Source organism: Peribacillus asahii (assembly GCF_003570725.1).
GTDB classification, from domain to species: Bacteria; Bacillota; Bacilli; order Bacillales; family DSM-1321; genus Peribacillus; species Peribacillus asahii.
Genome location: NZ_QWVS01000032.1, coordinates 1 through 115,343, shown reverse-complemented (window position 1 = coordinate 115,343; position 115,343 = coordinate 1). Strand labels below are relative to the sequence as shown.

The 115,343-nt window shown below is 37.1% G+C and carries 104 protein-coding genes, 1 tRNA gene, 7 pseudogenes and 2 riboswitches; of the genes and pseudogenes, 42 read left to right on the top strand and 70 right to left on the bottom strand.

Annotation, left to right across the window (positions count from 1 at the left end; all coding sequences use genetic code 11):
• Positions 1–27 precede the first annotated feature (27 nt).
• From D1953_RS15500 to D1953_RS15485, 4 genes are all read left to right on the top strand, one after another.
• A complete protein-coding gene (locus D1953_RS15500) occupies positions 28–651 on the top strand; it encodes a LysE family transporter (RefSeq protein WP_119118083.1) in 624 nt (207 codons plus the stop codon).
• A gap of 163 nt (positions 652–814) precedes the next feature.
• Positions 815–1,264: a YndM family protein gene (locus tag D1953_RS15495; RefSeq protein WP_119118082.1), complete on the top strand. Its 450-nt coding sequence runs from the start codon at positions 815–817 to the stop codon at positions 1,262–1,264.
• Positions 1,265–1,394: 130 nt separating this feature from the next.
• Positions 1,395–1,610, top strand: coding sequence for a class-II aminoacyl-tRNA synthetase family protein (locus D1953_RS15490; RefSeq protein WP_119118099.1), 216 nt, complete (start codon positions 1,395–1,397; stop codon positions 1,608–1,610).
• A 194-nt stretch (positions 1,611–1,804) separates the two neighbouring features.
• Positions 1,805–3,529: a methyl-accepting chemotaxis protein gene (locus D1953_RS15485; RefSeq protein WP_119118081.1), complete on the top strand. Its 1,725-nt coding sequence runs from the start codon at positions 1,805–1,807 to the stop codon at positions 3,527–3,529.
• Between the two features lie 41 nt (positions 3,530–3,570).
• Here the strand turns inward: D1953_RS15485 and D1953_RS15480 are convergent, their stop codons facing one another.
• From D1953_RS15480 to D1953_RS15465, 4 genes are read right to left on the bottom strand one after another with little or no spacing between them, the layout of a single operon-like run.
• On the bottom strand, positions 3,571–3,774 hold the full coding sequence (locus D1953_RS15480) for a CLC_0170 family protein (RefSeq protein WP_119118080.1): 204 nt from the start codon (positions 3,772–3,774) through the stop codon (positions 3,571–3,573).
• A gap of 25 nt (positions 3,775–3,799) precedes the next feature.
• On the bottom strand, positions 3,800–5,020 hold the full coding sequence (locus D1953_RS15475; RefSeq protein WP_182480639.1) for a Ger(x)C family spore germination protein: 1,221 nt from the start codon (positions 5,018–5,020) through the stop codon (positions 3,800–3,802).
• Complete coding sequence (locus tag D1953_RS15470; protein ID WP_119118078.1) at positions 5,001–6,110, bottom strand: GerAB/ArcD/ProY family transporter; 1,110 nt, start codon at positions 6,108–6,110, stop codon at positions 5,001–5,003. Before D1953_RS15470 ends, D1953_RS15475 begins: the two co-directional genes overlap by 20 nt.
• The gene (locus D1953_RS15465; protein WP_119118077.1) at positions 6,058–7,758 is read right to left on the bottom strand and encodes a spore germination protein; all 1,701 of its coding nucleotides are present in this window, start codon (positions 7,756–7,758) and stop codon (positions 6,058–6,060) included. Before D1953_RS15465 ends, D1953_RS15470 begins: the two co-directional genes overlap by 53 nt.
• Before the next feature lie 676 nt (positions 7,759–8,434).
• On the opposite strand from D1953_RS15465, the gene D1953_RS22225 reads away from it, so the two are divergent.
• The 3 genes from D1953_RS22225 to D1953_RS15455 are packed head-to-tail and all read left to right on the top strand — an operon-like array spanning position 8,435 to position 9,972.
• On the top strand, positions 8,435–9,091 hold the full coding sequence (locus D1953_RS22225; RefSeq protein ID WP_425454282.1) for a DUF3231 family protein: 657 nt from the start codon (positions 8,435–8,437) through the stop codon (positions 9,089–9,091).
• A gap of 18 nt (positions 9,092–9,109) precedes the next feature.
• On the top strand, positions 9,110–9,460 hold the full coding sequence (locus D1953_RS22220; protein WP_425454284.1) for a DUF3231 family protein: 351 nt from the start codon (positions 9,110–9,112) through the stop codon (positions 9,458–9,460).
• Between the two features lie 38 nt (positions 9,461–9,498).
• Entirely contained in the window at positions 9,499–9,972 is a 474-nt protein-coding gene (locus D1953_RS15455; protein ID WP_119118098.1) for a hypothetical protein, read from the top strand.
• Between the two features lie 221 nt (positions 9,973–10,193).
• Here D1953_RS15455 and D1953_RS15450 read toward each other — a convergent pair whose 3' ends face one another.
• From D1953_RS15450 to D1953_RS15435, 4 genes are read right to left on the bottom strand one after another with little or no spacing between them, the layout of a single operon-like run.
• Positions 10,194–11,147, bottom strand: coding sequence for a sugar ABC transporter substrate-binding protein (locus D1953_RS15450; protein WP_182480638.1), 954 nt, complete (start codon positions 11,145–11,147; stop codon positions 10,194–10,196).
• A 51-nt stretch (positions 11,148–11,198) separates the two neighbouring features.
• The gene (locus D1953_RS15445; RefSeq protein ID WP_119118075.1) at positions 11,199–13,244 is read right to left on the bottom strand and encodes a PAS domain S-box protein; all 2,046 of its coding nucleotides are present in this window, start codon (positions 13,242–13,244) and stop codon (positions 11,199–11,201) included.
• The gene (locus tag D1953_RS15440; protein WP_119118074.1) at positions 13,186–14,043 is read right to left on the bottom strand and encodes a CheR family methyltransferase; all 858 of its coding nucleotides are present in this window, start codon (positions 14,041–14,043) and stop codon (positions 13,186–13,188) included. Before D1953_RS15440 ends, D1953_RS15445 begins: the two co-directional genes overlap by 59 nt.
• Before the next feature lie 10 nt (positions 14,044–14,053).
• Positions 14,054–16,813, bottom strand: coding sequence for a response regulator (locus D1953_RS15435; RefSeq protein WP_119118073.1), 2,760 nt, complete (start codon positions 16,811–16,813; stop codon positions 14,054–14,056).
• Between the two features lie 537 nt (positions 16,814–17,350).
• On the opposite strand from D1953_RS15435, the gene D1953_RS15430 reads away from it, so the two are divergent.
• Both D1953_RS15430 and D1953_RS15425 read left to right on the top strand, forming a co-directional pair.
• Positions 17,351–17,533 (top strand): YolD-like family protein, encoded by a 183-nt coding sequence (locus tag D1953_RS15430; RefSeq protein ID WP_119118072.1) that lies wholly within the window; start codon positions 17,351–17,353, stop codon positions 17,531–17,533.
• Between the two features lie 688 nt (positions 17,534–18,221).
• Entirely contained in the window at positions 18,222–19,067 is an 846-nt protein-coding gene (locus D1953_RS15425; protein WP_245980176.1) for a sensor histidine kinase, read from the top strand.
• Between the two features lie 96 nt (positions 19,068–19,163).
• On the opposite strand, the gene D1953_RS15420 is transcribed toward D1953_RS15425, so the two are convergent.
• Positions 19,164–19,865: a GGDEF domain-containing protein gene (locus D1953_RS15420; protein ID WP_119118071.1), complete on the bottom strand. Its 702-nt coding sequence runs from the start codon at positions 19,863–19,865 to the stop codon at positions 19,164–19,166.
• 325 nt (positions 19,866–20,190) lie between these two features.
• On the opposite strand from D1953_RS15420, the gene D1953_RS15415 reads away from it, so the two are divergent.
• Entirely contained in the window at positions 20,191–21,207 is a 1,017-nt protein-coding gene (locus D1953_RS15415) for a C40 family peptidase (protein WP_119118070.1), read from the top strand.
• 127 nt (positions 21,208–21,334) lie between these two features.
• Here the strand turns inward: D1953_RS15415 and D1953_RS15410 are convergent, their stop codons facing one another.
• Positions 21,335–22,591 carry a diguanylate cyclase gene (locus D1953_RS15410; protein ID WP_119118069.1) on the bottom strand — a complete coding sequence of 419 codons (1,257 nt, stop codon included), beginning with the start codon at positions 22,589–22,591 and terminating at the stop codon, positions 21,335–21,337.
• Between the two features lie 490 nt (positions 22,592–23,081).
• On the opposite strand from D1953_RS15410, the gene D1953_RS15405 reads away from it, so the two are divergent.
• Positions 23,082–26,954, top strand: coding sequence for a dynamin family protein (locus tag D1953_RS15405; RefSeq protein WP_119118068.1), 3,873 nt, complete (start codon positions 23,082–23,084; stop codon positions 26,952–26,954).
• A 358-nt stretch (positions 26,955–27,312) separates the two neighbouring features.
• On the opposite strand, the gene D1953_RS15400 is transcribed toward D1953_RS15405, so the two are convergent.
• Positions 27,313–27,519: a CDGSH iron-sulfur domain-containing protein gene (locus tag D1953_RS15400; RefSeq protein WP_119118067.1), complete on the bottom strand. Its 207-nt coding sequence runs from the start codon at positions 27,517–27,519 to the stop codon at positions 27,313–27,315.
• 217 nt (positions 27,520–27,736) lie between these two features.
• Here D1953_RS15400 and D1953_RS15395 point away from each other — a divergent pair, with 217 nt between their 5' ends.
• The gene (locus D1953_RS15395) at positions 27,737–29,092 is read left to right on the top strand and encodes an amino acid permease (RefSeq protein WP_119118066.1); all 1,356 of its coding nucleotides are present in this window, start codon (positions 27,737–27,739) and stop codon (positions 29,090–29,092) included.
• Positions 29,093–29,269: 177 nt separating this feature from the next.
• On the opposite strand, the gene D1953_RS15390 is transcribed toward D1953_RS15395, so the two are convergent.
• Both D1953_RS15390 and D1953_RS15385 read right to left on the bottom strand, forming a co-directional pair.
• Positions 29,270–30,925: an outer membrane protein assembly factor BamB family protein gene (locus D1953_RS15390; protein WP_119118065.1), complete on the bottom strand. Its 1,656-nt coding sequence runs from the start codon at positions 30,923–30,925 to the stop codon at positions 29,270–29,272.
• A 288-nt stretch (positions 30,926–31,213) separates the two neighbouring features.
• Complete coding sequence (locus D1953_RS15385; protein WP_182480636.1) at positions 31,214–32,692, bottom strand: tannase/feruloyl esterase family alpha/beta hydrolase; 1,479 nt, start codon at positions 32,690–32,692, stop codon at positions 31,214–31,216.
• A gap of 482 nt (positions 32,693–33,174) precedes the next feature.
• Between D1953_RS15385 and D1953_RS15380 the strand changes: the two genes are divergently transcribed.
• Entirely contained in the window at positions 33,175–33,663 is a 489-nt protein-coding gene (locus D1953_RS15380; RefSeq protein WP_182480635.1) for a CarD family transcriptional regulator, read from the top strand.
• 340 nt (positions 33,664–34,003) lie between these two features.
• Here D1953_RS15380 and D1953_RS15375 read toward each other — a convergent pair whose 3' ends face one another.
• Together D1953_RS15375 and D1953_RS15370 are read right to left on the bottom strand one after the other, a co-directional pair.
• Positions 34,004–34,936 (bottom strand): ketopantoate reductase family protein, encoded by a 933-nt coding sequence (locus tag D1953_RS15375; RefSeq protein WP_182480634.1) that lies wholly within the window; start codon positions 34,934–34,936, stop codon positions 34,004–34,006.
• Between the two features lie 309 nt (positions 34,937–35,245).
• Positions 35,246–35,626: a DUF4183 domain-containing protein gene (locus tag D1953_RS15370; protein WP_119118061.1), complete on the bottom strand. Its 381-nt coding sequence runs from the start codon at positions 35,624–35,626 to the stop codon at positions 35,246–35,248.
• A gap of 144 nt (positions 35,627–35,770) precedes the next feature.
• On the opposite strand from D1953_RS15370, the gene D1953_RS15365 reads away from it, so the two are divergent.
• A complete protein-coding gene (locus tag D1953_RS15365; RefSeq protein WP_119118060.1) occupies positions 35,771–36,103 on the top strand; it encodes a DUF4183 domain-containing protein in 333 nt (110 codons plus the stop codon).
• 366 nt (positions 36,104–36,469) lie between these two features.
• A pseudogene (locus tag D1953_RS15360) lies at positions 36,470–37,471 on the top strand (LLM class flavin-dependent oxidoreductase).
• Positions 37,472–37,605: 134 nt separating this feature from the next.
• On the opposite strand, the gene D1953_RS15355 reads toward D1953_RS15360, so the two are convergent.
• Positions 37,606–38,541 carry a bile acid:sodium symporter family protein gene (locus D1953_RS15355; RefSeq protein ID WP_245980175.1) on the bottom strand — a complete coding sequence of 312 codons (936 nt, stop codon included), beginning with the start codon at positions 38,539–38,541 and terminating at the stop codon, positions 37,606–37,608.
• Between the two features lie 585 nt (positions 38,542–39,126).
• The gene (locus tag D1953_RS15350; protein WP_119118058.1) at positions 39,127–40,494 is read right to left on the bottom strand and encodes an FAD-binding oxidoreductase; all 1,368 of its coding nucleotides are present in this window, start codon (positions 40,492–40,494) and stop codon (positions 39,127–39,129) included.
• Between the two features lie 248 nt (positions 40,495–40,742).
• A riboswitch (Lysine riboswitch) is annotated at positions 40,743–40,922 on the top strand.
• 126 nt (positions 40,923–41,048) lie between these two features.
• On the opposite strand from D1953_RS15350, the gene dapA reads away from it, so the two are divergent.
• Complete coding sequence (gene dapA, locus D1953_RS15345; RefSeq protein ID WP_119118057.1) at positions 41,049–41,942, top strand: 4-hydroxy-tetrahydrodipicolinate synthase; 894 nt, start codon at positions 41,049–41,051, stop codon at positions 41,940–41,942.
• Between the two features lie 155 nt (positions 41,943–42,097).
• Here the strand turns inward: dapA and ssuE are convergent, their stop codons facing one another.
• The 12 genes and pseudogenes from ssuE to D1953_RS15285 all read right to left on the bottom strand — a co-directional run bounded on the left by ssuE (position 42,098) and on the right by D1953_RS15285 (position 54,358).
• Positions 42,098–42,637: an NADPH-dependent FMN reductase gene (gene ssuE, locus D1953_RS15340; protein WP_119118056.1), complete on the bottom strand. Its 540-nt coding sequence runs from the start codon at positions 42,635–42,637 to the stop codon at positions 42,098–42,100.
• Positions 42,638–42,651: 14 nt separating this feature from the next.
• Positions 42,652–43,995 carry an LLM class flavin-dependent oxidoreductase gene (locus D1953_RS15335; protein WP_119118055.1) on the bottom strand — a complete coding sequence of 448 codons (1,344 nt, stop codon included), beginning with the start codon at positions 43,993–43,995 and terminating at the stop codon, positions 42,652–42,654.
• Positions 43,996–44,046: 51 nt separating this feature from the next.
• A complete protein-coding gene (locus D1953_RS15330) occupies positions 44,047–45,063 on the bottom strand; it encodes an ABC transporter substrate-binding protein (RefSeq protein ID WP_119118054.1) in 1,017 nt (338 codons plus the stop codon).
• 56 nt (positions 45,064–45,119) lie between these two features.
• Complete coding sequence (locus tag D1953_RS15325) at positions 45,120–46,466, bottom strand: LLM class flavin-dependent oxidoreductase (RefSeq protein ID WP_119118053.1); 1,347 nt, start codon at positions 46,464–46,466, stop codon at positions 45,120–45,122.
• Positions 46,467–46,535: 69 nt separating this feature from the next.
• Entirely contained in the window at positions 46,536–47,360 is an 825-nt protein-coding gene (locus D1953_RS15320; protein ID WP_119118052.1) for an ABC transporter permease, read from the bottom strand.
• Positions 47,361–47,384: 24 nt separating this feature from the next.
• Positions 47,385–48,194, bottom strand: a complete 810-nt coding sequence (locus D1953_RS15315) for an ABC transporter ATP-binding protein (RefSeq protein WP_119118051.1) — start codon at positions 48,192–48,194, stop codon at positions 47,385–47,387.
• Between the two features lie 442 nt (positions 48,195–48,636).
• Positions 48,637–49,698: an LLM class flavin-dependent oxidoreductase gene (locus D1953_RS15310; RefSeq protein ID WP_119118050.1), complete on the bottom strand. Its 1,062-nt coding sequence runs from the start codon at positions 49,696–49,698 to the stop codon at positions 48,637–48,639.
• A 109-nt stretch (positions 49,699–49,807) separates the two neighbouring features.
• Positions 49,808–50,238, bottom strand: a pseudogene (locus D1953_RS15305) (GNAT family N-acetyltransferase).
• A gap of 45 nt (positions 50,239–50,283) precedes the next feature.
• A complete protein-coding gene (locus tag D1953_RS15300; RefSeq protein WP_119118049.1) occupies positions 50,284–51,033 on the bottom strand; it encodes a glucose 1-dehydrogenase in 750 nt (249 codons plus the stop codon).
• 351 nt (positions 51,034–51,384) lie between these two features.
• Positions 51,385–52,017 carry an FMN-dependent NADH-azoreductase gene (locus D1953_RS15295; RefSeq protein WP_119118048.1) on the bottom strand — a complete coding sequence of 211 codons (633 nt, stop codon included), beginning with the start codon at positions 52,015–52,017 and terminating at the stop codon, positions 51,385–51,387.
• A 227-nt stretch (positions 52,018–52,244) separates the two neighbouring features.
• Positions 52,245–52,643, bottom strand: a complete 399-nt coding sequence (locus D1953_RS15290) for a DoxX family protein (protein WP_119118047.1) — start codon at positions 52,641–52,643, stop codon at positions 52,245–52,247.
• Between the two features lie 416 nt (positions 52,644–53,059).
• Positions 53,060–54,358, bottom strand: a complete 1,299-nt coding sequence (locus D1953_RS15285; protein WP_245980172.1) for an MATE family efflux transporter — start codon at positions 54,356–54,358, stop codon at positions 53,060–53,062.
• 223 nt (positions 54,359–54,581) lie between these two features.
• Here D1953_RS15285 and D1953_RS15280 point away from each other — a divergent pair, with 223 nt between their 5' ends.
• Entirely contained in the window at positions 54,582–54,863 is a 282-nt protein-coding gene (locus D1953_RS15280; protein ID WP_182480633.1) for a DUF3219 family protein, read from the top strand.
• A 203-nt stretch (positions 54,864–55,066) separates the two neighbouring features.
• Here the strand turns inward: D1953_RS15280 and D1953_RS15275 are convergent, their stop codons facing one another.
• Positions 55,067–55,846, bottom strand: coding sequence for an alpha/beta fold hydrolase (locus tag D1953_RS15275; RefSeq protein WP_119118045.1), 780 nt, complete (start codon positions 55,844–55,846; stop codon positions 55,067–55,069).
• Between the two features lie 151 nt (positions 55,847–55,997).
• Positions 55,998–56,186 (bottom strand): hypothetical protein, encoded by a 189-nt coding sequence (locus D1953_RS15270; protein WP_119118044.1) that lies wholly within the window; start codon positions 56,184–56,186, stop codon positions 55,998–56,000.
• 760 nt (positions 56,187–56,946) lie between these two features.
• Between D1953_RS15270 and D1953_RS15265 the strand changes: the two genes are divergently transcribed.
• From D1953_RS15265 to ahpF, 4 genes are all read left to right on the top strand, one after another.
• Positions 56,947–58,185: a saccharopine dehydrogenase family protein gene (locus tag D1953_RS15265; protein WP_119118043.1), complete on the top strand. Its 1,239-nt coding sequence runs from the start codon at positions 56,947–56,949 to the stop codon at positions 58,183–58,185.
• Position 58,186: 1 nt separating this feature from the next.
• On the top strand, positions 58,187–59,314 hold the full coding sequence (gene nspC / locus D1953_RS15260) for a carboxynorspermidine decarboxylase (protein WP_119118042.1): 1,128 nt from the start codon (positions 58,187–58,189) through the stop codon (positions 59,312–59,314).
• 753 nt (positions 59,315–60,067) lie between these two features.
• On the top strand, positions 60,068–60,631 hold the full coding sequence (gene ahpC / locus D1953_RS15255; RefSeq protein WP_119118041.1) for an alkyl hydroperoxide reductase subunit C: 564 nt from the start codon (positions 60,068–60,070) through the stop codon (positions 60,629–60,631).
• Between the two features lie 13 nt (positions 60,632–60,644).
• Entirely contained in the window at positions 60,645–62,174 is a 1,530-nt protein-coding gene (gene ahpF / locus D1953_RS15250) for an alkyl hydroperoxide reductase subunit F (RefSeq protein ID WP_119118040.1), read from the top strand.
• Positions 62,175–62,669: 495 nt separating this feature from the next.
• Here the strand turns inward: ahpF and truA are convergent, their stop codons facing one another.
• From truA to D1953_RS15230, 4 genes are all read right to left on the bottom strand, one after another.
• A complete protein-coding gene (gene truA / locus D1953_RS15240; RefSeq protein WP_119118039.1) occupies positions 62,670–63,407 on the bottom strand; it encodes a tRNA pseudouridine(38-40) synthase TruA in 738 nt (245 codons plus the stop codon).
• Positions 63,408–63,762: 355 nt separating this feature from the next.
• Positions 63,763–64,926 (bottom strand): DUF4317 domain-containing protein, encoded by a 1,164-nt coding sequence (locus D1953_RS15235; protein WP_119118038.1) that lies wholly within the window; start codon positions 64,924–64,926, stop codon positions 63,763–63,765.
• Positions 64,927–65,180: 254 nt separating this feature from the next.
• Positions 65,181–65,336: a hypothetical protein gene (locus D1953_RS21370; protein ID WP_182480632.1), complete on the bottom strand. Its 156-nt coding sequence runs from the start codon at positions 65,334–65,336 to the stop codon at positions 65,181–65,183.
• A 73-nt stretch (positions 65,337–65,409) separates the two neighbouring features.
• Positions 65,410–65,661, bottom strand: a complete 252-nt coding sequence (locus tag D1953_RS15230) for a DUF1292 domain-containing protein (protein WP_119118037.1) — start codon at positions 65,659–65,661, stop codon at positions 65,410–65,412.
• A gap of 272 nt (positions 65,662–65,933) precedes the next feature.
• On the opposite strand from D1953_RS15230, the gene D1953_RS21365 reads away from it, so the two are divergent.
• Positions 65,934–66,107 (top strand): hypothetical protein, encoded by a 174-nt coding sequence (locus D1953_RS21365; protein WP_182480631.1) that lies wholly within the window; start codon positions 65,934–65,936, stop codon positions 66,105–66,107.
• Between the two features lie 380 nt (positions 66,108–66,487).
• Here D1953_RS21365 and D1953_RS15225 read toward each other — a convergent pair whose 3' ends face one another.
• The 8 genes from D1953_RS15225 to D1953_RS21030 form a co-directional block, all read right to left on the bottom strand.
• Positions 66,488–67,258, bottom strand: a complete 771-nt coding sequence (locus tag D1953_RS15225) for a TerC family protein (protein ID WP_119118036.1) — start codon at positions 67,256–67,258, stop codon at positions 66,488–66,490.
• A 317-nt stretch (positions 67,259–67,575) separates the two neighbouring features.
• Positions 67,576–68,442 (bottom strand): metal-dependent hydrolase, encoded by an 867-nt coding sequence (locus D1953_RS15220; RefSeq protein WP_119118035.1) that lies wholly within the window; start codon positions 68,440–68,442, stop codon positions 67,576–67,578.
• 168 nt (positions 68,443–68,610) lie between these two features.
• Positions 68,611–69,633, bottom strand: coding sequence for a homoserine dehydrogenase (locus D1953_RS15215; protein ID WP_119118034.1), 1,023 nt, complete (start codon positions 69,631–69,633; stop codon positions 68,611–68,613).
• 82 nt (positions 69,634–69,715) lie between these two features.
• Positions 69,716–70,459, bottom strand: coding sequence for an amidohydrolase family protein (locus tag D1953_RS15210; protein ID WP_119118033.1), 744 nt, complete (start codon positions 70,457–70,459; stop codon positions 69,716–69,718).
• A 192-nt stretch (positions 70,460–70,651) separates the two neighbouring features.
• Positions 70,652–71,161 (bottom strand): YfiT family bacillithiol transferase, encoded by a 510-nt coding sequence (locus D1953_RS15205; protein ID WP_119118032.1) that lies wholly within the window; start codon positions 71,159–71,161, stop codon positions 70,652–70,654.
• Between the two features lie 131 nt (positions 71,162–71,292).
• Positions 71,293–72,489: a M20 family metallopeptidase gene (locus tag D1953_RS15200; RefSeq protein WP_119118031.1), complete on the bottom strand. Its 1,197-nt coding sequence runs from the start codon at positions 72,487–72,489 to the stop codon at positions 71,293–71,295.
• Between the two features lie 338 nt (positions 72,490–72,827).
• Complete coding sequence (locus D1953_RS15195; RefSeq protein ID WP_119118030.1) at positions 72,828–74,075, bottom strand: MFS transporter; 1,248 nt, start codon at positions 74,073–74,075, stop codon at positions 72,828–72,830.
• Between the two features lie 92 nt (positions 74,076–74,167).
• Positions 74,168–74,335 (bottom strand): amidohydrolase, encoded by a 168-nt coding sequence (locus D1953_RS21030; RefSeq protein ID WP_142920456.1) that lies wholly within the window; start codon positions 74,333–74,335, stop codon positions 74,168–74,170.
• Between the two features lie 229 nt (positions 74,336–74,564).
• Between D1953_RS21030 and D1953_RS15190 the strand changes: the two genes are divergently transcribed.
• Entirely contained in the window at positions 74,565–76,412 is a 1,848-nt protein-coding gene (locus tag D1953_RS15190; protein ID WP_119118029.1) for a helix-turn-helix domain-containing protein, read from the top strand.
• Between the two features lie 215 nt (positions 76,413–76,627).
• Here D1953_RS15190 and D1953_RS15185 read toward each other — a convergent pair whose 3' ends face one another.
• The 3 genes from D1953_RS15185 to D1953_RS21355 form a co-directional block, all read right to left on the bottom strand.
• Positions 76,628–78,139 (bottom strand): malate:quinone oxidoreductase, encoded by a 1,512-nt coding sequence (locus D1953_RS15185; RefSeq protein ID WP_119118028.1) that lies wholly within the window; start codon positions 78,137–78,139, stop codon positions 76,628–76,630.
• A gap of 978 nt (positions 78,140–79,117) precedes the next feature.
• Positions 79,118–79,258: a hypothetical protein gene (locus D1953_RS21360; RefSeq protein WP_182480630.1), complete on the bottom strand. Its 141-nt coding sequence runs from the start codon at positions 79,256–79,258 to the stop codon at positions 79,118–79,120.
• Between the two features lie 256 nt (positions 79,259–79,514).
• Complete coding sequence (locus D1953_RS21355; protein ID WP_182480629.1) at positions 79,515–79,655, bottom strand: hypothetical protein; 141 nt, start codon at positions 79,653–79,655, stop codon at positions 79,515–79,517.
• An 857-nt stretch (positions 79,656–80,512) separates the two neighbouring features.
• On the opposite strand from D1953_RS21355, the gene D1953_RS21350 reads away from it, so the two are divergent.
• Positions 80,513–80,656 (top strand): hypothetical protein, encoded by a 144-nt coding sequence (locus D1953_RS21350; protein ID WP_182480628.1) that lies wholly within the window; start codon positions 80,513–80,515, stop codon positions 80,654–80,656.
• Positions 80,657–80,723: 67 nt separating this feature from the next.
• On the opposite strand, the gene D1953_RS15180 is transcribed toward D1953_RS21350, so the two are convergent.
• Both D1953_RS15180 and D1953_RS15175 read right to left on the bottom strand, forming a co-directional pair.
• On the bottom strand, positions 80,724–81,056 hold the full coding sequence (locus D1953_RS15180) for a DUF1904 family protein (RefSeq protein WP_119118027.1): 333 nt from the start codon (positions 81,054–81,056) through the stop codon (positions 80,724–80,726).
• 301 nt (positions 81,057–81,357) lie between these two features.
• A complete protein-coding gene (locus D1953_RS15175) occupies positions 81,358–82,362 on the bottom strand; it encodes a quinone oxidoreductase family protein (RefSeq protein WP_119118026.1) in 1,005 nt (334 codons plus the stop codon).
• Between the two features lie 176 nt (positions 82,363–82,538).
• On the opposite strand from D1953_RS15175, the pseudogene D1953_RS22090 reads away from it, so the two are divergent.
• Together D1953_RS22090 and D1953_RS15165 are read left to right on the top strand one after the other, a co-directional pair.
• Positions 82,539–82,679: pseudogene (locus tag D1953_RS22090) on the top strand (DMT family transporter); the annotation flags it as partial.
• Between the two features lie 170 nt (positions 82,680–82,849).
• Positions 82,850–83,344, top strand: a complete 495-nt coding sequence (locus D1953_RS15165) for a hypothetical protein (protein ID WP_119118024.1) — start codon at positions 82,850–82,852, stop codon at positions 83,342–83,344.
• Positions 83,345–83,418: 74 nt separating this feature from the next.
• Here the strand turns inward: D1953_RS15165 and D1953_RS21345 are convergent, their stop codons facing one another.
• Positions 83,419–83,559, bottom strand: a complete 141-nt coding sequence (locus D1953_RS21345) for a hypothetical protein (protein ID WP_182480627.1) — start codon at positions 83,557–83,559, stop codon at positions 83,419–83,421.
• A 256-nt stretch (positions 83,560–83,815) separates the two neighbouring features.
• On the opposite strand from D1953_RS21345, the gene trmL reads away from it, so the two are divergent.
• Complete coding sequence (trmL, locus tag D1953_RS15160; RefSeq protein ID WP_119118023.1) at positions 83,816–84,286, top strand: tRNA (uridine(34)/cytosine(34)/5-carboxymethylaminomethyluridine(34)-2'-O)-methyltransferase TrmL; 471 nt, start codon at positions 83,816–83,818, stop codon at positions 84,284–84,286.
• A 56-nt stretch (positions 84,287–84,342) separates the two neighbouring features.
• Here the strand turns inward: trmL and D1953_RS15155 are convergent, their stop codons facing one another.
• From D1953_RS15155 to D1953_RS15145, 3 genes are all read right to left on the bottom strand, one after another.
• The gene (locus D1953_RS15155; RefSeq protein WP_119118022.1) at positions 84,343–84,726 is read right to left on the bottom strand and encodes a VOC family protein; all 384 of its coding nucleotides are present in this window, start codon (positions 84,724–84,726) and stop codon (positions 84,343–84,345) included.
• A gap of 196 nt (positions 84,727–84,922) precedes the next feature.
• The gene (locus D1953_RS15150; protein WP_119118021.1) at positions 84,923–85,357 is read right to left on the bottom strand and encodes a YhfM domain-containing protein; all 435 of its coding nucleotides are present in this window, start codon (positions 85,355–85,357) and stop codon (positions 84,923–84,925) included.
• Between the two features lie 25 nt (positions 85,358–85,382).
• Entirely contained in the window at positions 85,383–85,823 is a 441-nt protein-coding gene (locus D1953_RS15145; RefSeq protein WP_119118096.1) for a DUF4275 family protein, read from the bottom strand.
• A 207-nt stretch (positions 85,824–86,030) separates the two neighbouring features.
• Here D1953_RS15145 and D1953_RS15140 point away from each other — a divergent pair, with 207 nt between their 5' ends.
• Positions 86,031–86,294 (top strand): tyrosine-type recombinase/integrase, encoded by a 264-nt coding sequence (locus D1953_RS15140; protein ID WP_119118020.1) that lies wholly within the window; start codon positions 86,031–86,033, stop codon positions 86,292–86,294.
• Between the two features lie 172 nt (positions 86,295–86,466).
• Here the strand turns inward: D1953_RS15140 and D1953_RS15135 are convergent, their stop codons facing one another.
• Both D1953_RS15135 and D1953_RS15130 read right to left on the bottom strand, forming a co-directional pair.
• Positions 86,467–87,300: an NAD(P)-dependent oxidoreductase gene (locus D1953_RS15135; RefSeq protein ID WP_119118019.1), complete on the bottom strand. Its 834-nt coding sequence runs from the start codon at positions 87,298–87,300 to the stop codon at positions 86,467–86,469.
• Positions 87,301–87,442: 142 nt separating this feature from the next.
• Positions 87,443–88,762 carry a GntP family permease gene (locus D1953_RS15130; protein WP_119118018.1) on the bottom strand — a complete coding sequence of 440 codons (1,320 nt, stop codon included), beginning with the start codon at positions 88,760–88,762 and terminating at the stop codon, positions 87,443–87,445.
• 664 nt (positions 88,763–89,426) lie between these two features.
• Here D1953_RS15130 and D1953_RS15125 point away from each other — a divergent pair.
• Both D1953_RS15125 and D1953_RS15120 read left to right on the top strand, forming a co-directional pair.
• Positions 89,427–90,317, top strand: coding sequence for a LysR family transcriptional regulator (locus tag D1953_RS15125; protein WP_119118017.1), 891 nt, complete (start codon positions 89,427–89,429; stop codon positions 90,315–90,317).
• A 102-nt stretch (positions 90,318–90,419) separates the two neighbouring features.
• A complete protein-coding gene (locus D1953_RS15120; protein ID WP_119118016.1) occupies positions 90,420–90,845 on the top strand; it encodes a carboxymuconolactone decarboxylase family protein in 426 nt (141 codons plus the stop codon).
• Between the two features lie 193 nt (positions 90,846–91,038).
• Here D1953_RS15120 and D1953_RS15115 read toward each other — a convergent pair whose 3' ends face one another.
• The 3 genes and pseudogenes from D1953_RS15115 to D1953_RS15105 all read right to left on the bottom strand — a co-directional run.
• Positions 91,039–91,365, bottom strand: a complete 327-nt coding sequence (locus tag D1953_RS15115; RefSeq protein ID WP_119118015.1) for a hypothetical protein — start codon at positions 91,363–91,365, stop codon at positions 91,039–91,041.
• A gap of 130 nt (positions 91,366–91,495) precedes the next feature.
• Positions 91,496–92,860 (bottom strand): amino acid permease, encoded by a 1,365-nt coding sequence (locus D1953_RS15110; protein WP_119118014.1) that lies wholly within the window; start codon positions 92,858–92,860, stop codon positions 91,496–91,498.
• A gap of 152 nt (positions 92,861–93,012) precedes the next feature.
• Positions 93,013–93,093: riboswitch (glycine riboswitch) on the bottom strand.
• A gap of 138 nt (positions 93,094–93,231) precedes the next feature.
• A pseudogene (locus D1953_RS15105) lies at positions 93,232–93,351 on the bottom strand (IS6 family transposase); the annotation flags it as partial.
• 201 nt (positions 93,352–93,552) lie between these two features.
• Between D1953_RS15105 and D1953_RS15100 the strand changes: the two are divergent.
• The gene (locus D1953_RS15100; RefSeq protein WP_119118013.1) at positions 93,553–94,125 is read left to right on the top strand and encodes a hypothetical protein; all 573 of its coding nucleotides are present in this window, start codon (positions 93,553–93,555) and stop codon (positions 94,123–94,125) included.
• Between the two features lie 538 nt (positions 94,126–94,663).
• Positions 94,664–95,170, top strand: coding sequence for a hypothetical protein (locus tag D1953_RS15095; protein ID WP_119118012.1), 507 nt, complete (start codon positions 94,664–94,666; stop codon positions 95,168–95,170).
• Positions 95,171–95,247: 77 nt separating this feature from the next.
• Here the strand turns inward: D1953_RS15095 and D1953_RS21340 are convergent, their stop codons facing one another.
• From D1953_RS21340 to D1953_RS15075, 5 genes and pseudogenes are all read right to left on the bottom strand, one after another.
• On the bottom strand, positions 95,248–95,385 hold the full coding sequence (locus tag D1953_RS21340; RefSeq protein ID WP_182480626.1) for a hypothetical protein: 138 nt from the start codon (positions 95,383–95,385) through the stop codon (positions 95,248–95,250).
• Positions 95,386–95,391: 6 nt separating this feature from the next.
• Positions 95,392–95,854: pseudogene (locus tag D1953_RS15090) on the bottom strand (helix-turn-helix transcriptional regulator).
• A 181-nt stretch (positions 95,855–96,035) separates the two neighbouring features.
• Positions 96,036–97,289 (bottom strand): ammonium transporter, encoded by a 1,254-nt coding sequence (locus D1953_RS15085; protein WP_425454283.1) that lies wholly within the window; start codon positions 97,287–97,289, stop codon positions 96,036–96,038.
• A gap of 103 nt (positions 97,290–97,392) precedes the next feature.
• The gene (locus D1953_RS15080; protein ID WP_119118010.1) at positions 97,393–97,965 is read right to left on the bottom strand and encodes a hypothetical protein; all 573 of its coding nucleotides are present in this window, start codon (positions 97,963–97,965) and stop codon (positions 97,393–97,395) included.
• Positions 97,966–98,021: 56 nt separating this feature from the next.
• Entirely contained in the window at positions 98,022–99,977 is a 1,956-nt protein-coding gene (locus D1953_RS15075) for a primary-amine oxidase (protein ID WP_119118009.1), read from the bottom strand.
• A gap of 145 nt (positions 99,978–100,122) precedes the next feature.
• Between D1953_RS15075 and D1953_RS15070 the strand changes: the two genes are divergently transcribed.
• The 3 genes and pseudogenes from D1953_RS15070 (at position 100,123) to D1953_RS15060 (ending at position 102,489) form a co-directional block, all read left to right on the top strand.
• The gene (locus tag D1953_RS15070) at positions 100,123–100,923 is read left to right on the top strand and encodes a helix-turn-helix domain-containing protein (protein WP_119118008.1); all 801 of its coding nucleotides are present in this window, start codon (positions 100,123–100,125) and stop codon (positions 100,921–100,923) included.
• A 127-nt stretch (positions 100,924–101,050) separates the two neighbouring features.
• Positions 101,051–102,160 (top strand): annotated as a pseudogene (locus D1953_RS15065) (IS3 family transposase).
• Between the two features lie 77 nt (positions 102,161–102,237).
• Entirely contained in the window at positions 102,238–102,489 is a 252-nt protein-coding gene (locus D1953_RS15060) for a hypothetical protein (RefSeq protein WP_119118007.1), read from the top strand.
• A 353-nt stretch (positions 102,490–102,842) separates the two neighbouring features.
• Here the strand turns inward: D1953_RS15060 and D1953_RS22215 are convergent, their stop codons facing one another.
• From D1953_RS22215 to D1953_RS15035, 5 genes are all read right to left on the bottom strand, one after another.
• Positions 102,843–102,989, bottom strand: coding sequence for an NTP transferase domain-containing protein (locus tag D1953_RS22215; protein WP_119118006.1), 147 nt, complete (start codon positions 102,987–102,989; stop codon positions 102,843–102,845).
• Positions 102,990–102,993: 4 nt separating this feature from the next.
• On the bottom strand, positions 102,994–104,079 hold the full coding sequence (locus D1953_RS15050) for an XdhC family protein (RefSeq protein ID WP_182480625.1): 1,086 nt from the start codon (positions 104,077–104,079) through the stop codon (positions 102,994–102,996).
• Between the two features lie 75 nt (positions 104,080–104,154).
• A complete protein-coding gene (locus tag D1953_RS15045; RefSeq protein ID WP_119118004.1) occupies positions 104,155–104,640 on the bottom strand; it encodes a (2Fe-2S)-binding protein in 486 nt (161 codons plus the stop codon).
• The gene (locus D1953_RS15040) at positions 104,637–105,479 is read right to left on the bottom strand and encodes an FAD binding domain-containing protein (protein WP_119118003.1); all 843 of its coding nucleotides are present in this window, start codon (positions 105,477–105,479) and stop codon (positions 104,637–104,639) included. The genes D1953_RS15045 and D1953_RS15040 overlap by 4 nt, the downstream gene beginning before the upstream one ends.
• Complete coding sequence (locus tag D1953_RS15035; protein WP_119118002.1) at positions 105,479–107,845, bottom strand: xanthine dehydrogenase family protein molybdopterin-binding subunit; 2,367 nt, start codon at positions 107,843–107,845, stop codon at positions 105,479–105,481. Before D1953_RS15035 ends, D1953_RS15040 begins: the two co-directional genes overlap by 1 nt.
• A gap of 260 nt (positions 107,846–108,105) precedes the next feature.
• Between D1953_RS15035 and D1953_RS21745 the strand changes: the two are divergent.
• Positions 108,106–108,320 (top strand): annotated as a pseudogene (locus D1953_RS21745) (tyrosine-type recombinase/integrase); the annotation flags it as partial.
• A 120-nt stretch (positions 108,321–108,440) separates the two neighbouring features.
• On the opposite strand, the gene D1953_RS15025 reads toward D1953_RS21745, so the two are convergent.
• Together D1953_RS15025 and D1953_RS15020 are read right to left on the bottom strand one after the other, a co-directional pair.
• Positions 108,441–108,513 (bottom strand) — tRNA-Val (locus D1953_RS15025).
• Between the two features lie 151 nt (positions 108,514–108,664).
• Positions 108,665–109,222: a phosphatidylglycerophosphatase A family protein gene (locus D1953_RS15020; protein WP_119118001.1), complete on the bottom strand. Its 558-nt coding sequence runs from the start codon at positions 109,220–109,222 to the stop codon at positions 108,665–108,667.
• 172 nt (positions 109,223–109,394) lie between these two features.
• On the opposite strand from D1953_RS15020, the gene D1953_RS15015 reads away from it, so the two are divergent.
• From D1953_RS15015 to D1953_RS14995, 5 genes are all read left to right on the top strand, one after another.
• Positions 109,395–110,117, top strand: a complete 723-nt coding sequence (locus D1953_RS15015) for an alpha/beta hydrolase (protein ID WP_119118000.1) — start codon at positions 109,395–109,397, stop codon at positions 110,115–110,117.
• A gap of 80 nt (positions 110,118–110,197) precedes the next feature.
• Positions 110,198–110,713: a 2'-5' RNA ligase family protein gene (locus D1953_RS15010; protein ID WP_119117999.1), complete on the top strand. Its 516-nt coding sequence runs from the start codon at positions 110,198–110,200 to the stop codon at positions 110,711–110,713.
• 4 nt (positions 110,714–110,717) lie between these two features.
• On the top strand, positions 110,718–111,143 hold the full coding sequence (locus D1953_RS15005; RefSeq protein ID WP_119117998.1) for a GNAT family N-acetyltransferase: 426 nt from the start codon (positions 110,718–110,720) through the stop codon (positions 111,141–111,143).
• A 194-nt stretch (positions 111,144–111,337) separates the two neighbouring features.
• Positions 111,338–111,586: a hypothetical protein gene (locus D1953_RS15000; protein ID WP_119117997.1), complete on the top strand. Its 249-nt coding sequence runs from the start codon at positions 111,338–111,340 to the stop codon at positions 111,584–111,586.
• An 85-nt stretch (positions 111,587–111,671) separates the two neighbouring features.
• Positions 111,672–112,160: a spore coat protein gene (locus D1953_RS14995; protein ID WP_119117996.1), complete on the top strand. Its 489-nt coding sequence runs from the start codon at positions 111,672–111,674 to the stop codon at positions 112,158–112,160.
• 46 nt (positions 112,161–112,206) lie between these two features.
• Here the strand turns inward: D1953_RS14995 and D1953_RS14990 are convergent, their stop codons facing one another.
• Positions 112,207–112,506, bottom strand: coding sequence for a hypothetical protein (locus D1953_RS14990; RefSeq protein ID WP_119117995.1), 300 nt, complete (start codon positions 112,504–112,506; stop codon positions 112,207–112,209).
• 194 nt (positions 112,507–112,700) lie between these two features.
• Between D1953_RS14990 and D1953_RS14985 the strand changes: the two genes are divergently transcribed.
• Positions 112,701–114,971, top strand: coding sequence for a UvrD-helicase domain-containing protein (locus D1953_RS14985; protein WP_119117994.1), 2,271 nt, complete (start codon positions 112,701–112,703; stop codon positions 114,969–114,971).
• Positions 114,972–115,343: the final 372 nt, after the last annotated feature.

Below are 115,343 nucleotides of genomic sequence, written 5' to 3'. Positions count from 1 at the left end.
GGTATTAGACGGTGGGGTGAAAACGGATTGGGCATTTTTGTTAGTTATATTTTATTAGGCTTGTCATTAGCTGCACCAATTGGCCCTATTAATGCTGCTCAATTAGATAAAGGCATTAAGAAAGGGTTTTGGCATGCCTGGATATTAGGTTTGGGGGCTATATTAGCAGATGCTGTTTACATGGCTCTCGTTTATTTTGGAGTTGTTCACTTTTTAGAAATGGACTTTATGAAAGCGTTTTTATGGCTTTTTGGATTCTTTGTCCTCACTTACACAGGAATCGAAACCGTATTGAGTGCAGGAAAACTGGTGATAGATGAACGAGAGGTAAACGACTCCCATTTTTCCTCCTTTTTATCAGGATTCTTAATGTCAATTTCCAATCCTTTGACGATGTTGTTTTGGCTTGGAATTTATGGATCGGTTCTAGCTAATGCTGCCGATAAATATGATATTCAGCATTTGATTGTATACAGCTCTGCCATCTTTTTTGGCATTTTATGCTGGGATATTACGATGGCTCTTGTATCAAGCAGCTTTCGAAAATTTTTAACCCAACCGATCTTAGTCCTCATCTCTGCATTATCCGGACTATCGCTCATCTGTTTTGGGGTATATTTCGCTATCCAGGCGGCTAAGATTTTATTTTAAAAAATACATACATATATAATAGGAAGTTTCTGATTTCAGGCGTGTAAAACTAAATATGCATACGCCTCTTTTTTATGTAATTCGTACCATACAACATCCCATGAAAAACACGAATACTCCCTCTCCTAAATACGCACAATATGTATTGAAAGGAGACGATAGAATGAAACACATAAAAGCACTAGCAATAAAATTTATTTCTAGTCTGGTTCTTTTGTATATAATACTTGGAGTAGCATTCGACATGTCGTTCGGGAATGTCTTTCTAATTACTTTAATTTTAGGAATTGTTTCCTATTTAATTGGTGACTTATTTATTTTGCCTAAAACAAATAATACAATTGCAACAATTGCTGATTTCGGATTAGCCTTTTTATTAATTTGGTTGATAGGCGACAGTATAACCTATGGAGACGATATAGTAACGGCCGCTTTCGCTTCAGCAGTAGGTGTAGCTCTATTTGAGTACTTCTTCCATAAATATATGGACAATCAGATCCTCATAAAAGAGGACGACAACCGAATTTCTACGCTACGATATCAAACAGAGGCTTCAGAAGAGCTTACTCCAAGAATCCCAAATCGTAAATACGAGGATGAAGATGAGCTATAAAACAGAGGTACGACACTTGATTAATCATACTTTTTCGAGTGTCTCCTCTTTTTTTATTAGCTTTTTAAACAATAGCCTTGATTAAACGCACGGTTGCACTTTCATTTCCTCTAGAAACATTGAAGAATGAATTAAAAACTCATTTTCAAGAGCATTCAACGTAATAAAAGTATCAGCCCCTTTACTATTAAATAAAGGCACGGGAATAAATGATAACTTAAATGGAATAGAACGAACCGTTTCCTTTCAGGCCTCAGATATTAACAATTCACAAATTGAAGTCGTTCAATCTTTAGCAAAGTGGAAAAGGATCGCTCTTGCTAGATATGGAATCATCAAATTCTAAAAGAGTGTGAAGAAAATAACATTATCCTTCAATAGTATATATTGCCTATAAAATCCCTCTAGCAATGTCCAATATGGGTATTTTGTAGGAATATTTTATTGTAATATTGTGTAATTAGTTCTATTATAAAAATGATATCTATTTTCATTTAGAAACATCTATAAATAGGGATTATAAGAAGGCGAGGAACAAGGATGAAGAAAAGTATACAACTTAAAATGATTTTCATATTTTCTACCATTGCGCTGTTATCATGCGTGGTGACTGCTTATGTTAGTTATAATTCCTCTGTTAAGTTAGTGAAAGATTTTTTGAGTCAAGTAGCAGTAAGTATTACTAAGCAAGCCGTGAACATAATCGATATAGACAAATATGAACAAGAAATTACATTGGATGCTGGAGAAAACGATTATTACATAGAATTACGTACAGAATTAAATGATTTAAGAGAAAAAACAGGATTAACCTATTTGTTTACGATGTCTCGTCAAAAAACGGAAAATGGTTATGATTATGTTTATATGATAGATGGCATGCCTATAGGCGATGAAAACGCATCACAACTAGGGGATAAAGAAGATCCTAATACCTACCCGAATATAGTAAAAGCTTTTGAAACAGGCAATTTACAAATTCAGATGTCCAATACAAAAGAGTATGGAGGTCTTATTACTACTTACCTTCCGCTCAAGTCTAGTTCTGGTGAAGTAATTGGTATAGTCGGTGCCGATTTAAACGCAGACGAATTCTATACTTCAATTGCTTCTTATCAGAAAAAAATGATTATATTAACACTCATTATTTTATTAGTCAGCATAATTGTCGTTTATCTATTTACCTATTACCTTATTAAACCGTTAAAAAACTTAACCAATCAGGTTTCAAAAGTAGGGGAAGGAGACCTTTCTATTATTCTAGAGACTAAACGAACAGATGAAATTGGTAAATTAACAGCGGCCTTTCAACAAATGATGAATGATTTAAAACAAATTATTCAAGGCATAAACCATAATTCTAGTCAGTTAGTCGATGCCTCTAATGAGCTAGCTCATCATACGAATGAAGTAAAAGAAGGAAATCAACAGATTGCCTTCACAATGAATGAATTATCAGATGGAGCAGATAGACAGGCTAGTTCTGCCAATCAGGTTTCTCAAACGATGCAATACTTTACTGGTCAACTTCAGGAAGCAAGTTATAAAGGGGAGGTATTAAATCAGGCTTCAAATAAGATTATGGGCTTAACAACTAACGGCTCTGACTTAATGAGAGAATCAGAGAAACAAATGGATATGATTCATCAAGAAGTGACGAAATCTATTGAAAAGGTTAAAAAGTTAGATTTGCAATCAAAAGAAATTTCAAAGCTCATTCAAGTTATTCTAGAAATCTCAAACCAAACAAATTTATTAGCATTAAATGCTGCAATTGAAGCAGCAAGAGCTGGAGAACACGGGAAAGGCTTTGCAGTCGTTGCGGAAGAAGTTCGTAAATTAGCGGAACAAGTAGCAGGATCCGTCGAAAATATTGTAAACATTGTTGAAAGTGTTCAAACAGAATCAAATGAAACAGTAGCCGCCTTACAACATAGCTTTACACAAGTTGAAAAAGGAACGGAACAAATTAAAATAACGAGAGAAACATTTAATGAAATTAATACATTTGTATTAAATATGCAAATGCAAATACAAGATATCTCAAGAAATATCCATACTCTTTCTAAGCAAAGTGAAGACATCAATTATTCACTCGAAAATGTCGCTTCAATCGTAGAAGAATCTACCGCAGGAATCGAGCAAACTTCAGCTTCTATTCAGCAATCCTCTAGTGCAATGAATGAGATTGTAAGCAGTTCTGAAGCTGTTGCAAAATTGGCGGAAAAATTAAATGATTCTGTTGATCATTTTAAATTACAGTAAGAGAACAAGCAGCGAACAGTCTATGGTTTGCTGCTTGTTCCCTACCAGACCCAAGTCCGATAAATCCAAGCTGTCAGCGTTAAAATAATGCTTAATGAAAGATGGGTCCAGCCTAGTATGAGCGTAACTTTTCTTTCTTTTTTTAAACCTGCATGTTTATAGGCTTTTACATCTGTCAGCAAAAGCAAAATTCCTGTCACTAACAAAATGATAATCAAATAGTTAATCGAACGGATACCGTCCATAGACATTGCTTCCTTTCATGGCACGTTATTTATCTTTCATGCCGCTGTGACGAATGTAAGTATCTACTTCTACATCATAGGAAAGATTCTCATAAATATTCCCCCAACCTTCTTCTGTTTCAACGTTCTGTTTCCAATATTCAGGAAACTGTGCTCGGAAATACTCGCCAAACCCAAAAATATCAGACTTTGCTTTTTGCGTTTTAGCAATTAAATCACTCAATGATCTTTGCCCAGCATTTGAAAATCCTCTTTCAAGAGCTCGAATATCTTCCTCTTTTTTAATCTTAACATTCGGGCTTTCCTTCTCGGAAACTTTAGCCTCGTAGCGAACCTTCACCAAAACATGAGGCTTACCATTTTTCAAACTTGCTTTTATTCTTGTTTTTCGTTTGACTGCTTGGACTAACGCTATTTCTTTTTTGTTACCGGGAATGTCAGTAAAAATGGGGTACCCGCCCTTTTCTGCACCTATTCCAGCCATAAATGAGCCAATCTCCTGAGGATTTGTCTTCCCCACCATTTTATCTCCGTGAAAGTACGCTAGACCATTAATTTGTATGGTTTTTTTTCCTTTAATGTGAAAATACGGAAGATATCCATCCTGTCCTTCACTCGAGAAAATACTCCAAAATTTACCGATAAAACTTTCGGGAAATTTCCCTAAGTCAACTAAACTGTCAACCATTTCCGCCAAGTAAAGTGAGGGAACACGTTCTAGCTCTGGACTTGCCTCCATATACTTTGAAGCTTTTTCTTTTGACACAACCATGGAAGCTGTTCTTCGAATTTCAGGGTTGCGTCTCAAGTAATCATTAAAACGTTTCACTCCTTCTTTTGCTACTTCCTCACTCAATACAATCAATCTTAAGTGTCCTAAAAATATTTCATCTGCGATTTCTTGTTGAAGATTGTATATGGCATCTTCAATTGTATGCCCAACAACATGCACGACCAATACCGGTTTTTTTTCTCCAGCACCTACTTGTGGTCCCAATGGAATCCGACCAGGTATTGCTATTTGAACAGTAATTTCTATCATATTCTCTTCTGGTATTGATATATCTCCTTTCTCATGACTTACTTCTGCTTCTCGTTCTTCTGCACCTGGGCCCGCTTTATCTATGCCGATTGCTAATACGGTAGCCCTCTGCTCAATTTCTCGACTATCCCAACAACCAGTAAGAAGGGGAAGTAAGCAAATCAAAAGAAATATTCGCTTCGCTCTATACTTGTTTTGACTCACTATGTTTCCTCCTCTTACTTTTTAATACATCAAGAATCAATAAAAACAGTGGATAAAGAATCGTAATACTAAGTCCGATTCTTCCTACGTATCGAATAATTTCATACATTTGAAAAATATCTTCTGGAAGCATAGCTAATATATAGACAAACGGAAGAATAAAGTAAGACAGCATCTTATGATCTTGTAAACGAAAAAACTGCTTAATCGAATAAATCGTCAAATAATAACTCGCAAATATAGTTGTAAATACAGCCGTAACCCATACAGATAAAAAAACAATATCTAAACGTTGTAAAATGTTCCCTGGCAAAGAAGTTGTTCTGGCAAGTTCTAATGTGGGCCAAAAAAGTTGTTTAATTTCTTCCGTACCGAAGACGGCCACAGTTGCAATAACAAGCAGCAAATATAAGCCTCCAGATATAAGAATTGCCCATATACTTGCCTTCATCGCTTTTTTCGGCTGCTTCATAGCTGGAATAATCAATGTCATAATGAATGAACCTTGAAACAAAGCAGCAACGGTTAATGCTCCAAAAAACATCTCCTTAAAATCACTCCCAATGAGAGGACGTAAATAAAGAATATTAGCATTTTTTAAAGAAACAGCCACAACGATTAAAACTGGAGCTAATATAATAGGAACGTAAAAATTATGTATATAGGCAAATACATTTATGTTATTTCGTGCACTAATTGCCGCTAATACAAGCATAACAATGACCGTTACATCTAGCGGTGTTTCGATTAATACACTCGTTGTGACAACCGTACCAAATTCACGTGCAGCGAGAGCTGTTAAAATAGTAAAAAAGATGATAACAAATATACTACAAACTTTCCCCAGCCATTTTCCAAGAATCTCTTCACTGTAAGTAATAATGGTTTTACTAGGATGACGAATACCCAGCTTTGTAATAATAAATAATCCAATTGCTGCTATCCCAATACCGAACAGCGTAACAAGCGGGGCTCCTGTTTCCCCTGCCCTTACAGCAAACAGCGGCAAAGGTAAAACTCCAACCCCTATAATCGTGCTAATTAAGATTGTCGTCGCTTGAAGAGTTGTGATTTCTCTTAGGTCCTCCACTTGTGCCTTCCTCCCGCTGATCGTTTCCGATTTTATTATGCTCTAATGCTTTGTTCCTTTTCTCCCTTAATCTAGCAACATTTTCTTGATGAAGAAAAGTCGGTCTTTTCGGCATCCACCATAGTGGACTTCTAATTACGACATCTTTCATTCCTTGGTAGTTTTCAGGAGAAACCGGGGCCATATACGGAACTCCGAATGATTTTAACGAAAGCATATGATTGAATATAAAAATAACCCCTATAACAACTCCGTACAAACCGAAGATTCCTGCTAATACGATAATGGAAAATCGGAGCATTCTGAGTGCAAAAGCAGCCACATAAGCCGGAGTTGCAAAAGAACCAATGGTTGTTAATGCAATCACCACAACTGTAATCGGACTTGCCAAGCCTGCATTCACCGCTGCTTCACCAATGACAAGCACCCCAACAATCGATAAGGCGCCCCCTACTTGTTTCGGCAATCGAACGGTTGCTTCGCGCAGTACTTCCATAGCTATTTCCATAGCTAATACTTCAACCACAGCGGGGAAAGGAATACCAGCTCGTCCTCCTGCAACAGCAACGGCAAACTCTGTTGGCAGCAGTTCAGGATTAAAAGAAATGAACGAAACGTAAAGGGAGGGAAAAATAAGTGAAAATACGAGTGCCAGCATACGCGAAAGCCTCACAAAGCTCCCCATTAAAAATCTAGTTGAATAGTCTTCCACCGTTTGATAAAACTGGCTGAAAACCACAGGGACCATTAAAGCAAACGGAGAACCGTCCACTAAAATAGCGACTCTTCCTTCTGCTAAGTTAGCGACTGCTTTATCTGGTCTTTCTGTGCTGTGAACTTGCGGGAACGGAGAAAATGGATTATCTTCAATAAATTGTTCCAAGTAGCCTGCATCCATAATGACGTCAATATCAATTTCAGAAAGTCGTTTCTCCACTTCGTTGATGACCTTGTTGTCCGCAATTCCTTTTATATAACAGATAGCAACTTTTGATTTGGTGAGGCGCCCTATCTCCATTTTTTTCACGCAAAAGTCGGGGGTGGGAAGTCGATAACGCAATAAAGCAAGATTAGTGGCAATATTTTCAATAAATCCTTCACGCGGTCCCATAATCACCTGCTCTGTTTCAGGTTGATTAACTGCCCGTTTTTCCAGTTTACGGGTTCCAATATGAATCCCTTCTGCTATGCCCTCAATCGCAATAACGGTTTCCCCGCGTAAAACAAAATCAACTAAACGGTCAAGACAGTCATCGAGCTTAGCTTGACTGTGATAAAGCGTTTCGTTAATAAGGACATCTTTTAAATCATTCAGGACAATTTTTCTTTGTAACAAGTGATTAGGTATATACATTAACGGTTTTAATATATCGTTATTAATTACAGTTTGATCCGTTAAGTCTGAAAAATAAAACATCGCTGCGTGAAATTGACCAAATACCTCAAAATGCTTGATCACAAAATCATTGCTATCTCCAAATATCCCTTTCATAAAATGAACGGTTTCATCAAGAGAACTAGAAATTTTATTTTTAGAGTGTTCTTCTACTACTGAACTGGGAGTCTTTTTGGAGATGATTTGACCATTCTTTTTCTTTTCCTTAAAAAATAAAACCACAATACCACCACCTTTTTTTACTTTGTCCATGTAAAAGTAAATTATTCCTTTATTGGCGTATGATGAAGTTGGTAGCCGCTCTTAATCTACTAAGTTACATTTAAATGCTGCAATAATAATGAATGATTTCTCATTTCAACCGCTCAGCATACACAGACCAGAACTTTAATCAGATAAACGTTAGCGTAAGAGGGAGCATTAAAGATTGGACTTTTTTAGGCATTTTGTTTCATTCGTAGCTATTTATATTTTAGTTATTTCAAATAGTATGAATATTCAATCTCTTGATTTTGCGCATAAAAAAAGTCCCTCATAAGGGATAAAATCCGGGGTTGGTAACCCGCCTAAGTCCACTAAAAAAGGAATATCTTATGGAGAGAATTGTACAAAAAACTTTATAAATTAGCCGTTATTAAGGGCTGCACTGTAGAAACGAATGTATATCTGGCTTCGGAAAATGGAAGGAAGAGCCGTTCCTACACAAACAAATTGTGGTCTTCTCCTAGATTTAATGATAAATAAAGCCGCCTGTAACTAGGTATTGAACTTTTGTCCCTAAACAGACCGACTAATCAAACGGAAAACTGCGGAACTATTTATGCAACACTAATGAAGGAACATTTTTTCTTTAAGCCTCTGTTATATTATATGGTTGATTGTAAAGAATAATTTAAAATGAAATCAAACTGTTTTTTGGAGGCAACTAATGATGACTGAACATCATGCTCGACTAACTTCAGCTGAAATCGCTTCTATTTGGACTGCATACATGAACGATAGTATGACCAAATGTATTTTAGGTTATTTTCTAAAAGATGTAGAGGATCAGGAAATTCGTTCTATTATCCAATTTGCTTATGACCTTTCATCTTCCCATATCGAAAAACTTACCCACTTGTATCAAGAAGAAAAACTACCATTACCGACAGGATTTACAAATGAAGACGTAAATATGGATGCCCCTCACCTATATACTGATTCATTTATGCTGGATTTTATCGGTCATTTCTCTAAATTAAGCTTGGTTACATACAGTGGCTTTGTTTCAATGAGTGCTAGAAAAGATATAAGAGCATATTTTCTGGAATGCCTTACGCAAACATCTAACTTATATGATATGGGTGCGGATGTATCCCTTTCAAAAGGATTGTTTGTTAGACCACCCTATATTGCTTATCCGACTAAATCGGACTTTGTAGACAGCAAAAAATATTTAAGCGGATTAAATCCATTTACTAATAAAAGACCGCTGAATGCAGTAGAAATAGCTTACTTACATATGAATATTAAAAGCAACCTCATAGGATCAAAAATTGCGTTAAGTTTTGCCCAAACATCATCAAGAGAAGAGATTCAAAAATAGACGTTAAGAGGAAAAGATATTTCAAACAAACACATTCAAATCTTTACAAAAGTACTACTAGATAACGATATACAATCACCCATGCCGTCAGACTTAGCTATTACCGATTCAACAACGCCGCCTTTTTCAGATAAATTAATAATGTTTCTTATGTCATTATTAAGTGCAGCTGGTATGGGAAACTATGCAACAGCTGCTGCTGCAAGTCAGCGAAGCGACTTAGCCATGAATTATGAACGTTTATCACTTGAAATCGGTCAATATGCGAAAGATGGTGCTGACATAATGATTAGTAACGAATGGCTCGAACAACCGCCTGGAACGCTGGATAAAGAACAACTTGCAAAAAATAAGAACCAAAATAGTTAAAATTGATTGGTTAGCCAATAGGAAGTGAAGGAATGTCAATGGAAGAACGAATTGAGAAAGTTCTTTGGAGTATTGCATTACCTGGATTTGGACAAATTTTAAACGGAAAGTTTTTCAAAGGACTACTTTTTATCATATTAGAATTTTTAATTAACGTACAATCAAATCTAAACCAAATGATTATTTATAGCTTTCAAGGTGATATTCAATCAGCTATTGAGCAAACTAATTATCAATGGTTGATGTTTTATCCATGTCTTTATATGTTTGCCATATGGGATGCTTATCGAGATGCTGGAGGCGGGAAATCCCCTTATTCTTTTCTCCCATTTGTTTTTAGTGCTTATTTCATGACTGTAGGATTAATCTATTCCTCGAGTTTAAAACTATTTGGGAGTTTATTAGGTCCTCTTTTTTTATCTCTCTTGTCTGTGATTCCTGGTATAGGCGTTGGCTTGTTTATAAAAAGTATATTAGGAATTTTAAAAACGAAAAAACAACTAAAAAGTTAGGATTAATATACTAAAAACCCCATAATTTCACTGAAATATATGAAGTACGAATGGGAATGTTCCTTGACCTTCTTCTTATCCACAACAAAAGAAATATAAGAATCCGATATAATGCCCCAATCTATTTTAGAGATACTCTTTTATGTACATAATTAAAAAGCCTAAATCCTTTGTACTACAAAGAATTTAGGCTTTTTAATATAAATACTCCGCGAGAATCTTCATTCCATCACGCTGTTTAAGAAATCAATTCTCTCCTTCGCATTCCCTTTTGTAATAATATCTACGTCACTATCAAGGAAGTGACTGACCTGTTCCCCTTTTGTTACTTTTAATGCGGTTTGAACACTTATATACCCCATATCATAAGGATTTTGTGCTACTGCACTAGACAATGTTCCTTCTTCTACTAATTTAAGCATCTCAGGAATTCCACTTGCTCCTATAACAGGCATTTGAATTCCCTTTTCCTGAAGCGCCTTTAACACAGGAAGTGCAATATAATCCGTTGAAGCAACTACACCTTTAAGGTCGGGATGCTCTCGTAAAATACTTTCTATTTCCTCGGTAACTACTTTAGGATTATCATCTGGTAATCCTTTTTTTTCTGCCACAATTTCAATCTTCACAGCCTCTAAACTATCTTTAGCTCCTCTTATCCGTTCCCCTTCAACAAGCCGTTGTTTTCCACCAAGAAGAGCCACCTTATCTCCAGGCTGTAGCTGTGAGGCCAGTAATATTCCAGCCTTTTCTCCTAAAGAAAAGTTATTCGTACCGATATAAGCCGTCTTATGTTCCCAAGTATCATCCGCATATATGAATAATACAGGGATGTCCTTTTTTACAAACTTCTCCAATTCTGAATTAATACTATCAGCTGAATAAACCGGAGCGACAATTAATACATCTGGATTTTCTTTAAGAACCCTCTTTAACATCTCTCTCTGAGCTTCAACTGTCTCATCTTTAGGTGCAACCACTTTACCGTCTATGCCAAGGTCTTCAAATCCCTTTTCCGCCCCTGCCTTAATATATTTCCAGTAATCAAGGTCTACATTCTTTAAAACTACCACTACTTCCGGCTTTTCTTCTTCAAATTGTTTATATATAAAAACAATTGCAATCACAGAAATCACCAAAATCGGAAGAAGAAATCGTTTATGCCTATTAAACATGTAATCCCCCTTTCTTCTTCCTAAATGAGAATATGCTCCTGACATAAACATTTATCGATAATTTGCTTTAAATCGGATGGAAAACGTTGTCCCCTTATCTCCTGTTTCGATATCGATCTCTGCTTGATGTCGCTCGGCTACACTATAACAAATGGCTAAGCCTAACCCTGTTCCCTTCTCCTTCGTAGTGAAGAAAGGAGTCCCTATTTTCTCCAATATGTCCGGACTTATGCCGGCTCCCTGATCTTTTATTTCTAAAATGACTGCCTCTTCTTCTGCATACGTTTTTATCGTAAGTTTGCCTCCAGAAGACATAGCATCCAGCCCATTCAAAGCTATATTTAATATAAATTGACGAATTTCCTTTTCATCAATTGATATGTCAGGACATTCACTTAAATCAAGGTCTACTTGTTTACTAGCACGCATTGCTTCTGCTTGAATAAGTGGAAATAGGGCTTTAATAATCGTATTTAAATTTTTCATTTGTTTATCACTAACTTTATTTTTAGCTAAATTTAGAAATTCAGTAATAATAGAGTTAGCTCGATTTAATTCATCCAGCATGAGATCAATGACCTCTTTTGATACCTCTCTGCCCCTTGCTACTTGTAAAAACCCGTAAACTGTAGTCATTGGATTTCGAATTTCGTGAGCAATTCCCGCTGCCATCTCTCCAATTAAATTCAAATGGTCTAATCGAGCCATCTCCTTCTCTAAAAGAACCCTTTCCGTAATATCTGTCAATACAAAAAGAATACAAGGCTCCGGCTCAATATGAATCATTTCTGATGATAGTAATCCGGCACGCATTTCTCCTCTTTTTGTCTTATATTGAATTTTCATGTTACGAATAGGCTGCTCTAAATCGATGGAATGACCGCCCGCTTCTTCAATAAAATCTTGTAAATTAATTTTTTGATTTCGTAACTCCTCATAGCTATAACCAGTGAATGTTACCCAACTTGCATTTACATCCATATAGGTTCCATTTTCTTGTGAAATAATCGCCATTAAGTTAGGGCTGGACTCAAATATTTTCCGAAACCGTTCCTGTGAAACAAAAAGGTCATCCGCAATCTTTTTTCTTTCTTCAATTTCTTGTTGCAGCTTTTCATTAGCTAATAGAAGTTCAATTGTACGTTTTTCTACAATATGTTCAAGATTAGCAAACTGTTGCTTTTTAACTTCCTCTATCTGTTTTCTTTCCGTAACATCACGGATAGCGCAAACGAATATGTGCCTGCCCTCTATTTCAGTCTCTCCAATTTGGATATCTACAGGAAAATCGCTTTTATCTTTACGTAAAGCAACTGATTCGACTACTTTTCCAACCCCTTGTTTAATTAAAGACAAGAAATCCGAAGACTTCTCTCCATTCTTTCCTATCATTTGTAGAAAGAGCTTGGAAACATTCTGTTCTATTAATTCTTCAGGCTGATAGCCAAACATCCTTTTTACAGCAGGATTCACTGATAATATACGCTCTTGATCATCAAAGGTAACAATCGTATCAATTAGCGTTTCACCAATTACTTTCGTTAATGCTTCTGTTCGGCGCAAATCCAAAGTTGTCCGATTTAACCTTTGGTTAACTTCCTTTAGTTCGACTGAACGTTGCCATTCACTCTTACTAATCTCTTCTTCATATTTTTCGTGCATTTCAACAAATTTTTCTATTTTTGATTTTAATATTTCAGGCTGAAATGGCTTAAAAATATAATCAATAGCTCCAACGGAATAACCACGTTCAACATGTTCACGATCTTGACTAATAGCTGTAATAAAAATAATCGGAGTTTGTTTGGTTTTTGCTCTCGCGCGTATTAGCTTAGCTGTTTCAAATCCATTTAATCCAGGCATCTGTACATCTAGTAAAATCACTGCAAACTCTTGTTTTAGCAAACACTTCAACGCTTCTTTCCCTGATGTCGCACAAACTAAGTTATAATTCGGAGATGAGAGTACAGCTTCCAATGCTAGTAGATTTTCAGGATGATCATCTACCATTAATATATTCACTTTTTTGGAAGCAGCATTATTTATATTTACGGTATAGTTTTTCTGTTGAATCGATTTCTTCGTAGCAGTTTCCATGACTTGTAAATCTAATCCCCTCTCTTTTGCCCAACCCGATAAAACCTGATAAACTTAGACTTTCATAAAAAAGTTGATGGACATCATTTTGTAAACTCTTATTAAAATAGATAAGAACATTTCGACAAATAATAATATCAAACTCATTAAATGAAGAATCTGTTACTAAGTTATGCTCTGCAAACATAATATTTTTTTGCAGAAAGGGGTGGAAAACAACTTGTTCACCTACGACCTTATAATATTCTGAAAAAGCTCTTATTCCGCCAGCTTCCATATAATTTTTTGTATATAACTGCATATTCGCTAAAGAAAAAGTACCTTTCTTTGCTTGCTCTAACGTTTTTGGATTAATATCGGTTGCCCAAATCTTAGCTTTTTCATAGATTCCTTCTTCATGTAACAGAATAGCCATTGAGTAAACTTCCTCACCGGTTGAGCAGCCTACATGCCAAATTCGAATATCAGGATAATCTTTTACAAAAGGAACGATATTTTTTCGAAAAGACTGGAAAAATGCCGGATCACGAAACATCTCTGTAACATTTATCGAAAGGTCAGAAAATAATCTCTTCATTATCTCAGGATTACGAAGCAGCTTTTCCTGCAGTGCCGAAACACTTTTCAGATTTTCATTGCGAACGCGATGCAAAATTCTCCTTTGCAGGAAGGACTGTGCATAATTTCTAAAATCATAGCCGTAATAGCGGTAAATGGCTTCTAGAAGTAACTCAATTTCAATTCGCTCTATCTCTTGAACTTGTACTGAACCTTGATCTTGTATGATTGTATTTTTCATTCTTAATTGACTATCCTTCCTTTCTATATAACCATACATGCATAAGCGAGAATAATTGATCTATATCAATCGGCTTACTAATATAATCCGTTGCTCCTGCATCTAAACATTCTTCGCGACTCTGTTTCATAGCCTTCGCCGTCAACGCAATAATTGGTAATGTTTGGTATTTTGGTAGTTGTCTGATTCTGCGCATCGCCTCAAAACCATCCATTTCAGGCATCATAATGTCCATTAACACAATATCGGTATCCGGATTTCCCTGTAACATTTCAATCCCTTCACGACCATTTTCAGCTACAATGATATCCATTTCATATTTTTCAAGTGCGATTGTTAATGCATAAACATTTCGTATATCATCATCCACAATCAGTACTTTTTTATGTTTGAGCGAGGATTTGCCCTCTTCGTTTATACGGCTGCCTTCATCATCTACTTCACTTTTCTCATTCAGTGAATAATCCTCATATTCAAGCCCTGCTGCAGCTTCCTCTATATAGGAGTTTGCCTCTAGTATCTCGCTTGATTGCAGGATTGGTAAATATAGCGTAAAGTTGCTTCCCTTTCCAACTTCACTTGTTAACTCGATAAAGCCGCCTAATACAGAAGCCATTTCACGACTTATGGATAACCCTAAACCTGTCCCGCCATACTTTCGGCTTGTCGTTCCATCAGCCTGTTTAAAGGCATCAAATATCACTCTTTGTTTTTCTGTAGGTACCCCGATGCCCGTATCAATAACCGAGAAGGCCAGCATATACTCTGCTTGAGTACTCACAGGCATTTGTTTCTCAATATATTCCGTCCGTACCTTTCGAACTTGCAGCGATACACTGCCGCTTTCAGTAAATTTAAAAGCATTGGACAGCAGATTTTTTAATATTTGTTTTAGACATTGTTCATCTGTATATAAATAGTTTGATACATTAGGTTCCAATTGAACGTTAAACTGAATATCTTTCTGACTAGCAATAGGTGAAAATTGCTTACTCAAATAATCTTGTACATCGTATAAATCGACTTCCTTAGAAATCACTTCTAATTTACCGGACTCTATTTTGGCCAAATCTAAAATATCATTTATCAAAAGGAGTAAATCATTACCCGAAGTATAGATGGTCCGAGTATATTCCTCTTGTTTCTTTGAAAGATTGCCCTCTTCGTTTTCAGAAAGAATCCGTGCCAAAATGAGTAAACTATTCAGTGGTGTTCTAAGCTCATGAGACATGTTAGCAAGAAACTCCGATTTATATTGTGAGCTAATCTCTAGTTGTTGAGCTTTTTCTTCAAGAGCCTCCCTTACTTTTTCTAACTCTTTTTTCTTCTGCTCGGAGGCGGTATACTGCTCCTCAAGTTTCTCATTTGTCGTCCTTAATTCCTCTTGCTGTAATTGTAATTCTTCAGATTGAACTTGAAGTTCTTCTGTTAAAGCTTGTGATTCTTGCAACAATCGTTCTGCTCTCATATGATTTAACATACTATTGATGGCCATTCCTAACGTACTGTTGATTTCTTCAAGAAGCTTAACTTGACTAGATGTAAAGGCGTGGAAGGAGGCAATTTCGATTACTGCAAGCACCTCTCCTTCAAGTTGCACAGGTAAGATAATAATATTTCTTGGTGAACCTTCTCCTGTACCGGAACGTATGCTTATATAATCTTCTGGTACCTGTGTAAGCAGGATGGCCTGTTTTTCAAGCGCACATTGGCCAACAAGCCCTTCTCCAATATAAAAGCCTTCAGATGCCTTAAACTGATTTGAAAAAGCATACGCTGCTATCCTTTTAAGATACGGCTGAGCTTCATTTTCACTCTTCAAATAGAAAACACCGAAACTCGCATCTACTATAGGAACAAGCTTAGAAATGAATGACTCGCCAAGCATCTGTATATCTTTAGCTTCCGGGTACATCGTTGCTATTTCAGCAATTTTCGTTTTAAGCCAGCCATGTTCTTCAGCTTCCTCTAATAAGTGTTTTTCTAACTTACTATGTGCCTCAAGCTCTGAAACCATTGCGTTAAAAGCAGCTGCGATTGAGCCAATTTCATCATTGGAAACGATTTCAATACGAGGTAAATCATTCCCATTACTATTACCAGCACTGTTCATAACAGTCGTTACCTTATTAAGATTCTTAGTCATACTTCTAATAATCCAAATAATTAGTCCTATTCCTAAGCTCAAGCTGATAGCTAAATAGATATATATCGATGTGACAGCCCAATTATAAGTGTCTCGAGATCGTAAAAGTTCATTCTTCATCTCTTGCTCTTGTAATCCAAGAAGGAGTTGAGCAGTTTGAAGCATTCTGTTCCGAGTAAGTTTAATCTCATCCACCATTACCGCTTGACTATCAACCTTACCATCCATTTTTTGCCAAACCATAACTTGTTGTACCATATCTTGATATGAATCATGCAGTGTTGTATATTGTTCCATTAAATCCAGTGATTTTTCTTGCGTATCCAGTTCTTTAAGTGACTCAATTCCTTGCTTGATCTTCAAATTTGATTCTTCCCAGGCATTCAAGGCTTCTCTGTTGTTTCCATTTTCCGGATCTGCTGTAGCCTCCCTGAACTCTCTTCCAATATTAGCAGTTTCGTATTTTATCTCTGAAGCAATGTCAATTCGTTCATATAGTTCATTCACAACGACGTTCATCTTAACTATAGACTGTTCAAGCATGTTCATTAAAATAACGACGCTAATAGAAATTAATAGTAAAATGAAGCCGATGCTCGCATAGAGCTTTGTTGTAAATTTCATACTTCCTCCCCGCTCCGTTATTTTTTATTCATTACGTTATATGAAAGTGATGCTTACAAATAAGTAATGAGGCCCCAACTTGCATATATATTTTTTTGAACATTTCGATATTTATCGACATATATTTATCTATTTAAAAGAGACTCCCTTCACTTTTCATATTACAAATCAACCTAAAAATGTTATTTCATCACAAATTATATCATATTTTATCAGACTTCATTCATAGCAAATTATTTTTTATATAGGTTCTATTAATTAACGTTGTTGATTTTTGACTCATTGAATTTAGCATAACGGAAAAGCGTGTCAGATTGCGCCCTCACACGCGCAGGATCCAAAAATCATTCCGCCAACTAGATAGGATAATGTCGAAAAATAAAACTGACCTTATATAAAATGAATACATTTATTGCTTATCGCAGATAACACCTTCCAATATCTATAAATATCTTTAACATGTTCTTCATCCTATCTTAAAAGAATTATTCTATAGTGGAATTGTGTAAACCATTACCTATCATAAGGAGGATATAAATGTACCTAAAAAAACTAACAGAAAATAGACCTATTACGATTGATTATTATACAAACGGAGCCCTACAAACCTTCAAAGGGCGTGTTTATAGCCTAAACCTTATTGAGCAAAGACTGTCCCTAAAGGATGAAAAACAAAAGCCTTTTTCCATCCGTTTATCCAGCATCAAACATATTTATTAATTAAATAAAGAACCTCTTAACTTAGACCAAATGGATCTAGGTTTTTTATTTATCTTCAACTAAGGCTTCTACTTATAATGAGTAATAACCGTAATTATCCTTTTATATCAACAACTCTACCTCCTCCAAACGACATACTATTTTGTTACCTGTCAATCATAAATTTTCCCCAAATCATTTAATCATTTATGTTATTACGGTTGAATAGTACCACTTTTTATAACGAGAAAACATTAAACTAGCATATTAAACATATGTTAATTGACTTAAAGTAACCCACAACAAAAGGAGCATATATGAAGGAGTTTTATCCTCAAATGAATAAAAAACTATATTATACGGTAGTACTCATCTGGACAGCTGTAATGATGATGGGTTTGTTATTGGATAATCCACGCCTGGGTGGATTTGATTTAGGTTACATCTTACATAGTATATTCTTGCTATTATTCTATTTGCATGTTTATGGCTTTATCCGAGGTATAAAAATCATAGTTTTAGAATTGTTATTATTATCGCAGCATCCGCTTTCCTGTATACCATTTTCTTTTTATATCCAGAAGCTTGGTCTACCTTTATTTTTCTATGCCTTATTCCTGCGATTTCTATTTTATTTTTTGATTCAAAGCTGTTTCATTTTTCTTTAATCTTAAACACACTCTTAATAATCGGTACATTTAGTTATATTATGCTAATGGATCAAAGCAATCAATTTCTTCATATAAAAGAGTATTTAACAGGCAATGCTATCAACTTTATAGGAAGTCAAGTCATTATCTATCTCATTTATCATGTATCGTACGAACGTATAAAAAAACAGCAATTATATTATGAACAATTACAACATTCAGAACGATTAAAGACAACAGGACAATTAGCAGCGGCTGTTGCACATGAAATTAGAAATCCTTTGACAGTTGTTAAAGGTTTTTTACGGCTCTATAGTGAAAAAGATGGTCCAGTTAATAAGGATATAAGAGGAACGTTTACTTTAATGATTGACGAATTAAATACGGCTGAAGAAGTTATTTCTCAATTTTTAACGATTGCAAAGCCAGATAAAGATAAAGCAATAGAAATCGTAAATATTCATAACGTTCTTCAAAGCGTAACCGATTTACTTAAATCATATGGGCTTTTACGTGATAATAAGATTGATTTACAAGTAGATGAAGATTGCTATATCTGCGCTAACAACATAGAGTATAAACAATTAATGATCAATATCATTAAAAATGCCCTTGAAGCTTCAAAAATTGGGGATTCCGTTATTGTTAAAGCAAAAAGGAAAAAGCAATTCTTAGAAATTAACGTAATTGATTATGGTAACGGAATGTCAGAGGAGGAAATAAAGTCTCTTGGCACTCCTTTTTATTCTTTAAAAAGCAACGGAACAGGATTAGGTTTAATGATTTGCTATCATATAATAGAGAAATATAATGGATGCATTGATTTCCAAAGCTCAAAAGGGCAAGGGACAACCGTTACAATCTACTTTCCCTCGAAAAATTGTGAGCTTATCCAAATTAATTAATTAATTAATAATGAAGAAAAGGAGAGGAGGTGTATTCTTAAAAATAATCCTCCTCTCCTTTTCTTCTATCCGAAGTGCTATATAATAAACGTCCGCTTAATGTTGAGTAGATTCTTCTCTTTTTACTGCTTGCATTTGTTTATAATTCATTTTTACTTCGTACATACTCGAATCTGCTTTAACGATTAACTCTTTTAAATGATTAGCATCTGAGGGATAGCTGGCTTTACCAATCGAAACAGATAAATCACCTTTATGCGGCCAATTTCCCCTTTTCATTTGATCTTTAAAATGATTGATTTTCTTGTTAAGAACGGTTTCATCGGAAAATAAGGAAAGAACAAGGAATTCATCTCCTCCCCACCTCGCAATCATATCTTTTTTATCAAAAGAATCGTTTAAAAGTTTTGATAAAGTCTCTAGCACTTGATCCCCATACTCATGTCCGTAATGATCATTTACTTCTTTAAAATCATTCACATCTAATAGTAATATGGCGATATTTACTTTTTTTAGATCAGCATATGTACGTAATTTAGGGAACTGCTCTAATATATAGCGTCTATTATATAATCCTGTTAGTGCGTCTCTCGTAGATAAATACACATATTTATCATAATGCTTCCCAAGATACCATGCCAAAAGAAGCGGGATAATTGCAGGAAAAGGAAATAGTTCAGGGACTCGTCCGAAGTCTTTCTCTACAATTCCTCTAATGTATAAAAGAACGGCAGCCATGCAGCTTATACTGATAACTCTCCCTCTATACCCTAATGCGCTATCAGCTTTTAGTCTCACTTATGTAGTCTCCCTTCTTAATTATAAGGTTCTGTTATAGGATGTTGGTGGCTTTTGACTTACTCTCGTGAAACAGCGTTTATACTGCAACCAAGAAAGATTATATTAGAAAAGTAGAAAATGGTCTATATGGGCTGAATAGCCCCTGGTTGAAATTTCATACATAAAAACCATTTAAACCCATAATAAAGCCCCTCGTAATGTTCTCGTAATATTTGAAATGTATTTTTATTAAAATTGTCATGTTCTTTTTTTTATTATCTCTCTATAATTAAATTGAAATTGAAATTTAATCTTTATGATTATTCGGGAGGAAGCTTTCTTTATGAAGAAGTTAAAAAAATCTTTTATTGTCGCAGGAACTATTATTGGTACCCTAGTTGCCAGTACTTCTGCTTATGCTGATACATACCAAGTAAAATCAGGTGATACTTTATATAACATTGCTAAAGTACATAATACAACTGTTCAACAATTAAAAACTAAAAACAATTTAACTAGTGATCTTATTAAACCTGGACAAGTTTTACAGATTAATGACTCTACTAGTAATAGTAATACAAGTACAACCTCGACAAAAAACCACGTGGTTAAACTAGGAGATACACTAACTAGCATTGCTGCACGGTATAATACATCTACGAGTAAGTTACTTGCGCTAAACCCTAATATCTCCAACCCAAACCGTATCTATGTTGGTCAATCCATTCGTGTATCTGGACAAGCCTCTGCGACTACAGCGACTGTAAGCAGCAGTTCAAGTACTACGTATAAAGTTAAATCAGGCGATACTCTCTCTAAAATCGCTAGAACACATAATACAACCGTTAAAGCTTTACTTTCTTTAAACCCAAGCATTTCAAATGCAAATGCCATTCGTGTTGGTCAATCTATTAAGCTTTCCGGAACAGCTTCATCAGCAGTAGCTAAAACACAGTCTACTTCAACTGCTACAACGGCTGCAGCTGAAGCAAATCAAGTACTAGCGGCTGGTGCAAAATATTTAGGAGCGAAGTATGTATACGGTGCCAGCACCTCACGTACAGATGCTTTCGATTGTTCTTCATTCACATGGAGAGCATTCCAAGCTGTAGGTGTTACCTTACCTCGAACTTCATCAGCTCAAGCTCAAGTTGGAACACCTGTATCAAAAAGCACCTTACAAAAAGGAGATTTAGTATTTTTTGATACCAACTATGATGGTGTCATTAACCATGTAGGAATTTATGCCGGAAACGGACAAATGCTGAATGCTTCTACATCTAAAGGTGTATCTTATGCGAACATTAATAGTTCTTACTGGGAACCTCGTTTTGTAAAAGCTGTTCGTGTTCTTAAATAAAAACAGCATATACTCATTAACACCTCCCTTTTTATTTGAAGGGAGGCTTTTTTATATAGGTATTTTCTTCATTTATTTCTAGATTCCTAGTTAAGATTTATGCAATGAATCCACTAGAACACCCTCTTCATGTTCTAGAACGGACGACTCGATTTCGCCCGCCTTTTTTAGCACGATACAAGGCTTCATCTGCTCTTCTATACAAACTATAGAATGATTCAAATCCCCTTCTTTCAGCAACTCCAAAACTAGCTGTGAGTTTACCAGCAATTGAATGCCCGCTATCTTCTATCACTTTCCGAAGCTTTTCTGCCACAACAACTGCATCATCAATGGTACTTCGCCGCATCAATATGACAAACTCTTCACCACCGAGTCTAGCAAAAATATCGGATTTACGTATAATACTGCGTGTTATTTCAGCAGTATGTTTCAATACCTCATCTCCAACAGGGTGTCCCCAAGTATCATTTACACGCTTAAAATGATCCAAATCGAAAATGATTATAGAAACTGGTTCATGACTAGCATCTGCACGCTCAAGTTTCTCTTTTATTCTCTGTTCAATAAAATGCCGGTTGTATAAGCCTGTTAACTCATCCGTAATAGCAAGATTCTTTAATACTTTATTTTTCTTCTCCAATGTTTTATTCAGTTGAATCAAATTCTTTTCCGCTATCCGTTTTTCTGTAATATCTCTTGCAGAAGCATAGATATATTTACCGTTAGGCTGAGAGCGCCAATCAATATATTTGTATGAACCATCCTTGCAGCGAACCCTATTTACAAAACTCAATATTTCCTTCTGATCTTCTAGGTCCTTCATTACAGCTAAAGTCGAAGGTACATCGTCCGTGTGTACAAGAGAAACAAAGCTTTCACCTAGCAGTTCCTCAACTTTATATCCTAGCACATGTTCAAATTGTTTATTAATTTTCAGAAACTGTCCATCTGTAGTGGCTACGCAGAGCATATCGAGATTCACCTTTAGAAAGCCTTCGATTTCCTTATCCAACATATATTCCTTCGTAACATCGATATATATGCAGCCAAAAATATGCTCATGCAGCGGAAATACCTTAACTCGAATCCATTTTTGTATCGAATAATGATTCATATCAAACTGCGTTGCTTTTTGACTCATAACCGCATTATTAAAGGTTTCCTTCCATTGAGACTCGCCTTCCCAACCTCCCGGAAACACTTCATAAAAGCTTTTATCAATAACATCAGCAGCTTTTACCCCCATCATAGTTTCATATGCCTGATTTACTGCTAAAAATTCATAGTCACAAAGAATCCCCTGTTTATCCATGATAGCCCTATGATATGAATAAGCTGTTGGTGATTTTTCAAAGAACTCTTTAAGGTACTGTTCTTTCATATGCTTTACCCCGCTTACATAGTTTCCCGTATCGTAAACTTCATTAATTATGATACTACCAGTTATCCATTATATATATAAAGCAAAATTTTTCCTATTCCTGAATTTTACTATGTATTTCGCTTTGCAATAAAGAATGCAAAAATAATTGTTACCTTCACGACACAAACATTGAACTTCATTTATATCGGAAAAATATCTTTTTCGTTTACTATTCATTAGCTGTCAATATACCATTTATTTTAACTTTAATTCTTCCAAATAACATTGTTACTTATTGGATTATATAAACTTGAAATCATAACTTTAGGAAAAGAGGACCAGCTTGATAAATAGAGGAAATTTGAACAATTTTATGATAAAAAAATTGATACGAGTGTCAGATATGTTCAATAATATAGGCAACACCTTGCCGTCTTTTATACAATAAAAATGCCCCGCTCTTTAGATAAGCTTTTATAGTACATTTTTTCATAAAGGATAAATCGTCGTGATTGGAAGTGAGAAAGATATGAATGATAATACGGAACTTGGCAAGCTAGATGAAACGATTATGAACGCTAATTATACGACCCAAATGGTGCAAGAGCGATTACGTGAGCTAAATCATCTCTTTAAAGAAGATGCGAATGAAGAGTGTTTGAAAAAAGGAGAAGATCTTTTAGCCAAAGCGAGCCGTAATGAATACGCAATTGGTTTTTGCGGCCATTTTTCAGCCGGAAAGTCCACTTTAATTAATGAATTATTAGGAGAAGCCATTTTACCATCTCACCCTATCCCTACTAGTGCCAACATTGTTAAAATTCATCATGGTCCTCCATTTGTAAAGGTACTATTTAAAGAAAAGGGCTTGCTTACGCTAGAAAACCCAAACGATTTAACACAAATTCAAAGCTACTGCCGTGATGGGGATTCAGTAACAGAAATAGAAATCAGCAATCCAAATGCAAATTTACCAGAAGGTGTAGCCTTTATTGATACTCCAGGAATCGACTCTACGGATGATGCTCATCGTGTCGCAACGGAATCAAGTCTTCATTTAGTTGATTCTATTGTCTATATGATGGATTATCATCATGTTCAATCGGAAGTTAACTTTTCCTTTTTAAAACAAATAACCACAAGTAATAAAGATTGTATAATCGTTGTTAATCAAATTGATAAACATTTGGAAACAGAAATTCCATTTTCTGTGTTTCGCAAGCAAGTCCATCAATCGTTAGTAGACCATAACATAAGCTTCAATAAATTATTGTTTGTTTCCGGAAAAGTACATAACGCGCCGTTCAATGAGCTTGATCAATTAAAGTCATGCTTAGAAACGTATATCATCTCGAAAGAAAAAAGAGTTTTACTAAATATCATAAAAGAAGGATTTATGTTGATTGAACAACATAAAAAGTGGTTCAAGAAACAATACAATAAAGAGTTAACGGAGTATGGTGAAATATTGACCCCTCATCAATTAGAGGATGAGGCTGAGCTAAGAAAGAGCTTGAAAGCAACTAAAGAAAGGCTCATTCCTTTAGATGACTTGCAAGAACACTTTGAAATTGAATTTGAAGAAAAAATGAAAACCGTATTACAAAATGCAAATTTAATGCCCTATCACACAAGAAATCTAGCAAGGGACTTTCTTGAATCCGAACAGCTTAGTTTTAAATTACATGGTTTGTTTTCTAGAAAGAAAACTAACGCAGAAAAGGAAAGAAGAAAAACTGAATTTTTCAACGAAGTGAAAGAAAATGCAAGAACTTATTTAGATATTCATATTAAAGATTTACTCTTTAAACATATGGAATCCTATGGAATTGATGATGAGGCGGTTCATTTATCTATACATCGGTTTGAAGGAAACCTTGATCCCGATATTATTACCAGCTCGTTAAAGCGCGGCGCTTTGTTTTCACATGAGTATGTTCTTAACTACTGTCAATCCGTTATAGAATCGGTACATGCTCATTATAAAAAGGCAGTAAGAGTCCAATTAGAAGAAGCGATAAAGGCTTTACGAAAACGCGAGGGTTCACAACAAAAAAATCAAATTAGAAAACGGGATGAATTAGAAAGAAAGTTAGCCGCCATTTCAGGAATTAAGAATATCCATGCCAAAGTTGAAACGAGGGTTAACTCCTTACGAGAACTGTTACGTCCTAACACATCTCAAACCATTACGGAGAACGAAATCCATCCTTTACAATCTTCCTCATCATTTACATTTACTAAAGGAGGAGCAGTTTCTGTTCAGTCGAAGAAATGGACCGTTAATATTGGGGAAGCATTTACAAACGAAAAGAAAGAAAAACAAGTCAATCTCAACCATCTCAATGAAAAGCGTCAGCAAACAGCAGACAGTCTCGTAGAAATAGCTGCTCAAATTGAGAAATATAAAGGATTGCATTCATATAGTCTAGACTTAGGAGAACGAGCGGATAGGCTAAAAAATCAAAGGTTTATCGTGACGTTATTTGGAGCTTTTAGTGCGGGAAAGTCCTCTTTCGCCAACGCTTTAATAGGAGAGAATATATTACCCGTCTCGCCAAGCCCAACAACTGCAGCCATCAATCAAATCTTGCCGCCAACTCAGGAGCACCCTCACGAAACGGTCATTGTGAACTTTAAACAAGAAAAAGATTTATTACAGGATATTAATGATGCCCTTTCCCCTGCTGAAACTTCAGTTGAACGTATTTCAGAGCTCTTTCAATTGTTATCAAAACGGGAAGAAATTCTTAAAGAAATAGCCGAAAAAGAAAAAGTTGGTAACGATAGCACCGAGTCCACTGAGCAGAAAAAAGAAGAAAAGCGGGACCCTCTAGAATTGTTGGATAAAGGACAAATTGCCTTATTAAATGCCATTCAATTAGGATATGACGAAATGAACGCTTTAATTAACCAAGAAAAGAAGGTTTCCATCACTGAATTTCAAAGACTTGTTGCTACAGAACAACAAGCTTGTTTTATTGAGAAAATCAACTTGTATTATGACTGCCCAATCACACAACAAGGCATCATTCTCGTCGATACTCCAGGTGCTGATTCGATTCACCGTCGTCATACTGAACTCGCTTTTAATTATATTAAAGAATCAGATGCTGTTCTTTTTGTTACATATTACAATCACGCTTTTTCAAAGGCGGATCGGGAGTTTCTTATCCAGCTTGGGCGTATTAAGGACTGTTTTACCAATGATAAAATGTTCTTTATTGTAAATGCAGCCGATTTAGCGGAAAATGCAGAAGAAGTACAACATGTTTTAACTCATGTGGAAAAAGAACTTCTTCATTGCGGAATTCGTTACCCGTCTATCTTCCCTGTATCCAGTCAGCTGGCCATGTATGCGAAGAGATATATAAAAGGGGCCTGTACACAAGAGCAAAAGCAGCTTTATGAATCAAAAATCCCAGCTCCCTCACGAAGGAATGGAGTGAGCTATTCAGGTTTAGCTGCCTTTGAGGAAGCACTTCACCGTTTTACATTAAATGATTTAACGGAGCTTTCTATTCAATCATCCATCCATGACCTTTCGATGATTACTCGAATTATGGATAGCTGGCTGCATGCGGCAGACATAGATGAATCAGAAAGAGTAAAACGATTAAACGAAGCTTTTATAAAAAAAGAGCAAGCCGTTGAAACGATTCGCACAAGTCAGGATGATATTGAAGAAAAGTTAGTGCTGCAAGAGATTCACGAACTTCTTTATTATGTAAAACAGCGTGTGTTTTATCGTTATTTTGATGAATTTAAAGATATTTTTACGTTTAGTCGTTTTCGGGAAGGAGACTTTCATACCACATTAAGAAAGTGTCTGAGTGAAATTATACAATTTATTGCCTATGATCTCACACAAGAAATGCGGGCCACTTCTTTTCGCATTGAAGTATTTCTAAAAAAGCAGCTCAAAGAGAAACATCGACGTCTAACGGAGACGATTGAAAAGGATGTCCATCAAACATTTTTTATGCCGTATAGTGAGCCAACTATCGATTTGCTCTCTTTTTCAGAAGAGATGCATGATTTTTCATTTGGACAATATGAACAATTGCTAGATCGTTATCAAAATATGAAAGATTCCTTTATAGTAAAAGGCAACCGCATATTACGGGACGAGCTTGAAGAAAAGCTAAGAGGACCTGTAGATAAGTATATAAAAAACCAGCGCGAAAAGATTGAATTGCACTATTACTCCCTTTTCCAAAAAGAGCTGATGAAATTAAAAGAATCCTTACTTATACAGGCAGAAGATTTTTTCAAAGGAGAAATTACAGCTTTATCTATAGAGATAGATAACAATGACCTAAAGAACACACATGCATTTATTCACAGGAAGCTACAGGAATTAAACAGTCACGTATATTGAAAGAGCTAAAGAAAGCTGTCTAAAAAGTAAAGGACATTTCTCTTAGCAGATTGCCGAATGTTGTTTTTCATGACTCTAATGATAGACATTTTCCTAGCTGAATTTCCGAATTTGGTCCTTCATTATTCCAATGAAGGACTTTTTCTTTGGCTGATTGCTGAATTTGGTCCTTCATGACCCGGATGAAGGATCTCCTTTCATTGTTCCCTCCTTATCCGCTTTCTAAATTGACGCTGGAAGAGTAAGCCTAGCTTCAAATTTTTGCAGCCTAAAAATAAAAGAAGCTACTGGTCATGTTTCAAGAACCAATAGCTCAACTTTCTGACATTCATTTGTCTAATCTTACACTATGTAAAACTTATTTTGCTCGCGGAGCACTATTGAACTCAATTTTTTTATGCGTTCCATCACAAAAAGGTTTTTTTTCGGATTGGCCGCATCGGCAAAGAGAAAAAGTGTTTCCAACACTATATGCATCTCCATTACCGTCTAATAGTTCAACGTTCCCATTAACGCGAATAGAACCATTATCGTTAATTTTAATAACTACCTTTTCCTGTTCCAAATGAAAGACACCTCTTTTCTATTCATTACAATTGATTACTCATCCATTTAAACAATCACCATGTTATTTAGTAATGTGTTAAAAAAAGTGAATTCATTCCTATTTTTACAAATTTAAAGACTTGTTACTACAAGCTTCTTATTTTGCCAAAGAAGTTTGTACATAAAACACAATCCCTTATCAAAGGCTAGTACTTGATATGCGAGGAGGTATGGCATTGGATTTTTTTATTCCTAGTGGTCAAAGTAAGGGTAACAAAGGCAATAAAGACGGAAATTTAAAATGGTGGCAATTGTCCTTAATAGGAGTTGGCTGTACAATTGGTACAGGCTTTTTTCTCGGATCAGCCATTGGTATAGAAATAACAGGTCCCTCTATTGTATTTTCCTTTTTGTTAGCCGCCATTGGAACCTATATTGTATACAACTTATTAGCAAAAATGACGGCTGAGGATCCTCAAGATGGATCGTTTTGCTACTATGCAAACAAAGCTTATGGGCGTTGGGCCGGATTTAGCTGCGGCTGGGGATATTGGAGTTCAAATATCCTCATTATGGGCAGCCAATTAACAGCTCTCTCCATCTTATCGAGATTTTGGTTCCCTCATATTCCCCTTTGGCTATTTGCGACTGGATACGCCATTCTCTCTATTATTGTTGTGTTAACCGGCAATAAAGGTTTCGATAAAGTAGAGAATTTATTAGCTATTATAAAAACAGCCGCTATTGTTATGTTTATTATTCTTGCCGCCGTTGCTGTGTTCGGATGGATTCATGGTGATATAAAACATGCCGGATTTCCGAATTCAGCGAAGGAGCTATTTACTGAGGGCTGGAAAGGTTTTTGGGCTTCTTTAATCTATGCCTTTTACGCTTATGGAGGAATAGAAGTCATTGGATTAATGGCTATGAGACTGAAAAAGAAAGAAGATGCTCCTAAAGCAGGAATTATCATGTTAATCGTGCTAATTATCATTTATATTATTTCACTCGGACTTGCTGTTTATATGGCTGCACACGGCGCGTTTAACTCAAAGGAAAGTCCTTTTGTAACAGCACTCGATAAATATCATTTTAATTTTTTTCCGCATGTATTTAACGCAGCAATTATTATGGCCGGTTTTTCAACAATGACCGCTTCATTATTCGGGGTAACAACACTTCTTGCTACGCTAGCAGATGGCGGTGATGCTCCAGCTGTGTTTTCTAAAAAGATTAAAAAGTGGAAGGACCTCCCTTTGCCTTCTTTATTACTCGCAACGATTGGATTAATCGCATCCATCGTTACCGCTCTATTGTTACCTGGTAAAATTTACGAGTACATTACGACAGCTGCAGGGATTTTAATTTTGTTCAATTGGTCTTTCATTATTATTTCTGCTCTTCGTATTTTAGAAATGAAAGTATGGGGGAAGCTGTTAGCTTTTATTGGGATTGCCCTAATCCTTGCAGCGGTAAGCGGAACATTGATGGAGAAAAGCATTCGCATGGGCTTTTTTGTTAGTTTGTTATTTGTCGCTATTATAGGCCTAGCTGCGATTATTATGCAAAAAAAGGTATGGAATGCAGGGTAACCCTAAGCTGAACCCGCCTATACCTGCATGTTTAACAGCAAAAGTCGTATTGTTTTTTCGTAAGAATCTGTTATCAACAATACTGTTTAAACTTTAAAGAAAAGATAAGTGTTCTACAAATAATTAAACAGGCTGAGGTTATTCACTCCAGCCTGCAGTATTTTATCATTACGTACACTACTTGATTTTCACTTTGAAAATCTGTCCTCCTCTGCTTGCAACAACGATAGAATCGTTAAAAATAGCAGGTGATGCTTCAATATTGGATCCTAGATTTATCTTATTTATGACTTCTCCTGTTTTCCCATTTAACAAATACATCGTACCAATTGAATCACACTGAATCAGATAAGCTTGTCCATTTTTATCATATACCGCTACTGGAGATGACCACGTATAACTCGGCATTTCCCATCGCCATACCTCTCCCCCAGTCGTTTTATTAACAGCGACCATAAGCCCTGCATTCATCGTCTTATGTCGTGCGATGGTGAAAATCGCTAAATCTTTTATTTCATTTTTCCCAATAACAGGTGTAGCCAACATGCCTCCATTGACACTTTCGTTATACATCGCGTCATACTTTTTCGTCCAAACGACTTCACCTGTTACACCATTTATTTTACGTACAAGGGAGTGGCTATCACTTCCTCTTAATTTATCTACTTCTGTTCCTGTATATAAGAAAGGAATATTTTCTTCTTCCTCAATCACAATTGACGCATCTGTATCATCAGTCCCCGACAAGGCCCAGATTGGTTTCATTGTCATTAAATTAATCCCTTGAATGCTGCCTCCATTATCCGCGAAAAAGGCAAGGTTTTTATAGACAGCTACAGAGTTCTCAATTCCTTGATAATCATTCCCTTTTACTTTGTAGCGATATTTAATTTGTTCTGGAGCAACCCTAATACTTTTCTCTTCCTTATTAAAAACCGTATTTAATTTAATATTGTAGAATAATCCATTTTCTCCACCGAGAATAAGAGTATCTGTTTCCCTATTCACAAGAGCAGAACCATCAAAAGCTCCCCAAGGGCGATAAGCATCCGCTTCAATCCCTGGAATGAAGTGCAGCATCTCTCCATCTATTAAACTGAAAATACGAAAACCAATATCTCCTTGCTGAGGTATTCCTTGACCAGTATAAAGTAACGGATAACCGCGCGGATCAATGGATACACTTCCTTTAATAGGATTATGAATATTAATAGGATTTCTTGATTGTTTACCAGATTCAAGATCAAAGAAGTAGATTTTTCCATCAAGACTTGCATAAATCACCTCGATGAAATTTTCCTTATGTTTAAATTCTTCCTTAAGGTTCATCATTTCTCTAATGTCTGAATCCCACTTTATAATGGCCGGCTGCCCTGTCCAACCAGCTCCCCCTCCCCATTTAGGGCTTGAACCTGTAACAAATGACCATGTTTTCTCTAAAGAAGTCGGATTCATTTTCACTTCACCATAACTAGGCGAGTTTCTCAAATTATTTCCACGGAAAGTTAATACACCTTCCACTTCTGTATACATCTTAGAAAACGTATGTACGGGTTGTAATTCATGTAATTTGTCTTTTGGAATGGTTTCATAGAGGATTCCTGGAGTTTCTTTTGGATTAATTTCAAGGAATGTTTCCTTCGTTTCATTTACTTGCTTGATTGTTTGAGTTTTCTTCTGCGGTTCTGAAGATACAATCGGTTCATCTATTCGATCTTCTTTCGTTCTTTCACTTGCTTCAATACTTGTATTTGCTTCTTTTGTTACACAAGCTGTTGTTAGAGCTAAACTGGAACAAAACAAAGATAATAATATGAATCTATTTACTTTCAACAAGAACACCACCATTATGTTATCAATCGTTTACATCTTTCTGAGTAGGTGTCGAAACATTTGTTGCTTTTCTACAAGGAAGATGATTAACAATATTTACCTTACTTATATCATAATAATGATGTCGTATGCCTTGTTATTTTGTCGAAAAATTTAAAAAATTCTGTGTTCGCTAAGTGGTAAGAACCGTACCTCAAAATTTTTAAATGTTTTACTAGCTATAGAGTCTGCCCCATAATTATGTAAATAACTTATAGGACAGGCCCTTAAAAACATCAAGTTCCCAACTTAAGGAGCTGCACAGATAAAGTTGGAAGCCGCGTTTACGTCCCCTTTTCCTTTGTACTTCGGATAAGTTGGATATTCACATAGCGGACGGGTACGACCCAAAGTATCAGCGTTTTGATCTTGTGCAACAAGATTCACAGGTCTCTTTCCATCGACTACCCATGTATCTAGTGCACCGAGTAAATCTGCTCTCATTGTGAAGGTTTCTGATCTTCTATGACCGTAGCCAGGAACCAAATAGAACTGAACAAATTGGTCAAGTGAACGTTTTCCAAACCTATCGACAAGCTTGTTATAATAATCAACCGAGCTGTACGGAGTAACAATCTGGTCTGCTGTTCCGTGAAGCAAAATTAATTTCCCCCCACTTTCCTTGAATTTAGAGAGATTAGGATCAGTCGCATCAAGCAATTGCGAGGCTTTCACAACTTGAGCCTTCCATTGATCCGGATTGAAATGGACAGGATTAAAATCTTTATCTCGAACAACCATATACTTAATGACTCCATCTCCTAATCTTGAGACAAAGTTCTTTCTTTTTAACGGCGATGTTCCATATTGGGAAAGTCTCCCCTCGCTAATGTTCGCCCCCTGCAATTGAGAATATCCCGGCGTGACCGTCAATCCATTTGCGAGCGGATAGTTAAAGCGCAATGGCGAATTGAAAAGTTTGACGATATCCAGTTGTTCCTTAGAAAGATATTTACTTAAAGAGTTTAGAATGTGATTTGTTTTCTTTGTACAGGCTGTTATATTACTTATGATACCGTCTGAAACATTGTCCAAGGAATCGCAAGCGTTAAGAACAATCTTATTAATTAGCTTGTTTTCCGCCGGACTAATCCATCCAGCTCCATTATTAGCGTACAGAGCGTTAGCATTTTGGTTGTCCTTTATTGCCTTAGATACCCAGTTTAATGCCGGGTATAATACGATGACGCCATCATATTCTGCAGGAAAACGTTGAACAACTTTTAAAGCTTCACGTCCCCCATTAGATCTGCCAAAAAAGTAGACCTGAGATGGTTTACTATGGTAACGTGCATCCACTAACGTAAGAGCAACATCCTTCGTTTTTTTTAATTGATCCGATGCGAAGTTAGCCAAGGCTTCGTCATTCAAGGCAAAGCTTCCGTCTAAGCTCTTGCCTTGATGGCCCGAGTCACTGCCAAACGTCACGTAGCCTTTCGACAAGGCATCTGGACTTGTCAAAGGCTTTCCAATGCTAGCTCCCAGACCTGTTACTAACACACCATCAAAAGCACCGCCGCCCACTTGCAATAGTTTATGGTTCCAATTCGTGGGAAGATTGACTTGAAAATGAATATCCGGAACGTTCTTATCTACTGGATGAATCGCTCCTAACACCTTACAAAACCCTCTATTTTTGGAGTGTTTTCCAGTTTTCCATACGAACGTCGCGGACTGAACAGTAGCACCATTTGTAGGCAAACCGATCTGGGATGCTGGTATGCTCATGCCCTTCAGATTTGAACAAACCGATGCTCGATTTTGCGTATAAACCTCATTATTATCCAAGCTACATACTAATAAAAAGAAAAATGAAAGCAAGGGAAATAAAATCAAAGTTTTCAATTTACTTTTCATATTCTTCCTCCCGTACCTTTCGGATTGTAAGCAATGTTAATATGTACCGTAAACAATCTCCTTAGCCTAAAATGATAGAGGAATTTTTCGAAAGCGGAAAAACTAAAAACCTGCCTCGTTCACACAAGATAACAAGCGATTACCCGTTTAAACAATCGTTATCCATCCGCTTAAACCCATACTAGCGGCAGACGATTCGCAAGGTATAGTACGCACCTATAAAAATAGTCATTTTTGAAAAAATAACCATAATAACCAAGAGTTTATTTGTTGACACTCGCTAATTATCCATGGTATTATAGAAAATTTGATTAAATAATGATTATATGCTACCATAATAAATGTAGATATATATGGAGGTGTATGGTTTGGTTCAAATTGGCGACAAAGTTTTTTATCCAATGCATGGGGCAGGTATCATTAAAGCCATTGAAGAAAGAGAAATACTAGGAAAAACAGAGGAATATTGTGTGATTAACATTCCGATTTGTAAAATGGATATTATGATCCCGATGAACAAGATACACACATCAGGTATTCGTTCACTCGTTGACCGGAAGACGATGAAGGAAATATTATTGGTTTTTCATCATGAGGATCCGTATAACTCCATTCCATGGAAAGAAAGATATAGTTTGAATATGGAGAAAATGAAAACAGGGGATGTGCACGACTCTGTTGAAATAGTTCGTGATCTCTTATTTCAGAGCAAGGAAAAATCGCTTAATTCTAGTGAAAGACACATGTTAAATCAAGCGCGAAGAAATTTAATTAGTGAGTTGATCTTAATTACAGATCTCACAGAAAATCAAGCAGCTAACTTATTAAAACTATCCAGTTAAAAACCTCTCCACTGTACATCATTTACTTGGTGTTTTTTTATTTAAAAACACTTACTCTAACCCTCAAAAAAAAGGACAGGCAGATACGACACTAACCAATGAATTTTAATATGATTAATCGTATCTCTCCCCTTAGTACGGGGACAAACCTTCTTTATTTTTTAGTAATATTGGGCTACAAATTGCTGTACATCTAACTCATTTACCCTCTTCATCTTCTACTCCTCTTAGTCGTAGCTATTATACCTATTTATAAACAAAAAATGACGTATAAGCTGCACACGTCATTTTTTATTTTCAGTTATATGATTACAACATATTCAATTCTTTTCCATAACGATTATAGTCCACTTGGCTTTCCGTTTTCATAAGGTTTCAATATACCATACAGCGTTTCAATAACAGGGAGAGTTACAGCATGTTTAGCAGCCAAACGCAGTGCACCTCCATGTAAATGCTCGACCTCTAAAGGAAGTCCTTTTCGCATATCCTGGTGCATGGAAGAGGTCGCTTCTTTGTGGAAACCTTTTAATCTAGTTGCCATCACTTCTACTTCCTGCTCTGTTAAAATAATCCCCTCTTTATTAGCGAGCATGCTCATCTCCAAAATCACCTTTCTAGCAACGGCAAATGACGCTTCCGTACTTGCAATAAAACCTGCCGGCAGCTGCATCGCTGACGTAATTCCGGAAAATGACGTAATAAATATGTACTTTTTCCACATATGCTTTAAAATATTCTCTTCTCTTAGAATATTTGTTTTCACATCATTATGTACGGCTTCTAATTGCGCACATATTTCTGTTTGTTCGTTATGAAGAGCTCCAAATTTCACGGCACTGCTTCCACTAGTATGCTCTACGTAACCTTGTTCATTTAACGTTGCAATAATAGAAGCAAATCCTCCTAGCACTTTTTCTTTTCCAATGGCTTGCTGCAACGTTTCCAAATGCTCTATACCATTTAACAAAGGAAGTACAAACGCCCCTGTCTGCTCCACAATTTTTTGAACTTGCGGTATGGCTTGGTCAAGATGATACCCTTTTACAGCCAGTATAACCAAATCGATATTTTTAACTTGTTCAGCCTCTGTATAAACTGTTACATCCCTTTCTTCAAAGTTTCCTTCAGGGCTGTATATTTTCAACCCTTCTTTCGCTAATTGCGCTGCCCTTCTTTCTCTCACAAAAAACGAAACATTTAAGCCTGCTTCTAATAATCTCCCGCCAAAATAAGCACCTAAAGCTCCTGCTCCTTGCACTAAAATATTCATCGTAGCACCAACCTTTCTCATCTCTTTTTTATCTATGTTATCACGGAAAAGGTGCAAGACCCTAGTCAAATTGCATGACAAGGTATTGTTGATTCTCGGTTACTAAAAAGAAAAAGAGGAATCACCATTAGACGATTTCTCTTTTCATTTTGTCTATAATTCAAGAAGCTCATAATGATGTTATGGGTCATAAGATTTATCAAGTCGATAAATCTTAAATCATCCAAAATAAACATATTGCTCATATCCATGTTAGAATCGCTTCCAAGACAAAGTGATATAAGCAATACTTTAGAGACCATCTCAAATTTAGGTAACTATATCAGTTGAAGCGTCTGGAGCATAATTCGTTACTACTAAAACAACTGGTGAGTCTGCTGTAACTGTCGATCCAGCAGGGACAGTAATTACGAGTTGTCCAGTTCCAGTACCACCCGGAGTATAAGATAATAAACTTTGCATTTGCAATACACCATTTATATAGACAGTAAAATAACTATTATCAGTTGTTAATACAGGTAAAGCTGTAGCAGCTGCACCCGTATCATCCCAGAAATCTGCAACAGAAATAGTGATTGTACCTTCACCTACTACCGTCCCTGCGACTTCGTAAAAAAAGCGTTCGACTGCAGGGTTAGTATCAACGGTTGTACTTCCGGAAATTGCCAATTTCATTATTTTAAGCGGCAATATATATCCCCCCTTATAATCTTCTATACAGTATATGACTTTCCATAATAAGTGCTTAGACAGTTAAGTTATAAAATGATTCACTTCAAAAACTATTTGTCTATATACTATGAATTATAGAGATTTAGTGAGGAAGTGTAAGAAATGGAAAGGAGTAATTCAAAGGTATATTTAAATTTGCCATGTATACCTAAGCAGGAAAAACGTTTCATTTCCCCCAAAAAAGTATTAGTGTACGAGTTTTATACGATTTCTGACGGAGTTAGTCTAGTTTATAAAAACAAGGATGCACTTTATGAAGTTGCAAAACAAGAAATCCTTGACCCAAAGGAAATATCATACATGAATCTTTTTATTAATGGTGTTCTACAACCATATGAGAATTATACTGTAAAAGAAGGGGAAATTAATTTAAAAACCGTTGATGTACCAATTAAAGGTGCACCAATCATTTTACAAATGATCAAGGTCTTATAAAAAGGGCATTTAAATGAAGAAAAGTTCGGAAGCTAACGTATTTCATTTTGATGATTGTTTCCATTAAAAACTCTCTCACACCGTTTCGCCAAGGATTGTTAAAATTTGTTCAAAAAGTAACAGAACCCTTTCTTAATATTTTTTACTACATTTAAAGGACTCTCTTCCCTTTAAGAAATCAGGCTCATCAAAAACAGGTTAATAGTGCCAGGTAAGAGCTAATACATCCTTTACGTTAAAAAGAGAACAATAACCCTTAGAGCACTTATTCCTGCATTTATTTTTCTACCCAAGCATTTAAGTTTGTTTCCCGCATTCCAATTGTTACTATAGTAGTGACACTTCATTAAGAAAGGATACATCTACATGTCAAATATACAAATACCCGTATCAGTCTTAAACTTAGCTCCGATTCGTGAAGGACAAAATGCGAAAGAAGCTATCGAGGCAATGGTCGATTTGGCGCAAGCGACTGAGAAGATGGGCTATACACGATATTGGATTGCTGAGCATCATAACACGTCAACATTAGTGAGCTCAGCGACCTCTATTTTGATTAAACACACTTTAGAACATACAGAACATATACGTGTTGGTTCTGGCGGAATTATGCTGCCTAACCACTCCCCTTTAGTCGTAGCCGAACAATTCGGAACGATGGCAACCATCTATCCAAATCGTTTGGACTTAGGTCTTGGTCGAGCTCCAGGCACAGATATGATGACCGCAAATGCACTAAGACGAGCTTAAAAGGATTCTGTCTATACGTTTCCGAACGATGTTCAGGCGTTGCTTACGTATTTCGGACCTGAAGAGCTTCAAAGTTATGTAAAAGCTTATCCTGGTGTTGGTACGAATATTCCGATTTATATTCTCGGCTCTTCAACCGACTCTGCTTATTTAGCAGCTCAATTAGGCTTGCCGTATGTATTTGCTTCTCACTTTGCACCGAGGTATATGGAGGAGGCAATTTCTATTTATCGCAACCGATTCCAGCCATCTCAATACTTAGATTCTCCCTATATGATTGTCTGCTTAAATGTGATTGCCGCTGAAAGCGACGAAGAAGCTAAATTCGAATCAACCACCATGCAGCAGTTTTTCCTAAATGTTGTGCGCGGCTCTCAAACACCATTACAACCGCCTGTAGAAAATATGGACCACATTTGGAGTCAACCTGAGGAAGCAATGGCTACATCCATGTCCAGTGTGACTCTGTTAGGAAATAAAGATTCGATTCGAAAACAGTTGACGAGTTTTCAAGAGAAGTATAACGTCGATGAAATGATGGCTGTATCGTATATTTATGATCCTGACAAACAAAAACGGTCTTATGAGATTTTAAAAGAAGTAGTGGATGGGAAGTAAAGGTTAGAAGTGATGAACCCCCGACTTCTTACAGAACTGTACGTACAAAAGGCTTCGCAAATAGCGACAAAAGGCTTCGCAAATAGCGAAGCCTTTTGTATTTATTACTATCCATTTTTATTAACTAAAAACAGTCATCCCACAACTTCCGAATAATTACTGTCCGATACTTTAGCTTGTTTTTTATCATAGGACGCTATTAATTTTCCACATAAAGAAGCTAAAACTTGTTGAAATAGCATTCCTAAAACAACAGGTAAAACTACTTTAGGAGGAAAATACGTACTGGCTATTACGGTTCCCGCACTAATATTTCTCATTCCACCTGTAAAAGCTACAGATACGGCTACATCTCTATTCCACTTAAATGCCCTAGCAGTAGTCCAGCTCAAGAAATATCCTGTAATAGCAATGATAACAACGGTACCTGCAATAAAGACAATTCTCCCATTCATTTCTCTAAAATAATGCGATACAATACCGCCATTAATCACAACAATCGCAGCAATCCCCAATTTTGTAAAAACGGCTAATTTCGGTCCTAATATAGGCTGTATTCTCCCCTTAGTCATATGGTTCAGACACATAGCCACTACAGAAGGAATAACAATCATAAGAATTAAATCCGTCATTAATTTATACGTATCTATTTCTACCTGCTGTACTGTAAAAATCGATAAACTAAGTGGTACAATAACCGGTGACAGAAGTGTGTCTAATAATATGATAGAAAGAGCAACTGGGACATTTCCTTTATACATAACCACCCATATGAAACTAGTAATTCCAGTTGGAATAACAACAGACAGAATTAATCCAGTCATTGTGTCAAAATCGCCAGCAAATAAAAGATGACCGATTCCCCAAGCAATACCTGGCATAATCACATGTAAGATCGTCATTACTAATATGATTGGAAATGGATTATGAAGAGCCATTGTTAATTGTTTAAAATTAGACCCGAGACTCCCAGAGAAAGTCATTACAGCAAATATCCAAGGTATAAGAAATTTAACTTCTTGCATAGAATCCCCAATAAAAATACCAATTAATAAACTTGAAGGTATCATAATGGGTAAAAATCTCCCTAGAATACTATTTAATTTGTCAAACATCCTTTTTCATCTCAATCATCCATCCCTTTAGTAGACTAGCTTGTTATAGCACGTTACTTCTATAGTTACCAGTAAATCCTAAATCTTTCCCCACGTGCCGTATTAATAAGCAGCTACCTCCATCTCAAGCCCTAGTTTTAGGCACTTCGCGACTCCTTGAGCAATCTTAACTATTCCCCCGCTTTACATTTCATTTAAACTATTATAAGACTATATACCATTTTTACAAAAAATGGAATGTTTTTATTTGAAAAACTGTTCCCTTAAACTTTTCTCTCCATACATAATGGAAATTAACACTTTAACTGGTTCTAGTTCTTTATCTTTAGATGCACTCTATGATATAAATTTTTTGGTCCGCTTAATGTTTTCACATTGAAGAAACTTTTAACCACAATATAAAACCAGCACAAATGACTATGCTGGTTTGCTACACAATATTCAGTTAGAAGTTTCCTGCAACCTTTTCTAAACTAGTTTCAATGATTTCTTCTGCTCGGTCAGGTTACTCTCCCCAGAACATACTTAACCGCCAATAGATTATCCTTGTGGATTAATGTTATGGTTATGACGGAATCTATTACTTGGATCGTACGTTTTCTTTACCGCTACTAAGCGCTCGTAGTTTTCTTGAAATGCATTAGTCGTTACATCGTCACTTACACCGATTCCATTAAGATATGAGGCATTTTTGTAGGAAAACGGGCGCATTCCTCCATATACGGAATCTATCCATTGTTTACATACAGCATCGTCTCCAGCCATAGCTATTACATCAACCAGCAAGACAAACTTTGCATTTCGGATAGCAAATGGCGTTGCATGAACAGGTACTCGATTCATTTGCCCGCCAAGTGCCCACAGCTGAACGAGTATGGTTGGAGCTGGTGCATTGTCTATTTTATAGAGGAGCTGCTCAATGACTGTATCATCCAATTCATCAAAGAAAAGAGAGGTTCCATAAACAGGTACGGTTTTTGGCACCATTGGGTCTAGCTTCTTTTGGAACTCTACAAATGGTACTACTCCTGTTTGATCAATGATTGGTTCTGCTAACTCGCGAAGCGGTTGAATGACTGTTTGGCCTTCTTTCGCGTCACCCGCATAGATTCCTAAAAGCATGATTACCTTTTTATGATGTAAAAATTCAGGTAAAAATGGGGCGGGTGGCAGCACAGTAGCTGTTAGATTAAGAGAAACTGCTTCATCGGGAGCTTGAACCAAAAATTGTTGAACTTTGTTTAAGATGTCTTTTGCATCCTTAAAATCGTACATCACATCCAAAGCCAACACTTCTGGACCTACGGCATGCAAGGCAAACTCAAATCTAGTAACGACCCCAAAATTTCCGCCGCCTCCGCGAATTGCCCAAAATAAATCTTGATGATTCTTTTCATTAACTTCCAATACAACACCGTCTGCTGTTACGACTCTTGCACTAACAAGATTGTCACAAGTTAACCCATACTTCCCTCTTAAATAACCAATACCACCATTTAGAGCTAACCCTGCAACACCTGTTTCGGAAACCGTTCCAGTAGGAACTGCCAGTCCATACTTTTGAGTTTCAAGATCTATATCTCCAAGAGTAGCTCCACCTTCTACAACAGCCACTTGTCTCTTTTCATCTACTGTTACCTTTCTCATATGTGATAAGTCAATCATTACCCCACCATCACAAACAGCAAGACCGGCTAGATGGTGTCCTCCACCGCGAATCGAAATAGATAATTCATTTTCCTTCGCAAACTGTACAGCTGCAATCACATCATCTTCTGACTCACAAACTACTATTGCGGCTGGTTTTCTATCAATTACAGCATTCCAAACCTTTCTCACTTCATCATAGCGCACATCATTTGGACGTATTAATCGCCTGCCTACATGCTTCTCAAGGGTACTATACATTCTGTAACCACTCCTATCTTTTATACTTGAACAATAGTTCATTGTTACTATATAATAGTACCATTATTCGGTTATATTTTCACAAAATTCTGCAATTGAGATTACACCAATAGTCATACGTTCAAACTAGTTGGTCTAGATTTTTCAAAAAGTAAAAGGGACAGAGGTTAACTTTCCATTGCAATCTAGCAAAAGAACTGGTATCATCTAACATAATTAAATATTTACTTATTTCAATATTTTTTTGAAGTAAGGATAGAGGAGCAAAGACCATAAGTACGCATTAGGAGGATGATGAGATCCAATGACGATTGCGAAAAGGGGAATTTGCCGAAGTGGAAAGAATCTCATATTTCTTGAAACTGGTTCTGTTATTGAATAAATACAGAACTGTCATATAGGAAACTATATGGAGGGCTATCTTACGCATGGAAATAATTTTTGTTACATATTGTTTCTACTGCAGCAACGAAGCCCCGTTGTTGCTTTTTCGCGTTTATCGTTAATCGCCCTTCTCCCTCTATATAAAAAACATTAAAGGACGTGGAGAAGTAATGAATTTCGGACAAATTTTAACTGCAATGGTAACCCCATTTGATCACAATGGTGAGATTGATTTTAATACTGCAAGAAACTTAATCAATTATTTAATTGACAATGGTACAGACGGTTTAGTAGTTGCTGGTACAACTGGAGAATCCCCTACGTTAACGACGGAAGAAAAAGTCGAATTATTCAAATTTGTTGTTGAAGTTGTGAATGGAAGAATTCCTGTTATTGCTGGTACTGGCTCTTATAACACTAAAGCCTCTATCGATTTAACAAAGCTTGCAGAACAAGCAGGGGTCGATGGAATTATGCTTGTTGCTCCATACTACAATAAACCTTCTCAAGAGGGATTATATCAACACTTTAAAGCAATTGCTGAGTCAACATCATTACCGGTGATGCTGTATAATATACCAGGACGCAGCGTTGTCAATATTTCTGTTGAGACTGTCGTTCGCCTTGCACAGATTCCAAATATCGTTTCCATTAAAGATGCAAGCGGCAACTTAGATGCGATGACTGCAATTATCAGCCAAACACCTGAAGATTTTTCATTGTACAGCGGGGATGATGGTTTAACATTACCTGTATTATCGATTGGCGGCACGGGAGTAATCTCAGTTGCTTCTCACATTATCGGTAATGAAATGCAAGCGATGATTGAAAATTTCAAAAATGGGAAGCTTCAAGAAGCTGCTCTAGCTCACCGCAAACTTCTCCCAATTATAAAAGCACTATTTGCTGCGCCAAACCCATCACCGGTAAAAGCAGCATTAAATCTAAAAGGAATATCTGTCGGCGGCGTTCGCCTACCAATCATTCCTCTAAACGATGAAGAAACAAATTCATTACAACAAGTACTGCAAGTACTGAATGTAAAAGAAGAAACGATTTCTTAAAAAGTTTTTGAATCATCTAAGCGGGATCTAAAAACGGTGCGGACCTCCCATATAACGTTACTATCTAGGAGATCCGCACTCGTATCTTACTTTAGTTATTAAATGAAAGTAAAAATGACGTGTACAATGATACACGTCATTTTTATACTAGTTACTTAAACTAATCTACTAACCTTTACAGTAAGCAGCTTTTGTAATTCTGCTGTTAGGCGCTGCTCTGCTTCATCCTCAACACGGAAACCGCCTGTTGCCAAACGTTCAATTTGCTGGTCAATAACATAGACCGGATTTAAAATTTCAGTTGCCCCTAGTACCGATAATACTGGCTTTAATGCATATTCAATAGCTAAAAGATGACCAAACGAGCCACCTACTGCTAAAGGTACAACGATTTTTCCCTCTAATGCTTTTTGTGGCAATAAATCTAAATATGTCTTTAAAATACCTGTAAAAGAAGCTTTATAAATAGGCGTTAAAATGACAACAATTTCTGCTTCTGCTACTTGCTGATTAGCGCGTTGAATGTCCTCGCTTGCAAAGTTTGCTGTAATTAAATCCGTGGCTGGCAGTTCATGTACATAGATTGAATGGAAGTCGATTTCCTCTTGCTCAAAAAATCTTTCCACCTTTTGTTGAATAGCTGTTAAACGAGACTTCTTTGTATTGCCTCCATTAATAATCACTGCTTTAGTCATTTATATCCTCTCCTTTATTTACCAGTTATTTGTGCCGTTTTTTTAGATGAATGTACAGGTACTGAAAGTCCTAAATTCCCGCGTAACGTATTGCTCTCGTATTCGGTACGGAATAAACCTCGACGCTGCAGTTCCGGGATTACGAGTTCAACAATATCGTTTAAGCCATCCGGGAAAGTTGGCGGCATAATGTTAAAGCCATCTGCTCCTTCATTTAAGAACCACTCTTCTAATTGATCTGCAATCTGTTCAGGTGTTCCAACGATTTCCCGGTGACCCCGCGCCCCTGCAATACGTTCATAAACTTCACGGATTGTTTGTAAATTTTCTCGTTTTGCAATATCACGAATAATGTTATAGCGGATGCGCGGATTTGTTTCATCTTCAATCGTACTAAAATCCGGTAGCGGCGCATCGACATCATATCCTGATAAATCAATATTGATGAAGTTCGATAAATAAGCTAGACCTACTTCTGGTAAAATGTAGCTATTCAACTCTCTCTGTTTGGCAAGTGCCTCTTCCTCTGTTTTAGCCACTGTAATAAATACACCAGGCATAATTTTTAAATCCTCATGCTTGCGGCCATATTTAGCTAGACGTCCTTTTACATCACGATAGAAGGCTTGGGCCTCTTCAAGTGTTTGCCACGCTGTAAAAATAACTTCCGCTGTTTTTGCCGCCAGTTCTTTTCCGGCTTCAGAAGACCCAGCCTGCACAATGACTGGATGACCTTGCGGTGTCGATGGTGAATCCAGCGTCCCTTGTACCTTAAACCATTCTCCCTCATGATTAACTGGGTGCACCTTCTCTATATCTAAATATCGACCTTGTTCTTTATCGATCACAAGTGCCTCGTCTTCAATCGAAAACCATAGCTTTTTGACAACATCTACAAATTCCTCTGCACGTTCATAGCGGAGCGCGTGCTGTAAATGCTTTTCTTTACCAAAAAGGAGTGATTCACTGTCATTTGCTGAAGTGACTACATTCCAAGCCGCTCGACCTTTTGATAGATGATCAATAGCACCAAATTTACGTGCCACATGAAACGGTTCGTTATATGTAGTTGTTAATGTAGCAGTTAACCCAATATTTTTCGTAACGGCTGCAAGTGCCGAAATAATAATGACTGGATCAAGCTTCAATCCCGATGATGAATTTTCTAAAAGAGATTGACCAAATACATCCGCAAAAAACACCATATCGAATTTGCCGCGCTCAGCCGTTTGGGCTAATTCAATTAAATAATCTAAATCCAATGTACGGTTCGCTCCTGAAGAAGGGTAACGCCAGCTTGCGACATGATGTCCAGGTAAATTGAAAAACGCTCCTAATTTCATTTGTTTTTTCGCCATACAAACATCTCCTATTTATCATATTTATTTAATCGGGATTTCACAAAAAAATTATTTAGCAAACGGGTTATATTCGTTTGTATATAAATCTTCCGCCTTCACTTGACCTTCTTTTAGTTCACCATTTCTGACAAGCCACTCAATCCAAACATCATACTCAGATGGTGTAATGACACCGCCTGTTTCGGCAATTCCTGTACTCTTCCAATACTTAAGATTATCGGTTGTTTCCTTTCGCCCGCGCTCATTGATAATTTTTTCAAAGCGTGCAATAACTTCTTCCCTAGGTGTTGTTTGTGCCCATTCAATAGCCTTGGCAACCCCTTCCGTAAATTGCTTTACAGTATTCGGGTTATCCTTGATATACTGCTCTGTAAAGAAATAATCACCTGCCGTAAACTCTGAGCCAAACACCTCGATATCTTTAAATAATTCTACGATCCCTCCCGCTTCTAAAGCTCGATCTCTTGCAATACTTGCAGTACCACCCAATACAGCTGCATCTAGTTGTTTATTTCGCAGGGCTTGTTCTGCATTCGACATCGGAATGGTTACTAATGTTACTTGTTCAATTTCTTTCTCAGTTAAGCCGCCTTGACGTAAATAATCTTTGATAACAAACTCCGCATGAGCCCCTAAAATATTCACACCCACTTTTTTACCAATTAAATCTTTCGCCGATTTAACCGGACTGCCCTCCAGTACATAAGCACCCATATACGTATTTTCATCACTGCCATAAGAACCAACGACGGACTTCAATTTTACATTTTTGGAATAAGATTTAATAATCGCTCCATTAAATGCGGCCCCAAAATCTATTTGTTTTGTCGACGTTAATTGAATGCTTTCCGGTCCGCCGGCGCTATCACCTATATAATCTAACTTCAAATCTCCTAAATAACCTAGATCCTCTGCTAGCTCAGGAAAGCCCACGATACCTGGCGACCCTTGATATTGCAGTACTGTATCTTCTTTAGAATCAGCAGCTGTCTTATTATCTGAACAGCCTGTTAAAATACTGCCGATTACACCGGTTGCTAAAATAAGTGATGCTAATTTTTTCATAATTGCTCTCCTCGCTTCACCCTAAGTCTCATATTCTTTCAACAGTAAATTCTGATCTATTTTCCAGCTCTTTGTATCTGCTTTTTAGACGGACTTACAGGTACCGAAAGTCCTAAATTTCCACGCAGTGTATTACTTTCATATTCTGTACGGAATAAACCGCGTCTCTGTAATTCTGGGATGACCAGTTCCACAATATCATGAAGGCCATCTGGGAAAGTTGGTGACATCACATTAAAGCCATCCGCTCCTTCATTTAAGAACCATTCCTCTAATTGATCAGCAATTTGTGCCGGCGTACCAACAATTTCTCGATGACCGCGTCCTCCCGCAATATGCTCGTATACTTCCCGTAATGTTTTTAAATTTTTACGTTCCGCAAGAGTGCGAATAATAGTATATCGAATTTGTGGATTCGTCTTATCGTCAAACTCTACACTTTCAGGAAGTGGTGCCTCTGCATCGTATCCTGTTAAATCTACACCAAAGAAATTAGATAAGTATTCAAGACCGATCTCAGGTGAGATGTAGCTATTTAATTCCTTTCGTTTAGCAATCGCTTCTTCCTCTGTTTTCGCTACTGTAATGAAAACACCCGGCATAATTTTTAAATCTTCAGGTTTACGGCCATATTTTGCAAGGCGTCCCTTCACATCACGATAGAAAGCTTGTGCTTCTTCAAGTGTCTGCCAGGCTGTGAAAATAACCTCAGCTGTTTTTGCTGCAAGTTCCTTTCCTGCTTCTGAAGAGCCTGCCTGTACAATCACTGGATGGCCTTGCGGTGTCGATGGTGAATCCAGCGTTCCTTGCACTTTGAACCATTCGCCCTCATGATTGACTGGATGAACCTTCTCTAAGTCTAAGAACTTCCCTTTCTCCTTATCGATGACAAGTACCTCTTCTTCAATTGAAAACCATAACTTCTTGACAACCTCTACAAATTCCTCTGCTCTTTCATAACGCTGTGCATGCTCTAGATGCTTTTCTTTCCCGAACAATAGTGACTCCTTTTCATTTCCAGATGTCACTACATTCCAAGCTGCCCGCCCTTTTGACAGATGATCAATGGCACTAAATTTACGCGCTACTTGAAACGGTTCATTATAAGTTGTTGTTAACGTTGCCGTTAAACCAATATTTTTTGTCACTGCTGCAAGTGCTGAAAGAATAATAAGTGGATCCAGTTTTAAGACCTCAGTGGCTAGCCTTTCTGAAGGCGTTTTACCAAATACATCCGCAAAGAAAATCATATCGAATTTTCCACGCTCTGCTATTTGCGCTAATTCCGTTAAATAATCTAGGTCGAATATACGATTTGATGCGGTTGAAGGATAACGCCAGCTCGCTACATGATGTCCAGGCAAGTGGAAAAATGCACCTAATTTCATTTGTTTTTTTGCCATATTACCAACCCCTATTTTTCTTATTGTTTTAGTTATAATTAGTATAAAAAAATAATCGAATCACTCATATTATGAATTTACTGGCTGCTTCCATTTTGAGAATTTACGCTCAAGCATGCTTAAGCCTTGATTGATAAGTAAACCTAACAAAGCAATCGTTAAAATACCTGCGTACATTTCAGGAATCTGGAAATTGTATTGTGAATACGTAATTAAATAACCTAAACCTTCTTTTGCTCCTACCATTTCTGCTGCGATTAACACTAAAATCGCTCCTGTTCCTGCCATACGAATCCCTGTAAAAATAGTTGGAACGGATGCCGGTAAAATCACCTTAAGAAATAGTTGATAAGAAGAAATATTCATCGAACGTGCCGATTTAATCAATAATGGATCTACATTTCCTACAGCAGCAATAGTGTTTAAGAGAACCGGCCATGTGCAGGCAAATAATACAATGGCAACTTTGGACGTTTCACCAATCCCTAGCAGTAACATAAATACCGGCAGCAAAGCTAATGCTGCTGTATTGCGGAACAATTCTAACACTGGATTTAATAGTTCTCTTGCTAATGGATACCAACCAATCATTAATCCTAACGGAATAGCAATTAGCAACGCTAACGCAAATCCACTCACTGAACGAGTGATACTCGCCATAAAATGAGCGAAAAGCTCACCTGATATAACCATATTCCACCAAGAAACTACCACACTAGAAAACTTCGGAAAGAACGCCTGATCTACTAAGCCAATTCGTGGTGCGATTTCCCATAGTAAAAATAATGCCACTAATACAATAGACTGTTTGAAAACCTTTTGCAGGCTGGAAAACACAAATAGTTTTGGTTTTCTCGGCTCTACAGCTGACTGTATAGATTTTATTGTCTCCATAAGTATGACTCCTCTCTATTCTAGTTAAATATGAGCACCTTGGTATTCATGTTCATGCAGTAAACTCCAAACTTCATGACGCGCTTTCACAAAATCAGAATGGGAGCGAATATCCGCATCCTCTAAGCGTGACTTAAGCGGAATATCCACAATCGTTTTCACCGTACCAGGCCCCGGTGTCAACACGACGACACGTTCACCTAAATAGACTGCCTCATCGATACCATGTGTAATAAAAATAATCGTTTTCTTCGTTTTCTCCCAAATACGCAAAAGTTCACTTTGCAGGGATTCGCGCGTTTGGGCATCAAGTGCAGCAAAGGGTTCATCCATCAGTAAGACATCTGGATTAAAAGCTAGACTTCTAGCAATTGCTACACGCTGCTTCATTCCCCCGGATAGTTCATGTGGATAACGGTCCGCAAAGTGACTGAGTCCAACTAAAGCAAGAAAATGCTCAGCCCGTTCTCTTCGTTCCTGCTTTGGAACACCCTTTGCCTCTAAGCCAAATTCAATATTGCCTCGTGCTGTCTTCCATGGAAATAGGGCATATTGCTGAAAGACAATACCGCGATCGAGCCCTGGGCCTGTAATTTTTTCACCATCAATTAAAATGCGTCCGCGTGTCGGCATTGATAAGCCGCCTAGTAAATCAAGCAAAGTTGATTTGCCGCAACCACTTGGACCTACTAATGTTAAAAACTCGCCTTCTTTTACCGTAAAACTTAAATCCTTTACTGCAGTAAATTCTTGCATTACACCCTTTTGTTTCGTATCACGAACCGTAAAAGTTTTTGTGACACGTTCAAATCTAATTTTCTCAGTACCTGTCAATGAGCTCACCCCACCCTTTTATAATTAAACACATAAGAATAGTATGTTTATGGTTATAGTAATCCTGCTAATTAGTTAGCTTAGATTACTAGTGGCCGCCGACTTGTTTAAGCAAAAAAGGCTCAGGTGACAACGACTATCGTTTATCATCTGAGCCTCCGGTTAACCAGTCAGCATCTTCTATGTATTTAACTTTGTCCTACTCAATTAACCCTATTTTAGCGATACACTTGAGCAGGTTCAATACCAACTAAACTTATAAACTTAATTTATCACATAAAAATAGAATGTCAATGATATTTTTTAGAAATTTCACCATATTCACTTAAAAATGGAAAATGGTCTTTTCGACCCACTTCCTGTTTTTAGGCAATAAAATGACCCCAGCTATATAGCACTGAGGCCATTTTAAATGAAACAAACTAGGATTTATAAAATAAACTTATTCCTTCCCTTCGCTCTCTTTTTCCCATCTTGATACCTCTTCGCGAACTTTAGGTGCCACTTCTTTACCTAGCAGCTCAATCGCTCTCATGACATCTTCATGAGGCATTGTGCCAACTGGTACATGCAGCATAAAACGGGTGATACCTACATTCTTTCGCAGATAAATAATTTTATCAGCAACCGTCTGTGGATCCCCGACATACAGGGCGCCTTCCAAGCTGCGAGCAGCATCGAAAGTAGCTCGGGTATACGGTCCCCATCCACGCTCTCGTCCTAATACGTTCATCGCTTGCTGGGTTGAAGGGAAAAATTTGTCCGCTGCCACTTCCGTGTTCTCCGCAATAAAACCATGTGAATGCGAGGCGACAGAAAGCTTTGATACATCATGACCAGCGCGTGCTGCGGCCTTTTTATAAAGTCGGACCAGCGGCTCAAATTGAATCGGACGGCCGCCAATAATCGCTAGAACGAGCGGCAATCCTAGTAAACCTGCACGAACAACCGACTCAGAATTTCCGCCGCTGCCAATCCAGACTGGCAATGGATTCTGGACTGGGCGCGGATATACACCAAGATTTTGAATCGCTGGTCGATGCCCGCCTCTCCAAGTCACTTTTTCAGATTCTCGAATTTTTAACAATAGCTCCAGCTTCTCTTCAAACAGCTCATTATAATCGTTTAAGTCATAGCCAAACAGCGGAAATGATTCAATAAAAGAACCCCGGCCTGCCATGATTTCTGCACGACCGTTTGAAATCGCATCCACTGTTGCAAAATCCTGAAACACTCGCACCGGGTCTGCAGAAGAAAGCACAGTAACCGCACTTGTTAAACGAATTCGCTTCGTCTGCAATGCAGCTGCAGCCAGCACAACGGCTGGAGAAGATGCCGCATAATCTTTACGATGATGTTCACCTACACCAAACACATCCAAGCCTACTTCATCGGCTAGTACAATTTCTTCAACTACCTCACGTATACGCTGTGCATGACTGATCACCTCGCCCGTTTTGACATCTGGTGTTGTCTCTACAAACGTGCTTATACCTATCTCCATTTTATCCCCCTCCTGCTCCTAGAGAACAAATCATAGCTCTTATGTAATCTTATTTTTCAGAGTACCCGACCCCCTTACCACATTAAGGATCGCGCTCAACTTCTTCACATCATAATTCCTTTACCATTAAAACATGTGGAATACCTTCTTCCATGAATACATCGGATGACGCCTGATAACCAAGCTTTTCATAAAAACCTTCTGCTTGTGTTTGTCCATGCAATTTTACCCGAGATACTCCTTTTTCTTCGCTACGTCCTCTAATGCTTTAATAATGACTTTCCCAAGACCAAATTTACGATACGGAGCTAAAATACAAATTCTCTCCAATTTCCCTGCGCCATCAACAACTCTTACTCTTCCCGTTCCTACAGAATGTTCCTCGTAATAAACTAAAATGTGTTCACATTGTCCATTTAGTGTGTCAAATTCATCAAATTCTGCCTCCACCGGCACACCTTGTTCCTCAACAAATACTTCTTTTCTAATCTGAAATGCTTTTTTCAAATCATGATCGACTGTTATTCTTTTTACCTCCACTTACCTTCAGCCCTTTCTGGATGTATAATTCAAGCACTTTACTTCTTATTCCTCATAAATCATTTTCCTTATCATTCCACCATCTACGACGAGGTTAATGCCTGTAACAAAATTATTTTCTTTAGCTGTTAAATATAGACAAGCTCGCGCAATATCATCCGGCTTTCCTACGCGCTTAGATAGATGCTGTTCATGGTCGATTTGACTTAATTTTGCATAATCTCCTGTTTCAATCCAACCTGGAGAAATAGCATTTACTGTAATCCCGTCTTCACCTAACGAGGCCGCCAGAGCATGTGTAACGGCAACGATTCCACCTTTTGTGGCCGCATAAGATTCGGAATTTGGCTCAGACATAACAGCCCTTGTAGAGGCAATATTGACAATCGATCCGCCATCCTTATTATGACGCATATATTTTGCTGCTTCACGTGAGCCTAAGAACACACTTCTTAAGTTTGTATGAATCACATCATCCCACTCTTCTATCGATAAATCATAAGGAGACCTGAATAATGCTTTTCCTGCATTATTAATTAAAATATCAATTTGACCATATGTTTGATTAGCTGCCTTCATTAATCGAATGACATCTGCTTCTATTCTTACATCTGTTTGTACGAAAAGTGCTTCTCCGCCCTGTTCTTTTATCTTAGTAGCGGTTTGTATACCTGCTGTTTCATCTATATCTGCTAAAACGACATTAGCCCTTTTTTCTGCATAAGATAAAGCAACGCCCTTTCCAATGCCATTTCCCGCTCCTGTTATCACGACTGTTTTATTAGAGAAATCCATAATCTGTACACATCCTTTTTACTCTCAATATTTTTTAAGATAACACAAAAGAACAATAGAGAGAAAACCTGCCTCTATAACAGATTAAAAAGAAAAATTTGCTGGATTGCTGGAATTTTGTGCTTCATGACTCTGATGAAGGACATTTCCCTGACTGGATTCCTCCATTTTGACCAGTAGCCCACTTTTTTGGGACGGTAAAAAGATTGTTCAACTAAACGGGAAGGCTGCCCCAAAAGCCATTTTCATGGCCTTTAGGACAGCCTCTCGCTTCGTTATATAAAACAGACAAGAATTGTGCCAATCTATTTCACATCATACTTTTTAAAATCCAGATAGAAAACTTATAATTTAAGCAGTTACTGCTGATAATTCTTTTGCTACAGCTTTAACTTTTTCTAAACCTTCAGCAATAATCGTTTCAGCTTGATCTGACGCTGCATTATGGCCTTCAATAATGACTTCATTTACGATTTCCATACCGAATACGCCGCCAACAACGTTTTTAATATAAGTAGCAGCCATTTCCATTGGCGCTGCTTCTGGTGTTGAGTAAACACCGCCGCGTGCACTTAAAATAATCGCTTTTTTATCAGTCATTAAGCTTACTAATTGACCATTTTCGTTATATTTGAATGTGAAACCTGCTTGGTACACATAGTCGATAAATGTTTGTAATTTTGCTGGGATTGTTAAGTTCCATAATGGGAACGCGAATACTACTACGTCTGCTGCTGTTAAAGCATCCATTGCTTTTTGTTTAGCAGCTAAAATACGTTGTTCTACATCTGTCATTTCTTCGCCTGATTCTACTTTACCAAAAGCGTTGAATAGATCTTGACCAAAGTAAGGCATATCTTCTGCAAATACATCATAAGTTGTTACATTTACACCTTCTACGTTCTTCATAAAAGTTTCATACATTTTACTTGATACTGCTTCGGAAGCTGGACGGTTATTTGCTTTTACAACTAATACGTTCATTACTGTTCGTCTCCTTTAATTATCATGAATAAATATATCATGAATAAATATATTATTAATAAATTTATCTTTAATTCATAGTATATAAGTAAAATATAATTGTCAACAAAATAGCTTTCAAGCACTTAACACTGTTAGTGAACTTATAAACACGGTAATCGTTCAATCTGCACTCTTTAAAATCTTGTAATACCACCTTAATTCAATAATCTCTAATTAACTATATTTCAGAATAAAAATGCATCTAAAGCGTATTGCCCAGGACCTATTAGCGCTATACCAATAGCCACTGCAAGCAGAGTAAGGTTATATTCATATCCATTGGATGTTGCCCATAAGCCATTTGGACCATGTACCTTCACAATAGCCATTACCATCGTTCCTGCAATGATTACTCCTGCAAGCGGGGTTAAAAATCCTAAAACAAATAAGATTCCTCCAATAAGTTCTGCCAATCCTGCGAAAAGAGCCATTGTTACTCCTGGCTTCATGCCAATGGATTCAAACCATCCTCCAGTACCTTTTAATCCATAACCTCCAAACCAACCAAATAGTTTTTGGGCACCGTGACCAATGAATAAAATGCCTACTACCAAACGAATGATTAATAATCCAATACTTATCATCAAAAAACCCTCCTAAAAATCACCCTGTATTTTATCTCTGATTCGAGATAATTAAATAAAAAAATTTAACTTCCTACTCCTTCATTTACCTTTTTGAATCCTTCTTCCTACCTCAACACGATTTAATGATTTAAATATATAATCAGCTAACTTCTACGGATGAAGGTCAACTGTTACCTAATCCGACCTCATTTGCTCGCGTAATACTTTAGTTGTTTACATTCATATCAAATCAGGCAAATCCGTACATTTTCTTTTTCCACCTCCGTAATTTACCTTTTATTAAAAAATCTTGAATACGAGATAATAATAATACTTAAAAATTTTTATGTCAATCCCCCTTTCCATTCGATTAGAAAAAGCATAAAGAAATGTTCAAATTAAACATCTCTTTATGCTTCAAGTATCCTCTTTTGTTACGAAAACAATTTTTTATGTTTCCAATTCCCCCATTTAAAATAAGCAAAAGCGAAGATACTGCTAATAATGAAGCCCGCTCCCATACCGATTGCAATACCGTTTTGACCAAAGGCATTTGAAAAGAGATAAGATAAAGGGTAACGCAGCAGCCAAAATGACAGGATATTCAGCACTAACACCTGGTACATCGCCCCTGCCCCTCTCACAATGCCATTCAAAATAAAATTAAGGCCGATAAACGGGTAGAGAAAGGCAATAATCTTTAAATAATCCGCACCAAATTTAACGGCATCCTCTTGGGAAATAAATAAACCTATTAACGGTTTCGCTAAAAAGAATACAAGAACTGCAATCAACAGCATGATGATCACATTATAAATCGCACCAAAGATAGCAATTTCCCGAACACGATCCCAACGGTTGGCACCGATATTTTGCCCAGCCATACTATTGACAGCTGTTCCTAACGCCATGGCAGGTAAAAGAATGAGACTATCAATCCTCTGAGCAGCGCCAAATCCAGCAACTACTGCTCCGCCAAACGAGTTGACCACAGTCATGATGGCCGTTACTCCGGCAAAGATTACCGTCATTTGCAGTCCAGATGGAATCCCCAGTTTAAGAATCAAGAATACTTCCTCTCTCTTTGGAACGAAAGGCGATGTAAACGGCACGAGCTTTCCGTGTAATGTATAGACAACTCCTAACAAGAAAGCGAGTCCTTGCGATAATACCGTAGCATACGCAGCACCTTTTATTCCCCAGTCAAAAACAGAGATAAAAATAGGGTCCAATGCCGTATTTAACAGTGCGGCAATCATGACAAATTTCAGCGGTGTTTTACTATCTCCCAATGCTCTTAATACCGTGCCGATAAAATTGTAGCCAATCAAAAATAGAATTCCGAGAAAATTAATCTGTAAATAAATAGTAGCATTTTCCAACATTTCGGCGGGTGTATTGAGCATTTCTAAAATCGGTTTTGAGAAAAAATATCCGATGATTCCAAGTACAATGGATAACGAAGTAAGCAGAACGACGAAGGCATTCAAATAATTTTTAAGCCCTGTATTATCTTCCCTCCCCCTTTGTTGAGAAAGGATTGTCAATGTGGCATTATTAATCCCAAGAATAAATGAAAGAACAGTTAAGACAACTGTCGAAGACACAGTAACTGCTCCAAGCGCATTAGCCCCTAAAAGGTTGCCTACCCAAAGACTATCTATAAACTGATAGGATACCTGCAGCAAATTCGTCAGCATAATCGGCCCTGAAAAGCTGATCAACTGCTTCATGATTCGGCCACTGGTGAAATCATATTGCGACAAAATGGAAACACTTCCTTATTACATTTGAGTATTTCCATATTTTATCCCGGAAAAATAAACAGAATCAAGACAAACGCTTACGTTCTAGTGCCAATATGATTGGTTAGAAACTTTTGCAGATTGTATGAACGACATGTATAGTGTAATCTTGTATACAACACCCAATTTTTTCAAAAAGGATATGATTATTGTGGTAAGAACAATTATTCTAAATGACTACTCTATTTCAGTGAACGAGTATGAGGAAAAAAAGACGAAGGATGGCAATCTCATTTCCATTACGTTTGATGTGACAAGTGAAGATTACCATGATGTGACAACATTACTATACGAAGGGGCATTCGAGGTAAAAATCCCCGAAAGAAATCGAGAATTTAAAGGGACCATTCAACAGTATTCAACTTCCATTACAAACCTTTATGAAAAAGGCAACGTAGGAGAATTTAAGCTCAGTTTACTTGAAAAAAGTTAAGAAAGGAACTTTTTCGTTACACGTAAGAACCGGTTCCTTCTACACAAAAAGGACCATTCATCTCCCACTTTTTTTGGACTGCGCTCTGCACAAACTTAAAGTGGGAGTCTTCCCACCTAAAACGATAAATCATTTCTTACCTTCTTTTTCTCGCTCCGATTAGGTACGTTCCTATTTCACAAAAAATCTAGCGCTAATTTCAACTAAATAAATTGGGTCAATAGCTGGTTAAACTTGTCACGTTCTTCCCAGAACGGACCATGGCCGCTATATTGAAACGGTACAAGCTGTGAGTTTCCTATTTTTTGATGTAGTTCTTGAGCTTGTGCAAATGGAATAACTTTGTCATGAATACCGTGAATAATTAAAGTGGGAGCACTTATTTTTAGAATATCTTCATGGAGCTTCTCATCTCTTAATAAAACAATGATTGCCGCGGTTGACCACCCTGCTGCCTGTAATCCCATTTGGAAAAACCAGCCGGAGAATGAGCTGGTTATATACTGAAAGAAAAAAGTATCCGTTACTCCCTGCATCATCTTAGGGCGGTCATTTAACGTTTCTTTAAGAAGTTTATTAGCCGTTTCTGTTGAAAAGCCTGTCGGAGCTGCAGCGTCAACGAGGACAAGTTTGGATACTCCGTAACCATTGTGTCGAGACATATATCGAATTGCGATTCCTCCACCCGTAGAGTGGCCCACGAGCGTAACATTGTCTAATTGAAGGGTACCTATTACTGTGCGGATATCATCTGCCAGTCTGTTATAAGTGTAGCCGCTCATTGGTTTATCCGAATTGCCAAAGCCCCTCCAGTCTATGCCAATACAGCGGTACCCCAATGCAGGAAGAACATTAAACTGATATTCAAACTGTTTATGGCTCAACGGCCAACCATGTATAAACACTATAGTTTTGTTACCGCCTGGGTTAATATCTTCTACATATAGATTCACACCCGGTTCTACATTCACAAAGTATCCCATGCCCATTCCTCCATAATAATGTGGTTTTGACAATAGGGTATTCATTTTAGTAAACACGGGTGAGTACCTAGATTGCAGGGTAGCAAAGTAAAAAAAGAGGCTTTGCCTTTTATTCGGGCAAAGCCATCCATATGAGTATAGTGATTACAGCCTAATTTCGATAGCCCATGAATTCCTTAATTTTTTTCTCCATCGAGTTTAACTTGTGGTCAATATGATTGAATTGTTTTTTTCTGTTTTTTGAAGAGCGCCAAGATAATGATAGGATTACGATAAAAATGACCGGAACTGCTAAAGCGATTAATTGAAAAATAAGACCCCAGATATCTACTTCCCGCATCCATTCTCTCTCCTCTTTCTCATATTGTCCCTCTCTTCATTTTACCATTTTTATACAAACAAGTTGTAAATTTTAGCTTACATACTGTCAAAAAAGTATCATTTAAAACTAAACTTACATAATATAGAATTCAATTCAATAGTTGGAGTTAGTAATTTTTTTTATTTTACCTATTGATATTTTTATTGTATGTTGATAATCTAAAGAAGCGTTAATTGGAAAGCTACTATTCAAAAGCTCGAGTCTTTCCAAGCAGATAATTTTTTGACCACTTCTTTTAAGAAGTCAAGGCCATACGGACAGCCGGGTCAAATGCCGATTGGCAACTTTAGTTGCCTTATTGATTGAGTTAAAAGCTCAAATTTTATAAGTTGGTTACTTTACAACCAGTGCATGTGCACATCAACTTGTGAAACGGTCAATAAGAGTGGAAAAAGTAATTATTTGCTATATAGACTCTGATCATATTACGATATATTTTGAATATTAAAGAGCTTTCTACCCTATATATTGGATTTTTATGGTAGACGTATGCACGTGACTTTGTCATGGATATACTGATGCTTTTTAAATATTGATAATTATATCTAAAGCAAGTGTTGTGCGCGAGTATGCGTTTTGCACTTGCTTTTTTATTGTTTAAAAATTTCTTAATGGGTTATTCCTAAAGACATACTAAGTAGTTGATGTACGGCTAGTTAGGTTGTTATGGAATTGCTTTTTGCTTTGAAAAATCTATTTAGGTTAGGAGATAAGAGAAATGGGAAAAGCACTTATTATTGGTTGTGGTGGAGTCGCTTCAGTTGCTATTCACAAATGTGTTCAAAATAGTGAAGTATTTGAGGAAATTTGTATCGCAAGTCGTACAAAATCTAAATGCGATGCTTTAAAAGAAAAACTAGATGGTGGAAAAACCAAAATTACAACTGCACAAGTTGATGCCGATAACGTGGATGAGTTAATTGCATTAATTGAAGAAGTAAAACCAGACATCGTGATGAATTTAGCTTTACCTTATCAAGATTTAACAATCATGGATGCTTGTCTTGCTACTAAAACACACTATATGGATACAGCAAACTACGAACCAGAAGATACGGCGAAATTTGAATACAAATGGCAGTGGGAATATCGCGAACGTTTTGAAAAAGCTGGTATTACAGCTCTTTTAGGAAGCGGCTTCGATCCTGGTGTTACAGGTGTATTTTCTGCTTATGCATTGAAACATCACTTTGACGAGATTGAATATATCGATATTCTTGACTGCAATGCTGGAGATCACGGATACCCATTTGCAACAAATTTCAATCCTGAAATCAATATCCGTGAAGTTTCTGCTAACGGAAGATATTGGGAAAACGGTGAATGGATCGAAACAAAACCAATGGAAATCAAACGCGTATATAACTTCCCTGAAGTTGGCGAAAAAGATATGTATTTGTTATACCATGAAGAGCTTGAATCTCTTGCGGTAAACATCCCTGGACTTAAGCGTATTCGTTTCTTCATGACATTTGGCCAAAGTTACCTTACTCACCTAAAATGCCTTGAAAATGTAGGAATGACTTCTATCGAGCCAATTGAATTCGAAGGAAAACAAATCATTCCGCTTCAGTTCTTGAAAGCTGTATTACCGGATCCTGCTTCACTAGGACCACGCACTAAAGGTAAAACGAACATTGGCTGTATCTTCAAAGGGAAAAAGGACGGAAAAGAAAAAACATATTATGTGTACAATGTTTGTGACCATGAAGAATGCTATAAAGAAGTAGGTTCTCAAGCAGTGTCTTATACGACAGGGGTTCCTGCAATGATTGGTGCGGCAATGATCATGACTGGAAAATGGAATAAGCCAGGCGTGTACAATATTGAAGAATTTGATCCAGATCCATTCATGGATGCATTAAACAAATGGGGACTTCCATGGAAAGAAAGCTTTGATCCAGAGCTTGTTGATTCTGAGCCAGTAAAATCAGTAGAACCGGAGCTAGCTCGTTAAGATGCGATTTGAAGAATTACCAACACCATGCTATGTAGTCGATGAAGAGCTTATAGAAAAAAACCTAAAAATCCTGAACGGAGTCATGGAACGCACAGGATGTAAAATTGTTTTAGCACAAAAAGCATTTTCTATGACAACAATGTATCCCCTCATTGGAAAATATTTAAGTGGTGCAACAGCAAGCGGTTTATTCGAAGCACGTCTAGGTTACGAGGAAATGGGCAAAGAAAATCATGTCTTTGCCCCTGCCTATCGCGAAGATGAAATCGACGAAATTATATCTATTTGCGATCATATTATCTTTAACTCCTTCTCACAGTTGGAAAAGTTTAAAGATAAAGCTCTTCAAGCTGGCAGAAAAGTCGGCTTGCGCATCAATCCTGAATGTTCCACACAAGTTGGTCACGAGATCTATGATCCATGTTCAACAGGTTCTAGATTCGGTGTAAAACAGGAAGATTTTCGTCCTGATTTGCTTGAAGGTGTTTCAGGACTTCACTTTCACACTCTTTGTCAGCAAAACTCTGACGATTTAGAGACAACGCTAAATTCAGTAGAAGAAAAGTTTGGACAATGGCTGCCACAAATGGAGTGGATTAACTTTGGCGGCGGCCATCATATTACAAGAGAAGATTACGATATTCCAAGACTAGAAGCTTGTATTAAGAAAATGCAGGAGAAGTACGGTTTAGAAGTCTATCTTGAGCCCGGTGAAGCTGTTGCGCTCAATGCAGGCTATTTGATTACATCTGTGCTTGATTTCCATAAAAATGGAGTTGAGATTGCCATTCTTGACACTTCAGCAACTTGTCATATGCCTGATGTATTAGAAATGCCATATCGTCCTCCTCTTTTCGGATCTGGAGAAGCAGGCGAAAAACCATTTACGTATCGACTTGGCGGACAAACTTGTCTTACAGGCGATGTAATTGGTGACTATTCTTTTGATCAGCCATTAAAAAGTGGCGACAGATTAGTTTTTGGTGATATGGCGATTTACTCCATGGTAAAGACCACAACATTTAACGGCATGCCATTACCAGCCATCGCTGTTAAAGGTAAAGATGGAGATTGTCGCGTCGTGCGCGAATTTGGCTATCAAGATTTTAAAATGAGACTTGCATAAGAAAATAATAAATTTTTAAGAACCAGACTCTGAAACATGGGTCTGGTTCTTTGCATAACGCTTCCATCTCATAAGCCTCATAAATGAACTATTTATCGTGTAATTTATGACAATTAATCTTAAAAAACACATTCACTTATGATGCGATTCTCCATAAAGAAAGATAGAAAACATTAAAATCTTTGCCACTTGTGCAACGGAGAAAGCCTCCATTCCTCCCCCACTCTTTCATGGAACCATCCAATACAACCTACAAAATAATCACTTTACCCTACTTACATATCAGCTATTCTCCCTATTTCTTTCACAAAATCCACATGTAATCATATGGATTCACCGTCTATTTGAATCGAAAACAATATTTTTTCGTTATTCCGTCAATTTTATTTTCAAAGACATTGCATCTATCCTAAATGTCAATTAATTGAGAAATATTGATAGTAATTGAAAATTTAAATTTCACTATCCAAATCTATTTATATCCCTTTTTAAGGTACCGAACACTACATAGCTACAACAACGATCCACATTGATTAGCAATAGCTATTAAAATAAATCATGATAAAGTTAAGTATTATTCTTGACAAAACACTAAGATTTATATAATAATAAGTTTTGAATTAGAATTATTATAGTTAACTAATGATAATAAAAAGGAAATGATAATTATTATTAATTGTTTAAAGTTTTAACTATATGTTCTAACCTTGCTATCTATCAATTCTAAAAAACACTCTAGGAGGAAATTAAATTATGTCTCTAATTGGAAAAGAAGTAAAACCATTCACAGCATCAGCTTATCATAACGGTGAGTTTATCCAAGTTACTGAAGAAAACCTAAAAGGAAAATGGAGCGTAGTTTGCTTTTACCCAGCAGACTTTACATTCGTATGCCCTACTGAACTTGAGGACCTTCAAAACGAATATGCTACTCTAAAAGAACTTGGAGTTGAAGTGTATTCTGTTTCAACAGATACTCATTTTACCCATAAAGCATGGCACGATCACTCAGAAGCTATCGGCAAAATTGAATACATTATGATTGGTGACCCTTCACAAAAAATCTCTCGTAACTTCGATGTACTGAACGAAGAAGAAGGTCTTGCTGATCGCGGTACTTTCATCATCGATCCAGATGGTATTGTACAAGCAGTTGAAGTCAATGCTGACGGTATCGGCCGTGATGCAAGCACTCTTGTTAACAAAATTAAAGCAGCACAATATGTTCGCAACAATCCAGGTGAAGTTTGTCCAGCAAAATGGAAAGAAGGTTCTGCAACACTTAAACCAAGCCTTGATCTTGTAGGAAAGATTTAAGGAGTATGACTAAATGTTACTAGATGCAGATATAAAAGCACAGTTAGCCCAATATCTTCAACTGATGGAGGGTGATGTGCTGCTCAAAGTTAGCGCAGAATCTGATGACGTATCTCGAGACATGTTGGCTTTAGTAGACGAATTAGCCACTATGTCATCCAATATTAAAGTAGAAAAAACACCATTACAAAGAACACCGAGCTTTAGTGTAAATCGTATTGGTGAAGACACTGGGGTAACTTTTGCTGGTATTCCTCTTGGACATGAATTTACTTCATTAGTATTGGCTCTGTTACAGGTAAGCGGAAGAGCTCCAAAGGTTGATCAGAAAGTCATTGATCAAGTTAAAAGCATTAAAGGTGAATATCACTTTGAATCTTACATTAGCTTGAGTTGTCACAACTGTCCTGATGTTGTACAAGCATTGAACTTGATGAGTATTCTTAACCCTGGCATTACGCATACCATGATTGATGGTGCAGCGTTTAAAGAAGAAGTAGAAAGCAAAAACATCATGGCCGTACCAACGGTGTTCCTAAACGGAGAATCATTCGGTAGCGGTCGTATGACGCTTGAAGAAATCCTTGCCAAAATGGGAAGTACTCCGGACGCATCAGAGTTTGCTGATAAGGATCCATTCGATGTGCTTGTTGTCGGAGGCGGACCAGCTGGTGCAAGTGCAGCTGTCTATGCAGCACGTAAAGGCATTCGTACAGGTATTGTTGCTGAACGCTTTGGCGGTCAGATTATGGACACTATGGGCATTGAAAACTTTATTAGTACGAAGTATACAGAAGGTCCTAAGCTCGCAGCAAGTCTTGAAGAACATGTGAAAGAGTACGACATTGATGTCATGAATTTACAACGTGCCAAGCGTTTAGAAAAGAAAGACTTCATTGAACTTGAGCTTGAAAACGGTGCTGTTCTAAAGAGTAAAGCCGTTATCCTTTCAACAGGTGCTCGCTGGCGTAATGTTGGTGTACCAGGTGAAGCGGAATTCAAGAACAAAGGTGTAGCATACTGCCCTCACTGTGATGGTCCATTATTTGCTGGAAAACATGTAGCTGTAATTGGCGGCGGTAATTCGGGTATTGAAGCGGCAATTGACTTGGCAGGTATTGTGAAACATGTAACAGTTCTTGAGTATAATTCAGAACTAAAAGCTGATGTTGTACTCCAAGAACGTCTTTATAGTCTGCCTAATGTAACTGTCCTAAAAAATGCTCTAACAAAAGAAATTACCGGCACTGACAAAGTTAACGGTATTTCTTACATGGACCGCGAGACTGAAGAAGTTCATCACATTGAATTACAAGGTGTATTCATTCAGATTGGCCTTGTACCTAATACCGACTGGTTAGGTGAAACGATTGAACGTACCCGCATGGGTGAGATTGTAGTCGATAAACACGGTGCAACAAACATCCCTGGCGTATTTGCTGCAGGTGACTGTACAGATAGCGCATATAAACAAATTATTATTTCTATGGGATCAGGTGCAACTGCGGCCTTAGGTGCTTTCGATTATCTAATCCGCAATTAATGAATAATGTGATATGCATACTTTTTGAAAGCCCCTTTACTATCAAACCGATAGCAAAGGGGCTTTCTTTTATTGATTTATAACCTTACGTTCAGTGCCTCGCATCTAAAAGTAATTTTATCTCTTTTATTTGTGCTATGTGTCGTTGTTCGTGCAAATAATGAAGTAATTTCTTTTACTAAATGATTTCTTATTTCATACAGATTGTCATTCAATGACTTACTCATGAAATTTCTCCCTTCACCAGAAAGTGAGTACTCAGAGTCCTATTTTGTATATATTCCCCATGCTGAAAAGTATTCTTTGGTTTTCATTTCACTATTCTGCGCCGCTAGCGAACATTCACGAGTAATATGTATCTATCTGAGGGAGTTTAAGCTGCACTATTTATTCCAGCTATTATAATTCAATAATGCTTTTTATCTGCGTTATACATACGAGTGGTCAGAACATCAATCCATTCACAGATGGCATAGACGGTGCATCGTATTTAGTCTAAAAATCAATCTTTTCCAAGTACAACCCAGCTGCATCTGCCATACGACCTGTTTGGATTCTTTCTTTTGAATCTAAAATGCTTGGGATGTTTTCGGCATCTATTTCACCTAAGCCAACTTCTATTAACGTTCCGACAATCTTTCTAACCATATTATAAAGAAATCCATCTCCCCGCACTCTAATTTGGATGAAGCCATCAGTTTCTTCTATATTAATAGAATATATTTCACGCACCATCGATTTTTTCTTAGACTTTGCATTTGAAAAAGCAGTAAAGTCATGTTTGCCTATAAAATATTGACAAGCTCTTCTCATTCTTGCGATATCCAGCTCCTGCTCCACATGCATACTGTACTTTCGCATGAAAGGATGGGTGTAGTGTTCATTCCAAATCTTATACAAATATGTTTTATCTTTAGCATTATAACGCGCATGAAAACGTTCAGGAACAAGCGTAACCTCCACAACGCTGATATCTTGCGGTAAATATCTATTTAAATAATTCATGACTTCCGATTCAGTCAAATTTTTATCCGTCTTAAAATTGGCTATTTGAGCAAGGGCATGTACACCGGCATCGGTTCTGCTGCACCCAATGATTTCAACATTTTCCCCTACTAGTTCGGTTAACACATTTTCTATTTTTCCTTGAATGGTATTGTCACTATTACCAAGACGTTGCCATCCCTTATAGCGCCCGCCATCATATTGAATGGTCATTTTATAATTATTCATTGCTTCCTCCTTATTTTCCCCACACAACGCCTGCTGTATGAGAAACCATATCAAACTGTTAAGTTATTAGTGCACTGTGTGATATGTTTTCAAAGTTTCCCTGCTCCCTATTTTCAGCTTTCATCTGAGAGCACCTTACTGCTTACAAGAACTTTACTATATAATTTGTGTTAAACAGTGTAAAAAGCACTTCTGCATAGTGTACCAAAGAGGCTGATGTCATGCAACGAAGGAAACGTTTAATGGAATCGCTGAACCTTAAAACAAAAAGTTGGTCCCTACCATTTGTAGAGAACCAACTAACATTCATTACTATATCCTGTAATGGATTAAGGAACTTGTCCGTGAAAGTCGATTAGAGCGTCTCCGATTCCAGTCGAAATCCTTCCACAATCACATCTTCATCGATTTCCACCAATAGGCACCGTTTTCCTTGATACATAATATATTTTATATTTTTTAGGTCTTTCGGACTTACGGATACATCTGCCACCTTCGTATTGATTTTAATCATTTTAGGAAGTAAACTGCTTGCCTTGAATTCATGTTTTTCGTCATCGACTACAGCTTTGAAGGCGTGCTCCACTTTTGCGGTGTCCACATTTTCGACCCCGCTCACCTCTAAAATACGCTCAATGTCCCGATAATCCAATGTAGGAGGTTCACTTTCTTCATTTTCTTTATTCTCCTGTACCACCTTATCGATTTCCTCATAGACACTGGAAATGACTCTAGAATCCACTTCGTCTCCGATCACATTTTTTAAGATTTGTTCAAAGCCGTCCTTATCTTCAGCGGCAGTAATAATGTCTTCACAATTGAGAACCTCTGCAATAAATCGTTCATCTGGTTCATTCACTTTCCCTGCACAATATAGAATATGATTTACATCCGCAGCATTGTCATTAAAAGTAGGAAACAGAAAGCCTGATAATGGAGATTCTAAATTAACAATTGGATCAAATAAAGTATTCGATTTGAATTCTCTCTCTATATAATCAAACACCAAGGTTTTTTTCGGCTGATCGGTTTTATTGAGACTGCAAAGGATAAACTCGTTGGAATAGACTGCATCATCCCCGCCTTCTCCAGATTCCAAATCCCGTTTCCGAGTCGGCTTTCGATATTCCCCTCGAATAAACGTCACGACCGTATCAAATTCATAAGCAGCATGAGCAAACATTTTCCCGACAATTTGCAGCATGTTGTCTGTCCAATCTTCTGTTGTGTCTGCCTGTAATCCTTCGAAGAGAATCATTTGTGTGCTGCCTTCCACATCTCGTTGAAATTTCAACTCAAACAGTTTGGCATCAAGCTGACCCGTTAAAACCTTTTTGAAGTTGGCCAAAAATAATTCTTGTGCTTCCTGTTCTAACATTTGAAATGGTTGACTAACATGATGATAAATCTCACCTGATTCTTTCCTAACATACACATTAAAGATTTCACGAATATTCATAATATGTTCGTTATCTACTTTAAATTGCTTTCGAATATTAGCAATGTCTTTTTTATTCATATACCTCAACTCCTATTCCTGATTATACTGTTCAGACAGGAAAATAGGAAAGCTAGACAACTCCTACTCTCTATTTCTATTTTTTTAATTAAGATTTTAACTTTACATCACTAAGATTTTTCGGAAGTAAAGATGATACAAAATTAATTTTTCACGTCTTGTTCTATAAACATTAAACACCTTCCGTTGCAAGTTCGGAAGGTGTTGTCTGCAAATAATCACTATTAGCGGTGATGCTTCTTAATTTGAAAGATTTACTTTACTTCGTTTGAATGAACCTGTGATGTTGTAGATTGTGTTTTTTCCTTATCAATTGTATTAGATGAAGCATTGTTGGCCATATTTTCAAGAGATTGACCAACCGTGTTTGTAACATTTAGTTTATGTTCCGGGATTCGCTGACTTTTCATAAAATAATCATCCTCGTTTTCATTTTTTCGATTATGGGTATACCTGTTACAAGTATCCTAAATTAAATTTCCTTTATCTATCTTGTGCATTTTCGACCGCAATCTGGTATGCATCCAAAATCGCTTCACTCTCTAAAGGATCCGATATACCTAATAAGTATTGGTTCCCCTCTTCTCCCTCGACTTTCATGACAATCGTCTCTTCTTCTCCCTTTAGGAGAGCATAAGATTCTTCCTTCATATCAAATAATGCCTCAAGCGCATAATCTTTACGGTTACCTTTCTCATCCTCAACGGTTATATAATCTCTATGGTTATCACGCATGAATATCTCACCCCAATAAAATTCTTAAAAGAACAGTTATTAAATAAAAATTCGAAAAGACTGTAATTACAATCCTAATTATTGACTAAAAATGGGCCCTCCCTCGACAAAAATCCCTATAAATTAATGTCTCTATCATAGCCTGTTAAACATTCAGTTTTTATATACATTTTTAGAGAGCAAAATGGATAAAGTAAAAATATCCAAAGACGCATAGAAGAAATGTTCGGAATGAACTTTCGATCTCGTGATATTTAAAAGGAGGAATTGTTATGCCGGAAGTTAACAATGACAATAAAACAACGAAATCTCAAGGCCAATTGAATGATAGTATGGATGAAGGATCAATCGATAATAACTTAAACAGCGATAACGCATTTAGTGACAATGGTTTAGAAAACGCTGCATTACTTGACAAAGCAATGAGGAAAGGAAAATCCAAATAACCGCAAAAGCCCGTAACTTAGAGTCACAACACCTAACAGGATATTATTTAACTATTTAAAACCACTCCCAAATAGATATTACATACTAAATTGGAGATTTTTATTTGTTAAACTTATGTTTAGAGCTGGGTGAATGATTAGGCATCAATTAAAAAAGGTTGTCCCGAGGACAACCTTTTTTAATTAGCCTATAAGCAACTAAACATATATACTTTTCTCATTGAACTGTGACGTTCCATGAAAAAGTGCGTTCATCCTGCTTAAATCAACGCACCTGATAACCACCTATAAGTCACAAAAATCTACTTTCCGCAAAGCAGCGAGAAAATTTCCATTGTTTAACGGAAACCTCATATAGGCTTATACGTATGAATTCTTTGTCACCTTTTAGAATTTACCGACTTATTGCCCGGTGCAAACCAACCGATTAGAGCAATCCCAACTAATACTCCATAGAAGATCAGATTCCAAGCGGTACTGTGGGGGAAATCATGATCTAAGATACCGATATCCTCGTGAGCAAGAGTAATGACAGCAAGTTTGACACCGACCCAAGCAACAATCGCATATGCTGTTGTTTCCAACGCTGGACGTTTATCAAGAAGTTGCACAAACCAAGTCGCTGCATACTTAATCAGGATAAGACCGGCAAGCCCTCCAAGAACAACAACAATAAATTGTCCTCCATCCATACCACCGAAGTCCTCAACCGGTGAATCGGGAAGACCAAGGGCAAGAGCAACCGCAGCTAGAATCGAATCAATCGCAAAAGCGAGGTCAGCTACAGCAATCTTCCCTACTGTGGGCCAAAAACCTTTCCCAGCGGTTTCCTTTTCATCATCCTTATGAATATTCTCATTTTCTTTCCCGAACCGAGCCTGAATGATATGCTTTAAACCTAAGTAAAGAAGATAAGCTGCTCCTATTGCCTGAACCTGCCAGACGTTTGCAATAAAAGAAATGGCAAAAAGTGCAGCAAATCGGAAAACGAAGGCCATAATGATTCCGTAATTTATAGCCTTTTTTTTCTGACTTTCAGGTAAATGCTTGGCTATAACCGCTAGTACAAGGGCATTGTCAGCCGATAACAATCCTTCTAATCCAATTAGAATTAACAATGTCCACGCATACTCTAGCCAGATTGACTCCATTCACCTCTCTCCTTTCTAAATATGTTGAAAGTTTCACTAACAATAGAATGCCCTTATAAGCTACAGGTAACCTTGAAGAATATGGTTTTATTATGTATCCATATTCTTCTCTATACGCTATTTGTTATCATTTCAACAAAAAACAAATACTGCAAATACCATATGTTTCAGGTAGTTCTTCGGCTATTCTGCCCCTTTTGTTTAATAAGCAAAAAAACTACTATATAGCAGCTCCAAGCGTCAACCCAAGCATTTGTTAATTTTACGGTTCACAAACTTGTTAAAGTAATGAGTATCTTGTACAAATGATGAAAACGTTAATATGTAATGTATTCATAGAGGAAGGATTGGCCGTTTCGATAGAATCTCGGATCATAAATTCCGAGTTGTTTATCATCATCAATGATGACTACAAATGGTGACCATTGGTAGAGAGTCTTGGCCTTTGGGCTTTTTGAGAATAAATAATCCAGGTCTGCATTCTCTTTAGATTCCAGTACATATTGGATTTCTTTACGTTGGAAGATTCCATCTTGAAAGATGGTCACGATTCCTTCTTGTTTAGTAATAACCTGAAAGGTAGTAGGAATAAAACCAGCTGATAAAGCAATTTGCTCATAATCTTGATTGTACTTTTGATAGTAATAATACCCTTGTACACTTTGCAGGCTAACATGAAGAACTATTAAGAACCACGCTGCGCGAAAATAATAGGGTTTCTTCAGAATCGTCGTCTTCTTTGATAAAAAATAAGCACTGCCAATGATAACCCAGAAAACAAAATCAATAATCGGGATGGTTCCAAATGTAATTCTTGTTTGAGAAAATGGTTCAAGATAACCTGTCCCCCAAGCATTAAACAAATCACTGGTATTATGAATAACTACCGCAAGCCATCCTAGAAAAAATAACCGTTTATCCTTCACTTTAAAGAAAAACATACATAGGACATAGAATAATAAAGCCCATATCGGTGTAAGAAAAACAGAATGGGTAATGCCGCGATGCCACATTTGATAAAGCCCTTCTGTATCCCATAGTTGAGAAATCACATCGCTATCAGGAATTTGACTCGCTCCAACAGAAGTGAACAAATAAGCCATTTTTGTTCTTCTATCCACCTTATCTTTCTGAATTGAACCATATAATGAAAGTCCAAAAAGTGTGTGTGTAATAGTATCCAAAGCTATTTCCTCCACAAACAATGATGTTTTGCAGAATCTTCTGCATCACCCTTAATTCGACATAATAAAGCCACTTCCTTTTTATTCAATTATTTAGAAAGAATAAGCTTTTCGAACAGACCACTCCTAGCTTACTTGCTCCAAAATACTATCGAAATCGGAACAGGTCTAATTCGTTTCTCTATATAGATTAATGACATCCTTTAATGCTGCCGCTGCTGCTCCTCTTGGGTGAGATGCTCCTCCAGTTGCACAAACGGCCCCCATTTCAATTGTTTCAAAAACAACACCTTTATTTGTTCCATTGACACGAGCTAAAGGATGCTCACTTTCGAGCTGACATGGTTTTACTTCTACGATTACATTCCCAGCTTCTTTGTAAGCACTAGCTAGAAGCTTAAGCGTACAGCCATTTTGTTTAGCTTCCTGAATGTCTTCCTTAGTAACTTGTTCAATGCCTTTAATTTTTACATCTTCCATTAATAAACTGCTTCCGAAAAATCCATTAGCGAGGAGAAGAATTTTGCAAGCTGTATCAAATCCTTGCACATCTAAAGCAGGGTTTGCTTCCGCAATTCCTTTTTCCTTTGCAATTTTTAGCGCTTCTTCAAAAGATAAATTGTTCTCGCTCATGCTTGCTAAAATGAAATTGGAGGTTCCATTTAAAATGCCTTCAATACGAGTAATTGTGCATCCTGCTAAACTATATTCTCCGATATCAAGCGTTGGTAAGGCTGCCGCGGTTGCGCCGCTGTATTTTAATCGGCTGCCATACTTGGCTGCTTGTGTTTTAATTTCATTAAATGACTTTACAAGTGCTCCTTTTGAAACAGAAACAATATCCATCCCATTCAAGATAGATTGCTGAATATAGCCAAGTGCTGGTTCTCCTGTTTCTATATTTGTCGGAGAACACTCGATCAGGACATCTCCTTGAAAAATTGGTTCGGTAAAAGGGAGCTTGAAATATTCCGAATATCTCGAAAGTGCTTCCGAACCCGTTCCAAAATCCGGTAAGGTCTCAAGCTTGATTCCTTTTTCCTCATAAATCATTCCTTTACTGCCAACGATTCCGGTTACAAGTAAGTCAAAGCCGTACTTTTCTTTCATTAAAGCTCCATTTTGAATAATTAGTTTGATTAGCTCTTTCGCAACGGTGCCATACCCAGTTAATATGATTTTCTTCTGCATAGAAATCCCCTTTTATTTTTTAAAAATATATAATTCACTCACAAAATTTGCAAATTTCATTCTAAATCTAATGGAAACCGAATTACTTACAATACCATTTTAATGCATTCATGTATAAAATTTTATCAGTAGCTTTTTCATCAAATAGACGCTGAATCAATTCAATGTCTGCATACGCAAAAGGTCTTTTCGCCCTTGTAGATGGCAAATCTGTTCCGAACATAAGAGCGTCTGGGTTAATATCATAAATTGATTTTAAGGCATTCTCGATATTCAATTCTACACGACCAAAACCAGTGGCTTTAACTCGAATGCCTTTATCCACCAGCTTTAATAAATGTGTTAATCCTTCTTCAGATAATCCTAAATGGTCAATTGATATGGCAGGTAATTTTTCAATAGTAGATGCAATTTCGGGTAATTCTTTCGCATCAATATAAAGTTCACTATGCCATCCTACTAAATCATAAACTCTCCTAGCAAAGTAGTCGAGCTTCGATAAATCCTCTGAACCGCCTCGTTTTATATTAAAACGTAATGCTTTTATCCCATTTTCATTTAAATTTATAATCTCTTCGTCCGTCGTCGTAAAAGGTAATTGCGTTACGCCACAAAATGTTAAACCCATTTGTTTAAGTGCCCTTAATAAATATTCTTGGTCAAATCCTTGAAATGACCCAGATACAATCGCTCCACCTAATACATTCAAATCAGCCGTTTCATTTTGATAATCTTCTACAACATAACTAGGCGGCAAATATCCTTGGTTTTCGATAATCGGAAAATCAAAATCAACAATATGAAAATGTGCATCAAAAATCCTCATTGTCATTCCCCTTTTCTTTTCTTTAACCTATCAAATATGGTACATAAATAAAATTATGCTTTACAATGCTGGTCCTTAAATGAAAACAGACATTGAAATGCGCCCTTTGAATACAACTTCTGTGATTATTCCTTATTTTAATTTGAAAAATGGCTTATCGAGGTTCGATAAGCCACTTTTATACATATTGTATTATTTTGATAATGCGATTTTTATATGGGCTAAATGATGCTCTTCGTGCCAAGCTAATTTTGCAACTTTTGCTGCAACTGTTATTATACCGTTTACCTGGTGAATAAAAGCTCGATTTAATTGCTCTTCAGTTAAACTATGTCCTAAAAATACGATGCGCTCATTTATACCTTCTAACATTTTAATAGAACTTTCTACAGGAAGCTTTGTATCCGGTTGAATAGCCCACTTTTCTTCATCAAAAGCTGGTACTGTTGGATTCTCATCTGTTAAAGCCAGCTTCAAACGTTGATACATGTTCAACTGAGAATCTGCAATGTGATGAACAAGTTGACGAACTGTCCAGCTACCTTCACGATAAGTTCTGTTTAATTCCTCATTACTTAATGAGTCCACAGTTTCTCTTAATCGAATCGTGTAAGTTTCAATTTCCTTTAGCCATTCTTGCATATTTTCTAATGTTACTTTTTCAGGAACTTGTAGTTGTCCAATTGGGTATCTTACATCCATTTTCAATCCCCCTTGTCCTTATTCTTTATTTCATTATATTTCGGTATTAACGTTTAACTTTATTTAATTATATCACTTCAACAAACTGCAGCGTAATTCAAAGGCTTATTCAATATTTAGATAAAATCCTCTTACGTTTCGCTCCCATCACAGTAAGAAGCTACAACAGCAGCCATAGCTTTAGCACTAATGATAAGGCTTTTTTCATTGATATCGAATTTAGGATGATGATGCGGATAAGCCTCACCTGACTCAGGGCAAGCACCGACATAGAAGAAACATCCTGGTATTTTTTCAAGATAGTAAGCAAAATCTTCTGAAGGCGGCTGTGGCAGTGTCTCCAAAACAGCTTCTACTTCTGGAATGGATGCTTGTTCTAAAGCTTGACGTACATGTTCCGTTACGTCAGGATCATTATATAGAACAGGATAATCATTGTTATATTCAAGAATAGATTTTACTCCATATGATGTTTCTAATCCTTCCGCGAACACACGCACCCCATTTTCTACGATTTCTCGAGTTTCGGGAGACATTGTTCGAACATCCCCTTCAATGGTAACGGAATCTTTGATTACATTAAATGTACCTTTTCCATCAAAATTACCAATGGTAACAGAAGCTGTTTCAAATGGATTGATTCGACGGCTGACTATTGTTTGTACATTCATGACGAATGAGCTTGCTGCAACAATAGCATCATTGGCTAGATGAGGTGATGATCCATGTCCCCCTCTACCTTGAACCACTAATTTAAAATAGGATCTTCCTGTTTGTGTGTTCCCGCTTCTGTAATAAATATGACCTGTTTTCATGTTGCTCATTACATGAATTCCAATGATTGTATCTACACCATCAAGGACACCCGCTTTAATCATACCAATCGCGCCGCCTGGAGGAGCTTCTTCTGCTGGTTGATGAATAACTCGAATCGTACCTTTTAATTGATCTTTAAACTCAGCTAATGTCTCAGCTAATACCAACATGTATGCTGTATGACCATCATGACCGCAAGCATGCATAACCCCTTCGTTTTTTGATGCAAAAGGCAGCCCCGTTTCTTCCTTAATTGGCAAGGCATCGAAATCGGCACGAATAGCAATTGTTTTTCCAGGCTTCGAACCATTAATGGTTATAACGACACCGCGCTCACCACCGAAGTTTGTTTCAACGGAATCCACTGGCACTTCCGTATAAAAATCGCTGATATATTTAGCCGTCTCTTCTTCTTGGAAAGAAAGTTCAGGATGTTCGTGTAGATAACGGCGAATCTCAATGATACAATCCTTTTTTTCATCTAACTTTTTCATTAGTTCATCTAATAACATTTAATAATCCCCTCTAACTGTTCAATGTGTTTTATTTATAATTTGCAGATTAATTTCGGGATAATCTCAAAAAATAAATCTTCAACTATACTGAAGTGAAAATCCCCTTTTTCCGTAAACCCATTAGCTTTATTCTTATAAAAAGAAGGCGCCTTCTTACTTAAGAAGCGCGCCTGTTTGCGGAAGATTAAATGAAGTTGGTTCACTTACTATACTAAAATTAGATTGTAGTCAGGAACTTCATAATCAATTCGATTTACTAGGTACATTATGAGTTTTTAGACTTTTTATCAAAACGGACAGGCACCCAGCCTCTGAACAAACGTGACTTTACTTAATTATATAACTGTTTCGTCGCGACTCCCCTCATGAGCTTCGCTTGAAAGATTCTTTTTCGTGATAAGCCCCGCTGCCGCAAAGATACCTAAAACAGCACAGGCAATGATATACATGAATGCGGATACATATAATCCATTAAAAACTTCAATTAAATAGCCCATAACCATTGGTGCAAGGAATGCCCCAATCATCCCGCCAAGATTAATCATCCCAAATGTAGACCCAATCACGTTCTTTGAGAACATTTTATGCGGAAGGCTAAATATGATAGCCACAATTGGGCCATGAAAAAACATACATATAGCTTGATACGTGATAACTAGTGAAACAGACGGTGCGTTGAATAACAAATAAAGAGATGCAATCATGATGATAAAGCTTACAATTGCAAGATATTTTTCTTTGCCGCTTAATAAAGACTTAATAAGTTGTCCGCCAATAATAACACCGACAGCCCCAGCAAGTGCAGGAATTGACGTCAGCATCCCCATAGACATCAAATCAAGACCTCTCACATTTACAAGATAAGGAGGCATCCATGAAATAAGTCCCCATACGACCGTACTTACTCCAAACCACATAATGGCCAACTGCCAGCTTGTCCTGATTTTTAAAACATCTTTAAAAGAAACTTTTTGAACCGTTTCCTCCTCAACTGTTTCGACCTGCATATTTTTCGGGCTTAAATAATACCAAAGTAAAGTTGCAACAAAAACACCTAATATACCTATGGTGATAAAGAGGTTATGCCAACCAATCCACACAAGTAACGGCGTAGCAATTAAAGGAGCAATCACTCCACCAAGTGAATTGGAAGACATCATGATTGTCTGGGCACTAGTTCGCTCTGCTTTCGGAAAAACATCAGCTATTGCTTTGGAGCTGGCTGCAGGATACGCTCCTTCTCCGAGACCAAACATAAACCGAATCATAATCATAGACATAAGAGACCAAGCCATTCCTGTCAAAATAGTAAATATTGACCAAAACACAATAGCAACCGTAATTACTTTTCTGGATCCGAATTTATCAGCAAGCCAGCCGCCAGGCAATTGCATTAAAGCGTAGCCAGCAAAAAAACTACTCAGCACAACCCCCATAACAGAAGGGCTAAGATTAAAATCTTTTGCAATTTCCACAATCCCAACATTCATTGCCATCCTATCAAGATAAGACAAGCACCATCCTAAAAATAGCAGCGCCAGAATCACATGCCTCTTTTTATTATTAATTTGGTTGTTTTGCACATTAACGTCCTCCCCCTAAAGTTAACTATGTAATCTTAACTAAAATCAAACAGCCTAATTTCCCCTTACAATATGTTAATATTAGTTAATTCCTATAGTCTTTTCACCAATGCGTGTAACGCAAAGTGCTGCTTTCCTTTACTGAATATGCCGCTCCAAGCAGTGAAGCCGAGAGAACAGTCTTTTTTATCCCGAATTGGCAATGCTTCAAAATCAGCGCTGTACGCAACTGTTTTCTCTAGTTTCGCCCTTTTAACCAAGCAGCGGTGCCTCATCTAGTATTAACGAGAACTTCAATTTTACTTTCTAATTCCTTTTAGTTTTTTCCACTATACCTTCCTCTCTAATAGAAAACGCTTTCAAAAAAGTGATTTTTGTCACTTTTGGTTATTTACTAAATATTATATAATTTCATACATATCGGTCAATGTGGAATCAAACAATGATAATGCATACCAATTGTTCATACCAACAATGGAGGCTAAGAATATGGAAAGAAAAGAAGCGCTTCTTCAACAATTAAGTATAGAAAATCAAAAGGCACAGTATCACGTAACGAATTTAATGGAAAGCTTCCAGGCAATGAACTCAACTCTCGAATTGGATGAAGTACTAAAAAAAATCATGCATTTTGCATTAAAGATAGTCGAAACAGCAGAGGCAGGCTATATCCAAATGTATGATGAGCATTCGAATAAACTGATCATAAAGACATATGTTGGCTTTAATGAGAACATCAGCTTCCTTAAAATAAATATAGGTGAGTCTATTACAGGGAAAGTTTTTAAGGACGGCTGTGTAAGGCTAATTACTACAAGTGAAAAGATTTATAATAGCATGAGCGATTTAAGCAAAGAAAATCTTAATATCCTTAATAAGGCACACCCTAATAGCCAAACTATTAAGTCTATCTTAGCCGTCCCCGTTTCATTTGGAACAAAACGGATTGGCGTTATGACATTTCATTGCTTTGATATAGAAGATGGTCTCAGCGAAACAGATCTCCTTCTCTTACAAAGCTTCGCTTCTCAAGCAGCTATTGCACTTCATAATGCTCAACTTCACACAGAAGTGCAGAAAAGCCTAGATGAAGTCACCCATTTATCACAAAGACTCAAAGAAACCAACGCGCTGTTAGAAAAGCGAACAGAAATTCACAATCACCTCACCAAGTTATCAGTTCAGAACAAAGGATTAAAAGCTATTATCATAGAAATGAATAAACTGATGGAAAGGAATTTTATCTATGCGGATTATCTTGAAGGAAATTACGTTCCGCAACCCATTAAACATTTCACTGAAAGGATAGATGATATTTTCTTTTTCTTTACTAATAAAATTGAGCCAGCTTATGTATCAATTTGTGACACCATTCATATTGATTGCTATATTTATCCGATTAGATCAGGCTCCGTTTTCTTAGGTTGCCTGATTGTAGAAGGAAGCGCCCCTCTATCACAACTCGATAAACTTATCATCGAACAAGGAGCACCTATTCTTTCTCTTGAAATAATGAAACTTAGATCACAGACTGAAATCATGTATAAGAAAACCTATGAGACATATCAACAGTTTCTAAAAGTAAAAAATCCTCAGCAGGCTGAGATTGCTGCAAAGGAATTAGGAATTGATAATCATTATTTTCTTCAAACAGCTTTAATTGAATTAGATGGAAACGTCGATCTGCGCTCTCTTGAAAACGATGCACTGCTTCTTCTAACACATTTGAAAGAGAAAATAACTTTAGAAAACAGCCTACTTTTTAGTTACAATAATAAAATTACCTTTTTTTCTTCTGCCCGAGATACTGTCAGCGAAGCATACATTACAAAAATAATCGAAAACAGCATAAAATGGTGGAACGAACGGTTTACAGTAGTAGCTCGAGCAGGAATTAGCACAGGACATTACTATCCTGGACAAGCCGAAGAAAATCATGTAAAAGCAGAAAAAGCCCTTCTTCACTTGAAAAACCAAAAGAAAAAAGGCGTTCTTCATTACAGAGATATTGGAATTAGCATCCTTTTTTTAAACCATTCCCCTGAAGAAATCCATTCATTTCTGCGTGAGACGTTTTCCCGATTATGGACAAATCAGGAGAAAAAGGACGAACTTCTGCATACACTTTTCACATATATACAAAATAACCGTTCCATGACTTCTACCGCTAAGGAACTTCATATCCATACAAATACGCTTTATCACCGTATAAAAAAGATTGAGGATATTCTAGATATGGACTTTAGCCATTACGAGGATTACCTAAAAGTACAGCTGGCGGTCTATCTTTATAAAACCTTTTTTGGTTCATTAACAGAGCCAGGAAACTTAATGTAAAAATTCTCTAAAAAAGAAAATGTGAATCACCCTCGTATTGGTTAAGTACTCCTGCTAACCATACGAAAGGTTGATTTAAATACTTCCACCCTCAAAATCGAAAAAGGACTTCCCACAAAAGTGAGAAGTCCTTTTTTAACGGAATAGCAGAATACCTATTCTATATCTTTAAATCGTTACATTTTGAGCTGCAGCTTCAAAAAATTCGCAACTGCTTATGATACGCTTTGTCCCGCTTTTTGTAATGCTTTTCCATTTAGACCAAGCGCCTCAGATGTTGAATTATGAAGTTCTCGGAAAAGATCTGGGTTTTCCGCTAGCTTCTTACCATAAGAAGGAATCATTTCTTTAAGTTTTGGTTCCCACTCTTTCATATGCTGCGGGAAGCACTTTTTAATTACATCAAGCATAACGTGAACGGCAGTGGATGCACCTGGAGAAGCCCCTAGTAATGCAGCAACCGTACCGTTAGCTCCAGTAATAACTTCCGTACCAAATTGAAGCGTACCTTTACCTGCAGGAGTATCTTTAATAACTTGTACACGTTGACCTGCTACTACGATATCCCAATCTTCGCTTTTAGCGTTTGGAACAAACTCGCGGAATTCTTCAATACGTTGTTCTTTCGATAGCATAACTTGCTGGATTAGGTATTTTGTCAACGCCATGTTTTTCGCACCTGCTGATAACATAGTCAAGACATTATTCGGTTTTACAGAACCTAATAAATCCATATTGGAACCAGTTTTTAAGAACTTTGGTGAGAAGCCGGCAAACGGTCCAAATAGCAATGATTTTTTGTTATCGATATATCGTGTATCCAAATGCGGAACAGACATCGGAGGAGCACCAACTTTAGCTTTTCCGTATACTTTTGCATGATGCTGCTCGACAACTTTCGGGTTATTACATACTAAGAATAATCCGCTTACTGGGAATCCGCCAACATGTTTACTTTCAGGAATACCTGTTTTTTGAAGTAAAGGTAAGCTTCCGCCGCCGCCGCCGATGAAGACGAATTTTGCCGTATGGCGTTCAACTTGACCGTTAGCATTACGCACTTTCAATTCCCATGAACCGTCGCTAGTACGTTTAAGATCATTAACTTGATGGTTGTAGTTAACTTCAACGTTTTGTCTCTTTAAGTGATCAATTAACATGCGCGTTAGAGCACCAAAGTTAACATCCGTTCCAGAGTCGATCTTTGTTGCTGCAATCGGTTCCTTTGATGTACGGCCATCCATAATAACTGGAATCCATTCTTTCAGTTTTTTTGGATCATCAGAAAATTCCATGCCTTGGAATAAAGGATTATTTGAAAGCGCTTCAAAACGCTTTTTCAAGAACGTTACATTTTTTTCCCCTTCTACTAAACTCATGTGAGGCAATGGCATGATAAAGTCCTGTGGGTTACGGATTAAATCGTTATTTACAAGATGAGCCCAAAACTGTCTTGAAACTTGGAACTGTTCATTGACGTTGATAGCTTTAGTAATATCTATAGAGCCGTCCGATTTTTGAGGAGTATAGTTAAGCTCACACAGTGCTGCATGCCCTGTTCCCGCATTATTCCATTCGTTAGAGCTTTCCTCTCCTGCTTTGTCGAGCTTCTCAAACACTTTAATTTTCCAATCTGGTACTAATTCTTTTAAAAGTGTTCCTAAAGTCGCACTCATAATTCCGGCACCAATTAAGATAACATCTGTTTTATTTTCTCTATTACTCATGTTTACCATCCTTATACCCTAAGATTTGCAGAAAGGATGTAGGCGCGTCAAAGCAAGACAAGGCGCAACCTAGTCACACACCTTTTCTGTATCAAAATTATTTTAAGTGTATCATATTTATTTATATTATAGTGTATCACATTTATTTATAGATTAAAATATCTACTATTATATTACAGACACAAACTATCTGTAATCTGGTAAAAGTGGAAATATCATCCACAAAGCCTTAAAAACTGCCTTTTCATACTAATTACATATAATAATGTATCACATTTATTTAGAGATGAAAATAGTTACTATTATATTACAGTTGTAGGGATTTTATGGTAATAAAAGGAATTATGATTCTATACACACCTAGTACCTAATATTGATAATGCTGTTTAGGATTCATGTTAGCCAATTTACAAAGAGCCAAAATCACTCGAACATTGCAATACGTAAAAAGAAAGAACTCCTTCATACATCAAAAATTTGAGGCTTTCCTGGACTGCTGTTTAATGAGTTGTAGATACTATTACCTTAACCTATTGATGTCGTCTTATACTTGAACTGCATTACCAAATTATATCAACAAATTTTTAAAAATTAAGGGAAGACTAATGTGGAATCATTTATGGCACATGAAAATGGGAGAAATGCACTCGTTCAGCTCAATAAGAGTGGCCATACCCTGACAACATAATTTTATAAGATGAGTACATACTAATTTGGAGGTTTTGTTTGTTAAATTTATGTTTAAAGCTGTGTGAGGAAATTTCTTAATTCAAAAACTTTTTCGGAATAAAAGCTAGGTGAATGATTAGGTATTAATATAAAGAAAGAGGTTGCCCTAAAAAACATCTTATATCATTTTCTATGGACAGCCTCTTCAACCACTTTAAAGCCTAAGCATGACCTTTCAGCGGATAAATATATTGGATACGATTTATTAAAAAGAAAGCACAGCTGCTGGACAATATATTAAAGTATTTTTCATTCAAAATCATCCGGGTTCTTTTCATCCAAGATTCCTCGTTTAGAGTCCAGAGATGCTGGTCTTTCTTTCGAATTTGACGCCGGTGATAAAACATTTCCATTAGCGTCATACTTTATTTTATTTTTTTCATCCTTCATTTGGTAACCCCCTTTGGCAATCTTTTTTAGTTTGCCCCAACTCTAAAATCTTAAACGAAAAATCCAATTAACTATCGGTGGTTTCACTCTCGTTTAAAATAGGAGTGCAAAGCAAACTATAATGTTAAAGCACCATCATAAAAAAGGATTGCCGCAGCAATCCCTGTTTAACTCTTACACCCGTTCATTGCATTTGTTTAGCCTAAAACAAAAAGACTGTCTTAATAATGATTAATTTTAGAATCCCTCAAAAACATCAAGTTAAATTTTGAAGGGCAGTTAGAAGGTCCTTATTCTTTTGGGCTTTTAATGCTAATTTTGAAAGTCCATCATTCGGAATTCCCTCATCTTTTTTAGATGAAACCGTATTATTTTTCATTTGCTTATTTCTAGACATGTTTTCACCATCCTTGTAGTTTGATTTGGTTATTGCCCTTAGATACCAACCATTATAAATACACTACACAAAGAGGTCAGAGTATTATTTTTTTGTTATGGGCATCCACTATTTTAGTTTGCTTTCTTTTTTGCAAGCTATGCTATTTGATTTTCTTCTTCAACGTTCAATCTCAAAAATAGCCTCGACTTCTTCCTGGATCACTCTATTGAAAGAAAACGTTTTTTCTCAATTCAAGATCCCTTTCCTTGTCAATGAAATGCTTGGTATGTTTATCAAAGCAAATAGAGTAAAAATCTTTTTTCTCTTTCTTCAAAACACTGTTTAATTTCTTTTCTAAGAATGGATGTTTCCTAAATTACATCATTAAAAATTAACAAAGCAAAAAAATAAAAGCCTCCTAATTCGGAGGCTTTCTTAATTAATCCTTGCTACCGCACATGAGCTGTAGATAAAAACGGATGAATAGTAACTTGTACATTTTGAGATTGCTGACGTGGAGGTGACTTAGGCTCAACAAATATAGTTGAGTAGCAGGACTCCACAATCGTAACAAAGTAGACTAAAAATAATATTTTTTTCAGTCAATGATCCAAAATAACTTCTTTTCTCCTTCTTGCAAGTAAATTCGGTGAATCATCACCATAATTGCAATACTATCATACATAAATTTTACACTATTACTATCCTCTAGTAAAGCTGTCCTTACTATTCTCTCTAACTATCAGGAAGTTCCGTGGAAGTACAGAAATAATAGAATTGTTTCCTTGTCATTATTATTTTATTAACAGATTGTCCAATCTTTTTCAATATACCAGAATAGTATATAGCATCACTAAAACTAAGAAGGGATAATTATGAAGGTGTTAAATAGTTTCTTTAAAATAGGAGTTGTTTCTAATCTTGTTTTATTTCTTACGATGATGCTTCTCCCTGCTTTCATTATTACAGATCAATTGGATGTTTTTGAAAGAATCATTTTCTATATTTTTAAAAAATAAGTTTAATGTGCCTGTCCCCCAATTGTTAAACAAACGGGGGACAGGCACACTAGCCCTATGTTTTCCTTTAATCTCCGACTCTTTCACCATTAATATAATAAGCAGGCTCAGAGAAAGGAATAAACACGACCTCTACCTCATCAACACCTGTTGACATGATATATTTAGTAACAGATTGGGCGAAGCGATCGCGAGTTTCTTGCCCGCGTTCAAACCATTTTACTTCAATAAGCGGGAAAGCCGGAATTTCTTCCCCGTCAAATACAAACGTGGAATGAGGCACTTCGAACGTAAAGTTATCTGTCCCGCACTCACAAATTTCTGCAAGCTCCCCTACTAATGGCTTGCTGATTCTTTTCATCTCTTCAATCGATACTCCTCGAATCACTAAGTGTGGCAATTGTATTCCCTCCATTATGTATCACATCATTTATTAGCTTTCTACTAGAAATTTTATATCAAGTCTCTTGATAAACAAAGTCTTTCCTTCTTTTCCATGTTGTAGATGTAGGTTAAGTAGAACTCTATTAGCCACTACCTGTTCCATCGGCTTTATTGATATAGCAGAAGAATATGAATGGTCGCCTGGGTAGATTCAAACAGAAATAATTGATTGATTAAATCAGTAAAAAAAGGATTGCCGCAGCAACCCCTGTTTAATCTAAAAGAGTAGTTTCAAATAAAACCATTTCTAAACTTTATTATTCAATCTTTAAGGTAATTTTCCCAAAGTTAGTCGCATTCTCCATATAAATTAACGCTTCTATTGCTTCTTTAAGAGGATAACTTTTATCAACATATGGAGAAATTTTATGCTCTTCAAAAAATTGGAGCATCTCTTTAAAGTCTTCTGGGCTTCCCATTGTAGACCCTTTTATATCCAAGTGTTTAAAAAATATTCTTGGAAGAAGCAGTTCTTTAACTGTTCCGCTTGTAGCACCGAAATTAACGATACGTCCACCTGGTTTAGCTAAATTAATCAAATGATTGAAGTTTTCTCCACCAACGCTATCGATGATGAGATCCACACCATCCATTAGTTTTTTCATTTCTTTCATCCAGTTTTCCGAGCGATAATTTACCCCGCCTTTTGCCCCAAGCTGCTTTGCTCTTTCAAGTTTCTCATCGCTGCTAGATGTAACAAATACATTTGCCCCATGTGCTACAGCAATTTGTAGGGCAAGCAGAGCCACACCGCTTCCAATCCCAGGAATAAGAACATTTTCTCCCTTTTTAAGGTTGCCTCTGTACATAAGGGAACGAAAAGCTGTTACACCGGCTAATGGTAAGGCAGCCGCCTCTTCCCAAGAAAGATATGTTGGTTTTGTAAAAACATTCTCTGCTGGAACAACTACATATTCGGCATATGTACCATCGGATGGCATTCCTAATATACGGTGATCCGGTCCATGGAAAGCTCGACTTTCTCCCCAATTCAAAGCGGGGTTAATAACAACAGCACTTCCTACTTTAATGTCAGAAACTTGCTCTCCAACAGCAACGACCTCACCTGCTCCATCTGCCCCTAAAATAGATGGCAGCTCCATCCCTGGATACTGTCCATAAGTAATCCATAGGTCTCTTCGATTTAACGCTGCATATTTAAGTTTTACTAAAACTTCATTTGCTTTTGGAGTCGGAACTTCTACATCTTCATATCTTAATTGAGTAGGTCCGCCTAATTCTCGCAAAACAATGGCTTTCATCTATTTTTCCCCCTAAAAGTATAGATTGAGCGAGCATTCACTCGAATCAAATGTAAAAATATACCTAATTTTCAGTATATTGCAATATTAAAACAATTACAAACGATTTACCTCATACTGAATACACAAAAGAGCGTCAATTCACTGTTGCAAAAACAGACCCTATCACATCATTAGTGATTTCTGCTGTGATCTTGCAAGAACAAATGACAGTTGTTCAAATACTTGGTGGTGCATTGCTGTTAGGCTCAACATTCGTTAGCGAAAATCAATCAATGAAATTTCCAAAGCGATTAAAGATAAAATCAGCTAAATAACGTACAAAACAGCGGGAAGCATTCGTTTCTCGCTGTTTTTTTATGTTAGAGTGTTTAGGTTTTTCTTGATAATCTATTAGCTAATTTAGCTCAATAAGTTCTCTACACCGCATACTTTATTTTAATTTGAGAAAAATATAAGAAAATAAAATTAGGGGGTAACCGTAACAATGAAAAAAATATTTGCAATATGTCTGCTATCTCTTTTATTTATCTCCTCAACAACTCTAGAGACAGAGGCTTTAACGTTTGATAAATTACCGGTCGAACAAACATCAAAACAATGGTCAGTTAAATTAGACAAAGCTAAACTAGGTGGTACAGGACTAGTAAAATCAAAGGAAGGAAACTTCCATAGGTATTCTTTAAAGGTTGATAACCTTGGTGAAGACGTATTATCTGCAGAAATCCATCTGTTTAGAAAGCAGCCGAATTCTAAAACAAAATATTCACTATTTGGCTGCCCTGATCAAACTGATTGTAATAAAAACCACTTTGAACAATCCGTGTCTTTAGCAAAACAATTGAATGAGAAGATCCCCTATCAATTTCACAGTTTTCTTTTAGCTGAAGAAGCGTCTGAATTAGAAGTAGAAATTGTTTGGACTCAAAAAGGAAGTGAAGGCACGCCATTAAAAGAAAGGTTTATATTCACTTCTAAATAATACACAGGTGCCTGTCCCTCCTTATCGTTTTACAACGTTAAGCAATTGAGGGACAGGCACCTGCCTATTTGTTTTTAATCCACATAATATTCCAATCTGGTACTGCTTACTTCACAAGTATCGCAAATATAAAGTTGGATAATATAATCCTCTTCAAATACTTCTTCTTCGATATAGATGTTTGTTGAGTCACAACCATAACATTTCTTACTCATACTAAACACTCCTTATTTCTACTAGTTGTACTCATTATTCCAACAATAAGCTAAAAATAAACAACAAGCCGTACAACTTCTCACCTTGTTCGCTACATTCTCCAACAAACAAAAAAAGTTCTTTTTTCATGAGAACTTCTAATCAGCAGTTAATTTTATACTATTCCCCTTACCTATCCTGTTCCGTTTAAGTACAAATCTGTACAACCTGTATGCTATAATTTGGAGGGTAAAATAAAGATAGAGGTGACCATTCTTGGCAATACATGTCGTACTATATCAACCAGAAATTCCGGCTAATACTGCAAATATTGCACTTACTTGTGCCGCAACGGATACAGCCTTACACTTAATCCGACCTCTTGGCTTTTCAACAGATGAAAAAATGATCAAACAAGCAGGTTTAGATTTCTGGCAGCTTGTAAACATAACGTATTATGAATCATTGGATGACTTTTTCTCAAAAAATCAAGGCGAGTTTTACTATATTGAGACGTTTGGTGAAAAAACACATTCAGCCTTTGATTTCAGTGATGTATCAAAGGAACATTATTTTATGTTTGGAAAAGAAACAACAGGTTTACCAAAAGACTTACTAGAAAAAAATGAAGATCACTTTTTAAGAATACCAATGAGTGATCATGTTCGTTCACTGAACCTTTCGAATACAGCTGCTATATTAGTATATGAGGCCCTGCGCCAGCAAGGATATCCCCATTTAAAATAAACAAAATCTTCCGTCTCGGAAGATTTTGTTTATTAGTATATTCATTAAGAACTACGTTACTTCTGCACAATCTGAATAAGATTGCCGCATGTATCGTCGAAGACAGCTATTGTGACTTCGCCCATCTTTGTCGGTTCCATAGTAAACGTCACGCCTTTTTCCATTAATCGTTCGTATTCTTTGCGAATATCTGCAACACCAAACATTGTTGCTGGGATGCCCTCGGCGAATATCTTCTTTTGATATTCCTTCGCAGCAGGATGGACATTCGGTTCGAGTAAAAGCTCGGTACCGTCTTGATCATCTGGAGAAACAAGCGTTATCCACCTAAATTCTCCGGCAGGAACATCCTCCTTTTTTACAAACCCTAGTTTTTCTGAATAAAACTCCAGTGCCTTTTCTTGATCTTGTACAAATATACTCGTAACAACGATTCTCATACTATCTTTTCCTCCTTTGATAGTTGTGACACATGGTACTGTGCTGACAATCTGGCTGCAGCAAAACAACCCGCTAGTCCAATTTATAAGCACCTTGTATGTTTTTTATTTTTAACACGTTTCTTCATTATAAAATTAATTACAAAACGCCTACTTGAATCTTACCAACAATAGGAATTTTGTAAAGGTGTTACATTTATTCCTCCGAAAGTATCAACTTCCTTAACTCCTTCGTCATTTGTGAAGAAGTAAGATAAACAGTGTCATTAGTTATATACATAAACGTACTCTTTTCATTTTCCTTCCCTAACCATAAATGAATTCCATGTGTAGGTAGTCCTTCTTCGTCTGATTTGTATTCCACCATAACATCGTAATTAGGTTCAGTTATATCAACCTTACCTGGTTGTTTAACAGCAGTCGTAATCGCCTTCTTAAAAATATCAATGGATTTCTTATCTTTGAATGACAGAATGAAATCTTCATTCATCCCACCAAAACCTTTTGATTTTGAAATTTTAACTTCTGAAATTTTTTCATCTAAGAGAACCATTGTTTCTGCTTGTTGTGACTGACAACCTGTTAAAATCAGAAAACAGACAACCAAAAATATTGAAAAAATAGTTTTCAAGATCCCCTCCACCCTCTATATAACTTTAAATTGTTTTATCTTTTCTACTAAAATAAGGACCGCACCAGCCTGTTTCATGAGTTCTCATATAAGTCCATTTGAATTCCTTATCTACCACATACACATCTTCTTCATTTAGAAAATCATCTGCATTTAAAGACGAAGCCTTTTCAAGAATTAACGCATCATTAGAATGCTGATAAAAAACATAACAAAATTTCTTTGATTCTTTGTTAAATGCTAAATCCGCTTGTTCTTCTTTTAAGCACTGCTTTTTTTCCCAGCTAAATACATGCCATAGGTAGCCACAGCAGCCATCTTCATCATAAAGATAAATAGAATTCTTTTCTTTATCACTAAGATGATTGGCAAAGTGATCTTCCCATTGTTTTCTTAAATACGTTCCCCACTTAGGTATTTCAGTTACCTTTACTTTTTTCTTCTCAAGCAGGGATACTAAATCCATCACATATTCCAAAACGACACCTACTCTACATAATACTCATATCTCATTCGTATCTCTGTTAAAAAATATACTACAACCTTACACGTTAAGTCTCACATGTAATTTCTTTAAGCTATAAAAACTAAAATCCCTAACATCCCTATTTTTACTTCGAGAAAGTTCATTCAAAACCTCTAATCAATAATTATCTCCGCTGTAAAACAGCGAATGGGTACAGCTTACCGCAACTTTAACCTTGTTGTTTGTACCACATATGGTAAGCATGAAGTACAACTGTCTTCTTTTGAAGTCGGAGAAACGATTGTACGTATTCACTTAATCCCTTACTTTCAATCTATCCCCTTGTCTAAAATTACAGCGTATGGTATCGATCAATTGTATACTCAAAAGTTAAACGCGGGCTTGGCCAATGCGACTGTAAAGAAAATACACAATCTTTTATCTAAAACATTGCAGAAGGCCGTGAAGTGAGGATTAATCAAGAATAATCCGGTTAAAGATATGTGCACTTCCTTCCACATACAATCAAGGCCGGTAAAATAAGCCAAAAATTCTAAACAAATAAGGAAAGCATTCTGTTCAACACAGAACGCTTTCCTATTAGAGAGATTGTATAATCAACCAATTAAGTGGTAACTAATTATTAGGCTTTTGGTTTCTCTTTACCCATAGAATTAAATAATTGTGTAGATGATAATGCATTAAATGGCATAGATACATTATGTTTAACGCCTTCGTTGTAAGTCGCAATTAAGTCTTTAAGTAGAACTGATAAAGCAGTCTCAGCTGTCCACTCAGAAATATCACTCCAGTTTCTTACTACCCAGCTGTCACCAGTACTTACTTTTAATAAATTTAAAATTTCTTCTTCTGGTAAGCCATAATGTTTGCCTAATTTTAAACCTTCTGCAACAGCGTTCATGTTAACACCTAAAATCATATTGTTTACTAATTTTGCTACTTGGCTGTTACCAGCTTCAGCGCCATAGTAGAATGTATTAGAACCAATTGCATCAAAGTATGGCATGAAAGATTTCACGATCTCTTCAGAACCTGAAGTCATAATTGATAATGTTCCAGCTTGAGCACCTGAAGCACCACCACTTACCGCAGCACTAATTAATGTTAATTCACTTTCTTCTTCAACTTTTTTGCCTAATTCGTTCATTGTATCAGGAGCAAGCGTACTCATAACAATAATTGTTTTATTTTTAGGTTGTGCAGATAATAAACCGCCCTCACTAAAAATAACGTCAACATTTTGAGCATAGTCACGAACCATTGAGATAATCGCTTCGTCGGCTTGTTCAGCCACTTCTTTTAAAGTTTCTACCATTGTAATACCAGCTGCTGCTGCTTTTTCGTAAACACCTTTAAATGCATCATAACCGATTACTTCGAAACCAGCTTTTTTTAAGTTAACTGCCATTGGGAAGCCCATTGTTCCTAATCCGATAAATCCAATTTTTTTACTCATATTCAATTCCTCCAATATTGTTATATATCTTTTTTCATAGTAATCAAATCTATCACATGAAAAACTTTAGAATAAAGTTCCTGATGCCTTGTTATAGTTGTATAATTCGTAGCAAGTATGAAAACTTGCTACAGTTAGAAGTTTAAGTTAAACCCAAGATTGTCATAATTACGATAACGGCCATTGCGACCCAGGAAGTAACACTTATACTGATAAATGCATTTTTGAACGTATCCTTCATCGTTAATCCCGCTAAATTGTTAAATATAATCAAGAATCCAGAGTAAGGAACAATTGCTAGAGCTCCAGATCCGACTGCAATTGCACGGTGAACCGTTTCCGGATCTAGTCCCAATTCCAAATAGTATGGAGCAAAATTCGCAACAGCAATACCAATTGCTCCAACAGCAGAAGCCGTAATACCACTAATAATACCTGTACCAATCATTAATGAGAGTACAGGAGGTCCAGGAATTGATTGAATCAATTGGAATACACCCTTAAACGCAGGAACACCTGTAGCAATGCTCCCAAATGCAATCGTACTACCAGTTGTTATTGTAGAAGATACCGATTCGGTAGCACCTTGATTTAATACCTCTTTTTGCTTAGCAATTTGTTTACGGAATAATATAGCACTCAATAGAATCGCAACAATTAAAGCGACAATAATGATGTTACTTACAAAACTAAATAGTAATATTATTCCTAATAACACGATGATTGGCAGTAAACTGATAATGAATGATGGAAGCTCACGCTCAGATGTAGTACTACTACTTTCATCCTTCTCATTCACATTAAACGTCTCATTTTTACGCAAACTTTTGGACAAAGAGAGTTTCATAAATACTAGTATGAAAACTATCGCTGCAATGGAAGTGACAATTCCGATCATCGGCGCAGCCGTTAATGTAGTGCCCAAAGCCGTTGACGGTACAACATTGTGTAATGAAGGTGCCCCAGGCAGCATCGTCATCGTGAAGGTTGAAGTCCCACCAAACACTGGAATGGCAACTAGTTTCCACGAAATATTAAGTTCTCTGAATATTGGTCTAGCCATTGGAATTAATGCGAAAATAATGACGAATACATTAATACCGCCGTAAGTAAGAAGGGCAGAAATAATAAATAATGCCACTAATGCGTTGTACGGATTCTTGGTTCCTACCACCGACAATACTTTATTTGCAATGGAAATCGTTGCCCCACTTTTATCCATGTATTTCGCTAATATAGAACCTAATAAGAATATAGCGAAATTTGATGCAACAAACCCCGCAAGCGCCGCCATATAAGAATTCTCTTTACCAAATACGGTCTCTAATATATTTATATCGTTAAACAGCAACACGACAATCGTGGCTATGGGTGCAGCAACTATGATATTAAATTTTTTAACAATAAAGAGAATGATAGTTAAAATACCTAACAATATCCCGAATATACCTAACATATCCATTCTAATTCACCTCTTATTCTCTAGTTGTTTTGGATATTAAGTAAGCAACCGCCTCCCTGAAAATTCACATTTTTTCTAAAATCTATTTCTTAATTTTCAAAACGAATTACTACGGATTCACAATTCTCTAATTCGAGATGATATTAAGTCATTATATAAATTTATTCAGTATTCTGAACTCGAAACTATTTAGTTTAGGATTTTCATTAAAATCGTCAATAGTCGGGATTGGATATATCCATCAACGGACTCCCTGCCCTCCCTCTTACACTTTGGCCGTCTACAATATAAAACGTGTTGGAATTCCCTTACTATCTGGTAAAGTATACTCCTTTACAACATCTAAACCTATTTGGTAGCGCTTTATTTCTCCTTCGTGTTATTCCTCCTAAGTTGTAATTTGTATGACAAAGTTACTATAACGTAAAATTCATATATTCGTAAAATATATATAATTCATAATACGTAGTCCTTTTTATCATAATAAGTTAAAAAGAAATTCAAGTAATTAGTTCTTGCTTGGGTATCCCACAAGCCAGTATTTTAAGAGAAATAAAAGGAATCTATTTTGAAAATGATTGATGTACATCTCAAATTAGAGTGACTAAAATAGATGAAATAAACACAAATTATATATATTTTTCATAGATCGGAGATTGAATTAATGGACATACGTCACCTCACTTACTTTATTGAAGTAGCTAAATACAAAAGTTTTACCAAAGCTTCTAAATCCCTCCACTTGTCACAATCTACACTAAGTAAAGTAGTCAAAAGCTTGGAAGAAGAATTAAATGTAGAACTTATCGACCGTTCCGCAAAGAAAATTGAATTAACGGAAGCAGGTGAAATCGTTTTGGCGGAAGGGGAAACGATTATGGAATCGCTAAATGATTTATCTATTCACCTATATGATTTAATGAACTTAAAAAAAGGAAAAATAAAAATCGGTATACCACCAATAATTGGTTTTTTATTTTTCCCAAAAATTATTAAGGGATTCAATAATCTGTACCCCGATATCAAAATAAAAATCTTTGAAGATGATTCAAAAAAGGTTAAACAGGAAGTCAAAGACGGAATATTAGATCTTGGTGTGGTTATGCTACCGGTGGATGAAAAGGAGTTTGATGTTGTCCCCCTTGTTTGCGAAGAACTGTCGCTTTTCGTCCATCATTCCCATCCATTAGCGCATAGGAAAAAGGTTGAAATAAAAGAATTACAAAACGAAACCTTTATTCTATTTAAGCAAGAGTTTATTCATAATCTTATTGTTCAAGAATGTCTAAAAGCCGGTTTTCGTCCGAAAATTGCTTACGAAATTTCTGAGTGGGGTTTTATTAGTGAAATGATTGGCGAAGACTTAGGAATTTCAATTTGCCCTAAACTCATGGCAAAAAAAGTCGATCAAGATTTAATCAAGGCGATTCCCATCGATAACCCAAGCTTGCCTTGGGATTTGGGATTGATATCCAAAAAAAAGAAACACATTTCACCTGCAGTTCGTGAATTTATCAAATATATTTCAGCTGAATTACCTCTTTATAATGATTAAAAGGAATACATAACATGAGTTATATGTATTTTACGAATAATGAAAGCTGCGTTATAGTTATTTCTGTCAAATACAAATGATTTTTAGCAGGGGGAAAATAACATGGAAACAAATCGTTACCAAAGAGGTTTAGATATTATAAATGAGATTACTGTAACAGATAACAAGGAAATTGGAACACACATGGATATTGTAGCAGCCTTTAAAGACCTTGCACCTGATTTAGAAAGTTTTATTGTTGAATTTGCTTTTGGAGATATTTATTCACGAGAGGGCTTAACTAAACAACAACAAACGATGGCCACAATCGCTTCTCTTGTAACTCTAGGTACGGAGCCACAATTGGAATTGCATATCAACGTAGGAATTACAATTGGATTAACTCCAAAAGAAATTGTTGGAACAATCGTGCACTTGATTCCCTATACAGGCTTCCCACGTGTCTTGAATGCTCTAAAAATCGCAAAAAAAGTTTTTGCTCAAAGAAATGTAACAGTTAAAGATTTAGAAATGCAGCCAAATTACTAAAACGGCTAACACGCCTTTAACGACCACATCCTAAAACAGATGAATTTGGACATAAATGCAAATAAATAAAATTTTCTCAAAATCCCCTAAGTTTAAGCAAAATAAAAAAAGACATATTCAGTCCCCAATCCTGAATATGTCTTTTTTTATTGATTACATAACTCTATTTAAATCCTAACTACTTGTCTGTATTCTATTTTAATCCATATCGAGCCTTCGAAACTAGCTTATTGTATTCAGATAAAGTAATACCATTTTTAACTGGTGCTACATAGATTTTAGTATATGCTGGTGTAGATGCAGTCACCCTATAAGTTGTTTTTGTAGTTTTAACTGTTTTATTTTCTGTTACTTTTTGTTGATCATAGTCTACATATTTTACATTTGCATATCCTAAGTCAGAGTATGTTGGGTCTTGTGTAAGAACAGCATCTTCAAGTGTTACAGCAGAATCACTTTCTCCATACTGATTTGATACCGACATTGAACCATAACCACCATCTCCGGGTACGAGAATCATACTTCCTCTAGATAGCCCTACCTTTTTGTAGCCATTAGCAAGCCTTAAGGGGGCCTTGCGGTGCCCCCTTAAACAGATACTTGTCACAATTCAAGCCCATTCGTTAAACTAAGAACGCTCCCTTATTTTTCTAAGCAGATAATTTTATATTTTTTTCCTTTTTTCTACGATTTGAATACAGAGTAAATAATAGAATAAACCAAATTGGTGTTAACAAAAGGGCCGGTCTTGTTTCTTCAGCAACCAGCATAATGATGAGAATCATGGCAAACAACGTTAGGACAGCGTAATTAATAAATGGTGTGAATGGTGCTTTAAATTTGGATTTTGCCTGTAATTGCGGACGTGTTTTCTTGTATCTCAAATGGCAAATGAGAATAACACCCCAAACCCAAATAAAACAAATTGCACTAATAGTTGTCACGATTCCAAAAGCTTGTTCCGGTATAAGTTTGCTCAAAAGAGCTCCCACTGATAAGACAAGCACAGATATCCATAACGCATTACTTGGTACGTGATTTTTATTCAGTTTTGCAAAATGTAATGGAGCTTGGTCATTTTTCCCTAAATTAAACAGGATTCGGCTTGTAGAAAACATCCCGCTGTTACAAGCAGAAGCAGCTGAAGTTAATACGACAAAATTAATAATTCCTGCGGCAATTGGAATCCCTACTAGACTAAACGTTTTTACAAAAGGACTTTCTGCTGCACTTAGTTCTGTCCATGGATTAACACACAATAGGATAACAAGTGCGCCAACGTAGAAAAGTAGAATCCTTAAAGGAATTTTATTAATCGCCGATGGGATATTTTTTTCTGGATTGGATGTTTCCGCTGCCGATACACCCACTAATTCCACACCCACATAGGCAAAGACCACCATCTGGAATGAAAGTAAGAAGCCTGATATTCCGTTTGGAAAAAGCCCTCCATGTTCCCAAAGATTTTGAACCGTAACCGTTCCTGCATCTGTCTTGAATCCCATCACCAGCAAAATAATCCCAATGCCTATTAATGCGAGAATCGTGATGACCTTTATTAATGCAAACCAAAACTCCAATTCTCCAAAAAGCTTTACAGTTAATAGATTGAATCCTAATAAAATGATCAAGCAGATAATGGCAGGTATCCATTGCGGGATATCAAACCAATATTGTACATATACTCCAACAGCAATCACATCAGCCATAGCTGTCATAATCCAACAAAACCAATATGTCCATCCGGTTACAAATGCTGCACGAGGTCCAAGATAGTCTTCGGCAATGTCTGTAAACGATTGATAACCTGCTTTAGACAGCAAAAGTTCTCCTAACGCCCTCATCACAAAAAAAATAGCAAGACCTACGATTAAATAGGCAAAGATGATGGACGGACCTGCTAGTTGTATCGCTTTGCCGGATCCTAAGAATAACCCAGTACCAATAGTACCTCCAATCGCGATAAGTTGAACATGCCGATTTGATAAACCCCTCTTTAATTCATGTTGTGCCATAATGGCGCCTCCTTAATAAAAACTTACATGTGAAACGAAAACAATAAAAAAAGAGATCGGATGTCCTCCAATCTCTAAGGTATAGGTATAAGAATAAGAATAATAAATAAGCACTTGTTATGCTAAAACGATTAGCACAACAAATACATATTCAATACTCTTCTGTCCTTTTGCCTGAGATTGTGAACCCTTCGGCGCCGTGGAATTCCCACGGTCTCTCCAGAAGCCGCTCCTGCTATAGTGTGATCCATAGCAATCATAGCTTGCTTATTATTTTAAAGTATTATTTCCGAATACTTTTAATTTTAGTAGTAGATTAATATTTTGTCAATATAGTGGATGGGGCATATCTCTCATCACCTTTGATTTCATTCCTCCATCATTTTCACCAAATCACGAAAACTGAGGTTGTACCGTAGATACCATCTTACAGTTAACAGAATACTGTCAGGCTGATAATGTTTCCATTTGAATAAATGTTGATTTTTTATACGATCATGCCCCTTTTTTAGAGTACTAGTATCAGTATGTCCAAGATTTAAAGATCACTTGCAAGTATCTTGGAATTTTTGCACGAGAACCAGTCAGAGGGGTTAATTTAATTATAAAAGGATTAAATTAGTCGACCTTGATAAAAAGTTTTAATTTGGGAATGATATGGAAAAGTCAATTACATTAAGGTGGGACTTATTATGACCAGTGAACAAAGAAAACAATTAAATGAAATAATCAGTCAACAAGACAAAGTTGTTAAAATGTGGGTGGAGTACTGGAAGGAATTCTCCAACATGCAAACATGGCATTTTTGGGGAGTCGTACTAATGTTAATAGTTCCACTTATCATTATTTATTTTTGTATTGATAAAAGAAAAGTATTTCATATAGGTTTCTTTGGTTTTAATATTCATACTTGGTTTACATATTCTGACGCTATAGCCATGAGGACTGCACATGTTGTTTACCCTTTTCAGGCAATACCCGTCTTACCTGTTAATTTTGCGTTAGATGCATCACTAATCCCAGTTTCTTTCATGCTGCTATACCAATGGTGTCTAAATCATCAAAAAAATATACTACTGTATGGTGTTCTTTTGAGTGCCTTTTTCTCTTTTGTTTTCAAGCCCTTGTTAGTCCTATTGGATTTTATACAACTTAATAAAGGTATGAATTACTTTTATCTTTTTTTAAATTATTTACTGATCTTATTTCTTGCAACGTTTATAACGAAGGTCTTTTTATATTTAAAAAAGAAGGGAACAGGATAAGCGATATTTAGTACAGATGTATCTTCTATGTAAAATCAGTGGACATATCTTTCAGTTCGCTGTTTTTTTATGCCTAAAAAGTTTTTGAAAAATACCGAAAAATTTTTATAGATTTCCATACCTTCCAAATTTCCCACCTCCTTACCTTATAAACAATTAAAATACTGAGGAAGTTCCCTATATTCCTAAGAACCAAGAATTATCTCCTGTAAAAAAATAATACGGCCTATCATCTCCATACTGGGTACTGATATTGGATTACGTTTTGAAACATTAACTAAGTCTTTCACTAATCAATTATCTGTTCAATCCGACTCCTCTATTATGTTAAATGGTATGTATAGAAGGATTATTAGGAGTAGAACTCTGCATAAAGAAGATACTTACAAAACTTGAATTATAATCAAGAGCAGGAACTCTCGCCGCTCCAGTCCAAGTTCATCAACTCCCCAGCCCCACAAAACTGAAAGAATATGAAACTTATCCGTCATTAAAAACGTATAAATGGTAATAATCAATAATGAGAGATGGGAATTAGATGCAAAAAAAGGTGCAGAAAAAGTTATTCAATTTATTCACAGGTGAATTATTTGCTACGATTATGTTTGCTGTATTATGGATGATGTATCTCCAACTTTTTAAATGGACAGGCCCCTACTTAACGTCCTTTTCTTCTTTATATGCGTTTGCTTTATTAGAATTTATCTTACTTCAAGGCAGTTATTATTGGTTTCTTAAGTGGAAACAAGTCCAACGCAAAGATTATTCTCATTTGCCTTATCGTCAACTAAGAATTTTTAGATTGTTTAAGAGATTGAACCTTTTCCTAATAGGAATCGGCATAATTATCATGATATATCAATTAATTGTATTTCCACTTCATTTTTATTGGTTTATATTTCTTTATATTTTCGCAATCATTGAATATATCAACTACTACCATATTCGACTCTCCTATCAAAGCATAGATGAAATGAAGGATTTCATTCGTCAAAAAAAACTTCGGAGTTCAAAGTTGGCAGAAGATTTGAAAAATCTTTACTAACTGGCTAATGAATGAGAATAAATAAACAAAGAGAACTTCTCTTTACTAGCAGTTTTCTTTGTTTATTTCATCCATGTTTATCTCCATTCCACTCGTTCTTTTCCTTTATTCATTAAATAAACTATTCCAGCTACGAAACAAAGGATAAGTACCATTTTCACACTTCCCATATGCAAAAAACTTTTTATAAAGGCCATTAAAAGATTCAACACCATCTACTCTCACTCCTCAAAAGATAAATTGGTAGGCTCGTCTAAGAGGTCACGTGTAAAATCAATATTCGTTGTTGGTATGCGGTCATCCACTTCCTCAAATTTAAGTTCATCTATCCATACTTGCCCATTTCCTGAAAGTAAAACACCAAAAGCGATAACCGCACTATTTTCAGGAACATCTAAGACGATGAAGTAATGATTCCATTCAGAATCTCCTACAATTGGACGATCACTCATATTATCAAATAAATGATTCTTGTGTTTCAAAGCGATAATACAAGGCAATATCGATTATCTTTTCATCCGTATAAAGTAATAAGTTAGCTGCGTTAGCAATTCTTCGATATCGAATATATTCAGATACAGTTACGCCAACCTCTTTTTGAAAAATGCGATGGTAATGATACTTTGAAAAACCATCAAAGTTAGCGATGCTTTCTACAATTACTTCCAATCCTTCTCTCTGTATAGCATTCCATCCTCTTTTTTATTCTATTAACGAATGATTACCAAGTTTCTTCTATATTATTATACCGGGGCAACACCCTGAACGAAAAAGAACCGCCACCCTGCAACCTAAATGATTGCGAGTAACGGTTCTTCGACAACTACAAAAAGCGGCGCGTAATAAATACTCGCCGCTTTGCTCTTTATGATTTCATAAACGAAGGAGCAATTTCTTCGTCATCAGCATATTTGTTATAAGCAGGTTCATTATGTGTACTAATATCTAAACCTGTAATTTCCTCTTCTTCTGATACACGAAGTGGTGTAAAGATTGAAATAATTTTCAATACAACATATGTGCCAACGACCGTTAAAGCAATTGATACGCCGACACCCGTTAATTGATGCAAAATTTGTTCTGGATTCCCGTAAAACAAACCATCTGCACCTGCTTCATTTACAGAAGTCGTTGCAAATAACCCTGTCGCAACAGCACCCCAAATACCAGCCATCCCATGTACACCAAATGCATCTAATGTATCATCGTATTTTAATTTTGCTTTAATAAATTTAATGCTGAAATATGCAACCGGAGCACCTAAGAAACCGATGATTAAAGCGGAAGGAATTGTTACAAACCCCGATCCCGGTGTAATTGCTACAAGCCCTGCAATCGCACCCGTTGCTGTCCCAACAAGTGTCGGTCTTTTCGTCAGTGCCCACTCAATAACAAGCCATCCTAAACCACCCGCTGCACCTGCAACATGTGTATTTAAAATAACGAGTGATGCCAATGAACCTGAAGCGAGCGCACTACCACCATTAAAACCGAACCAGCCGAACCATAACGTTGCTGCACCAAATAAGAAGAATACAATATTGTGCGGCTTTTCACCGTTACGGCGTCTACGTGGACCGATAATTAATGCGGCTACAAGGGCCGCTACACCAGATGTAATATGAACAACTGTACCACCTGCAAAGTCAAGCTCACCCATTTGTGCTAACCATCCACCACCCCATACAGCATGTGCCATAGGTGCATAAACAATTGTTGGCCATAATACACAGAACGGAATCCATGCTTTAAATGAAATACGCCCTGAAATACCACCTGAAATAATTGCTACTGTGATTGCGACATAAACAATTTGTAACGCTGCAAATAAATAATGCGGAATCGTTAAGCCATCATATGCTGCGCCGTCGACACCTTTCATTCCTAAATAATCCAAGCCACCAATGAATCCACCTAAACTTGCACCATAGCTTAACGTATAACCCCATAGTACCCAAACGATACTTACGATAATTAAACTAACAAAGCTATGCATTAACGTTGAGACAACGTTCCGTTCACTTACTAAGCCGCCGTAAAATAGCGCTAAACCTGGGACATGCATAAAGAGTACTAACCCCATTGCTACAATAATCCACGTCGTATCTCCTGTATCAATAACACCTTCCTCTGCAGCAAAAGTTGCTGGTGCAAAAAGAATACTTATAAACATAATAGAAAATAAAGTAATTAAAAATCTTTTCATGATCCCACCTCCAAATCTATTCATGGTGATGCATATGATCCGATTGTTCTACTTGTTGCGGGTTCTCCATCTGATCGAGTAAAACGGATGACACTAACGTTGTACATGTTGCTACTGCAATAATACATGCACCAAGCGTCACTTTTTTCATATTCACTTTTTCTTTTTTCACACTGTGTAGTTTCATGAAGTATAGTAATAAGCCAACGACTGCAACGTAAAATAAATCCATTGCAATAAGCATAAAAGAAATACGTGTATCTGGTGTCATTGCTGCTAACATTGCACCCATCATCGCACCCATTAACGTCGCACCTAAGGCTTCTATAATTCCCGCTAAGTCGAAAAGCTTTCCGACAAATACAGCGAAACAACTACTCACAATCATCGAAACGACTGTCGTAACTGCTAGATCACCCGGATATAAAAATGTTGCAACGAGACCGATTAACGTACCGAACATCATGCCATAAGCCATTGGGACACATTTCATTTTTCCCTCCGCTTTACGCACTTGTAATTTTTTTGCTGAGAAATATAAAACATACGTATATAAAATTGCGATAAAACCACTCATTAAAATTAACATATGCATTCCACCTTTAAAGAAACTACTTGAGCAAAATGCTCAAGTAGTTCACTTTTTTAATGACAAGAAGAATTCGAGTTACAAGAAGTGATTTTCTTTTCCGGACGTGGTAAATCGATTGCCGGATTACGATCGAAGAAGCCTACGGGTTTTAGTTGGAAACTTTGATATGCGGTTGGCATTACTGGCCAATCTTCTGGACGCGTAATATGATGATGCCCCATTGTGTACCAAACGACAATATCTTCATTTTCAATGTCGCGATCTGCTTTTACGTAATGTTCTAAACTATCGCCACCTTTTGATTGGTTCGGATATTTACCAGAAGCGTACATTTCTTTTTTGTCAAACTTTGTAACGTATAAATGATTTTTAATGAAGCCCGCACGCTTAATAACCGTTGCATCATCAGTTGCGAATGGGAAGCAGTTTTCACCTGTTACGATTTTGTAGCTGACAGGCTGGCCTAAATAGTTCGTTGAATTCGGATTAACGATTTTCCATGTTTTTTGTGTACGTAAATCGATATTGCTAATCGCTTCCGATTCTTTTTTGAACGTATTCGATACTGTGTAGAAAGCATTATTGTTCGGATTTTCTGGACCAGCTACTTCCGTTACTGTATGCGATTCAACTAATGAGTTTTTCACCCCGTCAATCATCGGGTCAATACGGAAGTTGAAGAAATGTTGGTGATATGGCGCATTTACTTGTGGCGCAACTTCTGTGCCGTATTTTGATTTTTCACCTGGCTCTAATGCACCGACGTTTAAAATACCTGTTAGTTTCACTTCACATTCAATCGTACCGTCTTGGTAGAATGACCAGAAGAAACCGTAATCGTAGTTAGCAACTGTTGCGAAGAACGAAATTACAAGACGTCTTGAACGACGAACTTCTACGTTATTTGTACGCCAATCTGTATGCTTCCATGCAACACCATAATCTTCTTCGTGTAAGCATACCGCATTTTTAATAGTGAACGGTTCTCCTTTACTATTACTCATTACCGCATCGAAATATTGGATATGGCCTAAGCAATCACAACCAAGTTCTAATGAGTTTGCTAGTTGCCCGATGCCATATTCTCCTGCATCAAATGCATTTTGCCAGTTATGCGCTGGATTTGTATCTGAGTATGGTACGACCATTTCTGATAATGCTGCACGATATAAAATCGGACGCTCTTTGTCGCCGTCTTTATAAGACACTGTATGTAATACTAAACCTTCACGTGGCGTAAAACCGAAACGAATTTTCCACTTTTGCCAATCGATACAATGTCCTTCAAATTCAAAGCTCGGGCCATCAGGTTGCGTAATATCTAATCTTTTAACGTCTGTACGTACGTTAATCGGCATGCTTTTCGCATCTTCTGGTACGTATGCGCTATCTGTTGGTGGTAATGGTTTTACACCATAATCTTCAATACGTAAAATTTCCATTTTGTTTACGTCAACAACTGCAATTAAACCAGTGATTGGGAAACCGTAACCGTTCTTTCCCGCTGCTGGGCGTACCCATGCAAGTGCACGTACGACACGTTTTCCTTCATCTTCAGGAATATTGTAATAACCTGCTGACCAAGGATCAATCATTACAAGCGTCGGATCTGTGACACCACGTTTTTTCAATGCTTCTTGATAAGCAAGGTCTTCAATGACCAATTTTTCAACTTCGTCAAATTCATCTAACATATAGCCTGGCCTTACATCTAACACTTCTTCATATGACACAAGCGTTTGATCTGTTAATGAAACAACTGCTTCAAACGTTTGATTCGTTTGTGGTTCTAAAATAATTAACGCTGCTTGGCGATTAAATGCGTCACCTTTTTTAAAGTTTAATACGACATCTTTATCAGGTTCTTCTAATACGACCGTCGCAAAACGTACTTTATCTGTTAATGCTTTTTCACTTTTCACAATTTCAACCGCTAACTTAATCTCATCTGCTGAAAGCGGCTCTAATGGGTGTAATACATTCACTACTTGTTCATTTTGTAACAACATTTTAAATTCCTCCTCTACGTTATCTAAGCGAACTCATTCGCGTTAGGTTTAATAACATATTATTCAAAATCCCAAAATGTTTATTGTAAAAAACGAAACTAATAGTTATATTTAATTACATAAAATAAAATTTAGGAGTGATCTTATGTATAAACTGAATTTCTTTCCGATGCAACCTGATTTATTCCGCTATACATACACTTATGAGGAATGGAAGCCACTTAAAGGACATTTCGCAAAACAGGTCGCTATTTTTTATGAATTCACTACAAGAGATGTCGCTACTTTTCCAATTACGATTGTGCCAGACGGTTGTTTCGACCTTTTATTTTTACTATCCGATACAGAAGAAAAAGCATATTTATGGACGACACCATTCGCACGAAAAGAGCAAAACTTTCTCAAAAAAAATGCACATTATTTTGGCGTTCGCTTTTGGCCAGAACAAACAATGCTAACATTTAAAGATCCGATGAAGCTGTTTATTGAACAAGTCATCCATCTTCAACAAACACTCCACTTCGACAAACAAATTTTCCAACGCCTTTATGAAGCGCCATCGTTTCGCACACGCATACAAGTACTACAACAATTTTTAATAACCCTTGAACAAGAACCTCTCCTAGAAATGAAAATTATCCAAACAACGATTCAACAAATTTATACATTCAATGGTCAATGCTCTCTCAAAATGGTCGCGAATTCGACTGGTTATACAGAACAATATATTCGAAGATTATTCGAACGATTTATTGGTTTATCGCCCAAACAATTTGCGCAAGTTGTGCAATTCCAGCAAACGATCAATTTATTAAATACAGACGACCAAATCGACTTCCAAGATTTAATACATAAAGGCGGTTACTATGACCAAGCACATTTCATTAAACAGTTCAAAAAACATATGTGTACGACACCGAAAATGTATTTAAAACAATTGTCTTAAATACAAAAAAGCGTACACATTGTTTCGCAACATGTACGCTTTTACGAATTGTGGATAGGCTACACTTAGTTGGACAGAATTTTTAAGGTTAAGTAGACTACAGATCATACATTTGAGGAGAATCTACATGACCAAAAGAGAACGTCGAACATTTACAGAAGAGTTCAAACAACAGATCGTCCAGTTGTACCAAAATGGAAAACTAAGAAAAGAGATTATTCGTGAGTATGACCTGACTCCTTCTTCTTTAGATAAATGGGTGAGTCAGAGTCAGAATTCCGGTTCTTTTAAGGAAAAAGATAACCTAACGGCTGAACAAAAGGAACTGATCGAACTCCGAACGCGAAATAAGCAACTAGAAATGGAAAATGATATTTTAAAGCAAGCCGCGCTGATACTAGGACGAAAGTAAATGTGATCCAGAATAATCAACATAAATACTCGATATCAGCGATGTGCAAAGTCCTACAAATTCCTAGAAGCACCTATTATTATGAAGCAAAAGAAAGAGCAACAGAGGATGATATTACGTCCGATGTGATCGATGTATTCCAGGCAAGTCGTCAAAATTATGGGACACGTAAAATCAAGGTAGAATTAAAAAAGCGCGGACTCATCGTCTCTAGACGAAGAATTGGGCGCATTATGCAAGAGCAGGGCCTGGTTTCGACCTACACCCTAGCCCAATTTAAGCCTCATACGACATCATGTAATGAATCCGAACAGAAGAATAAACTAAACCGTGCGTTCGACCAGGGGAAGAAATGACGGTGGTTGTAAGCGATTTGACGTACGTAAGGGTCAATCAAAAATGGCATTACGTATGTGTTATTTGTCGATCTCTTTAATCGAGAAATCGTAGGCTTCAGTACAGGCCCGAACAAAGATGCCTTATTGGTTTATCTCCATCAAGGTCGACCTGCGTAAAATAAAGCTATTCCATACGAATCGTGGAAATGAGTTTAAAAATAAGTTGATTGACGACGCTTTAGAGGCGTTTCAGATTCAACAATCTTTGAGCATGAAGGGCTGCCCCTATGACAATGCGGTAGCTGAAGCAATGTTTAAAATCATCAAAACAGAGTTTGTGAAAGGTCAACATTTTGATAGTTTAGAAGAATTAACAAGGGAATTACACGACTACGTCCATTGGTTTAATCACATACGAATTCACGGGACACTCGGTTATGTAAGTCCGATTGATTACAAACTTGAACACCTTAAAAAAATTGTTTAGTTTAGTGTTGACACACCAATTAATCGGATTTTGTATATATTGACAACATGACAAATTTTTAATGCAGGAGTGGTGATATGGCTTCTAAAAGTAAGTTTGATGCTTTTTTATTTGGTCGTAATTATGAAAGAAATGACATTCATAATAAGAGTGCATACTCTAATGAACACGTTCTAGAGTTAGTTAATGGTCAAAGTAATCAACAATATCGAAAAGGTAAGAAAGTTGGTCCATCTCATCGTCCTCCTGTTCCAGTTGTATTGGACCCTACTCCAGCCCAGATTACTCCAATAGGAACGATTCCAATTTATTATAGAAAATCTTCGTAAACCTCACATGGTCCTGTTTTTTAAAAAAGACAACCTGCATAAGACCATATCCAAAGACCTTATAATCCCCTAAGTGACCACATTCTTTTGTGCTTTTTACCGTAACACGAAACTAAACAACTTACATCGCCTGCGTTTTCATTGACGTGGGCATTTTCATTTGTATACGTGTCATATTGCATGAACAGTTGGCAGGCCCAGAAGCTTCTCCCCTCACCTAAAGCTTATCTTGACAATCACGAGACAGAGAGGTGGAATTGGCAAAAGTATGTACAGTGCCTCCAACGAAAACAGTTAACCTATTTAATCAAACTCATAATTCTTTTGAGTTGCGTCCTATAGTTTCGTAAATTTCACCAAAATAAAAAAAGGGTTTTATAAATAATATATTTTAAAAGAGGCACTCCTTGAAACGTTATAAGCTGTTTAGCAGTGCCCATTCGTGTAGACATACCTGACGCAAGAATTACAGCAGAAATTCTAATGTTATTATTCACCATAGATTCATGGTATTAAAGATATTCTTTTTTCATTTTTCAACGAATACTGCTTTCTAAATTGTATTAGCTGAGCCATAATACTTATACTAATTTCCTCCGGCCCTTCTGCACCGATATGTAGGCCCACTGGAGAATGTATTTTATCAAGCAATTGTTTTGGGGGGCGTAAACGTTCTGTTCTGGCCCTTGAGCCCAATATCCCAATATAGCAGGGAGGGGAATGCTCCAACAGTAACGGTAGTATTTGTTTATCCCGAGAGAAATTGTGGGTCATTATTATGACATAACTATTTTCCCGTAGCTTGTTTTCCTTTAAAAATACTTCGGGATGCTCATTAATTAAGAAGTGCGCAGTTGGAAAGAAATTACGATTACACCTATTGCTTCTTGGATCAATAACTATTGTTTCAAAATCGAATGCCGAGGTAAGTTTAACAACAGGCTCTACATCTGGACCTGCACCAAAAATGTATAATGTATCCCTAGGTTTAATTCTTTCGAAAATAAATTCGCTTTCTAAATCATGTATAAATGTATACTGAAAATCGGTGCCTAAAATGGAAAACTCTTTTAAATAAGATACTAACCTTTGCTTAATGTCTTGGTCTTCTACATGACCGGTCACCATTTCATCATTTGAACAAAAAATTGTAGTCCCTGCTGCTACTTTCCCTTCTATGCTTTTTACGACAAAAATGGATTTTCCATCGTCAAGAAGCCGTTCTATTACGGGCATTAATGGCCGATTGTGGTTCGGAGGTATATGGCTCCATCCGAATGGTTCCAGTAGGATTTTAATTTTCCCATTGCACCCTGATCCAATTCCCCAAAGGATGTCGTTATCAGAGGCTAGATCATATTCAACGACCTTAGAATGTAAAGTAGTCATCACTCCCGTTGCATGATAGGATAAATCCTCTTCTAAACAGCCCGCACTTAAAGTACCATACTGTTTACCATCTTTTCCGAAGAACATAGTCGCTCCTTTATGCCTATAGGCTGATCCCAATACCTCAATGACAGTTGCCCTTACAAAGTAGTCCTCATTGTGTTTATTCAATATTTTTATATATCGATAGAATTCACTCATATGATCACCCATTGCCTTATTCTTTAGGAACCAAATAACCTAATTTCATAATTAATGTTCTATACTAGTGGACTACTAACGCCTGTTTCTTGGTCTTTTTCTATCGAAACGCTGCTCCTTTAAAACTGATTTTACGGCTTCGCGAATTTCCTGGTAACTAGTACACCGACAAATATTAGAGCTGAGCCATTCTTCCATGATCTCATCGGTTGCGTCAGGATGTTGGTTCACGAGCGCATGTGCGTTCATAATAAATCCAGATGTACAATAACCGCACTGAAAAGCCCATTTCTCAACAAAAGCATGCTGCATAGGAGTGTCTTGTAATCCTTCGATTGTAGTCAGCTTCTTACCGATAGCATCAACTGCCAGCATCATGCATGACTTGACTGGCAAACCGTCTGCAAGCACCGTACAGGAACCGCAATCACCGTTCTCACAGCCGCGCTTGGCTCCTGTTAAGTCAAGTTTTTCTCTTAAAACATCTAAAAGCGTATCTGCCATTCTAACAGTCGCCACCCACTGTTCTCCATTTATATCAAGTGTCAATTTTTCAATCACGCTCTCACCCCTCCTAAATAAATTAGCGCATCGAGAAGTGTATTTCTCAGGACAAATATACGATATTCCCTAGAGCCGCGTATATCACTTATGACAGGGGCCGGGATTCGAAGTATGGCCCTGTCAATCCGTTCCTCAATAGATATATCTGTGTTATTTAACTCTTTCTCCATCTCATAAGATCGAAATGGAAAGGCACACAATCCACTTATCGCTAACCGAATTGAACGATCAACTTTTAATGCTTCTAGTGTTATAAGGGGATAATCTACTCGTTCACTCTTCCTTTTTTTCTCAATATAGAAAGGCATTTTCCTATACTTTCCGTCTACTTTAATTTGTACAAGAAATTCCCCTCGCTTTAAGCGCAGCTTTTCTTTGAAAATCTTATGAACTGAAAGTTGGCGAATACCTTCAATGCCTGCAACTACAAAAGTACTATTAGATAGTAGCAATGGGAGTACGGCTTCACGATAGATGATTTCACTAGCAAGATTTCCTCCCAACGTAATTTGATTCCTTGATGTACGGTCGCCTATCCTTACACAAGCCTCGCCAAGCAGGGGTAATATTTTTGATTCCCAAACTTGTGTTAGGGTAAGGGCTGCTCCAACAACAACAACAGAATCTTGCTTATAATCCAGGACATTACATTCAGGAATACCTTTTACATCGATCACTGCCTTTGTGAAAACCTGATTTAGTCTTCCGAGCGTAGTTATTTCCGTTCCACCGCTTAAATATATCGGTTTCTTCCCATCTTGATCTAGCTTATCAAACAATTCCACTGCCTCATCTATCGAAGAAGGGCGATAATAATCAAAATTGAAGTGGAGCATTAATACACCTCCCCTGCTTTCAGCCTTGTCTTCCAAATAAACTCTGGAGTAAGAGGCAACTGTTGTAGTGAAACATTTGCTGCGAGGGATAAACTATTTGCAACCGCTGCAGGCATACCCATTATCCCGTGCTCACCAAGTCCCCGAGAACCAAATGGGGCACCCTTTACTGGGTTTTCAATGAATCGGACGATATACTCGGGCTGCTCTCCATAATGCATCACTTTATAAGATCGAAACTGTGTGGTTAAGACTTTGCCCTGATCATCATACAGAAATCCTTCTCTCGTCGCAAAGCTTAGTCCCATATTCATCGCGCCCATCACCTGTGTCTCGGCGCCTTTATAGTTCAAGATTGTACCCGCATCAGCAACACTTACAGCGCGGATTAACTTAAAAGTATTATCCCTTTTGTCAAATTCAACTTCCACCGCTTGAGCTACCACACCCCACTCTGGTCCCTGAATGCCTCTTCCTGTTACCGGATCCATTTCCGTAATTCCTGGAATCATATACGTTCCTCTTCCAACAACTTGCGTTCCGGCGACTTTACCATCTGGAAATATATAACCATACACAATCTCAGAAAAATCTATTGAAATACTAGGTGAGGTCTTCTTATATACTTTTTTATTAGCAACCTCCAACTCATCTACTGGAACTTTCAATATAATGGCTGCAGTTCTTTTTAATTGCCTAATCGCATCTTCTACAGCTCTAAGAACTGCATTTCCGGATAGAAACGTTGTTCGACTCGCTGCAGTCTCCCAATGCTCAGGAGATAACTGCGTATTTACCTCCATTTGAATAAACACATCGTCTACGTCCATCTTCATTTTTTCGGCAACCATTTGCGTTAAAACTGTTTTTGTTCCTTGACCTATTTCTATTGCCGCGCAATTAATATTTATACCGCCATCCGAGTTAAAAGTTAATATTGCGCCTGCTCCAACACCTGGCGGTGGATCCCCATTCTTCCAAGTACAACTAATTCCTTTTGTCCGTACAATTCGATCCGAAATGTCAATTCGCTGTCCTCTATCCCAATCAATAAGCTCCCTTAGCTGCAACAAGCATTCCCTGATATCTCCAAGATTACTTTTATTCAAAAGAACTTTTGTAGGCGACGTGTCACCTGGCTGTATCGCATTTTTCAAACGAAATTCCAACGGACACATTCCCAGTTTATTTGCCATTATATCTATCGTTCTTTCTACTCCGAAAGCAACCTCAGTACGCCCGAATCCCCGAAAATCGGTTGCGTACGGATGATTTGTATACATACATAGTGAATCACACCATACATGATCTATGGTGTAAGGCCCAGTACAATCAAACGCTGCAGCCTTAGTAACAGGGACTGCCCTTTCTGCATAAGCACCACCGTCAAATAAAAAAAAGAGCTTTATAGCTTGTAATTTTCCGTCGCGTGTACACCCCATTTTGACCTTTGCATGTAATCCAATATGAACGGGAGATGTAACAATGTCTTCCTCACGACTATTACGAAGCCTTACCTTTCTTCCACCTACCGCTTTAGAAGCAACATATGCCAACGGTTCTAATTGCACACTCGTTTTAGCACCAAACGATCCCCCGACTAAGGGAATATGAACGTGCACCTTTCCTTCATCAATATTAAACGTTTGACTAATCAATTCTCTCATTTCAAACGGTTCTTGCGAGGCAGAATGTATAATCACTTCTCCAGTCTTTTTAATTTCTACATCTGCACATCTTGTCTCTATTGCTGTATGATCAGATTGTTTAAATGAAAACACTTCTTCTACAATTACGTCACTCCGAGCAAACCCGCGTTCAATATTACCCTTTCGAATTCCTTGTCGGTTCGCTATATTTGTGCCAGGCACAGGTCGTATACCTCCGGATGTACCTGTGGTGTCAGCATCTTGGTCAATTAGGTATTGTTCAATTTGATCATGAACAAGGGGAGCGTCCTTTTGATATGCCTCAACAGGTGAATTCACTACACGCAGAGGTTTGTACTCAACACATATTAAAGTGACCGCTTGAATGGCAATGGCTTCCGTATCTGCGATGACCATTGCAATTGGTTCTCCATAATATCGTACCTTGTCAAATGCAAGCAGCGGGCGATCTTTAATAGTAGTCCCAATCAACAGTGGATAGTCTTTGCCAGTTACAATCGCACGCACTCCCGGTACCTTCCACGCTTCTGTTGTATCAACATTTCCTATATAGGCATGTGCATAGGTACTCGTCAACAGCTTCACATGTAATGTACCAACCTCTTGATGATCATCAATATACTTTACTCTCCCGGAGACCTTATCCCAACTTTCTTTCTTTAGGACGCTTTTCCCAATAACACGATACCGCTTCACACTTTCTCCCCCCTTTCGCCACTATAAAATCCTATTAATTTTGGAATTTTTTTAGAACTAAGTACTCACGGTATGTAAGGGAATACAAAAGAGGAGCTTTAAATTGACATATTTTAAAAATGTATAGAAGCTTGTCATACCTTTAGGGGACATCACTGAAAAGGAGAATGCTGAAAGGTGCTTGCCTTGATTGAGTCAGAGGTAATCAAAGGAACGTATTTTGAGCCTTCGCCTATTAATTTCGCGGAGCATCTTCATGAAAGGAAGCGGATGTACCTCTTATTCGTTTCCTTGATCTAGGGCATACTCATGCGACAATGCTGCTTGCCCAAGGCATACATGCTAAAGTTATTTCCGAGCGGCTTAGTGTCACAGTAATATTAAAACGACACTGGATATCTATTCGCATGTACTTCCAAACATGCAAGAAGAAGCAGCTAATCAGATTGATGCTTTACTATCTAAAACACAGTAAATCATCGTGGGCACCAAAATGGCACCAATCCCACTATTCGTGCCATTTGGTGGGGTGTCTAGCTAAAATAGAAAAAGCCCAAACCCTTGATACAAAAGGATTTGAGCCTTGTTTAGATGATGACCTGTGAGGGACTTGAACCCCCGACCCCCACCCTGTCAAGGTGATGCTCTCCCAACTGAGCTAACAGATCGTATGTATACTATCTATCTTCTATTATATAAACAATTAATCGAAAGTCAACTAAATAGACTCTACCTATTTGCTTAAAGGTTAGCATAATTATTCGTCACTATTAAGAAGAAGCTGCCTAAAAGTAGAACTTTCAAACAGCCTTTTCTCTCTTATCTTACTAATTCTGCTTCTGCACGAACCGCTTTCTCACCTTTCAATATGCCATCTTCCTCATCTCTAATGCGGTGAGCGAGTCTAGAGGCAGCATTGGCAGCAATGCTTCCGATTAAATCATCTAAGAACGTATGGACCTTACCTTCCGCTTTTGTATCGAGCTCTTTAATAAGGCCTAATTTCTTTTTGTCTAGATGGCCGAATGTTGTCACGGCAATACTTCCGTACGAAAGGGCCGCCCCAAAGGCAAGCGTTTCATCCACTCCGAATAACCCTTCATCCGATTCAATAATCGATTGCAGCGGCTCTGATAATTTCTTTTGTTCTGCCAGTCGATCCAGCTCAATGCCAACGAGAATGGCATGCTGTATTTCTCTTTTTAAAAGCACGCGTTCCACGCTATCTATACAATTTGCTAATGTTAAATCATGATTATAGGGTATCTGCATTTCGTAGACAATTTCAGCAATCGCCTCAATACTTACCCCTCGTTCTAGTAACGCCTCTCTTGCAGCTTTCGTTACTTCTCTACTGTGTACGCGTTTTGATGTCATGTTATTCCGCTCCCAACTTGAGTTATGCCCCTCTATTATATCATTATATAAAGAACTGCCTTACTTTTTCTAAGCGTGGTTCTTAATCATTTAACGAGAAATGACAAGCTCTTTTATGCTAAAATAACCACGTACATTGGTCGATTATTTTTCATTATAGGAGTGCTGATACATGAGTACACAGCGTGGAACGATTAAAGAATATAGATTCAAAAGCGAGGCATTATCAGAAGAAATTGAACTGCTCGTCTACTTGCCTTTTAATTTCTCTCCATTATATAAATATACGCTCGTTATCGCGCAGGACGGACGCGATTATTTTCAAATGGGGAAAATTGGACGCGTAGCTGATGCGCTTTTATCCAATGATGAAATTGAGCAGATTATTATTGTCGGAATCCCTTATCAAGATCGCTTTGACCGCAGACGTAAATATCATCCAGATGGAGAGCAGCATGAGGCATATGTTCGCTTCTTAGCACATGAACTTGTTCCATTTTTAGATGAAGAGTTTCCTACTTATCAAATGGGATATGGTCGTGCGCTTATCGGTGATTCACTCGGAGGAACGATTTCTTTATTAACGGCATTGAAGTACCCACATACGTTTGGCAAAGTCATTATGCAGTCGCCCCTTGTCGACGAAACGGTTATGAAAGCTGTACAAAATTTCGAGGAGCCCCATCTGTTAGAGCTATATCATGTAATTGGGACAGAAGAAACCGATGTGCCAACGACAGATGGAAAGCGTGCAAATTTTATTGAACCGAATCGAGAGCTGCATCAATTATTGAATCAAAAAGGCTTTCCTTATTTTTACGAAGAATTTGAAGGCACACACACTTGGAAGTATTGGCAAAAAGATTTAAAAAGAGCATTGTTGGAAATGTTTTAATGATTCATGTAAAATAAACCCAAACGTCTTTTTGCCATTCATTATCTGTTTTAAGAATAATATATTGGAGGTTACGATCTATGAAATATGGTGTTGTTATTTTCCCTTCGAAAAAATTACAGGATATCGCAAACTCCTACCGTAAACGTTACGATACGAAATATTCCTTTATTCCTCCGCATATTACAATCAAGAGCTCATTTGAAGCGACTGAGGAAGAGCTGACAACGATTGTAGGCCGTGTACGACAAGCCGCAAGTAACGTGCAGCCATTTTTAATTAACGTAACAAAAGCAAAATCGTTTCAACCAGCTAACAATACAATTTATCTAAAAGTAGAGGCTGCACCAGAACTAGATATGCTCTATCAAGCTCTTCATGGTGAGGGCACTCATAAAACAGATGTGGAGTATGCATTCAGTCCGCATATTACGATTGCTCAAGAATTATCCAATGATGAACATTTAGATGTCATGGGACAGTTAACGAATTTAAATGTAGACCATCAAGAAAAAGTAGATCGTATTCACCTGCTATATCAATTAGAAGACGGTGTTTGGACCGTATACGAAACTTTCCGATTAGGAGCTGAATAAGTAAGTGTTTGTAAAAGTTGCAAAAACACCTGAAGAACGTAACGATGCCTACTATGTCAGAAGAACGGTATTCGTTGACGAACAACATGTACCGGCAGAAGCTGAAATCGATCAATTCGAAGAAGATGCCGTTCATTTCGTACTATACAATGAGCAAGAACAACCAATTGGGGCTGGCCGCTATCGCATCGTTGATGGAATAGCGAAAGCGGAACGTATTTGCGTGCTTGCGAATGGCCGAGGCAAAGGTTCAGGAGCTCTTATTATGAAAGCGATTGAAGAGGATGCCGCCGAGCGTCATGTATCGCAAATCAAGCTATCATCCCAAGTTCATGCTATTCCCTTTTATGAAAAGCTCGGTTATCATACGATTTCTGAAGAGTATATGGATCAAAATATTCCTCATAAAACGATGATAAAAAATCTGTAACACTCTCACCCGCTGAATCATCAGCGGGTTTTTTCTTTGCTTTACAACGGTATTAGCACACATCTTTCGGCCCCGCTAACCATTCATCCCATTATTTTTAAAAATCCTTCTAAAAAATCCACATCTGTCTGATACCAATCTCCGCTAATGTACATAGTCTACTTAAGAACCATAAGTAAGGAGGGAAAAATCCAATGAATGATGACTTCAATTTGGATGAATCACAAAAGAGATTGATGGAGCTTCTCGTTTCTAGAACATTAAACAAATACGGAGTAAAGCGTGGCAGCCATAATTTATCGGAAAGAGAAAAAGAGAATTTAAGAGCAACCATCCAAAGTTTACAAAAACAAGCTGACCTTCTTATCAACAGTCAAAAGAGCGTCACTGAAAAGGATGTAAACCCAGTAACAAACACATACGAAATAAAGGATAAAAAATAGCTAAATAAATCGTGGCTTTCGTCCAACCAGATTGACTAGTACCGCATATTTTAGTAAGGAATAAAACCTAAGGAGGAAAAACTATATGAACCAAAATGTATTTCGCAGCAGCTGTCATGATCATAATGATCATTGTGAAGACAGAAGATGGTCTGCATTAGATCGTGATACACGTCATCCACTTGATTGCCATAATGATGACACTGTGATTGAGCAAGACGCTGCTCAACTGAATTCTCAAGTTCAAGTTTCTGAAGAGCTTATCTATATTAAAGATTCTTGTGATGTAAACGTAACTTCAACAGATGTAAAAGCTGCTCTTTCCCTTCAAGCTGCACTACAAGCTGCAATTGCTGTTGTCGTAAGCATCTCTATTGCTGACAGCGACGAAGCAAACCGCATCACACAAGACTTAATCCAATCTTCTCGCACAAGACAAATCACTCGTCAAAAAACAATCGTTGAAAATAGCCGTGACATCCAAATCACAACAACAGATGCTCAAGTTGCTCTAAACATTCAACTACTTCTTCAATTATTGTTAGCTCTTATCGTAGAATTAGACATTCTATAAACTGCTCCACAAAAAAGGACACATCATGTGTCCTTTTTTCTTGCGTCTAAATTAATTCATTAATATACAGCCCTTTACCGGTAATTCTTGCTTTCGTATTCTCAATCATTTTTGGATGGACTCTATTTACATACATAGAATTTTCGTACCCTTGACGACCATTATGCCGCTGACGATTCCATTGGTGCTTCATAAAGTGCTCTCCTTCTATTTCTTCGCGTGCATAAGGCTTTATCGGCGGAGCGGCGATAGTACGATTCACCACTTTATCTCTTCGACCGGCTCCAACAGTACGATTCGCATATTGAATATAATCATATGGTGTGACAGATGCAATATATCCCATTTCTCTCCACCTCTTCCTTTCATTATTTTTTAATATAGATTCACTGATATAAGAATGTTGATTTTTAGCTCCTACTAGATGGAATACGCTGATGTCAGAACATCCTTTTGAATTTATCTAGTCTTTTTGTTTCTATTATGTTTTGCTATGATGAGATATACGGATATTTTTAAAAGATTTGAGGTTTATATAGAATGAAGCTAGCAAAATCAGGAGATGAACTCATTAACCTACAATATATTTCAGTAAGTCAGCTGCAAACCTTATTTGATCAAGGAAAGCGTAATGAACTTATTTGTCCAGCCTGCCTTGAACAAGTAAAACTTTACTTAGGTATCCATGAACCGCCTTATTTTTATCACCAACGAACAACAAATCCCTGTCCAGGAGCGACAGTTGAGGCCAAAAGTGTTCCCAAAACAGAAAGTAGTATGGAGCTGAATGGTTTTAAGCTTCCAACATCAAGAACAATTACGGAAGAAAAAGTGGAGCCTACTCCTTTTCTAAAAGCTCGGCCGATTTCAAAAAATCCCGCTTTTGTGGAAACGCCTTCCGTGCCATCAACCATTACTAGTACGTACTTGAATGCTTTACAATCAATAGGTATACAGCTCGATCAGGAACAATTGCTGGCCGCTACAACTGTGGATGGACCCGTTCTCGTCTTATCTGGTGCCGGCAGCGGGAAAACCCGCGTTTTAACAGTGCGTACAGCTTATATGCTAATGGAGCAGCAAATTGACCCAAGATCGATTATGCTCGTTACGTTTACAGCAAAGTCCGCGAAAGAAATGCAACAGCGTTTACTTACCTATCCAAACATGAGCCCTTCCCTCGTCTCCCAAATCGTGAGCGGCACCTTTCATAGTATTTTTTATAAAATTCTACTGTTTCATGAACCTCAAAAATGGCGACGAGATTTACTGCTTAAATGGGACTGGGAGAAAGAAAAGATCTTGAAGCAAGCAGGTCGAGAACTTGAGTTAGATGAGAAAGAGTTTGCCTATGACCAAGCGCTCGGTCAAATTGGCTTATGGAAAAACTCACTCGTTTTCCCTCGTGACGTGAGAGCCGAAGATGATTGGGAAAAATCTTGCTTATTTTTATATGAAAAATATGAGGAATATAAAGCGCAAAACGGATACTATGATTTCGATGATATGCTTGTCGGCTGCTATCAATTCCTTCAAAATCATCCTGACTTACTTTTGAAATATCAACAACGATTTCGCTATTTTCTTATTGATGAATTTCAGGATATTAACAAAATTCAATATGAATTAATTAAAATCCTTTCCATTTTGGAAAAAAATGTTTTTGTCGTCGGCGATGATGATCAAGCGATTTATTCATTCCGTGGAAGTGATCCGCAATATATTTTAAACTTTGCCCACGATTTCCCGGGAACAAAAACGATTAAATTAACCGAGAACTACCGCTCTTCGCACGAAATTGTTTCGACTGCAAATCGAATTATTAGTCGTAATCAGAAGCGCCTTAGTAAAACAATGCATGCCCAGCATAATAACGGTGCAGCTCCTATTTTATTTTATCCATATGATGAAGAAGCTGAAGCGACGATGATTTTAACAGATATCCAAGAAAAGCTCGCAAAAGGAGCAAGGCCTAGCGACTTCGCCATTCTATATCGCACGCATTCGATGTCACGTGCTATTTTTGAACGACTCGCTGCTTCAAACATCCCCTTTATCATTGAAAAAGACGCAGAATCCTTTTATCAACGACGAGTGATTCGAGGGATTTTAGCTTTTTTACGTTTAAGTGTAAATCCAGATGATACAAAAGCAGCAGGCGATGTACTGTCTGCGCTCTTTTTAAAGCAAAGTGTGCTGCAGGAATTAAAAGCTCAAACCATTCTTCAAGACTGCGATTATATTGATGCTTTTGGCTTTGTCCAAACAAAACATGCTTTTCAACAACGCAAATTAAAAAAGATTCCAGCTCAAATTCGCAGTTTAAAGAACTTATCTCCGCTTGCTGCCTTAGAAATTATCGAGAAGGACTTAGGCTATCAAGATTTCATTAAGAAGCGCGGAAATGAAGCGGGCATTGAGAAGGGCTCTGATGATATTCGAGATTTACGCGTTGCCGCTAAACGCTTCGATACGGTGGAAGCGTTACTAGAACATGTCGACCATATGACAGCCATGATTCAAGAAGTGAAACAATGGTCGAGGCAAGACATCGATGCGGTTCAATTAACGACCATTCATCGTGCGAAAGGGCTCGAATATGAATCGGTGTATTTATTAGCTGCTGTGGACGGCAGCTTACCACATGACTTCTCCCTTGAAGCCTATCGCAAAGGAGAGCTTGCTCCATTAGAGGAAGAACGAAGGTTGCTATATGTTGCCGCAACTCGGGCGAAACAACAATTATCCATCTCCGTTCCTCAAACTCGGCGCGGTAAAACAGCCTACCCTTCGCGCTTTTTAAAAATTTAACCGGTAAAACGGGGGCTGTCCCAAGTCTGTTATCCTGACTTAGGACAGCCCCTTCCTTTGCTTGTTTCCCCGATTTTGTTTCTTTAATTCCCGGATGAAGGACTTTTTCCTGGCTAGATTCCTCCTTTTGGGCCTTCATAACCCCGATGAACGACTTTCCCCTGCCTGAATTCCTCCTTTTGGGCCTTCATAACCCCGATGAACGACTTTTTCCTGCCTGGATCTCTCCATTTTGGCCTTCATAACCCCGATGAACGACTTTTTCCCGGCTGGATTCCTCCATTTTGACCCTCATAACTCCAATGAACGACTTTTTCCTGCCTGAATTCCTCCTTTTAGGCCTTCATAACTCCGATGAAGGACTTTTTCCCG

Bases quoted from the DNA above. Each gene is read 5' to 3' on its own strand.
- D1953_RS15495 (WP_119118082.1), top strand. From the start codon at position 815: ATGAAACACATAAAAGCACTAGCAATAAAATTTATTTCTAGTCTGGTT.
- D1953_RS15485 (WP_119118081.1), top strand. From the start codon at position 1,805: ATGAAGAAAAGTATACAACTTAAAATGATTTTCATATTTTCTACCATT.
- D1953_RS15480 (WP_119118080.1), bottom strand. From the start codon at position 3,774: ATGGACGGTATCCGTTCGATTAACTATTTGATTATCATTTTGTTAGTG.
- D1953_RS15465 (WP_119118077.1), bottom strand. From the start codon at position 7,758: ATGGACAAAGTAAAAAAAGGTGGTGGTATTGTGGTTTTATTTTTTAAG.
- D1953_RS22225 (WP_425454282.1), top strand. From the start codon at position 8,435: ATGATGACTGAACATCATGCTCGACTAACTTCAGCTGAAATCGCTTCT.
- D1953_RS15455 (WP_119118098.1), top strand. From the start codon at position 9,499: ATGGAAGAACGAATTGAGAAAGTTCTTTGGAGTATTGCATTACCTGGA.
- D1953_RS15450 (WP_182480638.1), bottom strand. From the start codon at position 11,147: ATGTTTAATAGGCATAAACGATTTCTTCTTCCGATTTTGGTGATTTCT.
- D1953_RS15445 (WP_119118075.1), bottom strand. From the start codon at position 13,244: ATGGAAACTGCTACGAAGAAATCGATTCAACAGAAAAACTATACCGTA.
- D1953_RS15440 (WP_119118074.1), bottom strand. From the start codon at position 14,043: ATGAAAAATACAATCATACAAGATCAAGGTTCAGTACAAGTTCAAGAG.
- D1953_RS15435 (WP_119118073.1), bottom strand. From the start codon at position 16,813: ATGAAATTTACAACAAAGCTCTATGCGAGCATCGGCTTCATTTTACTA.
- D1953_RS15430 (WP_119118072.1), top strand. From the start codon at position 17,351: ATGTACCTAAAAAAACTAACAGAAAATAGACCTATTACGATTGATTAT.
- D1953_RS15425 (WP_245980176.1), top strand. From the start codon at position 18,222: ATGCTAATGGATCAAAGCAATCAATTTCTTCATATAAAAGAGTATTTA.
- D1953_RS15415 (WP_119118070.1), top strand. From the start codon at position 20,191: ATGAAGAAGTTAAAAAAATCTTTTATTGTCGCAGGAACTATTATTGGT.
- D1953_RS15410 (WP_119118069.1), bottom strand. From the start codon at position 22,591: ATGAAAGAACAGTACCTTAAAGAGTTCTTTGAAAAATCACCAACAGCT.
- D1953_RS15385 (WP_182480636.1), bottom strand. From the start codon at position 32,692: ATGAGCATACCAGCATCCCAGATCGGTTTGCCTACAAATGGTGCTACT.
- D1953_RS15380 (WP_182480635.1), top strand. From the start codon at position 33,175: ATGGAGGTGTATGGTTTGGTTCAAATTGGCGACAAAGTTTTTTATCCA.
- D1953_RS15375 (WP_182480634.1), bottom strand. From the start codon at position 34,936: ATGAATATTTTAGTGCAAGGAGCAGGAGCTTTAGGTGCTTATTTTGGC.
- D1953_RS15365 (WP_119118060.1), top strand. From the start codon at position 35,771: ATGGAAAGGAGTAATTCAAAGGTATATTTAAATTTGCCATGTATACCT.
- D1953_RS15355 (WP_245980175.1), bottom strand. From the start codon at position 38,541: ATGATACCTTCAAGTTTATTAATTGGTATTTTTATTGGGGATTCTATG.
- D1953_RS15350 (WP_119118058.1), bottom strand. From the start codon at position 40,494: ATGTATAGTACCCTTGAGAAGCATGTAGGCAGGCGATTAATACGTCCA.
- dapA (WP_119118057.1), top strand. From the start codon at position 41,049: ATGAATTTCGGACAAATTTTAACTGCAATGGTAACCCCATTTGATCAC.
- ssuE (WP_119118056.1), bottom strand. From the start codon at position 42,637: ATGACTAAAGCAGTGATTATTAATGGAGGCAATACAAAGAAGTCTCGT.
- D1953_RS15335 (WP_119118055.1), bottom strand. From the start codon at position 43,995: ATGGCGAAAAAACAAATGAAATTAGGAGCGTTTTTCAATTTACCTGGA.
- D1953_RS15330 (WP_119118054.1), bottom strand. From the start codon at position 45,063: ATGAAAAAATTAGCATCACTTATTTTAGCAACCGGTGTAATCGGCAGT.
- D1953_RS15325 (WP_119118053.1), bottom strand. From the start codon at position 46,466: ATGGCAAAAAAACAAATGAAATTAGGTGCATTTTTCCACTTGCCTGGA.
- D1953_RS15320 (WP_119118052.1), bottom strand. From the start codon at position 47,360: ATGGAGACAATAAAATCTATACAGTCAGCTGTAGAGCCGAGAAAACCA.
- D1953_RS15310 (WP_119118050.1), bottom strand. From the start codon at position 49,698: ATGGAGATAGGTATAAGCACGTTTGTAGAGACAACACCAGATGTCAAA.
- D1953_RS15300 (WP_119118049.1), bottom strand. From the start codon at position 51,033: ATGGATTTCTCTAATAAAACAGTCGTGATAACAGGAGCGGGAAATGGC.
- D1953_RS15295 (WP_119118048.1), bottom strand. From the start codon at position 52,017: ATGAACGTATTAGTTGTAAAAGCAAATAACCGTCCAGCTTCCGAAGCA.
- D1953_RS15290 (WP_119118047.1), bottom strand. From the start codon at position 52,643: ATGATAAGTATTGGATTATTAATCATTCGTTTGGTAGTAGGCATTTTA.
- D1953_RS15285 (WP_245980172.1), bottom strand. From the start codon at position 54,358: ATGAAGCAGTTGATCAGCTTTTCAGGGCCGATTATGCTGACGAATTTG.
- D1953_RS15275 (WP_119118045.1), bottom strand. From the start codon at position 55,846: ATGGGATACTTTGTGAATGTAGAACCGGGTGTGAATCTATATGTAGAA.
- D1953_RS15270 (WP_119118044.1), bottom strand. From the start codon at position 56,186: ATGCGGGAAGTAGATATCTGGGGTCTTATTTTTCAATTAATCGCTTTA.
- D1953_RS15265 (WP_119118043.1), top strand. From the start codon at position 56,947: ATGGGAAAAGCACTTATTATTGGTTGTGGTGGAGTCGCTTCAGTTGCT.
- nspC (WP_119118042.1), top strand. From the start codon at position 58,187: ATGCGATTTGAAGAATTACCAACACCATGCTATGTAGTCGATGAAGAG.
- ahpC (WP_119118041.1), top strand. From the start codon at position 60,068: ATGTCTCTAATTGGAAAAGAAGTAAAACCATTCACAGCATCAGCTTAT.
- ahpF (WP_119118040.1), top strand. From the start codon at position 60,645: ATGTTACTAGATGCAGATATAAAAGCACAGTTAGCCCAATATCTTCAA.
- truA (WP_119118039.1), bottom strand. From the start codon at position 63,407: ATGAATAATTATAAAATGACCATTCAATATGATGGCGGGCGCTATAAG.
- D1953_RS15235 (WP_119118038.1), bottom strand. From the start codon at position 64,926: ATGAATAAAAAAGACATTGCTAATATTCGAAAGCAATTTAAAGTAGAT.
- D1953_RS21370 (WP_182480632.1), bottom strand. From the start codon at position 65,336: ATGAAAAGTCAGCGAATCCCGGAACATAAACTAAATGTTACAAACACG.
- D1953_RS15230 (WP_119118037.1), bottom strand. From the start codon at position 65,661: ATGCGTGATAACCATAGAGATTATATAACCGTTGAGGATGAGAAAGGT.
- D1953_RS21365 (WP_182480631.1), top strand. From the start codon at position 65,934: ATGCCGGAAGTTAACAATGACAATAAAACAACGAAATCTCAAGGCCAA.
- D1953_RS15225 (WP_119118036.1), bottom strand. From the start codon at position 67,258: ATGGAGTCAATCTGGCTAGAGTATGCGTGGACATTGTTAATTCTAATT.
- D1953_RS15215 (WP_119118034.1), bottom strand. From the start codon at position 69,633: ATGCAGAAGAAAATCATATTAACTGGGTATGGCACCGTTGCGAAAGAG.
- D1953_RS15210 (WP_119118033.1), bottom strand. From the start codon at position 70,459: ATGAGGATTTTTGATGCACATTTTCATATTGTTGATTTTGATTTTCCG.
- D1953_RS15205 (WP_119118032.1), bottom strand. From the start codon at position 71,161: ATGGATGTAAGATACCCAATTGGACAACTACAAGTTCCTGAAAAAGTA.
- D1953_RS15200 (WP_119118031.1), bottom strand. From the start codon at position 72,489: ATGTTATTAGATGAACTAATGAAAAAGTTAGATGAAAAAAAGGATTGT.
- D1953_RS15190 (WP_119118029.1), top strand. From the start codon at position 74,565: ATGGAAAGAAAAGAAGCGCTTCTTCAACAATTAAGTATAGAAAATCAA.
- D1953_RS15185 (WP_119118028.1), bottom strand. From the start codon at position 78,139: ATGAGTAATAGAGAAAATAAAACAGATGTTATCTTAATTGGTGCCGGA.
- D1953_RS21360 (WP_182480630.1), bottom strand. From the start codon at position 79,258: ATGAAGGATGAAAAAAATAAAATAAAGTATGACGCTAATGGAAATGTT.
- D1953_RS21355 (WP_182480629.1), bottom strand. From the start codon at position 79,655: ATGTCTAGAAATAAGCAAATGAAAAATAATACGGTTTCATCTAAAAAA.
- D1953_RS21350 (WP_182480628.1), top strand. From the start codon at position 80,513: ATGAAGGTGTTAAATAGTTTCTTTAAAATAGGAGTTGTTTCTAATCTT.
- D1953_RS15175 (WP_119118026.1), bottom strand. From the start codon at position 82,362: ATGAAAGCCATTGTTTTGCGAGAATTAGGCGGACCTACTCAATTAAGA.
- D1953_RS15165 (WP_119118024.1), top strand. From the start codon at position 82,850: ATGAAAAAAATATTTGCAATATGTCTGCTATCTCTTTTATTTATCTCC.
- D1953_RS21345 (WP_182480627.1), bottom strand. From the start codon at position 83,559: ATGAGTAAGAAATGTTATGGTTGTGACTCAACAAACATCTATATCGAA.
- D1953_RS15155 (WP_119118022.1), bottom strand. From the start codon at position 84,726: ATGAGAATCGTTGTTACGAGTATATTTGTACAAGATCAAGAAAAGGCA.
- D1953_RS15145 (WP_119118096.1), bottom strand. From the start codon at position 85,823: ATGGATTTAGTATCCCTGCTTGAGAAGAAAAAAGTAAAGGTAACTGAA.
- D1953_RS15140 (WP_119118020.1), top strand. From the start codon at position 86,031: ATGGGTACAGCTTACCGCAACTTTAACCTTGTTGTTTGTACCACATAT.
- D1953_RS15135 (WP_119118019.1), bottom strand. From the start codon at position 87,300: ATGAGTAAAAAAATTGGATTTATCGGATTAGGAACAATGGGCTTCCCA.
- D1953_RS15130 (WP_119118018.1), bottom strand. From the start codon at position 88,762: ATGGATATGTTAGGTATATTCGGGATATTGTTAGGTATTTTAACTATC.
- D1953_RS15125 (WP_119118017.1), top strand. From the start codon at position 89,427: ATGGACATACGTCACCTCACTTACTTTATTGAAGTAGCTAAATACAAA.
- D1953_RS15120 (WP_119118016.1), top strand. From the start codon at position 90,420: ATGGAAACAAATCGTTACCAAAGAGGTTTAGATATTATAAATGAGATT.
- D1953_RS15115 (WP_119118015.1), bottom strand. From the start codon at position 91,365: ATGATTCTCGTACCCGGAGATGGTGGTTATGGTTCAATGTCGGTATCA.
- D1953_RS15110 (WP_119118014.1), bottom strand. From the start codon at position 92,860: ATGGCACAACATGAATTAAAGAGGGGTTTATCAAATCGGCATGTTCAA.
- D1953_RS15100 (WP_119118013.1), top strand. From the start codon at position 93,553: ATGACCAGTGAACAAAGAAAACAATTAAATGAAATAATCAGTCAACAA.
- D1953_RS15095 (WP_119118012.1), top strand. From the start codon at position 94,664: ATGCAAAAAAAGGTGCAGAAAAAGTTATTCAATTTATTCACAGGTGAA.
- D1953_RS21340 (WP_182480626.1), bottom strand. From the start codon at position 95,385: ATGGTGTTGAATCTTTTAATGGCCTTTATAAAAAGTTTTTTGCATATG.
- D1953_RS15080 (WP_119118010.1), bottom strand. From the start codon at position 97,965: ATGTTAATTTTAATGAGTGGTTTTATCGCAATTTTATATACGTATGTT.
- D1953_RS15075 (WP_119118009.1), bottom strand. From the start codon at position 99,977: ATGTTGTTACAAAATGAACAAGTAGTGAATGTATTACACCCATTAGAG.
- D1953_RS15070 (WP_119118008.1), top strand. From the start codon at position 100,123: ATGTATAAACTGAATTTCTTTCCGATGCAACCTGATTTATTCCGCTAT.
- D1953_RS15060 (WP_119118007.1), top strand. From the start codon at position 102,238: ATGGCTTCTAAAAGTAAGTTTGATGCTTTTTTATTTGGTCGTAATTAT.
- D1953_RS22215 (WP_119118006.1), bottom strand. From the start codon at position 102,989: ATGGTGAATAATAACATTAGAATTTCTGCTGTAATTCTTGCGTCAGGT.
- D1953_RS15050 (WP_182480625.1), bottom strand. From the start codon at position 104,079: ATGAGTGAATTCTATCGATATATAAAAATATTGAATAAACACAATGAG.
- D1953_RS15040 (WP_119118003.1), bottom strand. From the start codon at position 105,479: ATGCTCCACTTCAATTTTGATTATTATCGCCCTTCTTCGATAGATGAG.
- D1953_RS15020 (WP_119118001.1), bottom strand. From the start codon at position 109,222: ATGACATCAAAACGCGTACACAGTAGAGAAGTAACGAAAGCTGCAAGA.
- D1953_RS15015 (WP_119118000.1), top strand. From the start codon at position 109,395: ATGAGTACACAGCGTGGAACGATTAAAGAATATAGATTCAAAAGCGAG.
- D1953_RS15010 (WP_119117999.1), top strand. From the start codon at position 110,198: ATGAAATATGGTGTTGTTATTTTCCCTTCGAAAAAATTACAGGATATC.
- D1953_RS15000 (WP_119117997.1), top strand. From the start codon at position 111,338: ATGAATGATGACTTCAATTTGGATGAATCACAAAAGAGATTGATGGAG.
- D1953_RS14995 (WP_119117996.1), top strand. From the start codon at position 111,672: ATGAACCAAAATGTATTTCGCAGCAGCTGTCATGATCATAATGATCAT.
- D1953_RS14990 (WP_119117995.1), bottom strand. From the start codon at position 112,506: ATGGGATATATTGCATCTGTCACACCATATGATTATATTCAATATGCG.
- D1953_RS14985 (WP_119117994.1), top strand. From the start codon at position 112,701: ATGAAGCTAGCAAAATCAGGAGATGAACTCATTAACCTACAATATATT.